Consider the following 115343-nt stretch of genomic DNA (forward strand, 5'->3'; position numbering starts at 1 on the left):
CGGCTTGAGGTAGAAAATGAAGTTAATCAAAAAAGTGATGCTGGTGTGCGCTCTGAACTTTCTCGTTGGGTGCGCGGCAAATAGGTCTGTTTCTTGTGTTGGCTGGTTGCCCATTTATTTGGATAACAAAGATGTTGCGGTCATCAGTTCCAACCTTGCAAGAGATATTTTGAAGCATAACAAGCAGGGAGCCCATTTATGTGGTTGGAAAGATGGTCAAGAAACGAAGCCGCAAAGATAAAGATCTTACAGAAAAAGAACAACAACTCCTTCACGAGATGATAGAGACCTATCAAGGCTTAAAGATGATGTCACGCCTCATGAAATTGATAGCCTTTATTGCCTTTATGTTTGTAATAGATTTTTCCCGTTTTGTGGACGCCGTAGAGAATAGCTTCTCACATTTAAAACAGTGGTTTTCAAAGAATTGAAGAACAGAATACTTGACTGGCTTGCTTTGATCGATGGTATAACAAATCCTTTTTAATAATATCCATAAAAGTGCTATTTCGTAATTTTGCGTTACTCAAAATAGTACGTAGAGACATAACTTGTACGCAAGCATTGAATTCAGACCAATAACACCGATAATATTTTCCTTCTGGAGAAAAAACTTTAGTAAAATTATTTGTAATAAGTAATACTTTTTCGTAAGGATCATCTACTTCAGCAATGAGATAGAGGTACATCTCTGTAACACCAGCTTTTTGAAGAGTTTGAGCATAATACATTAATTGAGAAACGCCAGAATTTTTGTAATCTGCTGTGGGACTTTTAAACTCTATTAAAACAGCACGGTTTCCGTTATCAGAATCAAAATACAAAGCTATGTCAGGTCGACTCCGTAATTACTTATTATCTTTCTCAGAAGCGGGCAAAAGTAACTTAACCTCTGAAATAAATGCTTTTATTCTCTTCTCACTTTGTAAATAGCTGTAGCTCATTAAGTTATCATCAAGTATCCACAAATTATTATTTTTCAGTGGTAAGGGTAAGGTTTTATCAGCAGTGCAGTGTTGTGGAATAAATAAATTATGAATTTCTTTTTCTAGGGTTGTAGGTGTTAATAATTTAGAGAACTCATTCAGAATATTATCTCGGAATTGAATGTATTGAGTTAATTCCAGACTAGCAAAGTTTTGTGCTTTTTGTAAATTTTCTTTTGGCATCCCTTTGCCTTCACGAAGAGTTTTTCTGAAGGCTAGTTTTCTTTTTGAATATTTTTTTTCGGCGTTTTCAATAAATGAATCTTCTTTGAAGACGCCCCCAATTACATCTTTTGTGTCTAGAAAGTCTACTAAATAAGGATATTCTTCAACAATTTTTTTGAGAAGAGTACTCTTTTTTTCTTCAATTTCTGGAAATCGGATATTAATTATTTCATCTAAGATTATCTCTAGTTTTTGATTAATATTCTCCCAAGTCAATCGGGTTTCTAAGTCAGGATCTTTTTTATTAATCTCAAAATCATTCCGTTCGTCGTTAACATACTTATCCAAAACAGACGATTCTAATAAAAATATCATCATCACATTATTTATTGGATTGATATTTATAAACTTTGAAAAAGGCATAACAGTACGATTATTAGCACAATAGTAAGCCTCTATTTTAGTATTAGAATTTGTGTTCTCTTCAAAATAATAAGAAAGGGTAAAGGGAATATTTAAAGGACCAATTTTTAGAGTTTTATTTTCTAAGTAAGGTAAATCTTGCGTATTGATTGTTCTTTTCTTTAAGCTTTCTACGTCTTCTAAATTTTCTACATTATGTACATAAAAGTTAATTTGGATATTTTCATCTTTCTTTAAAAAGAGTAAAGGAAGAAGATGATAATAAATTTCATTATGAACTAGGTTTATATCTAACACATTTTGTTTATAAGGTCTTTCAAAATATAAATATGTATTCCACCATTTATCTTTTTGGCCATTTTCTTTTTTAAAAGAATCTTGTGTAAACTGTGGAGTGAAATTTGAGCATTATGCTCATCTTTGCTAAAACTAACAATTTTAACTTCCTTGAATATTTTCAAGTAAGTAATACGTCCAACCCCTTTATATCCTTCTCGAATTTTATAGTCCTTTTATAGGTAGAGAAAGATTTGATATTCTCTTTTGTAAATCCATCTCCATTGTCAAAAACGCTTATAGAAAAAACTGGTTGATTCCCCCACAAATCTACATTGCCATGAAGTTGGAATAAAATATCAATTTTTGTTGCATGAGCTTGTATAGAGTTAACGATAGATTCCTTAAGAACTGTAACGATATTCGTTTCTGAAGAAAGATCGCGGATTATAGCATTAAGATTGACAAGCATGGGTACACCAATATGTTTTATTTATATATCTCGTTGTGATATTTAAATTTTATGATGATATTAAACGCACTATTTCTGATGAAAATTAATAACTTCTTACCGTAATAGATATTGTATATGCTTGATAATGGTTTTTATATAGAGGTATTGGACAAGATCTCCACACACTAAAAATAATGACTAACCAAAATTTGAAAAATTTTATTAGAATCAGAAGAAATATTTCTTCTCTAACAGGAGTTTCTAGAAGCTTACATCCTTTGGTAAAATTTTACGGAATTTCGCATTGATCGCTCAGAACGCCTCTCAGATATGGCTGAGAAATGAGACATATCTGTGCATTTTTATCTTCTGTAGAGTGTAGGACTGGAGGAAAAGATAATGGAACTCTATGCGTTAGATCAAGAGGTAGCAGAAATTTTGAGAAGAGAATCGGATGCTTGTTGCAAAAGTTTTACAATCAAGACTTCTGATCCGTTGAGGCGTGAAGATGTTGGTGATTCTGTTAGACTGATAAACATTATTTCATAAGAAGATTTAGAACTATTAAAAAAATTTTAGAGAAAGCTGGTAAAAAAATGCGCTTTGTAAAGGAAAGTGTGAAAATCCTATTCCCTTAACTTGATTAAAGAATCTCTCAACTTAAAAAATACATTAAAAATCAATAATTTAACAGGAATATAAAGCTATATGGTGGGCGATGAGAGACTCGAACTCCCGACATCCTCGGTGTAAACGAGGCGCTCTACCAGCTGAGCTAATCGCCCAATGCAATGACCAGCAATTGAATGGAGACTCTTTAAGGAAAAATTTTTCTAAACGCAAGAATAAAGATGGTATTTGATAATTTTTTTTAAAAATGCATAATCCTTCTTGACATAAACGCATGAACCCCTTACACGACCGCTTGTACCAAATTAAATTGGTTCGGAAAAAATGCGCGGGTGTAGCTCAGTTGGTTAGAGTGCTGGCCTGTCACGCCGGAGGTCGCGGGTTCGAGCCCCGTCACTCGCGCCATTTCATGATTCCTTATAAAATTTTCTTTTTAAAATATCCATATGCTATGAGTGAGGTGGTGGAGTATTTGATTGGGGGATAAATATGTTTTTTCTTTCTTTTTATATGGTTTACAAGAATAGGGCTTGCGTCTTTCTTTGCTCTGCGTTACCTATGCCGATAAGAAAAGTATCGCTCTGTATGACTTTGAAGCAGTATGAATAGAGTTAATAGAGCGATTGTTAAATTTGTCTGTTTGGTCTCGCAATATTGAATCATTGTGTTAAACTCAGGCATTTCGTTACGATGGAAGAGGGTTATGGCTTATTTATTGAGCTCTTATTTGCCAGTCTTGATTTTCATTATTGTGTCAGCGGTTATTGCTGGAGTTTTGTTGATTACACCTTACATTGTAGCATATCGTTCCCCCGATCCTGAAAAGTTATCGGCTTATGAATGTGGGTTTAATTCATTTAGTGATGCACGCATGAAGTTTGATATTCGTTTCTATTTGGTATCAATTTTATTTATTATTTTTGATCTTGAAGTTGCTTTTCTTTTTCCTTGGGCTGTTTCATTCGAATCGATAGGTATGTTTGGCTTTTGGTCGATGATTGTGTTTTTAGCGATTTTGACTATTGGATTTATATATGAATGGAAAAAAGGAGCCCTTGAATGGAATTAAGATCTCATAATTCAACGATTGGAGCTCCAAAACCAAAAGGAATCATTGATCCAAATACTGGTGGGCTGATAGGATCTGACGATAAGTTTTTTCGTGATATCAATGCTGAATTATCAGATAAGGGTTTTTTAGTTACCTCGGCAGATGCTTTGATTACTTGGGCACGTACCGGTTCTTTAATGTGGATGAGTTTTGGTTTAGCTTGTTGTGCTATCGAAATGATGCAATGCTCAATGCCTCATTATGATAATGAGCGTTTTGGATATGCACCACGAGCTTCACCCCGTCAGTCAGATGTGATGGTGGTTGCAGGTACTCTAACAAATAAGATGGCTCCTGCTTTAAGAAAAGTGTACGATCAGATGCCAGAGCCACGTTATGTGATTTCTATGGGATCTTGTGCAAACGGTGGGGGATATTATCATTATTCCTATTCAGTAGTGCGGGGATGTGATCGTATCGTGCCTGTCGATATATATGTTCCAGGGTGTCCACCTACAGCAGAGGCATTATTATACGGCATATTGTTGCTACAGAAAAAAATCCGTCGTACCGGATCCATAGAGCGATAGAGAGTTTTCTTGTCATGGTGGATGAAACATTGGTTGAACTTGCTGCTTATTTGGAAAACAAGTTAAAAAATAAGCTTGAAGAGACTGTTCTTGCTTTTGGTGAATTGACCATTGTGGCACGTCTTGATGCAATTGTCGATGTCTTAATGTTTGTTCGTGATGATTCTCGCTGTCAATTTATTAATCTTACAGACATTAGTGGTGTGGATTATCCTTCTCGCGACAAGCGCTTTGATGTTTCTTACCAATTGTTATCTCCTCGTGAGAATTTACGCTTACGTGTAAAAGTTCGTACGGATGAAAATACTCCTGTTGCTTCAGCTTGTACGGTTTATCCTGGCGCAGAGTGGTATGAACGTGAAACGTATGATATGTATGGGATTTTATTTTCAGGACATCCGGATTTGAGACGGATTTTAACAGATTATGGGTTTGAAGGATATCCTTTACGCAAAGACTTTCCTGTGACAGGATTTGTTGAATGCCGTTATGACAATGAAGCAAAGAGGGTGATTTATGAGCCTGTTGTTTTGCGCCAAGAGATGCGTAATTTTGATTTTCTTTCTCCTTGGGAAGGAGAACAGTATACTTTGCCACGTGATGGAAAAGCAGATGAAAAAAAATAATATTGGTTTTGATAAGGCATTATATTAGAATTCTGTATTTCTTAAATAATTAAATATTTTTTAGCGTGATAGATTTTTTGATATTTGATATGAAGTTTTTTAAAAAGCAAGGGGTTGATTGTGGCTGAGGTCAATGTTCGAAACTTTAATATCAATTTTGGTCCACAGCATCCTGCCGCGCATGGGGTTTTGCGCATGGTTCTGGAGTTGGACGGTGAAGTTGTTGAGCGTGTAGATCCACATATTGGGTTGTTGCATCGCGGTACTGAAAAGTTAATGGAAACAAAGACTTATCTCCAAGCTGGTCCTTATCTAGATCGTTTGGATTATGTTGCTCCTATGAATCAGGAACATGCTTTTGTTCTTGCTATTGAAAAGTTATTAGATCTTAAAGTTCCTAAAAGAGGGCAATTAATACGTGTTTTGTTTTCTGAAATTGGGCGTATTCTTAATCATTTGCTTAATGTAACGACACAGGCAATGGATGTTGGTGCTTTAACACCACCGCTTTGGGGATTTGAGCAACGTGAAAGATTGATGATTTTTTATGAGCGTGCCTGTGGTGCTCGTCTTCATGCAAATTATTTTCGTCCCGGTGGCGTGCATCAAGATTTACCAGAATCTTTAGTTGAAGATATTGGTGATTTTATTGATCCATTTCTTGTTTCTCTCGGAAAACTTGATGCGCTTGTGACCCCAAATCGGATTTTTAAGCAGCGTAATGTGGATATTGGCGTTGTAAGTATTGATGAAGCTTGGGCACGCGGTTTTTCTGGGGTTATGATTCGTGGAGCTGGTGTTCCATGGGATTTGCGTAAGAGTCAGCCTTATGAATGTTACGATGAAATGGAATTCGATATTCCTATAGGTAAAAATAGCGATTGTTATGATCGCTATCTTATTCGTATGGAAGAAATGCGTCAATCAGCGAAAATTATGCGCCAATGTGTGGAGCGTTTACTGAGTACTGAAAAAAAGGGACCGGTTTCTAGCTTGGATCGCAAAATTGTACCACCGACGCGGAGTGAAATGAAAAGCTCGATGGAAGCACTGATTCATCACTTTAAACTCTATACGGAAGGTTTTCATACACCTCCTGGAGAAGTATATGTTGCTGTGGAAGCTCCGAAGGGTGAGTTTGGTGTTTATCTTGTTTCTGATGGAACCAATAAGCCTTATCGTGTCAAGTTGCGTGCTCCTGGGTTTGCTCATCTCCAAGCTATGGATTTTTTAACCAGAGGTCATATGTTAGCAGATGCTACAGCTATTTTGGGTTCGATTGATATTGTTTTTGGGGAGGTTGATCGCTAATGTCCGTACGCCGTCTTGCAGATGATGTTTATCAGCCCGCTGAGTTTTCTTTTACAAAAGAAAATCAGATATGGGTAAAAAATACCATAAAAAAATATCCTGTAGGGCGTCAGCAGTCTGCTGTAATTCCATTATTAATGCGTGCTCAAGAGCAAGATGGTTGGGTGACACGTGCTGCGATTGAACATATTGCTCAGATTCTTTCCATGGCTTATATCCGTGTTCTGGAAGTTGCTACTTTTTATACTCAGTTTCAGCTTAAGCCTGTTGGAACAAAAGCGCATATTCAAGTTTGTGGTACAACGCCTTGTATGTTACGTGGTTCTGATGAATTGATTAAAGTTTGTCAGAAAAAAATTCATCATGAACCTTTTGCGACCAATCAGGATGGAACTTTATCATGGGAAGAGGTGGAGTGTCTTGGTGCTTGTGTTAATGCTCCCATGGTTATGATTTTTAAAGATACTTATGAAGATCTTACAGCTGAACGCCTTGAAGAAATTATTGATGCATTTGAAGCAGGTAAAGGTTCTGAGATAGCGGTTGGTCCGCAAAATAGTCGTAAATCGTCGGAACCGATTAGTGGTTTAACTTCTCTTATTGATGAGGAGAAAGAAAAAAAGATCTCTCAAGTCTTCACCAAAAAAGGATAAGGAAAGAATGGGAACATAATTAAGTATTTTTCTTGAGAAAATATTTTATTATTCTACCCATGATGGCAACATTTAACGAAAAGTAAGAAGTCTTGAAAAGGTATTTGAAAATTGCATTTGAGGAAAAGCGGAAAATGCTATGGGTAATAGAAAAAAAGGTGGGGTATGCTAGCTGATAAAGATCGTATCTTCACTAATATTTATGGTTTAAAAGACAAATCATTAAAGGCTGCGATGTTGCGTGGGCATTGGAATGGTCTGAAAGAGATGATTGACAAAGGTCGTGATTGGATCATTGATGAAGTGAAGGCATCAGGTTTACGCGGTCGTGGTGGTGCTGGCTTTCCTACTGGAATGAAGTGGTCCTTTATGCCAAAGCAGAATGATGGGCGTCCTCATTATTTGGTTGTCAATGCCGATGAATCTGAACCTGGAACTTGTAAAGACCGTGATATTTTACGTCATGACCCCCATACTTTGATTGAAGGATGTGCAATCGCTACTTTTGCTATGGGAGCTAATGTTGCTTTTATTTATATTCGTGGTGAATATATTCGTGAACGTGAAGCGCTTCAAGCTGCCGTTGATGAATGCTATGATGCGGGTTTACTTGGCAAAAAAACGAAATATGGGCATGCTTGTGATATTGTTATTCATCATGGAGCGGGTGCTTATATTTGTGGTGAAGAAACGGCTCTTCTTGAAAGTCTTGAGGGAAAAAAGGGACAACCTCGGCTTAAACCACCATTTCCTGCCAATATGGGGATTTATGGCTGTCCAACAACAGTAAATAATGTAGAGTCTATTGCCGTTGTTCCAACGATTTTGCGGCGGGGTGCTTCGTGGTTTTCATCAATCGGACGAGCAAATAATGTTGGAACGAAATTATTTATGGTTTCAGGGCATGTTAATGCACCTTGTACATTTGAAGATGCTCTTGGTGTTTCATTCCGTGAGTTAATTGAAAAACATACGGGTGGTGTTCGTGGTGGATGGAATAATCTTTTAGCAGTTATTCCAGGGGGGGCTTCTTGTCCAGTCGTTCGTGGTGAGGATATGATCGATGCAATCATGGATTTTGATGGGATGCGAGATGTCGGGTCTTCTTTTGGCACAGGGGGAATGATTGTTATGGATAAATCAACCGATATTATCAAGGCAATTTGGCGTATAGCTGCTTTTTTCAAGCACGAGAGTTGTGGTCAGTGTACACCGTGTCGTGAGGGGACGGGGTGGATGATGCGTCTTTTAGGGCGTATGGTTGAGGGAAGAGCGCAAAAACGCGAGATTGATCTTTTGTTTGAAGTATCTAAACAGGTTGAAGGACACACTATTTGTGCTCTTGGTGATGCTGCCGCATGGCCTGTACAAGGGTTGATACGTAATTTTCGTCCGGAAATCGAGCGTAGAATTGATGAATACACGCGAAATGTAGTCCAAAGCAAAAATATTGCTTTAGAAGCAGTGGGATAGAAAATTTTTTAAAGAGCAACCGAATGCAAATTTTAAGTGGGTTATCCGCAGGTTGGATGGGTGATGATAAATATCAAAGTTGATGGCAAAGAGATTGAAGTTCCTGATTACTACACGTTGCTTCAGGCCGCTGAAGCGGCGGGTGTTGAAGTGCCACGTTTTTGTTTTCATGAATCTTTGTCAATTGCTGGAAATTGTCGTATGTGTTTAGTTGAGGTTAAGGGTGGTCCTCCAAAACCTCAGGCTTCTTGTGCTATGGGGGTTCGTGATTTACGATTAGGGCCTAACGGTGAAGCACCTGAGATTTTTACCAATACGACGATGGTAAAAAAGGCACGTGAAGGTGTTATGGAATTTCTTCTCATTAATCATCCTTTGGATTGTCCAGTGTGTGATCAAGGGGGGGAATGTGATCTTCAAGATCAAGCAATGCTTTATGGACGAGATTGCTCTCGTTATACAGAAAATAAGCGTGCTGTAGAAGATAAATATATTGGACCTCTTGTCAAAACTGTTATGACACGGTGTATTCATTGTACACGGTGTGTTCGTTTTACAACGGAAGTCGCAGGTATTTCTGAGCTTGGTTTGATCGGTCGTGGTGAAGATGCTGAAATTACGACGTATCTTGAAAAAGCTATGACATCTGAATTACAGGGAAACGTTATTGATCTTTGTCCTGTAGGAGCTTTAACTTCAAAACCTTATGCGTTTCATGCCCGTCCGTGGGAATTGGTAAAAACGGAATCGATTGATGTGATGGATGCCCTTGGTAGTGCGATCCGTATTGATAGCCGTGGCCGTGAAGTTATGCGGATTATGCCGCGTACGAATGAAGATGTAAATGAGGAATGGATTTCTGATAAAACGCGTTTTATTTGGGATGGATTGCGCACTCAGCGGCTTGATAGGCCATATGTACGCAAAGATGGAAAGCTTCAGCCTGTCAGTTGGACAGAAGCTTTTGCAAAAATTAAAATGGTAATCTCTAAAATTTTTCCAGAAAAAATTGGAGCCATTGCTGGAGATCTTGCATCTGTTGAGGAAATGTATGCCCTTAAAGCATTATTGAGCTCTTTGGGCTCAACACTTTTTGATTGTCGCCAAAGAGGGGGGGCTTTATCGCCTGAGTTTGGGCGTTCGAGTTATATTTTTAATCCGACGATTGCAGGTATTGAACAGGCTGATGCATTGCTTATTGTGGGATCTAATCCACGTCATGAAGCGGCTGTTTTAAATGCACGTATTTTAAAGCGCCAACGGATGGGAAATTTTCCTATTGCATTAATTGGAGAGAAAGTCGATTTACGTTATCCTTATTCTTATCTTGGATCTGGAAGTGATACATTAACAACACTTCTTCGTGGAGAAGATGTTTTTTTTAATGTCTTAAAAGAAGCGAAGAGACCCCTTATTCTTATCGGAGAGGGAGCGGTTTCAGGAAATGAAGGTTTATCTGTTTTAAAAAGTCTTGCTAAATTAGCTGATAATATTGGTGCTCTTAGTGAGACATGGAATGGGTTTGGGGTTCTTCATAATGCTGCATCGATTGTTGGAGGGTTGGACATAGGCTTTACTTCTAAGCTTGGGGTTGCAAATATACTTAAAACCTGTGAAGTTTTATTTTTGCTTGGTGCTGATGAAGTGGAATTAGCCAATACAAAAGCTTTTACAGTTTATATTGGTAGTCATGGTGATAATGGTGCACATGCTGCTGATGTTATTTTGCCTGCATCTGCTTACACTGAAAAATCAGGGCTTTATGTGAATACAGAAGGACGTGTTCAAATGACAAATCGGGCTGGTTTTGCTCCAGGTGAAGCAAAAGAAGATTGGGCTATCTTGCGTGCTTTATCGGATATTTTAGGACAAAGGCTCCCTTTTGATTCTCTTTCTCAATTAAGGCAATGCTTGTTTAATGATTATCCACACCTTTGTGCTGTTGATGATATAGTGCCTTCTGATATAAGTGGTCTTAAGGCACTTGGTTCAAAAATGGTTTCTCTAGAGAGTCAAACATTTACTTCTATGGTTAAAGACTTTTATTTAACAAATCCGATAGCACGTGCTTCTGCTGTTATGGCTGAATGTTCATCTCTTGCAAAAAACCACGCTACGCAAACTGTTAAAGTAAGGGCAAAGGAAAAGGAATAATGATGTATGATTTCTTTATGACTTGGCTGTTGCCATTACTCATTATAATCGGAAAAACACTTCTTCTTTTGGTTGTTCTTTTAATCTTAGTTGCTTATCTTCTTTACGCAGACAGAAAGATTTGGGCCGCCGTACAATTGCGTCGTGGACCAAACGTTGTTGGTCCATGGGGTTTGTTACAGTCTTTTGCAGATTTAATTAAATTTGTTGTTAAAGAGCCTATTATTCCTGCAGGTGCAAATAAGGGTGTTTTTCTTTTGGCTCCTTTTGTTTCAGCGACACTTGCTTTATCAACTTGGGCTGTTATTCCAGTCAATGAGGGCTGGGAGGTTGCGAAGATTAATGTTGGCTTGCTTTATATTTTAGCTATTTCATCTCTTGAGGTTTATGGTGTTATTATGGGGGGATGGGCATCAAATTCAAAATATCCTTTCTTAGGAGCTCTTCGTTCGGCGGCACAAATGGTTTCTTATGAAGTTTCCATTGGTTTTGTGCTTGTGACTGTCATTTTAATAAGTGGTTCGTTGGATCTCACAACAATTGTTCATAAACAAAGTTCTGGAATTGGTACAACTCTTGGTCTTCCTTTTAACAGTTTTCTCGATTGGAATTGGTTGGTCCTTTTCCCAATGTTTATTATATTTTTTATTTCTGCGCTCGCAGAGACAAACCGTCCTCCATTCGATTTGGTGGAAGCAGAATCTGAACTTGTAGCTGGTCATATGGTAGAATATTCTTCAACGCCTTACATGCTCTTCTTTCTAGGTGAATATGTTGCGATTGTTTTAATGTGCGCATTAACAACCATTCTATTTTTGGGCGGTTGGTTGCCTCCCTTAGATGTTTGGTGGCTTAACTGGGTTCCTGGTATCATTTGGTTTGTTTTAAAAGTCTGTTTTGTATTTTTTTGGTTTGCTATGGTTAAAGCATTTGTTCCACGTTATCGCTATGATCAGCTCATGCGGCTTGGTTGGAAGGTTTTTCTTCCTCTCTCACTAGCAATGGTTGTGATAACTGCTGCTTTTTTAAAGTTTACGGATTTCGTTTAAGAGGAGATTTTACGATGTCAGGTTTTATTCAGGCGGCAAAGTCACTTCTTCTATTGGAATTTGTGAGTGCTTTTTTCTTAGCTATGCGTCAATTTTTTTCACCAAAGCCCACGATTAATTATCCTTATGAAAAAGGTTTTGTATCTCAACGTTTTCGCGGTGAACATGCATTGCGTCGCTATCCAAATGGTGAAGAACGGTGTATTGCTTGTAAATTATGTGAAGCAATTTGTCCTGCTCAAGCGATTACAATTGAAGCTGGACCGCGGCGCAATGATGGTACGCGTAGAACTGTCCGTTATGATATAGACATGGTTAAGTGTATCTACTGTGGTTTTTGTCAAGAGGCTTGTCCGGTTGAAGCTATTGTCGAAGGTCCAAATTTTGAGTTTGCGACGGAAACACGTGAAGAACTTTATTATGATAAAGAAAAGCTTTTATTGAATGGAGATCGCTGGGAGCGAGAAATTGCTCGAAATATATTGATGGATGCGCCTTATCGCTAAGTGTATCGTTAAATGAGGTGTCGGATATTTTTCCGATAAATTGTAATCTGGTATGAAGTTTATACCAATTGTTTGAATAATTAAGGAGAAGCCTATGCTAACAGATCTAGCGGCGGCATTTTTCTATTTGTTTGCTTTTATTATGCTAACAAGTGCAGTTATTGTTATTACGGCACGCAATCCAGTGCATTCTGTTTTGTTTTTAATTCTCGCATTTTTTAATGCCGCAGCTTTATTTTTGCTTGCAGGAGCAGAGTTTTTAGGGCTTATTCTGCTTGTTGTGTATGTTGGAGCTGTCGCTGTTTTATTTTTGTTTGTCGTTATGATGCTTGACGTTGATTTTGCTGAGTTAAAGAGTGGAACTCTTCGGTATGCTCCTATTGGAGCTCTTATTGGTGTTATTATTGCTGTAGAATTGATTGTTGTTTTTGTGAGTAGCTATTTTTCTCCAGTATTGAGAACGCATGTTACGCAACCAATGCCAGATTTAGCGCAGCGAACAAATACACAAGCATTAGGTGATATTCTCTATACGGATTATGTTTTCTATTTTCAAATTGCTGGAATGATTTTATTGGTTGCAATGATTGGGGCTATTGTTTTAACACTTCGTCATAAATTAGGAGTAAAGCGGCAGTCTATTGCGGAGCAAGTTTCTAGAACGGTAGAAAGTGCCATTGAAATCAAACAAGTTGAATCAGGCAAAGGTATGTAAGGGGGGCTATGTAGATGTATATTGATATTACACATTATCTCACTGTTTCTGCTTTGATGTTTACAATTGGTATTGCTGGAATTTTTCTCAACAGAAAAAACGTGATTATTATCTTGATGTCCATTGAGCTTATATTGCTTTCAGTTAATCTCAATTTTGTTGCATTTTCAGCATTTCTTCATGATCTCGTTGGTCAGATATTCGCTTTATTTGTTTTAACCGTAGCAGCTGCTGAAGCTGCCATTGGTTTAGCAATTCTGGTCGTTTTTTTCCGTAATCGTGGTTCCATTGCGGTTGAAGATGTTAATGTAATGAAAGGCTAACCAGTGATGTATTATACAATTGTCTTTCTTCCGCTTTTGGGTTTTTTAATTGCTGCACTAGGTGGAAAAACGATAGGAGATCGTGCGAGTGAATTGATAACATGTAGCTTTATGGTTGTTGTTGCCATATTATCGTGGATAGCATTTTTCAGTGTTGCACTTGGTCATGTTCCAGCGATTGATGTATTGGTATTACATTGGCTTGACGTTGATGGTTTAACTTTTGATTGGGCTTTGCATATTGATACATTAACAGCTGTTATGCTTATTGTTGTAAATAGTGTTTCGGCATTAGTGCATATTTATTCAATTGGTTATATGCACCATGACCCTTCAAGGTCTCGTTTTTTTTCTTATCTTTCTTTGTTTACATTTATGATGCTTATGTTGGTGACCTCCAATAATTTGATCCAGATGTTTTTTGGATGGGAAGGTGTGGGGCTTGCTTCTTATTTACTTATTGGTTTTTGGTTTCAGCGCGATTCTGCTAATAAGGCTGCAATGAAAGCTTTTGTAGTTAACCGTGTTGGAGATTTTGGTTTTCTCTTAGGAATATTTAGTATTTTTGTTTTATTCCAATCGGTTGATTTTGCCTCTATTTTTGCAAAAGCTGCAAATAATAGCTTTATACAAAATATGACATTTTTAGGTTGGCAATTTGATGGGCAGACGGCAATTACCATTACATGTCTTTTATTATTTATTGGTGCGATGGGAAAATCAGCACAATTTCTTTTACATACTTGGCTGCCTGATGCAATGGAAGGTCCAACCCCTGTATCAGCGCTGATTCATGCCGCTACAATGGTAACGGCTGGTGTTTTTATGGTTGCGCGTATGTCGCCAATTTTTGAACTTTCTTCGACTGCTTTGACCGTGATTATTATTGTTGGTGCAACAACAGCGTTTTTTGCAGCAACTGTGGGGTTGGTGCAGAATGATATTAAGCGTGTTATTGCTTATTCTACATGCTCTCAACTTGGTTATATGTTTGTGGCATTAGGTGTTGGAGCTTATGGCGCTGCTGTCTTTCATCTTTTTACGCATGCTTTTTTTAAAGCCTTATTGTTTCTTGGTGCAGGTTCTGTGATTCATGCTGTATCTGATGAACAAGATATGCGAAAAATGGGTGGGTTACGCAAACATATAAAGGTTACATATTGGATGATGATGGTCGGGACCATTGCATTGACCGGTGTTGGAATTCCAGGAACACTTTTCGGGACTGCAGGTTTTTTCTCAAAAGATGCGATTATAGAGTCTGCTTTTGCATCCCATAATATTGCTTCAGGATATGCTTTTTATCTTCTTGTTTTTGCTGCCTTTTTAACAAGTTTCTATTCATGGCGGCTTATCTTTATGACATTCCATGGTAAACCACGGGCAACAGTTGATGTTATGCATCATGTTCATGAATCGCCCCCAGTTATGTTGATTCCACTCTTTCTTTTATCTATTGGAGCAATATTTTCTGGTGTCGTTTTCCAACCTTACTTTTTTGGTGACTTGTATAATTCTTTTTGGAAGGGAGCATTATTTACAAGCAGCCATAATCACATTCTTCATGATGCCCACCATGTTTTTAATTGGGTAAAATGGTCGCCATTTATAGCGATGGTTCTTGGGTTTCTCTTAGCTTATTTATTTTATGTTTCTCTTCCATCTCTTCCCAAGAAAATGGTTCGTATTATGCCAAGAGCATATAACTTCCTTTACCAAAAATGGTATTTCGATCAATTATATAACTTTTTGTTTGTTCGTCCTACCTTTAGAATTGGTTCTTTTCTTTGGAAAGTGGGAGACGGTAAGATTATTGATGGTTTAGGTCCTAATGGTATCGCAGCGCGTGTTGTTGATATTACAAATAGAGTTGTTAGAATGCAAACAGGCTATCTTTACCACTATGCATTTGCAATGCTTATCGGTGTTGCATTACTCATTACATGGATGATGATCGGGGGCGTAAACTAATGACCGATTGGCCTATTCTTTCTACGGTTACATTTTTGCCACTTGTTGGTGTGCTTCTGATTTTGTTTATCAAAGATGATAGTGAAGTAGCACGCCATAATATACGTAATGTCGCATTTTTTACGACTCTATTTGTTTTTATTATTTCTTTAATTATTTGGGTAGGATTTGATTCTAGTAACCCAAATTTTCAAATGGTTGAAAAATCCAGTTGGTTAGGGGGGGGCATTAGCTATCATATGGGGGTTGATGGTATTTCTATTCTTTTTGTTGTTCTCTCGGCTTTCCTTTTGCCTTTCTGTATTTTAGCAAGTTGGGAGAATGTTAAAGAGAGATTAAAGGCTTATATGATTGCGTTTCTTCTTCTAGAAGTTGCGATTATTGGCGTTTTTTGTGCTCTTGATGCAATGCTGTTCTATGTTTTTTTTGAAGGCAGTCTCATTCCAATGTTTATCATTATAGGTGTATGGGGTGGAGCACGTCGTGTTTATGCAAGTATAAAGTTTTTTTTATATACTTTACTTGGTTCAGTGCTTATGCTGGTTGCTCTTATGGCTATGTATTGGCAGGCTGGGACACTTGATATACCAACTTTACTCAATTACCAGTTTCCTGCTCATATGCAAATATGGTTATGGCTTGCATTTTTTGCTTCTTTCGCAGTTAAAATGCCAATGTGGCCGGTTCATACATGGCTCCCTGATGCTCACGTAGAAGCACCGACAGCGGGTTCCGTTATTTTAGCTGGTGTCTTACTCAAATTAGGTGGGTATGGTTTTCTTCGTTTTTCTTTGCCTATGTTTCCTATCGCTTCAGCGGATTTTGCACCTTTGATTTTTACATTATCGCTTATCGCTATTATTTATACGTCATTGGTCGCACTTGTTCAAAATGACATCAAAAAACTTATTGCTTATTCTTCAATAGCGCATATGGGATATGTGACAATGGGTATTTTTGCTGCGAATGAACAAGGGATACAAGGGGCTATTTATCAGATGCTATCCCATGGAATTGTTTCAGCAGCGTTGTTTCTTTGTGTTGGGGTTATTTATGATCGCTTGCATACACGTGAAATTTCAGCGTTTGGTGGTTTAGTGAATAATATGCCTAAATATGCTGTCGTTTTCTTAATTTTCACTATGGCAAATATTGGTTTGCCTGGAAGCTCAGGATTTTTGGGTGAATTTTTAACCTTAATAGGTGTTTTTCAAGTCAATAAATTGGTTGTTGTTTTAGCAACAACAGGTGTTATCTTATCGGCAGCCTATGCCCTTTATCTTTATCGGCGTGTGGTTTTTGGTTCCTTGGATAAAGAGAATTTAAAAGTATTAATAGATCTTTCTTTAAGAGAAAAATTCCTCCTCTATCCAATGGTTATTCTTACAATATTCTTTGGTATCTATCCAACGCCTATTCTTAAGGCAACGGCGTTTTCCGTAGAAACCCTCATCAATAAACTGCACTAGATAAGGGAAGAATGCACATGCAAACTGAAATAATAGCGCAATTAGTCTTAATTCTTCCAGAGCTTTTAATTGCATTAGGAGCTGTCGTGTTGCTTATGATTGGTGTTTATTCCAATACACGTGCTTCTTTAACAGTGACAGGTTTAGCCATGGCGATTCTTATGGCAACCATTATTATTCTTATAGTTTTTCCGAAAAATGGTTCATTTCAAACCAATGCGCTTATTATAGATTCTTTCGGTCGTTATATGAAAATTTTAATGCTTATTGGTGCACTCTTTTCTCTTATCATGTCTGTTGGTTTTGCTAATGCACAAAAGTTTAATATATTTGAATTTCCAGTGCTTGTTCTTTTAGCAACCCTTGGAATGATGTTTATGATTTCAGCGGGTAACATGCTGTCGCTTTATATGGGGTTAGAACTGCAGTCTTTAGCTTTATATGTTTTAGCAGCGATTAATCGTAATAATGTAAAATCTTCTGAAGCCGGCATAAAATACTTTGTTTTAGGAGCATTATCTTCAGGGTTGCTGCTTTATGGTATTTCTTTACTTTATGGTTTTACCGGTCAAATTGGTTTTCACGAAATTGCTCTTGTTTTAAAAGGCAAAAATGTACAATTGGGGGTCATTTTTGGAATTGTCTTTATTTTAGCTGGTTTGGCTTTCAAAATCTCTGCTGTTCCATTTCATATGTGGACACCTGATGTTTATGAAGGAGCGCCAACACCGATTACAGCATTTTTTGCTGGTGCCCCTAAAGTTGCTGCAATGGCTTTAATCATCCGTATTATTGTGATGACCTTTATTCCCCTAGGGCGTGTTGATAATTTGATGCCTGCATGGCAACAAATTTTGATCTTCATGGCGATTGCATCAATGATACTGGGTGCATTTGCTGCAATTGGTCAAAATAATATTAAGCGTTTGATGGCTTATTCGTCGATCAGTCATATGGGCTATGCACTTGTTGGTTTATCTGCTGGAGATATGCTAGGAATAAAAAGTGTTATTCTTTATATGACGATTTATCTTGGAATGACGATTGGCTCGTTTGCTTTTATTCTTGGAATGCGTTCTCAGAATGGCAATGTTGAAAATATTTATGATCTTTCAGGGTTAGTAAAGACAAATCCGTTTATGGCTATTGTGATGACAATACAGCTGTTCTCTTTAGCAAGCATACCTCCTATGGCTGGTTTTTTTGGGAAGTGGTATACATTTTCTGCGGCTGTCCACGCTGGACTTACTCCACTTGCTGTCGTTGGGATGATAGCATCTGTCGTTGGGGCTTTTTACTATTTGCGAGTCATTAAAATTATGTGGTTTGATGATGCAAAAGCGCATTTTGTTGCTTTATCGAATGAGCTTCAATTTTGTCTTGGTCTTTCTGCATTGTTTATTTTATTTTACGCGTTTTTTGGAGTTTGGTTCGCTGAGCTAGCAGAAAAAGCAGCAGCAGCATTGTTTTAATGAATATGGTTTATACTTTATCAGATTTTGCACAAAAACAGGGATACACTATTGAAGCGTACGATAGTGTTGATTCAACAAATCTCATTGCACAACGAAAAGCACAAGCTGGTCATCAAGGTAATCTTTGGATTGTTGCACAAGAACAATCACAGGGAAGAGCAAGAAGAGGGAGGACTTGGTCTAGTCCAAAAGGAAACCTTTATTCTAGTCTTTTATTAATTGATGATATTGTTCATCAAACTGCAGCTCAACTTGGTTTTGTTGCTGGAGTAAGTGTGGCAGAGGCAATAAAACAATTGATAGAAGAGGACAAGCAGACAAACAATATTGTGAGTTTAAAATGGCCAAACGATATTTTGCTCAGAGGAGCAAAAAGTTCTGGAGTTTTGCTTGAGATTTTAAAATTGTCATCACAACAATATGCCTTGGTTATTGGTATTGGAATAAATGTGAAATATAATTATGAAGATGCACCCTATCCCACTTCAAGCTTAAAGAATATCGGTTTGCATATTGAAGCAGAACAATTATTTACGGTTTTGACGGACTGTTTTTCTAAAAATTACTTTCTTTGGAAACAACCAAAAGGATGTGAAACAATCCGAAAAAAATGGCTTTTATATTCTGCTCACCTTGGGCAACATGTCAAAGTGGTGAATGATGAAAAAGTCATTGAGGGTGTTTTTGATGGTCTTGATAGTGATTTTAACTGCATTATAAAGCAAAAAAATGGTCAGATAGCCGTTATAACAGCTGGAGATGTTCATTTTGGTTCTGCTGCTTCTATTAATGCAGGTCGTTATTAAAAAATTATTTTACCATCAGATGCCTTAATGATTTTGGGAGATGTTTATGGTTGCAGCCAATAAGAATGAATTTGTTTTTTTACCTCTGGGAGGTGTAGGTGAAATAGGGATGAATTTAGCTGCTTACGGATTTGGTCCCAAAAATCTTCGTGAATGGCTGCTGGTTGATATGGGGATTAGTTTTGCTGGTTCTGAATTACCAGGAGTTGATCTTGTTTTGCCTGATATTCGTTTTTTAGAAAGTGAAAAACATAATATACGGGGTCTTGTTTTAACGCATGCACATGAAGATCATTATGGGGCCGTTCTTGATTTATGGCCAAAGTTACAAGTGCCAATTTATTGTACGCCTTTTACGGCAGGATTATTGGAAACTAAAAAACAATTAGATTTTGAATCTCAAAAAATTTTACTCAATATTTTTCAAGCTGGTGATTGTTTTCAGGTAGGTGCCTTTGCTGTAGAGGCTATAGCTGTTAACCATTCAATACCAGAATCTGTATCTTTAGCAATTACAACCTCTTTGGGAACTGTGATTCATACGGGTGATTGGAAAATTGATCACACTCCTTCACTCGGGGCTGTGACGGATGAAAAAAGATTTCGTGCTTTAGGCAAAAAAAGTGTTTTAGCATTACTTTGTGATTCCACAAATGCATGTCGGGATGGTATATCTCCATCAGAGCAGCAGGTTCAAGCCAGTCTTTCTGAGATTATTTCCAAAGCTGAAGGGCGCGTTGCAATAGCAACTTTTTCTTCTAATATTGGTCGGATACGTTCTATTGCTCTTGCAGCTGAAGCTGCTGGACGTAAGGTGCTTGTCATTGGGCGTTCCCTTAAGCGAAGTATTATGGTTGCACAAGAGCTTGGTTATATGAATGGTTTAGCGCCATTTGTAACGGAAGATGATTATGGTTACATCTCGCGAAAAGATCTTGTTTTAATTGTCACAGGGAGCCAAGGTGAGCCGTGTGCTGCTTTGGCTAAACTATCACGTGATGGAATGAGAAATATTGCACTTTCTGCTGGTGATACCGTTATTTATTCATCACGAAGTATTCCAGGAAACGAAAAGGCGATTATTGAGGTACAAAATCGTTTCATTGATTTGGGTATTGAAATTATCACGAATGAAGATGCACTTGTTCATGTTTCAGGCCATCCCCGTCGTTCAGAACTTTTACAGATGTATGATTGGGTAAAGCCACAGATACTTGTTCCTGTACATGGGGAAGCAATACATCTTAAGGCTCAGGCAACTTTAGCGCGTCAAGCGGGTATTAAAATTGTTACAGATATCAGAAATGGACATATGTTACGTTTTGCACCAGAGCCTGTAGAAGTTGTTGATCAAGTTCCTGTCGGCCGCATCTATAAGGATGGTTGCCTAATTGGAGATGAAGATGAATTAGGGATTCGTGAACGTCGCAAACTAAGTTATGCTGGTCATGTTACTATTTCTCTCCATATAAATAGTAAGAATGAATTATTAGGGGATATAGGTCTAACAACATTCGGGTTACCTGAAAGTAATGGAAAGGGGAAAAGTTTAAAAGATATTCTTTTAGATATTGTAGAAAATACAGTTTATAATATCCCACGCATGAAACAGAAAAATAATGAACTTATTCGAGAAGCAACACGACGTGCTGTGAGAGCGGCTGTTCATGAAATTTGGCAAAAAAAACCTATCTGTACAGTTTTTTTACATCGGTCAAAATAAAAGAACTTTCATATTACGTTATTTAAAAAGAAAAGAGCATTTTTATTTTTTTCTAAATAAGAAAAATAGAGAATAAAGCACAATAAATTTTTAAATGATAAGATCGTTATATTTGCAAGTATTCAGAATGCGGCTATAGATGAGTAGAGGGTGTGATAAATTGTTCCGATATGATAGGTCTGATTAGGAGTTAATTATTTCAATGCGTCTTTCTCAATATTTCCTTCCACTTTTAAAAGAGAATCCTAAAGAAGCAGAAATTGTTTCTCATCGCTTCATGTTACGCGCTGGAATGATTCGACAACAAACATCAGGAATTTATTCTTGGCTTCCTTTGGGAAAAAAAGTGCTTGATAAAGTTTGTAAAATTATTCGTGAAGAGCAAGAACGTGCGGGTGCAATAGAAATATTGATGCCTACAATTCAGTCTGCTGATCTTTGGCGTGAAAGCGGTCGTTATGATGATTATGGTTTGGAAATGCTTCGCATTAAAGATCGTCAAAAGCGTGATTTACTTTATGGTCCAACCAATGAAGAAATGGTAACAGATATTTTTCGCTCATATGTTCGTTCTTATAAAGATCTTCCGCTTAATTTGTATCATATTCAATGGAAATTTCGTGATGAAATTCGTCCACGTTTTGGTGTGATGCGGGCACGAGAATTTTTAATGAAAGATGCTTATTCTTTTGATCTTGATTATGAAGGCTCTAAAACATCTTATAATCGTATGTTTGTTGCTTATTTACGCACTTTTTCTCGCCTTGGCTTAAAAGCAATTCCTATGCGTGCAGATACAGGTCCAATAGGGGGGAAACTCAGTCATGAATTTATCATTTTGGCTGAAACGGGAGAGAGCGCTATCTTCTGTGATAAACAATTTCTTGAACTTATCGTTCCCGATAGTTCAATTGATTTTAGTGATAAAGCTGCTTTAGATGATATTGTTAAACAATGGACATCTTTTTATGCAGCAACGGAAGAAATGCATAATGAAGAGGAGTGGGCTAAAGTTTCTGATCATAATCGTCTTTCAGCGCGTGGTATTGAAGTCGGACATATTTTCCACTTTGGCACGAAATATTCTGCTCCAATGGGAGCAAAAGTTATGGGACAAGATGGAAAAGAGCATGTGGTTTCTATGGGATCTTACGGTATTGGACCTTCACGTCTTGTTGCGGCCGCTATTGAGGCTTCTCATGATGAAAATGGTATTATTTGGCCAAAGTCGATGGCACCGTTTGATTTTGGAATTATCAATATGAAACCCGATGATGAAAAATGCACACAGGTGTGTGAGTTTCTCTATCAGGGATTAAAGGAGGTTGGTTTTGATCCGTTATTAGATGATAGAAATGAACGTCCTGGATCAAAATTTGCAACAATGGATTTGATTGGTTTGCCAACGCAAGTCATTGTTGGTCCTAACAGCATTGCACAAAATGAAGTTGAAATTAAAGATCGCAAAACAGGAATAAAAAAATCTCTAAAGGTTGAAGATGTGCTCAGCCAACTTTCTATAATTTAATAGGAAATGTTATGAAGAGGCTGAAAAACAAATGGTTTTCATCTTATGAGTGGATGATCGCTTTTCGTTATATGATCCCCAATAAAAAACATGTCGTTGCATCTGTTATTTCAATTATTTCTCTTATTGGGATTATGTTGGGCGTATTTGCTCTGGTTGTTGTTATGGCGGTGATGAATGGCTTTCGTACAGAACTTCTCAATCGTATTCTTGGTATGAATGGGCATCTTATTATTCAAACAGTTGATTCTGGTTTTTCTGATTATAAGACTCTTATTTCTTCTTTAGAAACTACAAACGGTGTGAAGTTTGCTTTACCTGTTATTGAAGGTCAAGCGCTTGTTCAAGGTGAAGTTCAAGGTGGCTCTGGCGCATTAGTTCGTGGTATGCGCAAACAAGATCTAGAAAAGCTTAAAACAGTCTCTCAAAACATTAAATTAGGATCGATTTCTCGGTTTGATCAAGAAGAAGGTGTTGCAATTGGAAGTGGCTTAGCAGAAAAATTGGGACTGACAGTTGGAAGAGATATTCGTATTATTACTCCAGATGGTGATGAGACTCCTTTTGGTGTTACCCCACGTGTGAAAGCTTATAAAGTCGTTGCTATTTTTGAAGTTGGTATGTCTGAATATGATTCAATATTTATCTTTATGCCTCTCCATGAAGCACAAATGTTTTTTAATTTGGGAGATAAGGTTCAGTCTTTAGAATTATTTCTAAATGATCCGGATGCTGTTGATCAAATAAAACCTGTTGTAGAAAAAGCAGTTGATCAACAGGTCTATTTAATTGATTGGCGGACACGCAATCAGGCTTTTTTTTCAGCCTTACAGATTGAACGAAATGTTATGTTTTTCATTCTTTCTCTAATTGTTCTTGTTGCTGCTTTAAATATTATTTCAGGGTTGATTATGCTTGTAAAAGATAAAAGTCATGATATTGCAATTTTACGCACGATGGGGGCTCAACAGAGTGCGATTTTGCGTATATTTATCATTACAGGGATGATGATTGGTTTTATTGGAACTATATTGGGTTTAGTTTTAGGTGTTATCGCGACCGCGAATATTAATCATATCCAAGACTTTATATCTTGGTTATTTAATGTCGACGTTTTTAATCCTCAACTTTATTTTTTAACAAAATTGCCTGCACAAATTGAGTGGAAACAGACCATCTTGGTTGCTATGATGGCTTTATTCTTGTCGTTTCTTGCTGCTCTCATTCCGGCATGGCGTGCTGCTAAGCTAGATCCTGTACAAGCTTTGAGGTATGAATAATGACAGCTATTTTAGAGCTTGTAGAGATTGAAAGACGCTTTTTTGAGAGTCATAAACCGCTCATTGTTTTAGATAAAGCGAATTTTATTCTTAATCGTGGAGAGCTTGTCGCACTTGTTGCACCATCTGGTGCTGGAAAATCAACACTTCTTCATATTGCTGGATTATTAGAAAAACCAACAGCTGGTGATGTGATGTTACGGGGGGTTTCTTGTGCAAAGCGCTCTGATAGTGAGCGAACAGCTATAAGACGAAATGATATTGGTTTTGTTTATCAATTTCATCATTTACTTCCAGAGTTTACGGCGTTAGAAAATGTCATGATACCGCAAATGATAGCAGGATTAAAAAAATCCATAGCAGAAGATCGTGCCCGCAAATTATTGACGTATCTGCGTGTTTCTCATCGTGCTGATCATCGTCCCTCAGAGTTATCGGGAGGAGAACAACAACGTGTTGCTATTGCACGTGCCGTAGCAAATGGCCCTTCGGTTCTTTTAGCTGATGAACCTACAGGAAATCTTGATCCCGTAACTGCAGCTTACGTCTTTCAAGCTTTATCTATCCTTGTTCGTCAATCTGGTCTTTCTGCTCTTATTGCAACACATAATTACGCTTTGGCTAAGCAAATGCATCGACGAATTACACTTAAAGAACAAAAAATTATAGAACTTCCTTAAAAGCAAGGTAAAAATTTTATACGATTAATTGAATAGTTTATATTACTTTATTCAAGGAGATTTTTTAATGACAGTTTTTGTCGTTGACAAAAATCAATTAGATGTGCGTCGTCGTCGATTGATTTTTCGTGCATGGCATCGCGGTATTCGTGAAATGGATCTCATTTTTGGACATTATGTCGATGCTCATATTACTGGAATGAATGATAAAACGCTCTCTGAACTTGAGTATATTATGTCTTTTGATGATCGTGATTTACTCACATGGATTACTGGAGAAATTTCGCCACCCTCTGAAGTTGATAGTCCACTTTTTCGTGATATTGCCAATTATCGTACTTGCTTAAGTTATTAATCCCGATGCCTATATTTAAAAAAATTGTTATTCCCAAAAATAATTCTGTTCGTATGATTTTAGATGGAGTTATTGATGGATTTGAAGCCTTTGCGCTTGCTAAATTAAGTTCAGAAATTGCACAAGGTAAACCGCTCATCTATGTTGTCCGCGACGGAACAAAAATTGTGCATTTACAACAAGTTTTAAATTTTATTGAGCCCAATTTACCCGTACTTCAATTTCCTGCATGGGATTGTTTGCCTTATGATCGTGTATCACCAGGAATTGCTGTTATGGCACGTCGACTATCAGCATTGGCACACATAGCAAATTTACGTAAAGATCCACATCCTACAATTATATTAACAACAGCAAATGCGATTATGCAAAAGTTGCCTCCTCGTGAAATGATAGAAGCTCAGCTTATTCACGCATGTGTTGGCCAGCGCAATAACATGGGAAATCTTATTCAATTTCTAGAAACCAATGGTTTTGAACGCGTTACGGTTGTCCGTGATGTTGGTGAGTTTGCTGTAAGAGGAGGAATACTTGATATCTTTTCTCCGATGGATGTTGAACCTTTACGTCTTGATTTTTTTGGAGATACCCTAGAAAGTATCCGCGTATTTGATCCAGAAAGTCAAAGGACAACAGGCCAAAAAACTGAACTTTTATTACAGGCAATGAGTGAGGTTGTTCTTACACCAGAATGCATCAGCCGTTTTAAGAGCAATTATACCCGTACATTTGGCGTATCACAAAAAAATAACATGCTTTATGAAGCAATTGCTCAAGGTCGGCGCTTTTCCGGTATGGAACATTGGCTTCCATTTTTTTATGAAAACCTTGATAGTTTTTTTGACCATTGTGGCAACGTACCGATCGTTTTTGAGCATCTTATAGAAGAAGTCTTCATTGAGCGCTATCGTCTTATTGAAGACTATTATAACGCGCGCAAAGAGCGCGAAAATGATGAAAAAAATTCTACTTCTTATCATCCAATAGATCCTAGTCTTTTTTACTTAACGCCAGAGCGTGTTTTGGAAGATGTGCAACAATCTTCACAGCGTATTGATTTTTCGCCTTTTAATATTCCACAAAGTTTAGAACAAACTGTTATTCACACCAATGTTAAACAGGGATATGATTTTGTAAAAGAGCGTAATGCGCAGGAAAAAAATGTTTTTTCAAGTGTTATTGATCATATCGCATCTTTACGTACTGCTGGTAAAAAAGTGCTTTTAGCGTGTTGGAGTGAAGGATCTCTCAATCGTTTGCTACAAGTTCTCGACGAGCATGGATTGAAAAAAATAGATGTTGTAAAATCCTTGCAAACTGTCAAAGCAACCCCACGAGATCGCATATTAGCAGCTGTTATCATGATAGAACATGGTTTTGAGGCTGAAGATTTAGCTGTTCTAGCAGAGCAAGATATCCTTGGCGATCGTTTTATAAGATCGCCAAAGCGGCGTAAAAATAATACAAATTTTATTTCTGAAATTTCTGCTTTAAATTCTGGTGATATTATTGTGCATATCGACCACGGTATTGGCCAATTTGTTGGTCTTAAAACCATCAAAACCACTGGAATTTTACGAGATTGCCTTGAAATTAGATATGCTGGAGGTGATTTACTCTTTTTACCTGTTGAAAATATTGAACTTCTCTCACGTTATGGCTCAGAAGAAACAGAGGTAACTTTAGATAAATTAGGGGGTGTTGCTTGGCAAGCACGTAAAGCTAGGCTTAAAAAACATTTATTGGAAATGGCAGGGCAATTAATCCGTATAGCTGCAGAGCGGATGACTCGTGCTGCGCCTGCTTTACTTCCACCAGTTGGACCATTTGATGAGTTTGTTGCTTGCTTTCCTTATGAAGAAACGGAAGATCAAATGAATGCAATTGATGCTGTTTTAGACGATTTAGCCTCAGGAAAGCCTATGGATCGCTTGATATGCGGTGATGTTGGTTTTGGAAAAACCGAAGTAGCTATTCGAAGTGCTTTTGTCGCAGCATTAAATGGATATCAGGTTGCTGTTGTTGTACCGACAACCTTGCTTTCACGCCAACATTACAAGACATTTATTTCGCGTTTTCAAGGATTACCGGTTAAAATTGGACATGCTTCAAGGCTTGTAAAAGCGAAAGAACTTGCACGAGTAAAAAAAGGTCTTTCAGATGGTACAATCGATATTGTCATTGGAACTCATGCATTATTAAGTGGTGCAGTTAATTTTTTACGGTTAGGCCTTCTCATCATTGATGAGGAGCAGCATTTTGGTGTCAAACACAAAGAGCGTTTAAAAGAGCTTAAAAGTGATATTCATGTTCTCACACTTTCAGCAACTCCCATACCGCGCACTTTAGGGTTAGCATTATCGGGTGTACGTGAACTTTCATTGATAACAACACCTCCCATTGATAGAATGGCGGTTCGTACTTTTATTTCACCATTTGATGCACTTGTTATACGAGAGACCCTGCTTCGAGAATACTATCGTGGTGGACAAAGTTTTTATGTTTGTCCACGTATTTCTGATTTGGCTTTTGTAGAAGAATATCTCAAAACACATGTACCAGAACTGAAATTCGTTGTAGCTCATGGACAAATGCCGGCAGGACAACTTGATGATATCATGAATGCATTTTATGATGGACAATATGATGTACTGGTCTCAACAACCATTATTGAATCAGGTCTTGACATTCCAACAGCCAATACCCTAATTGTGCATCGCGCTGAGATGTTTGGCCTTTCTGCCCTTTATCAGTTACGTGGTAGGGTAGGGCGTTCAAAACAACGTGCTTATGCTCTCTTTACATTTCCTGCTGGTAAAGTTTTAACAGCTGCTGCTGATCGTCGTCTTAAAGTTTTACAATCTCTTGACACCTTGGGGGCTGGTTTTCAATTGGCAAGCCATGACATGGATATCCGCGGTTCAGGCAATTTTTTAGGTGAAGAGCAATCAGGGCATATCAAAGAAGTTGGATTTGAACTTTATCAAAAAATGCTTGAGGATGCTGTTGCTGAATTAAAAGACGGGGAGCTAAATGAAGATAAGCAGTGGTCTCCTCAAATTTCACTTGGTACAACAGTGATGATACCAGAAAGTTTCGTGCCTGACTTGCCATTACGTATGGGGCTTTATCGTCGTTTAACAGAACTTGATGATTTAGAACAAATTGATGAATTTGCAGCGGAGTTAATTGATCGCTTTGGTCCTTTACCGCGTGAAGTTCAACATCTCCTTAAAGTCTTTTATATTAAAACATTGTGTCGAAAAGCACATGTAGAAAAATTAGATGTTGGACCAAAGGGTATTGTTATACAGTTTCGCAATAACTATTTCGCAAATAGTGTTGCTCTTGTTCAGTGGGTGGAAAAACAAGGTTCAATGGCAAAAATTCGACCAGATCAAAGTATTGCTCTCATTCGTGATTGGTTCACAGCGGATGAAAGGCTTGTTGGAGCAGCGAATATTATGACACAGCTTGTCGAAATGGCAGAACAACATTCTGTTTAAAATTTTTTATTGATTTAGAATTATTACTTATTTTTATAAAAATGAATTTATAATGAAGGAAATCCTTATATATTGATTTTGAGTTTTTGTACAATACGTATTGATACAGTGAAGAAAATAGATTAGATGGCGTAACTGCAATGAATAGCACTTGCATACAATAAGCTTCTGTAAATTTTGTAAAAAACAAAAATTTAGGTAAAGATAGCATGCTTTCTTCATTACAAAAGTTGCTAACAATCGTTTTTTTATTACTCACTTTGATACATGGCGTAAAAAACGCTTATGCTGAGTTATCTTCTGAGGAACAATACCAACATTTAAAAAACAAAAGAAAGAATATTAAAGAGAGAATACAATTTATTGAAGAAAGTATATCTCATTTAGATATTTGGGAAAAAAATATTTCTAAAGCAGAATACTATAAGCGTTTGCAGGAACGAAATAAGTTGTACAAAAAACTGAAAACTATGAAGGATGAATATTATAATCTTGGTTCGAAATTACAGGATCTATTTGAAAAAAAACAAAAAATTATCTCTAGGATACATATAGCGAGAGAGTACGAAGTAGGGGAGTATGAAGAAAAGTTGATTAAAACAAAAGACTATTTAAAAAAAACACAAATGTTTAATGAATGGGGAATGAATGAGAACAGTGGAAGTGATGATGAAATAATGAAAAATTATCTCATGTTTATTATTGCTTGCAAGACGTTAGCGGATACACTGCAAAGTGATATAGGTGTTATTTTGCGCAAAGATTTTGATTGGAAAGATAAAGATTTTAGTTGGGCAAAAGACGCAAACAATTCAATAAGTCCTAGTTTAGTCAGGGATATTAAAGAATTACTAACAGATGGCTCTTATAGTTATGAAAAACAAATATTTGACGATATAAAAAATAGTCTTACAGGAGATAATTGGTTTGTGAAAAATGCACCTAAGCTTTGTAGAACCATTAAAGAAGTACATAATATAATGCTTCCAAACAAGAGAAAGAATATTATAGATCGTATGCGTTCTCATGTTGAAGAATTATTCAATTAAAAAGTATTGTTTGATTTATGTATAATTATATTAAAAATAGAGAAATAACTTAAAATAAATTGATAAAAGCTATATTTTTTATTCACGTTATAAAGCTGAGAAATAATATTTGTACAAAGGTGTAATATATAAATTTTTAATATATGAGCATAAATTTATTATGGCTTTGGGCACGTAAGATGATTCATAGGGGGCGGGGATTTTTTTCCTTTGTTCAGTAGTTTTATCTATAAAACTAACTCCTCTTGTGATGTACAAGTGGATAAATTTTATTGATTCAATATAAGAGAGGTTTGCGCTATTAGGATCTTTCATACAATATAGAAAAAAGATAAATTATTATTATAAATTAATATGTTATTATATTTTAAAGAAGTTTATTATAAATAAAATATTTTCAGCAGTTATAGATTTTTTCTCTAAGAAAATGTGTTGTTTAATTAAGAAAAAAGCACTTCTTTAGTAGCTTATTTTTAAACTAAACTTTTTAGTTAAAAGCTATGGAATATAAAATTTTTATTACAAAAGCGTATCACCATTGTTTTGTAAACAAGGGCAGAAAATTGTCTATTACCAAAAAGTTCTCTTACAATTATGCAGAAATTTTAGACAATAAGTGGCTTTAATTCATCAAATGTTTCAATAATACCGTAAATGATTTTGTTTTTGTGTATTACACGAGGCACATAAGAAAAACAGTAAAATTTATCTGATATTTTGGAGATTCATGCATTGCAACACCTGTTGCTAAGGCTCCATAAGCTTAACATGAAGAGTAATAAATGTAAAAAGTTTAATTAGTAAGATTTTTAGAGTAGTATTGAAGTTTATTTTAATTAATATTGCAATATTGATTCGTTTGTGTAATCTTAATTGGAATGCACAGAGGTGTTTTATGGATAGATTGCATCAAATACCAATGTGATGAAGAGGGGAATTATATGAGTGTATAAAAATTAGAATGGCTCATCATAGTTTTTTCTCTAAATTTGACTTTTTTTTATATATTGAAGTAAAAATAGTAAAATTAATTGTTATTTTTATAATTTAATAAATTTAAGTTGGAATTATATTTAATATTTTTTTGAAGTTACTTAAGAGCGCGTTGAAAGGATTAACTTAATCATGTCGCATAAAAATGTTTATTCTGCTGTTTCAGTATTAGTTGGAGCCGCTGCCCTTTTTCTTATAGCTGGTATTTCTGCAAATGCGCAAACTTTATCACAAGGTTGGTACAAAGTTTGCAGTAAGCAGCATGATGTTGATATTTGTAATACAATGAATACTGTATTGTCGAATACGGGACAACCTTTAACGGCTTTTAATCTTGTTGAAATAAAAGGGAAGCAAAATGAAAAACGTATAGGTATTCAAGTGCCTACAGGTCGTTTTTTGCCAGAAGGTGTTCAGATTAAAATTGGTGATGAGTTCTCTAAAAAAATTCCTTATATTATTTGTAATGGACCAAGTTGTATTGCTAATGATGTCTTAGATGACAAGCTTATAGCGGCTATGAAAAGTGGTACAAAAATGGTTGTAACCACAGTTAATTTCCGTGGTTCAGCTAACCCTATTGAATTTTCTCTTAATGGGTTTACAGCAGCCTATACCGGTCCTGGTATGGAGGAAAAAGATTTCCAACAAGAACAAATAAAGCTGCAGCAAGCCATTCAATCAAAGCAAAAAGAAATTGAAGAGCGTATGCGGGCTGAGCAAGAAAAAGCAAAACAAAAGTAATAAACCCACACCATAGAATTGGTTGAAACGTTTTCTATAATTGTTTATTTAAACCGCCACAGTTTTCTGTGGCGGTTTTTTAAATCCTTAATTTTTCGAAAGAATTCTGCGTTTCCACCAACCAATACGTTCAGGTTTGGAAGAATCATTAGGCGTTGATGAAATAACAACGGGTTGATTAACTGTTTCTTCAATTTGGGAAGGAGAGGTTTCGATAACTTCCTCTATCTCGGTTACAGTTTCTTTCTCTAATGTTTTTTGTATTTGCGTTGTCTCTTTAGAAGATGATTTTTTACGTGTTCCACGTGTTGATTTTTTACTATTTTCAAGAGTTTTATCGTCTACCTCATGAATAGATTTATTTGTTTTTTTTGTTTTAGCTTTACGTACCGAACTGGTTTTAGTTTTTTCTTCAAGAGATTTTTTTTCTGCGACATTTTGATCATTCTCTAAAGAGAGTTGATTTTCTGCTACTTTTGAAGAACGTGCTTTACGTTTTTTAGGTTTAATACTTGTATCAATTTTTTCAGACTCACCCTGTTGTTGTATGTCTAGAGCTTGTGTATTATTTTTTGTTTCTTCAAGTTCAAAAGGTTTAGCAGATGAAGCACGACGTTTACGATGTTCTGCTTTAATTTCCGCTAAAGCCTGCTTAGCAAAATCTCCCACTGGTTCTGCGTAAGGAACGCGAATCTGATGAAAACTATTATCTTGATTGCGTCGACCACCACGGCGTCCTCGACGACGTCCTCGACGATAAGAATCATCACTCAAGGTATCTTCTTTTTTATGAAGGTTGGAGAGAGAGTGATCAGCAGTTTCACCATGACGATTTTTGCGCTGACGCTTTTTGTTTGTTTCAATGGGAGAAGGATTTTCAATAGATTCACTCTTTATGAAAATAGAATCTTCAATTTCTTGCTTATTGGCATCTTCCAATGAAGGTTGAGAAATGCTCTCTGCTATTGATCCTTTAGAAATAACAAGATGTTGCGTTCCAATACTATCATCTGCCTCAATACTAATATTAAGCTTAAAGCGAGCTTCTAAATTAACAAGAATGTTGCGTTTATGATTTAATACATAAAGTGCCGTTGCTACGGGTGTGCGCACGATAATATTATATTGCGAATTATGAAGAAGATATTCTTCAATTGAGCGCATGACATGTAACGCAATTGATGATTCAGAACGTATATTTCCTGTTCCTGCGCAATGCGGGCAGGGCTGTGTTGTACTTTCTAAAACCGATATGCGAATACGTTGACGACTCATTTCTAAAAGGCCAAAGTGTGAAATATGACCAACTTGAATACGAGCACGATCATTTTTTAAACAATCTTTTAATTTTTTTTCGACTAGCCTCACATTACGGTCTTCAAGCATATCAATAAAATCAATCACGATTAAACCAGCAAGGTCACGCAAGCGTAATTGACGCGCTACTTCTTCAGCAGCTTCAAGGTTAGTTTGTAAGGCTGTCTTTTCGACAGAGAATTCTTTCGTAGAGCGGCCAGAATTTACGTCAATAGCAACAAGTGCTTCTGTTTGATTAATAACAAGATAACCACCAGATTTTAAAGAAACCTGTGGTTGCAACATTTTATCAAGTTGAATTTCAATATTATTTCTTGCAAAAATGGGTGTAGGATCACGATAAGGTTGCACAACTTTTGCATGGCTTGGCATGAGCATACGCATAAAGTCTTTTGCTTCACGATATCCTTGGTCTCCAGAGACAAGAATTTCACTAATGTTCTTATTATAAAGATCTCGTATAGAACGCTTGATGAGATTGCTTTCTTCATGGACAAGGCATGGCGCCGTTGATTCGAGTGTCAAAGTGCGAATAGTATCCCATAACCGCATGAGATATTCATAATCACGTTTAATTTCAGCTTTTGTTCTATTGGCACCAGCGGTTCGTAAGATAACGCCCATACCTTTTGGAACTGCTAATTCTTTTACGATTTCCTTAAGACGCTTACGATCTTGTACATTCGTAATTTTTCGTGAAATACCACCACCACGTGCTGTGTTGGGCATTAGAACAGAGTAACGACCTGCTAGAGATAGATATGTTGTAAGGGCAGCACCTTTATTACCACGCTCTTCTTTGATGACTTGTACCAACAAAATTTGACGCCGTTTAATGACTTCTTGAATTTTATACTGGCGCCCTTGTTTTCTTTGATAAATTGGGAGCTCTTCACGAATGTCTTCAGCACCGACCATTTCGATCTCATCATAAGAAATATCGGAATTAAATGCTTCTTCTGTATTATCAATTATTGTCGATTCAGATGTGATATCATTTTCAATATCGGCTGCTATGACATTGTTTTTTCCATTTTTTTTTGTTTTTCTGGAGCGTTTTTTATTGTTAGTTGCTTCTTCCGTAAAGGCATCTACAGAATTCTCTCCTACAGCGGCTTTTTCCTCTTCTTCAAGAAGAGCAAGGCGATCAGCAATAGGAATTTGATAATAATCAGGATGAATTTCAGAAAATGTTAAAAAACCATGTCGGTTTCCACCATATTCAACAAAAGCTGCTTGGAGAGACGGTTCTACACGCGTAATACGTGCGAGATAAATATTCCCCTTGAGCTGCTTTCTATGCTCTGATTCAAAATCAAGTTCTTCAATTTTGTTGCCGTGAACAACAACAACACGTGTTTCCTCCGGATGGGAGGCATCTATAAGCATTTTGTTTGACATAAGTTAATATCCTGAAGGCGACATGCACAATTTTATTCAAACGAACACTATAACTATTCGTAAACATAAAAGGCTGTCTGCCATAAAAGGGGGGTACCAGAAAAACAGGACGGAACACCACGTGCAGAGGCATGACTGCATTTACACCATTTCTCATCATTATTTCCATCTGTTTTTTATGACTCATATTTCTTAAAAGTCTCCGGTAAAATAATCTTTAAAACAGTTCGGATATCCGAACCAACGAATCTTAAGTAATGCAATCCTAATGTTATAACATAGAAATTTTTCATCCATAAAAAAGTCTCAACACATAATAGGCAAAAAACCTCTAAAGACAACTTAATATGAGTTACAGATAATTTAGATGACTATTATTAGCTAGGAAGCATAAATATTCTTTTATGTTGATATCATGCGTTTGGCAAGTAACAATGTAAATCATGTATAATGATAATATCTTATGACTTTAATTTCGTTTTTGGGTGTTTATTTAGCTTTTAGTGAAAAATAGAGAATAAATTTGGTGTATCATTTTTATATAACCAAGATAAATTATTACAAATGTAATGTAGAGTATTTTGCTTATGATAAGAGTTTTTTTTACCAAAAAGCTGAAAACAGCTTATGGGGATGATATTGTGCTCGTCACATACTTTTTATTATTTTTTTTGCTATCCCAAACCAGTGTTCAAGCCGCAGAACCTCTGAGACTTATTAATTTTCGAAACATTGGTGATAGTGTTCATACGCGTATTATTGCGGTTTTCAATGCAAAACCAAATGTTCGTTTACAGATTTTGGACAGACCTGCACGTTTGGTCATCAATTTACCTACAATTGACTTTTCGATGCAAAATACGCCTTTAACGAAACAGAATACATCATCCGTTATGCTTTCAGATGTGCGTTATGCTTTCTCTGACATACAGACTTCACGCATTATTTTGACAAGTAAAACGGCTTTTGTGGTTGAAAAAAGTGTCGTAAAAAAATTAAATAATGGTTTATGGCAGTTGCTGATTGATATTCGTAAAAGTACACAAGAAAAATTTGATGAGATATTAAAAAAACAGCAAAGAGCCAATTTTGATACAAAAACACAGTTAATACCAGCATATAATTTCCGTGTTGTTCTTGATCCTGGTCATGGTGGTATTGATGGTGGTGCACGGGGTGTTACTGGAATTTTAGAAAAAGATGTGACTTTAGACTTTGCGCGTGCATTGCGAGACGAATTACAAAAGGATTCTCATATTACTGTTGCTTTAACGCGAGATTCCAATATTTTTTTAAGACTAAGTGAAAGAGTTAAAAAAGCGCAAGAGTTTGATGCTGATCTTTTTATATCTATTCACGCGGATACGATTGATCTACATTCTCTTCGTGGTGCCACCGTGTATACCATATCGGACAAAGCCTCTGATGCCATTGCAAAATCTTTAGCTGAAAATGAAAATAAAGTTGATTTGCTCGATGGTTTGCCTGCAGATGAAACGCTCGAAGTTACAGATATTTTGATGGATCTTACACGACGTGAAACACATACATTTTCGGTTAATTTTGCAAATAGTGTTATTTCAAATTTATCAAATAATCATATTAACTTGATTAATAACCCACATCGGTATGCTAATTTTCAAGTTTTAAGAGCCTCAGATATACCTTCCGTCCTGATAGAGATAGGTTATTTATCCAATAAAGAGGACGAAAAGTTATTAAATGATCCTCATTGGAGAAAACAAATGGCAGCCTCTATTGCTCATTCTATTCGTCAATTTGCTGATTATAGGCAGAAAATGATACAGCCTCTTTAAATTTGTGAGAAAATAGAGTATCAATATGAGCTTCTAGTGTACCCTAGTATAAATAAAAGATAGAAAACAAATTCTCTTGATCTCAATCTTGTGGTGATATCCACTTGCTGTATTGGAAGTAACGTATTTTTTCTTTGATTAATTCTTAAGAAAGCGATAGCCGTTTTTATGATGATTTTTTTAAGATATCTTCTTCGTTTTTTTGTTGCTATTGGACTTTGTGGAGCAATAAAGTTGGGTGTTATGACGAGTAGTCAAGCAAATGCATTGCCTGATTATGAAGTTCTTTCACTTTATGAGCCGCCGGTAATGACCCGCGTCCATGCTTCTGATGGCCGTCTTATGGCAGAGTTTGCAACAAAACATCGTCTCTATTTACCAATTCAATCAATACCAAAGCTTGTTATAAATGCTTTTATTTCGGCTGAAGACAAAAACTTTTATCATCATTTTGGTTTAGATCCCGAAGGACTTTCTCGAGCTTTGATCAATAATATTCGTAATATTGGTTCTGGAAGACGTCCAGAGGGTGCATCAACTATAACGCAACAAGTCGCTAAAAACTTTCTTTTAAGTTCAGAAACAACGTTAGAGCGTAAATTTAAGGAAGCTATTTTAGCAATGCGTATTGAGAAAACTTATTCAAAGGATCATATTCTCGAACTTTATCTCAATGAAATTTATCTGGGTCGTGGTACTTATGGTATAGCAGCTGCTTCTTTGACCTATTTCAATAAATCCGTCAATGATTTGACGCTAGAACAATGTGCTTATTTGGCTGCTCTTCCAAAAGGACCAGCAAATTATGATCCATTTAAGAATACACAACGTGCTATTGATCGGCGTAATTGGGTTATCGACAGGATGATTGCAAATGGATATGTAACGCGTGAACAAGGTGAAAAAGCGAAAGCCAAACCTTTAGGAGCGACAATACGTGGAAGCGATAACTATGTTTTTGCGGCTGATTATTTTACTGAGGAAGTGCGACGTCGTTTAATACATCGCTATGGGGCTAAAACACTTTATGAAGGTGGGCTTTCCATTCGTACAACGCTTGATCCGCATTTACAACTTATTGCGCGACGTGCTTTGCACGATGGATTAATTAGATTTGATCGTGCACAAGGATGGCGTGGAGCTTATGCGCATATTGATGAGAAAGGTGATTGGGGGATAGAACTTGCAAATACCACGGGACTAAGTGATGTTCCTGAATGGCGTTTAGCTGTTGTTCTTTCTACTAATCCCAATAAAGTAGAGATTGGTTTACAGCCACAGCGCGAAGCTTCAGGTATATTATCAAAAAAACGGGAAATTGCTGTTTTATCTGAATCTGATTCAAAATGGGCACTGCATGTTGTAAAAGAAAATGGTTATCGAAAAACTGTTCAGAACTTATCTCATGTTCTGCAAGTTGGGGATGTCATTTTTGTTGAAAAACTATCCAATACAAACAACACTTATCGCTTACAACAAATTCCAAAGGTTGAAGGTGCAATTGTTGCTATGGAACCTCATACAGGGCGCGTTCTTGCTATGGTGGGAGGATTTTCTTTTGCCGCATCTGAATTCAATCGTGCAACCCAAGCTTATCGCCAACCGGGGTCTGCTTTTAAGCCTTTTGTTTATGCAGCAGCTCTTGATAACGGGTATACACCAGCATCCGTTGTTTTAGATGGCCCCATTGAAGTTCGTCAATATAATGGTGAAGTTTGGCAACCCAAAAATTATGGAGGTACCTTTGCAGGACCTTCAACGTTGCGTTATGGTATTGAGCATTCTCGTAATCTTATGACAATACGGCTTGCCAATGATATGGGAATGCCTCTTGTCGCTGAATATGCAGAACGCTTTGGCGTTGTGGATAAATTGCAGCCTTATCTTCCCATGGCTTTAGGGGCTGGCGAAACAACAGTATTACGAATGGTTACGGCTTATTCCGTTATTGCCAATGGAGGGCGCTCTATTAAACCTTCACTGATAGACAGAATTCAAGATCGTTATGGAAAGACAATTTATCGTCATGATGATCGTATTTGTGAAAATTGTAATACGCATTCATGGAATAATCAACGTGAACCCACATTGATTGATGAGCGAGATCAAGTTCTTGACCCTATGACGGCTTATCAGATTACTTCCATGATGGAAGGGGTTGTTCAGCGTGGTACTGCAGCACGTTTACGTTATCTTAATAGACATATTGCTGCTAAGACAGGGACAACCAATGACTCTAAAGATGTCTGGTTTATGGGATTTACTCCTGACATTGTCGTTGGTATTTTTGTCGGCTACGATCAACCCGCTCCGTTAGGATATAATGGAACCGGAAGTTCATTAGCTGCACCTATTTTTGGTGAGTTTATGGCAGATGCTCTTAAAGGGAAGCCAGATGTTCCCTTTAAGATGCCGAAGGGCATGATTTTAATGCCAATTAATCGGAAAACAGGAATGCTTGCAGAAAGAGGAGATCAAGATGTCATTATAGAAGCATTTAAACCAGGAACTGGTCCTGCTGATATATATCAAGTTATTGGGGGTACAAATTCTTTTCAAGAAGGTGTTCCTGCAGTAACGACTTCTCCACAAGTCAATAAAGCCCTTGAAAGTGGGACAGGTGGGTTGTATTAATCAACAAAATCTCCTTTTGTCATAAGCTATGGTTTTTTTTACAGTGTTGGTCCTGTAAATAGAATGATAAATCCATGCTATTTCCTCACAAAAGCTATCAAATTTGTATAAATTCTAGAAACATAACCAGAAAGAGTGTTAAAAAAATACGGTGTTAAATTATGCGAGCAGAAATAGAAACATTAGTTGATGAAATCCAAAAAGCAATTCAATTGCTAAGGGGGCATCTTTGACTGGGATCAATCACTAAAGCGTCTCGAATATCTTAATCAAAAAGCGGAAGATCCGTCATTATGGGATGATGCACAACGAGCACAGGATATGATGCGTGAGCGTCAACGTCTTGATGATTCAATCAATGGTCTTTTATCATTTACAAGAACACTTGAAGAATGCATTGAGCTTATCGCGATGGGTGAAGAAGAAAGCGATGTTGAAATTATCGCTGATGCAGAAAATTCAATACGCAATCTTAAAAATGAGATAGATAAAAGGCAAATTGATGTACTTCTTTCAGGAGAGGCGGATCCGAATGATACCTATTTAGAAGTTCATGCTGGAGCAGGGGGAACAGAAAGCCAAGATTGGGCTTCTATGCTCTTACGTATGTATATGCGCTGGGCTGAACAGCATGAAATGAAGGTTGAAATTTTAGAAATTCATGATGGGGAAGAAGCAGGGATAAAGTCAGCGACTATTCTTGTAAAAGGGCATAATGCTTATGGAATGTTAAAAACAGAATCAGGCGTTCATCGCTTGGTGCGGATTTCTCCATTTGATTCGAATGCAAAGCGCCATACCTCTTTTGCGAGCATTTGGGTTTATCCAGTTATTGATGACAATATTGAAGTTGATGTTTCAGAAGCAGACGTGCGTATTGATACATATCGTGCATCGGGCGCAGGAGGACAACATGTTAACACGACAGATTCCGCTGTTCGCATCACACATATAAAAACGGGTATTGTTGTTCAATGTCAAACAGAGCGTTCTCAACATAAAAATCGCGCTACGGCTTGGTCGATGTTGCGTGCACGGCTTTATGAAGAAGAGCTTAAAAAAAGAGAAGAAGAAACCAATGCTGCTGAATCTTCTAAAACAGAAATCGGGTGGGGACATCAAATTAGATCTTATGTTCTTCAGCCCTATCAGCTTGTCAAAGATTTGCGTACAGGGATTGAAAATACGGATCCACAATCCGTACTTAATGGTAATTTAGATGCATTTATAGAGGCAGCACTCGCACGGCGCATTTATGGAAAAGACAAAGAAATTGAGGATATTGGTTAATTATATATCCTTCCTTCAAGCCATGTAGATTTTTTTAAGCTGTTCGTTTGTTATGATGTTACGATAGCCTTTGATACTTTAAAGGTTCAAAGAGGGATTTTTTATTCCTTTCTTCAATTTTTTCTCACACGCCAATTCTGCTTACGATATTGCAAGTGATAGGAAGAAGCTGAAATAAGAAAAATTTGCGATATTCGGAGGACTAATATAAATATAAAACAATTCATTATCCTTATAAATCAATATATTGTAAAAATTAAATCCGTTGAAAAACCAAAATCAATTCAGAGGATAATTTTTGCTTTTTAAGGTAAATCAAACACTCAATTTACAAATTACCATTATGATGTAAAAGTGTTGCAGTAGCTAAAACATTTTCAGCATGCCCTGATACGCTTACTTTGCGCCATTCTTCTGCTATTATTCCATTTGCATTAATTAAAAAAGTACTCCGTTCAACTCCCATATATTTGCGTCCATACATGCTTTTCTCAACCCAAACACCATAAGCTTCGAGGGTTGTTTTTTCTTCATCAGAAACCAAGATGACATCAAGTTCATGTTTTACTTTAAATTTCTCATGTTTTTTTACATTATCTGGAGAGATTCCAATAACAGCAACACCGATTTCATCAAATTTCATCTTTAATTTTGTGAAATCAAGTGCTTCGATTGTGCAGCCACTGGTGTCATCTTTTGGATAAAAATATAAAACAACAGGTTTTCCTTTAAAGTCAGAAAGACACACTGTCTCTCCTCCATCGCGCGGCAAATTAAAATCAGGAGCAAGAGCACCTTTCATTGGTCGTGTCATTGTTTTCATCTTTCTTGTGTAACAGGTATAAGACATCAGAGTACACAGAAGAAAAGAACTATTCAACTCTCTAGAATATTATTGTTTTGAAGAGACCTTTATTTTCCTAACAAAACTCATCCTATCACAACGATTAGACTGGAAGAACAAGGTAGACGTGAACAACATAAACAAAACAACAAAAGATTATATTGGTTTCATCACAACATGTTTTTTCTTACCGAAAGAAAGTTTAATGATTCCTTCTGCACTGACATCCTCTTCAATAATAAGATGTGTTTCATCCTCAATAATTTGATCATTTACACGCACACCTCCACCTTGAACGTGTCTGCGTGCCTCACTATTAGATTTAGCAAGTCCTGCTTGTACTAAAAGAGTGAGCAATCCAACACCTTTTTTTAATTCTGAGGCATTAACTTCAACAGTTGGAAGATTTTCTCCCAGAGTTTTTTCTTCAAACGTTTTGCGAGCAGTCTCTGCTGCTGCATTGGCAAGAGCACGCCCATGCAACATTGCCGTAACTTCTGTTGCAAGAATTTTTTTTGCTTCGTTAATTTCTGTTCCTTGCAATACAGAAAGTTTAAGAATCTCATCCATTGGCAATGGAGTATAGAGCTTTAGAAATCGTGTTACATCAGCATCTTCTGTATTGCGCCAATATTGCCAAAATTGATAAGGTGAAAGCATATCCGCATTCAGCCATACAGCTCCATTCAATGATTTACCCATTTTGGCACCGGAAGAGGTTGTCAGCAATGGTGATGTTAACGCATATAATTGTGGTGTTCCTAAACGATGCCCTAATTCGATTCCGTTAATAATGTTACCCCATTGATCAGAGCCCCCCATTTGCATACGCAACCCATAACGTTTATAAAGTTCAACAAAGTCATAAGCTTGCAGAATCATATAATTAAACTCTAAGAATGACAAAGAATGCTCACGCTCAAGTCTCAGTCTGACAGAATCAAATGACAACATACGGTTGACAGAAAAATGTTTTCCTACATCACGCAAAAATTCTAAGTAGTTTAAATTACATAACCATTCAGCATTATTTACAATACAGGCATCCGTTTCTCGGTCACCGAATGTCAAATAGTTAGCAAATACCTTTTTAATACCATCAATATTTGCAGCAATATCATCTTGTGTCAGAAGGCGTCGCGCTTCATCTTTGAAGGAAGGATCACCGATCAATCCGGTCCCTCCGCCCATTAAAGCAATGGGGCGATGACCCGTTTTTTGCAACCAATAAAGCATCATAATCTGAAGAAGACTTCCAGCATGTAAACTCGATGCTGTTGGATCAAATCCAGTATAAGCGCTTACAGTTTCTTTTGAAAAAAGATCATCTAAGCCTTTTTCATCTGAAATTTGGTGGATAAAACCACGTTCGCTCATAATGTGTAAAAAATCAGATTTAAAGGCAAACACAGATTCAATTTCCTAACTTTAGAGTGCATTCATTTCATATAATAGGTGATTATATGATGAGCGTTATCTATCATAACTGATGCACACATCACAAGAGAAAGAGACATATCGATAATATAAAGATAATAATACAGGTATTATTTCCTTTTTACGCTAAAAAAGAGACTTCTCAGTGATAGAAAAAAGGTATTCTGTTATTCTCATTTCTATTCTGAAATAAAATTTAGAAAAGTTTTAAATACAGACTAAAAAATTACTTTGTTATGATCAGAGACGGCTTTTGCTGATTTTTTATAAATCTATCGTTTTTTCCTAAGTTAGTGAAAGTATTTCAGGAGGAGGAGAGAGAAGTTCATTGGTGATATGGTTATCCAAATAGTGGGCACATCGTTCAATAAGTTCTTCATGGCATCCACTGAAAAAGTGATTAGCCTCTTCCAATATTTCTTGTGTGATGATGATACCTTTTTGTGTTTTCAATTTATCGACAAGTATTTGAACATCTTTTTTTGGGGCAACTTTATCGATACCGCCATGAATGATAAGTCCAGAGGAGGGACAAGGTGCAAGAAATGAAAAGTCATAAACATTAGGCTGAGGGGCAACAGAGATAAATCCCTCAATTTCCGGTCGGCGCATTAAAAGCTGCATACCAATCCATGCTCCAAATGAATATCCTGCTACCCAACAATTTTTAGAGTCTGGATGTTGTGTTTGCACCCAATCAAGAGCAGCAGCAGCATCTGAAAGTTCTCCTATTCCATAATCAAATTCACCCTGACTACGACCAATACCACGAAAGTTAAAACGTAAAGTTGTAAATCCACGTTGCTGGAACATATAAAAGAGGTCATAGACAATTTTATGATTCATAGTTCCACCAAATTGGGGATGAGGATGCAAAACGATCGCAATAGGTGCATTTTTTTGTTGTGAAGGTTGATAACGCCCTTCGAGCCGACCCGCGGGACCGTTAAAAATAATTTCTGGCATAAAATGCTCCTTAAATGCAATAAAAGGCTTTCATTGACCTTGGTCGACTTTTACCATAGAATCTCTTAAATAATTATTAGATATTCTTTTTTTAGTGCACTTTTCAAGAAAATTGCGCTATTTTTTTAATTAATTCATAAGATTAATGATTGCGATGTAAAATGGTTATAAAACGCCGATATTTTGATCATAACGCAACAACACCGCTCAAAAAAGTGGCACGGATGGCGTTACTGGAATCTTTAGAGATATTTGGTAATCCATCATCGGTTCATAAGGAAGGGCGTGCGGCTAAAACTTTGTTACAAAAGGCACGTCGACAAATCGCTGAAAATCTTAAAACAGATCCAGATCACGTGGTATTTACCTCTGGTGCGAGTGAAGCAGCAATGACTTTGTTAACACCCTTTTATAATATGGGGAATGCAAAAGTTCAATTTTCCCATCTTTACCTTGGAGCGACTGAACATCCCTCTGTTGCTGAGGGAGGGCGTTTTTCTAAAGAATTGATAAGCGTCATTGCTGTTGATCAAGATGGGCTCATTCGACAAGATAAATTATCAGCGCTCTTAACAGCTCACGATAAAACAAAAGGTTTACCTCTTGTTGCTATTCAAGCTGCAAATAGTGAAACGGGTGTGATTCAACCATTAACAGAAATCGCTGCTATTGTTCGGGATTTAGGAGGCACTCTTATTGTTGATTTAACACAATATGTAGATAAAAATTTCGTGGATATTAATCAGCTAGGAGGAGACTTTTTTATACTGTCTGCACATAAAGTTGGTGGTCCTAAAGGAATCGGTGCTTTTGTTTCATGTGGTAATCTTCTCATGCCACACCCTCTTATTATTGGGGGGGGACAAGAAAAAGGTCTCCGTGGAGGAACAGAGGCATTACCCCTTATTGCTGCTTTTGGGGCAGCAATGGCTGATTGTTTCACACAGGAGGAAATAAGACAGTTAATATATTTACGCAATAAATTAGAAGATGGACTACAAAAAATAAGTAAAAATGTTGAAATTTTTGGCAAAAAAGTTCAACGTTTGCCAAATACAACTTACTTTACCGTGAAAAATATAAAAGCTGAAACGATGCAAATTGCTTTTGATTTAGAAGGGTTTTCTATATCATCCGGCTCTGCTTGTTCTTCGGGAAAAGTAAAACAAAGCAAAGTGTTGGAGGCAATGGGGTATCATATTCCAAATGGTGCCATTCGCATTTCGCTAGGGCGGGACACAACATCTGAAGATATTGATGATTTTTTGTCGTTTTTTTCTCAAATTATAAGCAGGAAAAAAGAGGAAGATTTAACATCAGAACGTTATAAAAATTAGAATTATTTTAAAAATAAGGTAAGTTTGATTGAAATTTTTGCACTTTACCTATAGCCTAGGAAATAACTTGCTTACTTTAATCTTGGGAAAAACAAGACTTTTAGTTACCGGTTTTTGATGCCAAAAAATGGAGAAAATTTATGCCGGCAGTACAAGAAACAATACGTCAAGTACGTGAAATAGATGTTGATCAATATAAATATGGTTTTGAAACCAATATTGAAACAGATAAAGCTCCAAAAGGCTTAAATGAAGATATTATCAAATTCATTTCTGCTAAAAAACATGAGCCTGAATGGATGCTAACATGGCGCTTAAAAGCTTACCGCCGTTGGCTGACAATGCAAGAGCCTCATTGGGCGCGTCTTGAATATCCTAAAATTGATTTTCAGGAGCTTTATTATTATGCTGCTCCAAAAAATCATACAGGACCAAAATCTTTGGATGAAGTGGATCCTGAGTTATTAGCAATGTACGAAAAACTTGGCATTCCCCTTAAAGAACAAGAGATTTTGGCAGGAGTAAGAAAACAGTCTGATCCCTCTACTTTTGATGACAGTATGTCTGTATCGGGGCAGGTGGCTGTTGATGCAGTCTTTGATTCTGTTTCTGTTGTAACAACATTCAAAAAAGAGTTGGCACGTGCTGGTGTGATTTTTTGTTCTATTTCAGAGGCGATTATTGAACATTCTGAGCTTATTAAGGAATATTTAGGAACAGTTGTACCTATAAGTGATAATTATTATGCAGCCTTAAATGCAGCTGTCTTTACAGATGGTTCATTTGTTTATATTCCCAAAGGGGTTCGTTGTCCTATGGAGCTTTCAACTTATTTTAGGATTAATGAACGCAACACTGGCCAATTTGAACGAACATTGATTATCGCCGCTGAAGATTCCTATGTTTCTTATCTTGAAGGGTGTACAGCACCCCAACGTGATGAAAACCAACTTCATGCTGCTGTTGTTGAGCTTATTGCCCTTAAAAATGCAGAGATTAAATATTCTACAGTACAAAATTGGTATCCTGGCGATAAAGATGGAAAGGGTGGTATTTATAATTTTGTGACGAAGCGTGGAGATTGTCGAGGTGATAACTCTAAAATTTCATGGACACAAGTTGAGACTGGTTCTGCGATTACTTGGAAATATCCATCCTGCTTACTCCGTGGTGATAATGCGCGTGGAGAATTTTATTCTATTGCTGTTGCAAATGGTCATCAACAAATTGATTCCGGTACAAAAATGATTCATTTAGGAAAAAATACATCCAGTCGCATTATTTCCAAAGGTATTTCTGCAGGTTTTTCAAATAACACTTATCGAGGACAAGTCACAGCTCATCGAAAAGCACAAAATGCGCGTAACTTTACGCAATGTGATAGTTTGTTAATCGGGAATGATTGTGGTGCGCATACAGTTCCTTATATTGAAGCGAAGAATGCGACAGCTCAGTTTGAACATGAAGCCACAACATCAAAAATTTCGGATGACCAACTTTTTTATGTTATGCAAAGAGGAATTCCCGAAGAAGAAGCTATCGCATTAATTGTAAATGGTTTTGTAAAAGAGATCATTCAAAAACTTCCCATGGAATTTGCTGTCGAAGCACAAAAGCTTATTGGTATTAGCCTTGAAGGTAGTGTTGGATAATTTTATTTAATGAGATAAATAGAAGACTTGATGCAAAAAGGCTGTAACAGTAGCAAATAATGCTAAAAATGACCTCTATGGTAATTACAAAAGTAGATGAATGCTAAGGCAAAATAATACGCATTGATATCTGAAAAAACAGCCAAAACAGGATTAAATTATGTTAGAGATAAAAAATTTGCACGCCCGTATTGCTGAGACCAATACAGAAGTTATTCGTGGTTTAAACTTGACAGTTCAAGATGGAGAAGTTGCCGCTATCATGGGACAAAATGGAGCCGGAAAATCAACTTTGTCTTATTTGCTTGCTGGTCGTGATGATTATGAAATAACAGAAGGAGATATTCTCTATAATGGACAATCACTTTTAGAAATGGATCCAGCAGAACGTGCTGCATATGGTGTTTTTCTTGCATTTCAATATCCAATGGAAATACCAGGGGTAGCAACAATGGAATTTTTAAAAGTTGCGATGAATTCTCAACGCAAAGCGCGAGGTGATGAAGAGCTTAAAATTCCTGAATTTATAAAGTATGTCAAAGAAGTTTCAGCCAAACTTGAAATAGATATGGATATGCTAAAGCGTCCATTAAATGTAGGTTTTTCGGGTGGAGAAAAAAAGCGTGCTGAAATTTTACAAATGGCACTTCTTGAACCTAAACTTTGCATTTTAGATGAAACGGATTCTGGTTTAGACATTGATGCACTAAAAATTGTTGCAGATGGTGTTAATAAACTTCGGGATTCAAAACGTTCATTTTTGGTGATTACCCATTATCAACGGCTGCTTAATTATATCATTCCTGATACTGTACATGTTCTTTATAAAGGACAAATTATCAAAAGCGGAGATAAATCCTTAGCGATTTATTTAGAGCAAAATGGGTATGCTGATCTTATCAGGGAAGCAGTTTGAGGTTATTGAATATGAATGCACAGCAAAACTTGTTAGCGGTTGAAGAAAATATCCTCAGTAATTTTAATCAGTATGTAAACGACTTACCTGGTGATAAAGCTATACGGGAAATTCGCAAGAAAGCTATTGAGCAGTTTCAAACTGCACAGCTTCCTTCCCGTAAAATCGAAAGCTGGCATTATACTAATCTGCGTACCTTACTGAAATCTATTAGCAACTTTTCAAAAGTTCAAGACAATCAATTGGTTGATGCGTTGCTTTCAGAAAGTGCTGTTTTCTCCATAAACAATGGAAAAACATCGATAGAGTCAAAGGTAGACAATATTACAGTAAAACGCCTTTCAGACGCATTAGAAGATAATTCTGTACAGATAAATCAAAACATTTCTGATGAGGATTTCATTGGACAGTTAAATACAGCTTTTGTTACAGATGGTTGGCTTTTTCACATACCTGAAAATACAAAGTTAAATATACCCATTGAATTACAAAATATACAAATGGGGGGACAATCTCATATTTTTTCGGATATAAAAGTTGATAAAAATAGTCAAGTTATGTTTATTGAACATCAGGTTGGCAGTGATAAAGATACCTTTGTTAGTTCAATATTTTCATTAAATGTTGCTGCTGATAGTGATGTTACGTGGATTCTCATTCGCAATCGTGATTTTAATTCTACGCAATTTGGTCGATTTTGTGCTGTTCTTGATCAAAGAGCGAAGTTATCACTTTATGTCATTAATATAGGAAGCCAATTAAATCGCCAAGAAGTCGATATTGAATTACAGGGAGAAGAATCTGATTTTCAATTACGCGTTATAAATTTATTATCAGGACAAACACATAGTGATCTTACAATGACTGTTCGTCACGTAGAAGAAAAATCAACATCAACCGAAATTATACGCAATGTGGTTACAGATAAGGCTGTTGGTGTTTTCCAAGGAATAATACGTGTTTCTCAAAAAGCGCAAAAAACAGATGCACGCATGGCTTGTAATAGCCTTATTCTTTCAGATGATGCAGAATTTAATGCAAAGCCTGAACTGGAGATTTTTGCTGATGATGTTGCATGCGGTCATGGTGCAACAGTTGCTAATATTAATCATGATTATCTTTTTTATCTTATGGCGCGTGGTATCCCATTTAAAATGGCTCGTGCACTTTTGATTAAAGGATTTATCTCTGAGCTCATTGATGACATCAAGCAAGATAATATTCAAATTGTTTTGGAGAATATCATTAGTAAATGGCTTGAAAAAAATGTTTAAGGTAGAAAAAATGGAAAATAACGTACAAACATTTACTTATAATGTCGAAGAAATTCGGCGTGATTTTCCTCTTTTGCAGCGTCAAGTTTATGGAAAGCGATTAGCATATCTTGATAGTAGTGCTTCTGCCCAAAAACCAATGTCAGTACTCAATGCAATGAATAATTATTATCACTATAGTTATGCTAATGTGCATAGGGGAATGTATTTTTTAGCCAATATAGCAACACAATCATATGAAAACTCTCGTGAAACCGTTCGTGTTTTTCTAAATGCTCAAAAAGCTGAAGAAATTGTTTTTACGAAAAATGCAACAGAAGCTATTAATACTGTTGCTTATGGTTGGGCGATGCCCAAACTCAAAGAAGGTGATGAGATTGTTCTAACGATCATGGAACATCATTCAAATATTATTCCTTGGCATTTTCTCCGTGAACAAAAAGGTGTTAAACTTATTTTTGTTCCTGTCGATGAGAATGGTGTTCTGCACATTGAAGATTTCCAAAAGGCTTTAAGCGAAAAAACCCGGCTTGTTGCTATAACGCATATGTCTAATATATTAGGAACTGTGCCTCCTGTTAAAGAAATTATTAAGCTAGCACATCAAAATTCTATTCCTGTCCTTGTTGATGGTTCTCAAGGAGCAGTACATTTAACCGTTGATGTGCAAGATCTCGATTGTGATTGGTATGTCTTTACAGGTCATAAGCTTTATGGTCCCACCGGTATTGGTGTTTTGTATGGTAAGGAAGATAGATTAGAAGAAATGCGTCCTTTTCAAGGGGGAGGGGAAATGATCGAGGAGGTAACAACCGATAAGGTGTTTTATAATGCTCCTCCTTACCGTTTTGAAGCAGGCACTCCTCCTATTGTTGAAGCTATTGGATTAACTGCGGCTATTGATTATATACAAGAGAAAGGCCGTAGCACGATTCATGCCTATGAGAGATCCCTTTTAGCTTATGCGCAGGAAAAACTCAAGACTGTTGAGTCATTGCGCATTTATGGTCATTCTCCCAATAAAGGAGCTATTATATCGTTCACAATTGAAGGGATTCACGCCCATGATATCGCTATGTTTATTGATAGAAAAGGAGTTGCAATACGCGCTGGAACCCATTGTGCACAGCCTTTATTACAGCGCTTTGGTCTAACATCTATTTGTCGGGCATCATTAGCCATGTATAACACTCATGAAGATATAGATCAATTAGTAGAAGCATTGAAAGAAACAAGGACATTTTTTAATGGCTGAATCAATTGAAGAGCGTCATTCTACAGAATCTGTTGAAACTGTAAGTGAAAATAAAAAATCTTATATATCAGCAATTCCAGCAGATGAAATTGATCGTATGACGAATGATATTATTGCTGCTCTCAAAACAGTTTATGACCCAGAGATTCCTGCTGATATTTATGAGCTAGGACTGATTTATCGTATTGATATTGAAGATGATCGTTCAGTAAAAATTGAAATGACTCTTACAGCACCGGGATGTCCTGTTGCTGGTGAAATGCCTGGGTGGGTAGAAAATGCAGTCAGTGCAGTTGAAGGGGTTTCTTATGTTGAAGTCACTATGACTTTTGATCCACCATGGACACCTGATTGTATGTCAGAAGAAGCTCAAATTGCTGTCGGATGGTACTAAAAGTATTGTTAAGAGACTCTAATTTAGCCATTCATGAATAAGCTGTTTACTTTTCATAAGCGTTTAAATTTAAGGACGATCGCATGAGTTATAATAAACAAAAATTAGAACTTAACTGGATTGGAAAAGAAAAACGCCCAAAACTAGAGCCTCGTATCTTATTAGAAGATCTTGAAAAATCTTATCACGCTTCGCATCAAATATCTTCCCAAGATATTTTTGATAATAAACTTATTTTTGGTGATAATTTGCTCGCTCTCAAAGCGCTTGAACAAGAATATATGGGGAAGGTAAAATGTATCTATATCGATCCGCCTTATAATACAGGCAATGCCTTTGAACATTATGAAGATGGTTTAGAGCATTCCATATGGCTAAGCCTTATGAGAGACAGGCTAGAATTGTTACATCGTTTACTGGCAGAAGATGGAAGTATTTGGATTTCCATTGATGATGATGAACAAGCCTATCTTAAAGTGATGATGGATGAAATTTTTGGTCGCCAAAATTTCATCAACAACATTATTTGGCAAAAGAAATATGCTCCACAAAATGATACAAAGTGGCTTTCTGATAACCATGATTTTATAATGGTTTATGCTAAAGATAAAACGATTTGGCGCCCTCAATTGCTTCCTCGTTCAAGCGATATGGATGCGCGCTATAAAAACCCTGATAATGATCCGCGCGGGTTATGGCAATCTGGAGATTTATCCGTAAAAAGAGTAACGCCTAAGGATATTTATGAAATCATCACACCTTCTGGACGCAAGGTGATGCCTCCTGCTGGAACGAGTTGGCGGGTTAGCAAACAAAAATTCTCTGAATTATTAAAAGATAATCGCATTTGGTTTGGAACAGATAACGGTGGAGTGCCAAGGATTAAACGTTTTGTTTCTGAGGTTAAGCAGGGCATAACCAGTATGACGATTTGGCCCTATACAGAAGTGGGACACAACCAAGATGCCAAAAGAGAAGTCAAAGTTTTTAATTCTGATAGTGTCTTTACAACTCCCAAACCTGAGCGTTTAATGGAACGCATTATTCAACTTGCCACTAATCCCGGTGATCTTGTACTGGATTCTTTTGCTGGTTCTGGCACAACCGGTGCTGTTGCTCATAAAATGGGAAGAAAGTGGATTATGGTTGAACTTGGTGAACATTGTCATACCCATATTATCCCTCGTTTAAAACAAGTGATTGATGGAACTGATCAAGGGGGAATTTCCAAAAATGTTAATTGGCAAGGTGGCGGTGGATTTCGCTATTATCGCCTTGCACCTTCTCTGTTACAAAAAGATCCATGGGGACAATGGATTATTAGTCGCGAATATAATGCTGCGATGCTTTCAGAAGCAATGTGCAAGCATATGGGATTTACCTACGCACCTGATGAAAATCATTATTGGATGCAAGGGTATTCAACCGAAACAGATTATATTTATGTCACAACAAGCGCTATGACCCATGAACAACTCCGTATGATAAGTGAAGAGGTAGGCTCTCATCGCACGTTGCTGATTTGTGGTACAGCCTTTGATACAAAATCAGCATCCTTTGAAAATCTGACACTCACTAAAATCCCCCGTGCAGTATTAGAAAAATGCGAATGGGGAAAGGATGATTATAGTTTAAATGTGGCCAATCTTGAACCAGTGATTGTGGTAAAAGAAAACAACAAAAATAAAGATATTGCGCAAGCAGAATTAGATCTATTTGAATAATATATAAAAAGCGGAGTTTTTTATGAACACTGTTGAAAAAAGGATTTCTGCTCGCTTATCGTTACGTGATCCTCAACGTGAATCTTTAAATATTTTGGTAAAAATCTTAGAAAATATAGAACTTTCTAAAAATGCTGATTTGGTTGCAGAGTTAGAAGTGGTAAAAAATCTTTATCCTTCTGTACAAGATTTTGAACGAAACTTTCCCTCTTTTTGTTTTGCCTTAGCAACGGGTGTTGGGAAAACGCGACTGATGGGTGCTTTTATCAGCTATCTTTATTTAACAGGTCGCAGTCGCCATTTTTTTGTTTTAGCGCCAAATTTGACTATTTATGAAAAGTTAAAACAGGATTTTAGTCCCCAAAGTTCGAAGTATGTTTTCAGTGGAATGAGTGAATTTATTGCCAATAGACCCGTTATTATTACAGGTGAAGATTATGAAAGTGGTAAAGGTATTCGTGCTGATGAACACCCTTTTCAAGGACAAAAGTGTTTGTTTGAGAATAGAGATACGGCCTTTATCAATATTTTTAATATTTCTAAAATTAATACAACAGATAATAAAAAAGGCGCACTAAAATCTAGTATTCCGAGGATTAAACGCTTACAAGAGACGATTGGCGAAAGTTATTTTGATTATCTCGCAAATCTTCCTGATTTAGTTTTGTTAATGGATGAAGCACATCGTTATCGTGCTTCTGCTGGTGCAGCAGCAATTAATGAGTTAAAGCCTGTTTTAGGAATAGAGCTTACAGCAACACCAAAAACAATAGGTGCAAAACCCGTAGATTTTAAAAATGTTGTCTATAGTTATTCACTTGCAGAGGCTATGAGGGATGGTTTTGTAAAAGAACCTGCTGTTGCTACACGTAAAGATTTTCAACCTCAAAATTATACATCTGAGCAATTAGAACATATCAAATTACAAGATGCAATTCATGCCCATGAAAATGTGAAAGCAGATTTAATTGTCTATGCAAAAGATTATAACAAAAAGTTCGTTAAGCCTTTTATTTTAGTTGTTGCTCAAGATACAAATCATGCACAAAAACTACGGAATTTATTGGAATCAGATGAATTTTTCGCAGGGGCTTATAAGGGAAAAGTTTTAGAGATTCATACAAAACAGTCAAATATAGAAGAAGATCAAAATATTCAAAAACTTATTGCGATTGAGGATCCTCATGAGCCAACAGAAATTGTTATTCACGTTAATAAATTAAAGGAGGGGTGGGATGTTACTAATCTCTATACTATTGTACCGTTGCGTGCATCGGCTTCAGAAATTTTAACAGAGCAAACAATTGGGCGCGGATTGCGTTTGCCTTATGGGTATAGAACAGGCGTGGAAGCTATTGATCGTTTAACAATTATTGCGCATGATCGTTTTCAAGATATTATTGATCGTGCAAACGATCCAAACTCAATTATAAAAAAGCATATTGAGATTGGAAGAGGGGGGGATGTACCCTCTGAAAAGTCAGATATTGTGACGGTTCCATGTCAAGTAGAAGCTTTATTGATGCAAACGATGGTAACACGCAATTCCGATATAAATGGAGCATCTGATTTACAAGGTATTATATTACGTAATACAGATTCCCCTACATTAACGCCTGAAGAGCAAGATATTGCAGCGATCGCGTGGGATCTTATCAAAGAGAATGATAAATTGCCAAGTTCTCAAATGCTTTATTCTGCACCGATACAAGAAAAAATTGCTAATAAAGTTATGAATATTAAGCCTTCATCACAAAAGTCTCTTGTATCAAGAGTGGTTACAATTTTGACAAAAAAATTAGCAGAATTGATGATAGATATTCCCAATATTGTACTCATTCCTTCGCGTGAGGTTACTTATGGTTTTTCTGATTTTGATTTGGAAAATTTAGAAAACTTAAATTTGCAATCTGTTAGTAAAGAACTTTTAATTCGAGAATTGCGTACCCATAAAAGCATTTTTCTCACATCTAAGAATGAATATGTCAAAGAGCCTTATCTCGAAAATTACATCATTCGTGGTTTGATTGATAATGACTTTGTCGATTATGATAACCATACGCTCTTATTACGAAAATTAGCAGGTCAGATAGTAGAACATTTCCGATCTTATTTACCCAATGATGCAGCCGTTGAGAACGTATTAATTCACTATCAGCATAAGCTTACTAGTTTTATTGTTGCGCAATTAAGAGAGCATCAATGGGAAACGCAAAAAGATTATGAGGTTAAAGTGACACGGGGTTTTACAACTTTATCGCCTATCCATTATGTGTTACCGCAAGGGACATCTCCTCTTGATTTTCGTAATATTCCTGCCATTAAAAGCGATATTAAGAAACTTGTATTCAGCGGCTTTAGAAAATGCTGTTATCCTTTACAAAAGTTTGATTCAGTAGAAGGCGAGTTACGATTTGCTCAGATATTAGAGGATGATGCACAAGTATTGAAATGGATGAAACCTGCTCGGGGGTTTTTCAGAATAGAATATGATAAAGGATCAACTTATGAACCGGACTTTGTTGTAGAAACGAAGGATGTCAAGTATCTTTGTGAGCCTAAAAAAGCCTCTGAAATGCAAAATCCTATTGTTTTAAAAAAGAGAGAAGCTGCAGTTCAATGGTGTTGTCATGCAACGCGCTATGCGGCTACTTATGGCGGTAAAAAATGGTATTATGTTCTTATTCCCCATGATGCTATTAAAGCAAATAGTAGTTTTGAAGGTTTATGTGCAGAGTTTACCATTGCAGAATCTATACTTGAGAGCTCATAACTTTTCGTTTCAAAAATAAAATACATAAGTTTTTTAATTGACGGATGTGAGGTCCAATCAAATGTTTGAATAATTATTTTTAATTTTTTGCACTATCGCATCATTAATTTAAAAATATTAGGGGTTTCTTAAATCAGAAAATTAATATTTTTTCTAACAACATTAAAATAAAAGGAAAAATGTATAGAAAAGTTACACAAGATTATGATTTTTTATGGGAGTTTTTAGCACATTTACAATTTTTGATAAAAGTGCAATCTTACTTTCCTTATGTGAAAAGATCTTTGAGTTTATAGCCACAAATTCAAAAAAATATTTTAATTTTATTGGGTAATTTTGTAAATATGCTTTTTTTAAAAAACTTAAATAGTTTATTGTTCTTTTATTTAAAAAGCCTGAATATAATGAAATATCTAGAGGATAAAAGTAGATTGTTTTACATATGACTTTGAATTTAACAAACACTGTTTTTAATTTTTTAAAGCAAAACCCGACAACAAAATTTACAGCTCGAGAAATTGCTCAATGGATATTTGAAAATTATCCAGATAAATGCCGTCAAAAACAAAAGCATTCAACGGCAATAATTACTCCTCTTAATAGTGATGCAGCCCTTATTCAGCAAATTGTTGCTGAAATAGGAGCAAGACGCCCTCAGTTACAAAAGCGTTATTCAGAAATTAAAATCACTGAAGGACGACCACGGCAATATTATTTTACTAAACAAACAGATAGTGCTGAAATTGATGCAGTAGAGGACAATGCAAAGAGTAGAACAGAAGAAGGTAGCTCTGTTAAAGAGCATAATCTTTATCCATTATTATCTAAATTTTTATGGTCAGAGCTTGCAGTTTATAGCAAGCGCATTAATGAGAAATGTTCTCGTAATAAACATGGTGCAGGCGGAAATAAATGGCTTTATCCAGATCTCGTAGGAATGCAAGATTTAAGCAGTGAATGGAATCGTGAAATCAAAGATTGTGTTTTGCAATATTTTGATAAAAAAACGAAGCTTTGGTCTTTTGAAGTAAAAATTCTCATCAATCGTTCAAATTTACGAAAAGCATTTTTTCAAACAGTTAGTAATTCTTCATGGGCTAATTTGAGTTATTTAGTTGCTAGTGAAATTGAAGGGGTTGATACATTAAAAGAGCTTCGAATGCTTTCAAGTTTGCATGGAATTGGATTTATAAGACTCAATAAGGAAAACTCTTCCGAGAGTGAGATCTTAATTCCTGCCAAAGAACGTAGTGATATTGACTGGGATACTGCTAATAGATTAGTGGAAGAAAACAAAGATTTTCTTGATTATATTAAGCTCATTCGTCAATTTTATCAAACTGGCGAGATGCGTCCACTAGATTGGGATCATATGTATCCATGAGGGGTATTTTTAAAAAGACTCTATTGGTTAAAAGCTCTTTTTCAGAGTGATAAAAAATTATTCTAACTATTTTATTTGACTTATTATATTGATATAACATATTGATTTATAATGATAATTAGTCTTTTTTTAAACTTAAATGAGGGGGCTGTCTTTTCAAACGATCTTATATTGATATTTTATCAATCAAAATTGTTTGCGTGCATCTCATGAGTAGGGTTGAGTAGGGGAAGAGTAAAAATTCTGTTTTAGACCCGTTCTATTTTGTGCGTGGGGCGTGATTCCATTAGATACTAGACTTAATAATTATAATTTATTACAAATTTTCTATTGTAGAGAGTGAAATTCAACTTTTTTCTTTTTTTACATCAAGCATTGAAAATATTACTTCCTCATATTGAAGTCTTCTTTATGGAGAATTTATAATACTATTTCTTTAATTTTCATTGCTGTTCGCTTTGATTATTATTAAGTTTTTTGTTATCCGAAGTGAACATTCAAAAAAACATTAATTTTATAAAACACCCACACAGTTTACTCAATTTCTTGCAATAGATTAAAAAAAATAAATTTCTCTCACATCTTATGGTAAAGGGAGTGTGTACTGTCACAGTTTGCCATAATACTCTCTTTATTTATCAATAATACCGCACGCCAAACGCGCACCACCTCCGCCAAGCGGTAATGGTTTATCTGATTGATTATCTGCCCCTAAATGAATGACTAAAGAGCGCCCTTTAATTTCAGAGATTTTTTTTAATCGTGGAGCAAGAACGCTCATCGTGGCATATCCTTGCTTATCAACATAAAGTGCTGGTAAATCACCAAGATGACCATTGACATTATAAGGTCCTAAATGTTTTCCGGTATGTTCTGGATCATAATGTCCACCTGCGCTTCCGCCAATGATGCCATCTTTTGTATCACATGAAGGATTTACATGCACATGAAAACCATGCATCCCTTCTGATAAAGTAGATAAATTAGGGATGAAAATCAAACCGTATGTGGTTTCTTCAATTTTAATTCTACCAATAGCCTTTTTTGAATTATTATCTTCTAGTTTATAAATATTTACTTGTGTTGATAGTGCTAATGCAGAATTTTTATGAATTAAAAATGCCATAAAAACCAATAATGATAATAATATTTTTTTCATAAAATACCTTTATAATTATCTTTAAATAAATTTTATCTATAAAAATATTTATAATTTTATTAAATTGAAATTTAAGTAAAATAATTTACATAGAAATATTAGTTCTTAGAAAGAGCAAATAAATTAAATTATATATATGTGTTCTGAACATAACCCTCATTTTGTGATCTATAAAAAATGTAGCTTTCATAGATTGATAATTATATCTCGCTTACATTTCTTCAAGAGATGCTTTAAAAAATCTACTTTTTGAGGTGTAATAAAGAAATTTTAATAAGTTAGATATTATTTCATTTATAATAGATCATTATTTTATCAAAAAACAGAACATATAATTTGTTGATGATTTAATTGTTTTTTATAGAAAAAATGATAAAAATTTCTATTCATTATGAAATTTATAAGAGAAAGAATTATTATGATTCATATAAATTTCCCATAAAATACAGCATATACCGACACTTCCTCCCATTCCTGATCCTATCAGTGCTCCTATTATCATTCCAACAGAAAGTGCTACTCCTATACCCATTGCGATAACTGGACCAAATCCTGGAAGAGCAATATAACCATAAGCTGCAAGAGTTGCTGCGATAGTTCCAGATATGCTACCATTTAGACCGCCAATGAAAGCAAATTCTTTTATAGAATGGCAGTACTTTTTTAATTTTCTTTTCTTACAGCTATGAAAAGAAACGTTGCTGTAAGTTTTAAAATCAATCATATTTTTTTCTTTCATTTTGAATGCTAACTGTTCCTGAATAGTCAACGGATACGAAAAAATGGGACTTTTTAAATTTTACTAAAGCACGCCAGATGCCTTTGTCATCTAGACGTAATCGTTTAATATTCTCAAAACCGTTTTGCATAAGACAATTTTTAACTTGTGAAGCAGTAAATGAGTTCTGACCTATTTTAGTGACATTTTGAGTAGAGGTATAGGTAAAAGTTTGACAATAAGGAAGATGAAAAACTTCGCTGATTGAAGTAGTGACTGTCAACGAGAAACATAAAAGCATTATAAAAAAAATACTTAATTTCAAAAAATTATTTATTTTCATCTTGTCACCATTTGTTGAAACAACACTTCATTAACCTCTGTGTTACTAACAAGTTCCCAAGATGATTTTATTTTTAATATTATACTTAACGATAAAAATTTTTGAAAATCTATTGATTAAATAAAAATGTTTTTTATTATTTATTTTCTTGTTAAAATTAATGTTATAAAATAACTATTTCAAAACGGTATTATTTTTTATTTGCTTTATATTGCAAAATTTAACAGATATGATTTAGCAAGATATCTTTACAATTTCAGCTGTAGTCTATAATTAAATTTCTCTATTTCATATCAGTATGCTAAATATATATAATATTTTTTACATCAGTAATAGATATTATTCAAAATGCAATATTAAACCATAGAGCGATTATATCGCTTATTATTGCTCAGTAGAGCTGTTTAGATGATTTTGTTGGAAATATTTGCATAATTTCCTTGAATCCATAACCGGGATACATTCCTTCGCGCATAAATAAATTACGTAATGGTGAGAAACTATGTAACAAACCAAGCCCAACGCTTCGTATCATATGAACAGGCAACATGTGAGAAAGTAGAGCAGAGTTAAGTGTATGAACAGCTCCACTGCGGATTAATATATCTGGTTTGCGGCATTTGTTATAATGCGCAACAATCATTTCAGAGTTAGAATTGGATATTTTGTTGGGTAAAATATCAATCAAAGTTTGGATATCACGAAATCCTAAATTCAATCCCTGTGCCCCAATAGGGGGAAAAACATGAGCGGCTTCACCCACTAAAATTGTTCGATTAGCAGCAAAATGATGAGAAAGAAGTCCTGAAAGCGGCCATACTTGAATTGATGTTTCTAAGCTTAGCTTTCCAAGCATTGATTGCATTTGGTTTTCGATCATTTTTGCAATTTCTTTTGGTTCTATATTCAATAATTCCTCAGCACGAGAAGGACGAACGACCCATACAAGACTAGATCTTCGCCCTGGTAGAGGAACCTGTGTAAATGGACCATGTTCTGTATGAAATTCGGTTGATGTATTTTGATGAGAAAACTCATGAGAAAAGTTGAGAACAAGTGCTTTTTGTGGATAATTCCACTGTTTGACACTTATCCCTGCTGCGGCACGTGTAAGAGAGTGACGTCCATCAGCTGCAACAACAAGTGGTGCTTGAATGACTCTACGATCAACAAGAGTAATACATACATGGTCTTTTGTATGATGAAAAGATTTGGCTGCAGAAACAAATCTTGTAATATTAGGCGTACGTGTAACCGCATCAACTAAAGCACTGTTCAATTTTACATTAGGTATATTATAGCCAAAAGCTTTTTCACCAATTTCAGCAGAAGAAAAATGCACCGTAGGAGCATGCACAATTCTAGAAGTTATATCTATAATTCTCATGGATGATAAAGCAGCAGCATGTTGTTGAAGATTATTCCAAATATTGAGTTTTTGAAGCATGCGTATTGCAGGCATCATAAGAGCAGTTGTCCGCAACTCATCTGTATGAGCAGGGGGACCAACAAGAAAAACAGAAAGCCCCTCATGTGCAAGATTCAGAGCGGTTAACATTCCGACAGGACCTGCACCAATAACAGCAATATCTTTATGCTCTTTCTTTTCAAAGATCACAACGGTTTGAACCTTTCTCCATTGAGAAAATATTTTAACATTTCCAAATGATCACTCTCTTTTTATTATATGAAGCTCTTCTATTATAGTATGTAATAAATAATGCGATATAAAAAAGTAACCTTTTTATGATTTTTTTAAATGCTGAGTTATATCATCGGTAAAAAAATGGCGTATTGATAGATGGTTGAAGACATTAAAAACGAGGATAAGAAAACCTTGAAACGTAAACTAACAAAGAAAATCAAAACAAATGCTAAATTATTACGCCATAAAAAAGTAACAATGCCACAAGCAAAGGCCTTTTCCGTTCATTTACTAACAGCTTCGGGATCATTTTTAGCATTTCTTTCTCTTATATCAGCCTCTCAAAAAGAATGGACAGCTATGTTCTGTTGGCTTGGGCTTGCACTTCTCGTTGATGGTATAGATGGACCAATTGCACGCAAACTTGATGTTAAATACGTTCTTCCAACATGGTCTGGAGAGCTGTTAGATAATATTATTGATTACGTGACTTATGTCTTAATTCCTGCCTTTGCACTCTATCAAAGTGGTTTCATGGGGGTAGGGTTATCATTTTCATTGAGTGCAATTATTGTTATTTCATCTGCTATTTATTATGCAGATACTAGTATGAAAACCAAAGAAAACTTTTTTAAAGGATTTCCTGTTGTTTGGAATATGATGATTTTTACGCTTTTTGTCGTCAGACCGGAAGAGTGGATTACTTTTATCATTATTGTTTTATCGGCGATTATATCTTTTTTGCCAATTTATTTTATTCATCCAGTAAGAGTTCTTCGTTTACGTAGGGTTAATTTTCCAATTTTTCTCTTATGGTGTTTTTTTGGTGTTTCTGCATTCTTTTATCAACTAGAGGCTCCCTATTGGGTTAAAATAGGAATTTCGGTAACAGGAATTTATATATATTGTATTGGCGCAATCATGCAAATATTTCCTCAACTTGGGGCAAAAAATATAAAAAAAACAATAAAATAGTTGTTTTAAGAAGGGTGTAAGATGCAAATTGATTTTGGAGCAGATGATGATATTTCTTTTACGAAAGAAGGGCGTGCCGGTATTATAAAGCTCACACGCCCTTCAGCATTAAACGCTCTTAATCAACGAATGGTTTCAGCTTTAAAAAAAGCTCTCATGACATGGGAAACAGATGATGATGTTTCTTGTGTCTTAATTGAAGGGGAGGGGCGCGCTTTTTGTGCTGGTGGAGATGTTGTAGAAATCTATCATATGGGGAAAAGTGCCACTGCTTGTCAATATTTTAGTGATGAATATAGTTTAAATGCTTATATCAAACGTTTTTCAAAGCCCTACATTTCTTTCCTAAATGGTATTTGGATGGGAGGAGGGGTAGGTATTTCTCTCTATGGTTCGCATCGAATTGTTACAGAAAATACTGTTTTTGCTATGCCAGAAGGTGCGATTGGATTTTTTCCAGATGTCGGTGCAAGTTTTTTCTTACCATCTCTTTCTAATCATTTTGGCATCTATCTTGCATTAACGGGCGCACGCATAAAGTGGGGAGATTGCTTAAATTTAGGATTGGCAACACATGCCGTTGCTGAAATTGAATTCGATATGATTAGAAAAGCTGTTATTGAGCAAGGAGATCCTACTTTAGCTTTAAACGAGCGAGCAATTACAAAAGATTATGAAACGAGTCATGAAATACGTTGTATTATTAACACTTGTTTTAGTGCCCATACCTTAGAAGAATGTCTTGAGTTGCTACATAAAAAAGGTAATGAAGGTGTTCTATTTGCTAAAGAATGTTATGATATTTTACTATCACGTTCTCCGATAAGTTTAAAAGTTATCTGGAAACAAATGAAACAAAATTCATCTCGAACGTTGGAAGATTGTATGAAAATTGAAAATCGCATTGCACATCATATGATTAATTCACATGATTTTCATGAAGGTATACGTGCTATGTTAATCGATAAGGATAAAAAACCTCAATGGCAGCCAGATAAACTTTCAAATGTGACAGATGAAATGGTGGATTCTTACTTCCAACCTGTTGAGCAAGAGTTATTATTGTGAAAAATAATTCTCACAAACGGATTTCAAAAATTAATTTAATCTATAACTGTTATTTACGGTTTTTGGCACTTATTTGTTTAGTCCTAGGTATTTGTTATTGGATACGTCTTGTTGGTGTTTTTCCAGGTATTCTATGGCGTTTTGATCTTATGCCTTGGCAGTGGCAATTTGCATCAGCTATATTGGCTATTCTTTATCCTATTGCCTTAGTTGGACTTTGGATGCATTCACTATGGGGTATTATTGTGTGGTGTATTGCAGCATTGATTGAAGCAATAACAATATATTATTCCGATTTTATTTATCAGCCATTTGTACCATTATTTCATGGAATATTATTTTTAGTTTTTATAATACTACAAATTGTGATGTTTTTTTTAAAAAGAGTAAAAAATAAAAAAACATCGTGATTGAAATTTTCGAGCCAGAATAACAAGCTCGATTTTCAATCTTACTTAACTTAAAAGGTCATAAAGTTTTTAAAAGTAGCTCACCACAGTTTTCAAATTTCAAACATATATTCTTCAAAGTGCTAATGCTAATGCTAATGCTAATGCTAGATATACTCTTTCCATAAAGTTCCATAATATATATTATGCGATAATAGGATACAGAAAAACAAGGAAGGAAGCCTCCTTTAAAATATAAATCATGTTTATAATCGCACATTCACTTTTAAAACTAAATTATAGAAATGGCGATAATAATTGAACAGCACACCAAAATATTTGGTCTTTAAGGATATATTCCTCAAAGACCAAAATAGTTGTAATGAAATTACATCGTATAAATAATAAAAATTACTGTACTATTTTACAACGTTTTATACGTGCAAGATCACTCAAAACAGCATTACGATTATTTAACGCTGAAATTTCATTACTTTCGTTTGATTTTACATCCATAAAAAACAAAGCAGGTACAAATACAACACTTGCTGCTGCTAAAGCCACGTTTTTATTTCTTGCTTTAGAACGCTCTGCAATTGTATCATTAATCTGACGTTTATTAGCAAAAAACTCCCGTTGAATATCGGCACAACTCATTGATCCATCATGTATTGTTGTTGTTGAAATATTTTTTTCTAACCGCCCTCCACATGCTGTCAAGGAAACCGCTAAAACCACAATACATACACCCCGCTTAAAATTCTTATACATAAAAGCCTCATTTTCGACATAAAAAAGCACTACATATGTCAAAATTGAAATAAAATAAAGGATAAATGTAAAAGTATTTTATTTAACTTAAAATATTGCGCATAATAAGCTTACGCATCTGTTTCAAAAGTAAGACCTTGATATGCAGGTTTTACATAGGATGGGACATAATTTATAACCTTGTTGTAATCCAGCGATCTATCCATATGTGTGAGTATTGCTTGTTTTGGCTTTAAATATTCTATCCATTGTAATGCTTGATCAACAGAGAAATGACTCGGATGAGGTTTAAATTGAAGAGCTTCAATGATGAGAACATCCAAATCCATTAATTTGAATAAAGTTTTTTCAGGAAATTCACTAACATCCGTACAATAGGCAACATTCCCAATCCGGAAACCTAAGGAATGAATATTTCCGTGGTGTTGTAAATGTGTATTGACGCTTATTGCTCCGCCCTGCCCCTGAATAATAAATTGGCTATCTTCATTGATAAGATGCTCTTTTAAAATGGGAGAATAAGATGAATCTTTTGGTGTTTGAAAACAATATCCGAAAGCACTTTTGAGATGCTCTAGTGTAACTCTGTCGGCATAGATATCTATTAAACATTTTTGTGCAAGTGCATAGCTGCGTAAATCATCAATACCGTGGATATGGTCTGCATGAGAATGTGTGTAAAGAGCAGCATCAAGATGGCTTACACGCGCATCAATCATTTGTGAGCGAAAATCTGGACCTGTATCAATAACGATCGTTGTTTTGTCTCCTGAAGGTTTAATACGTTCAACTAATAAAGAACTTCTGTAGCGTTTATTTTTAGGGTTATTCGGATCACATGTTCCCCAATCACCATTGGGTCGTGGTACTCCTGGAGAAGGACCACAACCTAATATTGTAAATCGGTATTGATCACACATATCTTTTGCCTTATTTCATTTTACTAAATAAACGAAAAGCATTACGCGTTGTTATTTGAGCTGTTTCTTCAATGCTTAAGCCAATTGTTTCAGCCAGAACAGCTGCTGTATAGCATACAAAAGATGGTTCATTTGTTTTTCCCCGATGGGGAATAGGTGCTAAGAATGGAGCATCTGTTTCTACTAACAAATGCTCATGGGGCACAATTTTTGCTATTTCACGGATTTCAAGTGCATTTTTAAAAGTAAGAATACCTGAAAAAGAAATATAACCACCAAGTTCAATTCCAGCACGAGCAAGTTGCATTCCAGACGAATAACAATGAAGGATAAAAGGAAAAGCTCCTTCTTTTGTCTGTTCACGTAATATTTTCTCCATATCGATATCGGCATTGCGTGAATGTATAACAAGAGGAAGCTGTGTTTCTCGAGAAGCAATGATATGTTCTTGAAAAACTTTCTTTTGCTCTTCTGGTGTAGAATAATCATAATGGTAATCAAGCCCCCCTTCCCCAAACGCAACAATTTTAGGGTGATTCGAGAGCTGTATAAGCTCTTCAGCTTTAATGTTTTGTTCTTCATGCGCATGATTGGGGTGTGTTCCAACGGAACAAAAGACTTGATCATAGCTTTGTGCAATGGCTAACAGCTTATCTAACTTATGAACATGGGTTGAAATTGTTATCATACGTTTAACGTCAGCATCTAAAGCCCGTTGGATAACATTATCCAAATCTTGTGAAAAATCTTCAAAATCAAGATGACAATGTGTATCAATCAACATGATGAGTGTCTTCTTTCTTCAAGATATAACGAGGAAAAATTGGTTCTGGTGGTGGAAGATCAAGCCCTTCTTGAATTTCTGAATGACTTATATGATACAATAACCGATCATTTTCAGCAACCGCAAGGCTATCAAGAAGTTTCGCTGCTGATTGGGGTATGAAAGGCAAAAGCATAATTCCTATTCTCCGCAAGATTTCTACAGTTACATAAAGAACTGTAGAAAATCTCTCTCGATCATTTTTACGTAAACTCCAAGGTTGTTCGTTGGCAAAATAGCGATTGGCATCTGCTACAATTGAAAAAATAGCTGAAAGTGCTAAATGCATACTATAAGAAGACATAGCTTGGTGTACAGTTTCAAGCACTTGAAGAGATTGTTCTAAAAGTTGTTTATCTTGAGCTAAAAATGAAGTTGGTTTCGGGACTTTTGCATCACAATTTTTGGCAATCATAGACAAGGAGCGCTGTGCTAAATTACCAAGATCATTAGCAAGATCAGCATTAATACGGTTTACAAGGCTTTCATGGCTATAACTACCATCTTGTCCAAAGGGCACTTCACGGAGAAGAAAATAACGGACCTGATCAAGACCATAACGATCAACCATTTCAAAAGGATCAACGACATTTCCAACAGATTTTGACATTTTTGCACCACGATTAAGTAAAAAACCATGTGCAAAAATATTTTTAGGCAATTCAATTCCAGCAGACATTAAAAATGCCGGCCAATAGATGGCATGAAAACGAATAATATCCTTACCAATAATATGCGTATTTGCAGGCCAAAAATCACGTTTTTTTGAATTTTCATTGAAAAAACCAATTGCTGATAGATAATTTGTAAGCGCATCAACCCAGACATACATCACGTGCTTTGGATTCTCAGGAACAGCAATTCCCCAATTAAAACTTGCGCGTGAAATAGAGATGTCTTTTAAACCTGATTTGATAAAACTTATAATTTCATTACGCCGCTCAAATGGGGCAATAAAATCAGGATGTTTTTCATAATATTCAAGAAGAGGCTTTTCATAATGAGAAAGTCTAAAAAAATAACTTTCTTCTTCATTCCATTCAACTGGAGAGCCTAATTCCTTCTCACGACGGATATTGTCTGGTCCAATTTCCGTATCTTTTTCTTCATAATAGGCTTCTTGGCGAACCGAATACCACCCCGTATAACGACCGAGATAAATATCGCCATTTGCTTCCATCTTTTTCCAAATTTCTTGACAAGCTTGATAATGGCGTTCTTCTGTCGTACGGATAAAATCATCGTTAGAACAATTTAATACTGCAAGCATTTTTTGAAACACAGCACTATTACGATCTGCAAGTTGCTGAGGCGTCATGCCTAATGCTGCTGCGGTTTGTTGCATCTTTAGACCATGCTCATCTGTACCAGAAAGAAAAAATACATTTTTTCCGTTTAATCGTTGAAAGCGGGCTAAGACATCGCTTGCAATTGCACTATAGGCATGTCCAATATGTGGAGCACCATTAGGATAAAAAATGGGAGTTGTTATGTAATATGTGTCACGCATGTCATACTCGTTTTAAAACGCCATCAATAAAAGATATAATGACATAACGTCTGTTCATCACATTGTCACGGAAAAACTAATCCTCATGAATAATCTTATGAACTTTAAAAAGTAAGTTAATAACAAACTGCTTTTTATCGAGATTAAACAGTTGTATGTCCTCTATTTCTTGATGAATCTCTTGCCATTTTTCTGCATATTTTTTTGAGAGAAATAAGTCTCCTTTTTCAACGAACATGATAGCTTTTTTTTGAATTTTATTAAGAATTTCATCACAAAATTGTTGAAATGGGAATGTAGAAGAAACAGATGAAAGTGTTTGTGCAAGAGTATGTACAATCGTTGCGTTACAAACAGGTTTCTCTAAGAGAGTATCGATTGTTTTAATAATTTCAAGACCGCCATGGCAAATAAGTAAAGCGGCTTTTCGAGGACTTCCTTTAGATTTTTTAATAATCATTTCAATTGTTTTCTCATCAGGTAAATCCTGATTGGCGAAAATATGTGTAATAACTTTTTTCATTTCATCGTTATTCAACGGACGAAAAGAAATTTTTTGACACCGTGAATGGATTGTTGGAAGCAATTTTCCTGAAGAATGCGTGATAATAACAAATAACGTTTTTGTAGGTGGTTCTTCAAGTATTTTGAGAATTGCATTTGCTGCATTTCTATTCATATCATCTGCAGAATCAACAATAACAATACGCCATCCATTATCTTGCGGTGTTCGGCTTAAAAAATGCATAATATCACGAATATCATCAACGAGTATTCCGGTTTTAAACTTTTGCGTTTTCACATCAAATCGGCGTGAAATATACAAAAGACCAGGGTGACTTCCTTGTGTAATTTGGCGCCATGGAGTAGAATAAGGATCGGGTTTCAAGAAAGCACCCTGTTGAGAACTTAAAATGTTCCAAGCAAGATGAAAGGCTAATGTAGCCTTTCCAATCCCATATTCTCCTTCAAATAATAATGCATGGTGCAAACGCTCTTCTTTAAGCATTTGTGTCAAAAAATGACGAACATCCTCATGACCAAAGACAACATTATTCTGGGATGGTGATAAAATTGTATCAATATCATCATATTGGCGTAAGATATTTACATTACTCATGAAAACTGATCCAACAATGCCTGATGACAAATATTTTTTATTTGATGTGCAATAGCTTCCACTGAGCCAGTAGCATCAATGACTCGAAATCTGTGAGGTTCCCGCTTGGCCAATTGAAGAAAAGCTTGACGCCTTTGTTCTTGAATTTCCAACTGATCTTTTTCAAAATAATCAATTTCTTCTGTTCTTTTTCTTCTTAAATTTGCTCGCTTCATACCACACATTGCTGGCATATCTAATAAAAATGTTAAATGAGGCAAGACACCGTTGAGCGCAATACACTCTAAAACAGCAAGAAGAGAAGAGTTGACTGTGTCATTAAGTCCTTGATAAACGCGTGTAGAATCAATAAAGCGGTCACATAAAACGATTTTACCTTTTTGCAAAGAAGGCGCGATAACCTCGGTCACATGGTCGACACGTGCGGCTGTAAACAAAACAGCTTCAATCAACGGTCCATACTGTTGCGCCTGCCCCGACAACAAAATATGCCGGATTGCTTCTGCTCCTAGCGTTCCTCCTGGTTCTCGTGTTGTGACAACATCATAACCTTGGCGTGAGAGAGACTCAGCAAGTAAAGAAATCTGCACCGTTTTTCCTACCCCGTCCCCTCCTTCGAATGTAATAAAATAACCTGACACGTATGACCTTAACCTTATTAGCGCGTAACTACAAATATTTCCGTAACCATCCAATTGTTATTTCATAGAATGCATTTTTTACTTTTGCAAAGAAACTTCCTTCCTGAACATTCATTCCGGCAAAAACTGGTTTTTCCAGAACAACCTTTTTATCTTCTAAAATTTGAATAACGCCAACTGATTGCCCTAACACGATGGGAGCTTTCAATGGACCATGATATTTAATTTTTGCTTTAACATTTACTTTTTTTTCATTCGAAAGCATAAAACTTATTGGTCTTTTAACAATAAGTGGAACAAAGTTTTTCTTACCACCATAAACAGAAGCACGACCAACCGTTTCTTCTTTTGTGAAAACCGTTTTGAGATCAAATGCCGTCATTCCCCATTGAAGAATGCGTTCTATTTCTTTTGTATATTTTTTACCATCTTGCAAACCATTGATTGCTAAAAAAAGACGTCGATGATTTTTAGAAATGGTGGCAACCATTGAAAAACCTTCTTTTCCGCTGTAGCCAAAACCAAATCCTTCTACACCAAGTTCCTTAGAAACAAGAGGGTTTTTATTACGTTGAAAAATATTATTCCATGTAAAATAAGGCTCACGATAAAGTGCATAATAATCCGGATATTCCTGAACAATATGACGTGCTAATATAATCATATCACGCACGGTTACAAACTGTCCCTCTTCGGGTAGCCCTGTTGCATTAACAAAATGACTCTGAGATAACCCGATTATTTTTGCGCGCTGATTCATCAGTTTTGCAAAATGAGCCTCATCTCCTGATATTCCTTCAGCAAGAATAATAGCAGCATCATTTCCATTCATAATAATTAAACCACGTAAAAGATCAGAAACACTGATTTCTGTCTTTATCTTTGCAAACATAGTGGTTGTACCGGAAGGTGCTCCACCTTTGCGCCAAGCATTTTCACTGACCTTGAATTTCTGCGTACTCTTTAATAATCCCTCCTTTAAATGATGAAATACGACTTCCACTGTCATCAATTTTGCTAATGAAGCAGGAAAAAAGGGAATGTCACTTTGTTTTTCATAAAGTATTGTCCCTGTATCATCATCAAGTAACAACAATTGTGATGCAGAAATTTGAAAATCTTCTGCTCTCCCTCGCGGGTCAAATGCCAATATCCCCCATAAGGTCAATAAGATCCTTAATATTATATACATAGCTGCTCCTCCCATCCCAAAGATCAACATAAAGAATCTTATATAGGAAAAAACTTTTTTATTTCTGCAAATTGGGGAATTATTGATAATCAAGAAAAGATTTTATTTTTATTATGATGCACTTTTTCTCTTCCACCTAGGTTAAGTTTAATATTTTAAATTATGAGAGACAAAAAGATTTTTTATTTGTTGTTTTATATTGGTAGTACATGAATTTATTATCATAAATTATAATATTCCATGTCTGATTCAAAATACTGTAAGATTATTTCGTTATATTTCTTCTCATATTGAATTCAATCAAATCGCTTGATTACGCATCATAAGGAGGATTCGTATATGGATAAAATTTATTAAAAAAAGAGAGTAAAAATACTTCTTATCAACCTCTCAAGTGTTAAGAATTATCGCACAAAATATGGGAGGCTTGCAAAGCGTATGATGGTGGCAGTTCATGTCGCATGAGCATAACGATAGTGATGTCTAAAGGCGTTACAGTCATACCATTCACAGGGCGCTATCGTAAATAGGCTTGTAGTGTGTTGAAGTATGTTTCTTTTAAATAAGTACGTGAATTAGCAATGTAAGTGTATTTTGTTTGAGAGGATCTGTTTTTCGTGAAGGGACTTACTCCATTAAAGAACATGATAAACAAAAGCATGAGGGCACGCATAATCTCTTCATCAGATATTACCGTGGATACTTCAGAAAGATGCAAAGACGAATCAAAAGAAAATATTTTTCTACTTGTTAAGCTTTTTATTCCTCTCAAATTGATTGTGCAGTTGTTTTGGAGATTACACAAACAGAGCCGATACAATAATCTATCTTCATCTAGCAAAAGCTATTACAGAAAAAAGTCGCGCTTTAAGATGAAACCCCTACACTAAACCTGTAAGTTATTATCTTTTGTACTAGAAAATTATATAGATAAAAAATCAACGCATTTTTTCTTAAAACAGTTGTAACCAATTGACCTTTGTTTTTTTGTTTAGCTTATTTATAGAAGCAACTTGATCGAATGGCATCGGCTTATCAACCATGATAGGACCAATTTCTGGCAATTTAACTGCAACAGTTTTATTACGTTGTTCCTGTTCAACAGCAATTACTTTAGCTAATTCTTCTTTGTTTCCTGTATTGCGCTGATCTTTTAACAAAACAGTTTCTCTTTTTTTCGAAATATTTTCCGACGCTAATGAATATGGGGCAGCATTTCCAGGAGTATAAGAGGCCATTAAATATGCACCATCGTAGTAGCCAATGGGTGCTTCAGCAATATATTCTACTTTAACATCTGCGACTCCCCTATCTACATACCCCAGTATTGCCGCAGCTTGCCTTGATAAATCAATGATTCTGTCTTTCATAAAAGGTCCGCGATCATTGACTCTAACAATGATTGAAGATCCATTTTTCAAATTAGTAACACGAGCATAACTAGGTAAAGGCAGTGTAGGATGAGCAGCAGTCAAAAGATTCATGTCATAAATTTCACCGTTGGCAGTTAAACGTCCATGAAAATCTGAACCATACCATGATGCTTCGCCAACACGTTTATAAGTTGGATCACTTTGAGGATAATACCACTTTCCTTTTATTTGATAAGGTTTACCAACAATAGCTCGTCCACGCTTTTTTTCATCCGATTGATTCTTCTTATTGGATACTTGTTGAGGTAGTACAGAAGTGTTTACGTTAATTGGTTTATTATGATAGGAATCTTTTATTGAAAAATTCATAGTTTGGCTTGCGCAACAAGATACCAGTGACTGAGAAATAACGATCATAGAAAACAATTGAAGTGTTGGTTTAATCATAAAAGTAAAATTTTTTTTTCTATTTGAAGGCATCTATTCAGTCCACTTATTTCTGTTAAGTATTACTGTAAAAACCACGTCACGCTTTTTGTACGCGACGGAAGAATTTACGTTTTTAAATGATTCCCCTCACGCATATACCACTCTTGAATTGTCCCCTCTTATCAAGAAATTAACACATTGTTAACCATTTTGTGATTTTCGTAAGAAATAAATGTACTATACTCGATGTTAAAAAGAATAAAATTTAAATAAATCAACGTCTTATAGAAGAGTCATTTCGTAATATAAAGTGTGAATAAGTGGTGATTTTAGCAACTTATTTTGCGAATCATGTAATGCAGTGGGTATTAAAAAATCAACCTACGGATTGAGAAAATTAGCAATCACATGTGCTGTCAACGCAGGTACAACACGTATCGTGAGCTTAAAGCTCTTTTTTGTTGGACAAGAGGTAACTAGCATCGCTCTATTCCAAAAAAGCTGATAGAAAATGGCTGGCTATAGAATCAATAAAAACTTTAAAAAGAATCGAAACAGGAAAAACAAAAAGAATCAGAACAAGAAAGATTCTTAAATTTTTGTATAGTCTATTGATATTATTTAATTTGGTGAGCGCGCAGGGATTCGAACCCTGGACCTACTGATTAAAAGTCAGTTGCTCTACCAGCTGAGCTACGCGCTCTCACACAAGTTATCTAGTTTGTAGACTATCTAATTTGCAGAAAGTGAAGGGAACATACGGTTGACTTTCCATTTGGTCAACACCTTTTGGAGAAAAATATTATTATTTTCTTCAGTTATCAATAATTTTCCGTTTTTGCTCCTTTCTTCATCATTGTATAGGTACTCTTTGTCTTCTTTTTAAATTTTCGATAAAGAAAAAATTTCACTGAAATATTGCATAGATTCGAAGCACTAAAATTATCAGAAATCGCCTTCTTCCCCTCACATAGGTTGTTGAGTATAATGGATAGAGAAGAAAGATACCTTTTACTATAATATTATTTTTATATCTTTATACTTTAGTTTTCAGTTTTCAAATATGAAGACAGCTTTATAAGAGAACATATTGATTTATAATAATTTATCATTTTCTCACTTGAGTGAGAGATCTCAAATACTCTAAGCTTCTCTCGTTTCAAATCTTTTTTATATTGAAACAACAAAAAGCATTTTCTTGACCAATACAAGTGAGGGAATAAAAATACCTTTTATGTCTCCTTTTAAGAACCAAAAATTATTGTAACATTAGGGGGCAGGAAAATAGTATATAGCGTTGGCACATTAGACCTGAAAATGGGACAATGAGAAACAATGGCATTTTGTGAAGCAAGCCGGCCCCATCATTATATTTGCCAGCCCCCAGTGTTGCGACAGCCCTTGGCACTTAAGACGGTTCATAAGAGCCATTTTTATTCCTTTCTTATACAAATTTTATCCACACATTCATCCCGCTTTTGACGTGCAAGGAAATGATTTTGATTGATTCAAGATAACAAACTTGAAATGAGAGAATCTTACGTTATTCGAGACACTCATTCAATATACAAAACAGTAAATTATCATTATAAATCAATATCTTGTATACGGTATGATTTTTATTTATGCATAATAAATATATAACAAAAGCCAATTTTTCCGATAGAATAAAGTAAACATGAAGCAAAAATTTAGTCTCATTGAAAATATCTCGAATGACTATAAATTATACTCACTATTATATCTGTAGATAATTTTACTAAGACAAAAAGCAGAAATAATATGAAATGCGCAAAATGATTTTAAATACCCATAGAGTGTTCTAAATATATAGAATGCCTATTCTGCTATTGATAAATTGCCTTCTAATTAACTTTTTTATATCAGAAATTACAAAATACGTAGATATATTTTAGAGGAAAAGGATAACACTGGTCATAAAATTTAGTGTTGGATAATTCAGCCAGAGCTATAAAGTATTTTTATACATTATTTAATATTAATGTATCTATATAGTATATAAATAATAATTTAAATATATCTATAAATAAACATATTTCTTCATTAACTGATAAGATCAAAAATAAAGAAAATAAATTTGATTTGGCGAGAAAAAATTGTAAAAGTGTTATATGTACATGTATTTTTACTTTAATACTTTTTATTGTTTTGATTGGAATATTGAATGCTAACATGTAAACAATATGAGCTACTCTTGTTTATTCATAACCATATAAAAGAAACTGGTGTTCCTCCTTCTTTTGAAGAAATGAAAAATGCATTAGAACTTTCTTCAAAGTCTGGTATTCATAAGCTCATTATAGCCTTAGAACAACGAGGTTTTATACGTCGTTTGCCCAATCGCGCTCGTGCAGTGGAAGTGATTCGACTCCCTGAAAAAATAACATTTAGCCTTTCTTTAGCACGTAAAATTTCTCCTAGTATAATAGAAAGAAATAAAAGGGAAATATCAAAAAGCTTGAGTAACCTTGATAACTTGGATGAAGAAGAAAAAAAAAATATCACCATTCCTATTATGGGACGTATTTCTGCAAGCGTGCCCGCCTCTGCTATACTGCAACAAATCAACACCCTTTCTCTCCCACACGATATGGTTAATATAGGTGAGCACTACGCATTAGAAGTTAAAGATGATTCTATGATGGAGGCTGGTATCCTTGATAAAGATACAATCATTGTGAAACGTCAAAATACAGCAATAACAGGTGAAATTATTGTTGCGTTTATTGATAAAAAAGAAGCTACATTAAAACGTTATCGACGCAAAGGAGCTTCTATTGCATTAGAAGCCGCAAATCCTCATTATGAAGTACGGACATACGAATCTGAGCGTGTAGAAATACAAGGAAAACTTACTGGACTTATTCGCAAATATTAAAAAATAAACCTTATAGTACGCGATAGATATCGTAATAAGAATCTGTTGAGTATTTTTTATTGTGTCACACGCAATTGACTTCCTCTCTACAACCAAAGGCTGCCCCCAATTCGGTCCATAAACAATCCAAGATCCTTATAGAGCGGGTTTCACTTTCCCTTCCCTCCATATCCTTCACTTACACAAAGCGTAACAAGTAAGCTTTAAAATATTCACCACGTGCTTTATAAAATAACTTGAATGCTTTGAAAGAAGCAGCCTTATATCATCGTCCTCAATGACGGAATTTTACGATATAATAAGATACAATTATATGCATGCATATAAACACATAAAATTTTGTAGAAAAAAATCAAATAACTTTGTAACAGATTGTATGGCATAGGTATAAAAATAAAGAATATTATTTTTTTAAGTTATAGAGCATAACTCAATCATTCATAGTAATTGTAGGATCATTATGGTAGCACCTCGTATTAGTTTTGTCTCCCTTGGATGCCCAAAAGCACTCGTAGATTCTGAGCGAATTATTACAAGCCTTCGCTCTGAAGGGTATGAAATTTCACGTCAACATCAAGGAGCTGATGTCGTTATTGTGAATACCTGTGGCTTTCTTGACTCGGCAAGGAGAGAATCATTAGCCAACATTGATGAAGCTCTCAAAAAAAATGGAAAAGTTATTGTAACAGGGTGTCTTGGTGCTGATCCTGATATCATTCGCCAAACATATCCTAATGTATTGGCCATTACAGGACCACAAGCTTATGAAAGTGTTATAGAAGCTGTTCATACAGCAATTCCTCCTGTTCATGATCCTTTTCTTGATTTAGTTCCTCCCCAAGGTATTCGTTTAACACCCCGCCATTACGCCTACTTAAAGATTTCTGAAGGATGCTCTAACCGGTGTAGTTTTTGTATCATCCCTACTCTGCGTGGTGATCTCACTTCACGTCCCATCAGCGATGTTCTTCGTGAAGCTGAAAAACTCGTACAAGCGGGTGTAAAAGAACTTTTGGTTATTTCACAAGATACGAGTGCTTATGGTATTGATCTTAAATATCTCGAAAATTCTTGGAAAGATCGTACAATCAAAACGAAATTCTTTGATCTTTGTCGCGAATTAGGCGATATGGGTATTTGGGTACGTATGCATTACGTTTATCCTTATCCTCATGTTGATGAAGTTATTGAACTTATGGCTGCAAAAAAAATTCTTCCTTATCTGGATATTCCTTTTCAGCATGCATCACCAGTTATTTTGCGTCACATGAAGCGTCCCGCACTTATGGAAAAAACAAACCGTAGAATTGAAAAATGGCGGAAAATATGTCCAGATCTTGCTTTGCGATCAACATTTATTGTTGGTTTTCCTGGTGAAACGAATGAAGATTTTAATATCCTGTTAGAATGGTTAGAAGAAGCAAAAATTGAACGCGCTGGGTGCTTTAAATATGAAGAAGTAAAAGGAGCCGCCGCAAATGATTTGGGATTAGAAAATATTTCTGAAGAGGTGAAAGAAAGCCGCTGGCATCGTTTTATGGCAAAACAACAACAAATTTCTACACATCTTTTAAAGAAAAAAATTGGGAAAAGACTTCAAGTGCTTATCGATGAAAGTCAAGGAAAAGTTGCTAAAGGACGTAGTCAGTACGATGCTCCAGAAATAGATGGTGTTGTCCATATATCATCACGACGCCCATTGCGTGTTGGTGAATTTGTCACCGTTAAAATCGAAAAATCGGATGCCTATGATCTTTATGGTGTAGCAGTTTGAAATTTAACTTCTTCCCTGTCCTCAATGATGAAGATTTCTATCAGCATTGGTTTATAAAAAGATCGGCTACTCACAATCGAACTTGATCCCTTATGTAACTCACTTCATGAGAATTTACGAGCAATCCTTACCCTGAATGTTTTCTTTACACTCCCAAAATATCAAGCGGTTACATATTCTCTTAGTTTAATGCCTTAAATGACGGTGACGGCGGCGTAACAGAATAAAATAAAATCCATAAATTAACCATTTTTACTTAACAAAAAAGCAAATCGACAACCATACTATTTTCCCATTTTTCATATTGCGACAGTCATTGGTTAGTGAAAGGGAACTTTTTTCAAGAGTGTTTGATGCACACACAAGGATTTCTTTTGGGATATGCAGGCAGATGTGTTTTATGGATGCAATATAAGAGAATTTGAAACAAAACAATTTTGCGGTATTTAAATTAAAAAACAATAAATTATCATTATAAATAAGTATCTTATCTTAAACTCTTTGAGTTTATTTTTAAATAATATCTAATTTTTATTAACACGTTTTAAAATCAAAGAATCTCTTATCAAGCAAATGACTTGGGCGTACATTTGTTAAAGCGCGAATCATCGTATCTTTACGTCCTGGCATTTGTCTTTCGATATTTTTCAGCATTTCTTTCATTGCATTACGTTGTAAACCATCTTGACTACCGCAAAGATTACAAGGAATAATCGGAAATTGCATTGCTTGGGAAAATTTTTCCATATCTTCTTCAGCAGCATAAACAAGAGGACGTAACACAAAAAGATCTCCTTCATCATTTTTAAGTTTTCCAGGCATGGCAGCTAATCTGCCACCGTGAAACAAATTCATAAAAAATGTTTCTAAAACATCATCGCGATGATGACCTAAAACTAATGCAGAGCATCCCTCTTCACGTGCAATACGATAGAGATTACCACGTCGTAATCGAGAACAAAGTGAACAATATGTCTGCGACTCTGCCAATTTATCTGTAACAATGGAATAAGTATCTTGATATTCAATACGATATGGAATTTTATAAGAACTTAAAAAGTCTGGAAGAATATGCTTAGGGAATCCTGGTTGCCCTTGATCAAGATTACAGGCAAGAATTTCAACGGATAAAAGACCTCGCCACTTTAAGTCTAAAAGAAGCGCTAATAAACCATAAGAGTCTTTTCCACCCGATAAAGCAACAAGCCATTTTTTTCCTGTAGAGAGCATAGAAAAATCATCCAAAGCTTGTCGCATATGACGTAAAAGTCGTTTGCGCAATTTATTAAATTCTACGCTTGAAGGAGCAATACGAAACATTGGATGACAATTATCTGCTTCGCTTATTAAAAGATCATCTCTCCCTTCGTTTTCTTCTATTGCCTGATATTCAATGGAAACATCATTCATAATACCATATCCTGCATAAGTAACAGCTCATTTTGCAAAGATAAAAACAAATATTAAAGCAAGCTTACATTTATGTTTTTTGAATTTATAAATTAGATACACAAAAAATAAATGGAACTATATAAGTTCACGACTATAAAACATAGCAATAAACTTAATATAGAACCATTCACAAAAAGTACTTATTAACTTCAAAGATTATAAAAATAACACAATATTTTGAAGTTATAATAATAGAAGAGAGAAACAATTTCTCTTATAGAAAAATTATCGAGAATAAAATTCAACAACCAAATTAGGTTCCATTTGCACAGCATAGGGAACATCTGCAAAAGCAGGAATACGTGTAAAGGTTGCTTTCATCTGTTTATGATCTGCTTCAATATAGTCAGGGACATCACGTTCTGCCAATTGCACGGATTCTAAAACTAAAACAAGTTGTTTTGATTTTTCCCGAACCTCAATAACATCACCTGGTTTACAACGATAAGATTGAATATTTGTGCGCCGCCCATTTACATTAACATGACCGTGATTGATAAATTGGCGAGAAGCGAAAATCGTAGGCACGAATTTTGCACGATAAACAACGGCATCTAAACGGGATTCTAACAAACCGATAAGATTTTCACCAGTATCGCCCCGTCGACGAGCAGCCTCTTCATAGGTTTTATGAAATTGTTTTTCTGAGATATCTCCATAAAACCCTTTCAATTTCTGTTTAGCGCGCAACTGCACCCCATAGTCAGAAAGTTTTCCTTTACGGCGTTGTCCATGCTGACCTGGACCATAATCACGACGATTAACAGGAGATTTTGGACGACCCCAAATATTTTCCCCCATACGACGGTCAATTTTATACTTTGTTGTTTCGCGTTTACTCATCGCATTTCCTTATAAAATAAAACACGAGATCTTAAGATCCCAAGGAAACGCGCCCTCCTCTGCCTTTAAATACTAAAGACTGACAGAATACCTTAACATATCAACATGCAAAGTTATCCACGGGACACGTCAATTAATGCTATTTTCTTAAAAAAAAAGCTAGATCATCATTATTGATCTCGTAATCCAAAGTCAACTCCTTTCATGAGTTTTAAGCCAAATCCTTTAAACAAATTTTCCGTTAAAGAAGTGATATTTTTCGATGTCAACAACGCAAAATCTTGATATTTCTTTATATATTGATGCTGTATTTTTCCTGATAATGGTAATAATGATCTGATATGCTTGGCGATGGCTTTCGCTGGATCAATCCACTCAACGGACCATAAAGCATGTTTATGAAAGAAGTTAATCAAAAAAGGATAATGTGTGCAGGCTAAAACAATAACATCAGTATATTGTCCATTTTTTTCCACAAAACATGGCAGGATTTCTTTTTTTAACTCTTCTATATCGATAGATTTTCCCCGTAAAAAATCTTCCGCAAATCCAGCCAGCTTTTTACTTCCTACAAGCTGAACATGACACTGTCCAGCAAAAGAGTTAATTAATTCGTTTGTATAGGCACGTTTAACTGTTCCAGGAGTAGCTAATACGGAAATAAAACCAGATTTTGTTTGTTCAGCAGCTGATTTAATTGCAGGAACCGTTCCTACAAAAGGGACATGAGGGAAATTCTGTCGTAAATCTTCCATCATCAGTGTAGAAACGGTGTTGCAAGCAATCACACATAAGGCTGGATTGTAGCGTGTTAAAAGATTTGTAAAAATCTTCAAAATACGCTCTTTCAAAATATTTTCTTTCCAATTTCCATAAGGAAATCCTGCATCATCAGCAACATAGATAAATTGCATTTCAGGGATAAGAATGCGCGCTTCCCTGAACACTGTTAAACCACCAATACCGCTATCAAAAAAAAGAACAGGTCGTTCATCCATTAGTTTTCACACTTATTTTATTTTTTTACGATCACGTTCTTCAGGTGCTCTACTCCCCCGTGGATATTGTGGCGAAAAATGATCCAACGAAGATATAATGCCTCGCAATAAACGAACCTCAGGTTCACTAAAGTTAGCGCGCGTAAAAACAGAGCGCAAATTTGCAAGCATGACTTCTTTGCGCTCAAGGGGTCTAAAATACCCACGGATATTCAAAGCCTCTTCTAACTGAGATAAAAAACCATGAAATACTGTTTTATTTGCAGGTTCCATCTCTGCGGCACGAAATGCCGTATCGCTGACATTCTCTAGACCTGTTTTCATCCATTCGTAAGACATTAAAAGAACCGCTTGTGCAATATTAAGTGACGCAAAAGCAGGATTAACTGGAAAAGTAATAATTTCATCAACAAGGCTGATTTCATCATTTTCTAATCCCCATCTCTCTCTTCCAAAGACAATACCTGTCTTATGTCCGATACTTTCACGTTGACGTAATACGCTTGCTGCTTCGACAGCACTTTTTACAGTTTTAAATCCACATCTTTCACGTGCTGTTGTGGCAAAAACATAGTGTAAATCTGCAATTGAATCACGCAATGTATTAAAAATCACAGTGTTGTTAATGACATGATCAGCTTTACTTGCAGCAGCTATAGCTTTTTCATTTGGAAATATTTCTCGAGGTTTGACTAACCGAAGCTTAGAAAGCCCAAAATTCGCCATTGCCCTTGCGACCATACCAATGTTTTCAGGAAGCTGTGGTTCAACTAAAATAATAATGGGACCATTTGTTAAATTTTCACGATTCTTATTCGTTCCAGCCATCAATCTTACCCAGTTTCACTTAAACTATCTCCATCTCCAATATTTTTACGAAACCTTCTTCACAGTACTCTAATGCTGTTTAATAATAAATTATAGATAATCTATCTTTTCTCTCAAAGATAATAAATTTTAAAAGCCATTAAAGTGAACAATGGAATTTATAACAATTTATATAAGATACCGTGGCGTTTTTTACACCAATTTTATCTTTTTAATAGGGAATAGCCCCTACAAATCGTAATCTCAGTTGAATTATGAAATCATAAATCCTAAAAAGAGATATGCACTTTATTTCCAAACTTTTTCCTGCAAAGCTTATCCGTCGTTATAAACGTTTCCTTGCGGATGTTCAACAAGATGATCAGCGTGTCCTCACCGTATCTGTACCTAACACAGGATCAATGCTTGGATTAACAGCTTTCAACTCCAATATTTGGCTTTCATATCATAACAACATCAAACGAAAATATGCCTATCAATTAGAAATTATTGAAGCCGATAATACGTTGGTTGGCATTAATACTGCCTTACCCAATAAACTTGCGTTAGAAGCAATTCAAAACGGATTACTACCAGAATTAAGTGGATATAAAACAGTTTTAAAAGAACAACGCTATGGGACACAATCACGAATTGACTTTATTTTACGTGATGACATTCTTCCTGATTGTTACCTAGAAGTCAAAAATGTTCATTTTATTCGTCAAAAAGGATTAGCAGAATTTCCTGATAGCGAAACAAAACGTGGTGCACGTCACCTTGATGAGCTCATAGGAGTTGTACAACAAGGAAAACGAGCTGCTATGCTTTATATTATTCAACGAGAAGATTGCGCAGCTTTTGCAATCTGTCATGATCTTGACCCACTCTATGGACGTAAGTTTGATTTAGCATTAAAATCAGGAGTAGAATGTTATGCTGTAAAGTGTCATGTAAGTGTAGAAGGCATTTTTCCGATTCAGAGAGTAACAATAGAAAATAGAAGAAACAATGACTGAGTATATCGAATATAATAAAATCCCTTTAAAGTTTAATGGAAAAATCCGCATTTTCGATGATTATGCTTTTACTAAAATGCGTGAAGTTGGTCGTATTGCTGCAGAATGCCTTGATGCGCTTATGGATATTATTAAGCCGGGTGTTACTACGCAAGAAATTGATGATTTTGTATTCATTTTTGGTGCTAAGAGAGGAGCACTTCCTGCTGATCTAAATTATCATGGATACAGCCATTCATGCTGCACATCTATCAATCACGTTGTCTGTCATGGTATCCCCAATAAAAGACCTTTGCAAGAAGGCGATATTGTAAATGTTGATGTAACTTTTATCCTTGATGGTTGGCATGGAGATTCAAGCCGAATGTATCCTGTTGGAAAAATTAGACGTGCAGCAGAACGCTTGCTAAAAATAACCTATGAAAGTCTTATGAAAGGAATCGCTGTCGTTAAGCCTGGAGCAACGACAGGTGATATTGGGGCAGCCATTCAACAGTATGCAGAATCTGAACGCTGTTCAATTGTGAGAGACTTTTGCGGACATGGTATCGGCCAGCTTTTCCATGATGCTCCCAATATCCTCCATTATGGAAACCCTGGAGAAGGAATAGAATTAAAACAAGGTATGATGTTTACAATTGAGCCTATGATTAACCTTGGTAAACCACAAGTTAAGGTTTTATCTGACGGTTGGACTGCTGTTACCCGTGACCGCTCTCTGACAGCACAATATGAACATACAATTGGTGTCACAAATGAAGGATATGAAATATTTACACAATCTCCTAAAAATATTTTTTATATTCCAAATTCGCATATCTAACGCAATGTAGAGATGTTATGGCTAAAAAATTAAATCAAAAGGAAGATACTCAAAGTGATCACTTTGCATTAACATCGAGTTCTCCACTTACCCCAGTATCAGAAAGAAAAAGTGAAGAGCCTCAGAAAAACGCACAGCTTCATAAACATTATCAAGGACATCGTGAGCGTCTTCGGAAGCGCTATTTAAAGTCAAAAGGAAATGCAATTGAAGACTATGAATATCTTGAATTATTGCTTTTTCGCACAATACCCCGTGCAAACACAAAACCCATAGCTAAAAATTTGATAGCGCGCTTTGGTTCATTAGCTGATGTGTTGGGAGCGGATATTCACCGACTTCAAGAAATTCCAGGATGTGGTCCCGCCACTGCAATTGATTTAAAAATTATTTCAGATGTTGCTGGACGTCTTGCTCGTGCGCAATTGTTTAAACGCAATATTTTTTCATCATGGGATAAAGTGTTAGCTTATTGTAAAGCTGTTATGGCTCACGAAACACGTGAACAATTTCGTATTTTGTTTCTTGATAAGAAAAACGGCTTACTTGCTGATGAGGTGCAACAAACTGGAACCATTGATCATACCCCTGTTTATCCTCGTGAAGTTATTTCTCGAGCTTTAGAGTTATCTGCATCAGGACTTATCTTAGTCCACAATCACCCTTCTGGCGATTCCACCCCCTCTGATGCAGATATAACAATGACATATCGATTAAAGGATGCAGCAAATGCATTAGGTATTATTATCCATGACCACCTTATTATTGCACGAAATAACCATACGAGCTTTAAAGCGTTAAAACTTATATAAATCTTATAGGATAAAAAAGACTTCATTCAACTGTGAATAACGAATCAATTTTCTAAATCAATATCTAATATAGCCATTGAGAAATTATAGGAGAGCTCATCTTCATCTTCATCTCGATAGATAATGCCTAAAAACTCATCTCCCATATAAACCTCACAAGAATCACTCTTTTTAGGCCGCGCTCTGACTTGCAATGCTGAGTTTTGGAATATATTTTTTAAATAATTATCAAGTTTTTTTATTTCATCAGCATTCACTATGCTCTCCTGTTTTTTTGAAACGATTAAAATAATTGCGTGTCGCGCAAATAAGACATTCTTATGATTCTGTAAAGTCAGTAAAAAAGCATAATCTGAATATTTACTTAATGTTACATATATTTACAACGTTCTTTATATATTCATAAAGAACTTCTACAAAAAGAATCTATCATTATTAAATATACCCGTATAGATTAAAAAATGGCAAAAAAACTGTATATTTTTAATAATTTTACTTTATCTCCAATTTTAGCATCTGTATTTAGAATGCATATTCGTAAGAATAAATTGATCAATAATTTATAATTTTATTCCTTTTATAAAAAATATAAATAACAATAATTATTACAACATTCAAAAATATTTCTTTTAATAACTTTTAAAGTATAATTATTTAATCTTAGAAGAATTACATCTCTAAAAAATATACAAAATAAGCAAATAAGAGTTTATTTTTCTTTTCATTTTTTATAAAAACTTATGTCACAACAGAAAAATTTTTAAATAAGGTTTTTTCAATTTATACGAGATAAAAATACTGAGTATTTTTGTAAATGCTAAAACCTATGAAGAATGCTTATCTTATAGGATAACGAGAAAGAAAATCTATAACGCCTTTTTTATAAACTTTATCGCCTACAGCAAGCATATGATCTCGACCAGGAATTGATAAAGCTTCACCACAAGGCAATAAAGCTGCTAATGGCTCTGCAGCACCGCCGATTTCATCTAATGAACCAACGGCAACAAGTGCAGGTTGTTCAATTTTGTAAACTTCAGACGCCGTTAACTCCTGTTTTGATGTAATAATACAAGCAGCAAGAGCACGCCTATCGCTTTTCGTTTGATCGGCAAATTTACGGAACATTAAACCACGCGTATTAGTAATGGTAGAAATATCTTCTGCTAAAAGGGCCTCAGCAACAGGCTCCCAATTTCCTGCTCCCGTTACCATACCAATACCTAAACCGCCAAAAATAACACTGTGTACATATGTTGGATGCAAAAGAGCCATGAACGCACTAATACGAGCCCCCATAGAATATCCCATAACATGGGCTTTAGATAACTCTAAATGCTGTAGTAACTTTATTGCGTCGCCAGCCATAGCTTGAGGCGTATAAAAGACAGGATCATAACTTTTAACTGAATCTCCGTGACCGCGATTATCAAGAGCAATAACACGATATCCTGCTTCAGTGAGAATACGAAACCAACCCGTTGCATACCAATTCACCCGTGCAGAAGATCCAAAACCATGGATCAACAAAATAGGCGCCCCCTGCCCTTCTTCTCGATAAGCAAATCGCAAACCATTATATTCAAAAAAACGAATATCTTCAGCGGTCATTTTTTATTGCACTTTCCACAAAGTACAGGATGAATAACACGTTGCCCTTTTTGTATCTTTTTTTCAGAAACTTCACCAGCATTAATCTCAAGTGCAAAAGCTGCAGGAACTTCTGATGAAATGGTATTTGTTGAAAATGGAGAGGTGTTTTCAACAATCGATACAATAATTCCCTCGGAGTTTAAGAAAATCATATCTAAAGGTAAAGGCGTATTTGCCATCCACATAAAAATTTTCTGTTCATCTCCCGGTTGAGAACTTTTTAGCTGCTTAAAGAGCATTGCACGATCGCGTGGAAAATCAGTTCGATACATTAACCCAGCCGCTGCTTGAGATGGCGTAAAAGCAATCTCTACCTTATAAAAAACCGTACCTTGCTTTGTATGTATTTCTAAAGGAATCGGATGCACAGAAATCTCTATGGGCTTTTTTGCCACAACAACACGCATATCTAACATAAAAAGCATCACCAATAAAACAATATGCCTCTTTTTAAAAAGCTTTAACATTCTTGTCTCCACCATAGAAAAATTTTAAATTTTGTTTCTAAAATAAAAAGTACTAGAGTTTAAAAGCCAAAAAATAAGAGATTTGCTTCCTTGTTGCTTTCTAGTTTCTTTCAGCGTGATATCGCAATTTTCTCTATTTGGTTTATGGGTTCACTAGAGCCATATTTTCTTTAAAAATCTACCTCTATAGCAATTTACGAAATAACTATCTTTAAAAACATAGAAAACATACTGTTTTCACTCGTGAAATTCAATGCGTAGCAAAAGGAATGCCGATATCCGGATAAATCTCTGCTGTCATTAAACCTTTTTCTCCTTTACCAAAACGTACAAGAACAACCTGGCCAGAACGAAGCTCTGCTAAACCAAAACGGCGCAACGTTTCCATATGAATAAAAATATCTTCTGTTCCTTGCCCACGGCTAAGAAAACCGAAACCTTTGTCACGATTAAACCATTTAACAATTGCACGTTCTAGTCCACTTTCTGGAGTAACAACAACATGGGTACGCGCTGGAACTTCTGATGGATGAATTGCTGAAGAACAATCTATAGATTTCACCTGAACGCACTTTAATCCTCGTTCAGTTTTTTCCACAGCACAAATAACTTTAGCTCCCTCCAAAGCTGTTTGAAAACCATCCCTTCGCATTACCGTAACATGCAATAATATATCGGGAAAATGAGGTAAATCAGGTACAATAAATCCATACCCCTTACTACCATCAAACCACTTAATGACACCACTGATTTCGATAATCTCCCCACAAGCACCTATACTATCCTCAGATGGGGAACAATCCTTTAATGCATCCTTACTCGTCATAATAACGTGATCCTGTAGCTTATAAATTGTACGATATTGATTCTCTAGGTTTAAGTAAACATTGCTCTTGTATCAACAAGCAAGCCCCAAGATAAGATTTCCCCATATTGTCGTATCTTCTATGTTAATGTCAGAGAATATCAACATGAATATTTACAAAACTATTTGATTGTACACTTTACATACCGTACAAGGAGTGCCCTACAAAAGAGCTCATATAAAAGTTTTTTTACATAATGATATTTTGATTAATGTGTAACTTGCATGATGAAGAAGTTCAATATAAGGTGAAAAAACGACAATTCAATTAAGGAAAATGCGCAATGCAATTGAAGAAAATCCTTACGACAATCGCAGCATTTATGGCATTTACAGCAAATGTTTATGCGAGTGAACCTATTAAGATTGGAGTTTATCTTCCATTAAGTGGTCAAAATGCATTTGGAGGTCAGCTTGAAATTAGAGGTATAGAATTAGCCCATAAAAAAGTTCCAGAAATTTTAGGACGTAAAGTGGAACTTGTTATTATTGATAATAAGTCTGATAAGGTAGAAGCAGCTAATGCTGTTATGCGTTTAACAGCAAGTGAAAAAGTAAGTGGAATCATTGGTAGCTATGGTTCTTCGCTCTCGTTAGCAGGTGGTGAAATATCTGAAAAAGCAAAGACTCCAACCATTGCAACGTCCTCAACAAGCCCCCTTGTTACACAGGGTAAAAAATATTACTTCCGTGCTTGCTTTATTGATTCCTATCAAGGGGTAGGAATCGCAACTTATGTAAGCCAAACTTTGCACGCAAAAAAGGCTGCTATCCTTAAAGATATTTCAAGCGATTATGCCATTGGTCTTGCAAGCTATTTTACGCGTGCTTTCAAAAAATTAGGTGGTGAAGTTATCTCAAATTTAAATTATAATTCTGGAGATCAGGACTTTTCAGCTGTTCTCACGCAAATTATCGCTCAGAAACCTGATATCTTATTCATCCCATCTTACTTTTCTGAAGGTGCTATCATCATGAAACAAGCACGAGAATTAGGGGCGAGGTTTCAAATTATGGGTGGAGATGCTATGGATAATCCAGAAACCATTACGATTGCAGGAAAAGCTGCAGAAGGTTTCTTACATACGACACTTCCCTACAGTGAGGATATGCCAAATATGTCAGTAGCTGCGCAAGAATTCACAAAAGAATGGAAAGAAGCCTACCCTGACAAAGAGCCAAATATCAATTCTGTTTTGGGATACACGAGTTATATGATGTTCATGAAGGCTATTGAAAATGCTGGTAGCACTGATCGTGAAAAAATTACTATCGCACTTAGCGAATTAAAAGATTTCCCTACCCCCTTTGGAGATATGTCAATGGATAAAAATCATAACCCTAAAATTCCTATTGGTATCATTAAAATACAGGATGGAAAACGTGTTTATTTAGAAGAAGTTAAACCTGCTTTTTAATTAAAAAGTTTTACTTATTAAAATACAAGAATTGGTTGAGGATCTTTTTCTCAACCAAAAACTTGGAAATTTCTTATTGTCCTATGTAAATTAACAAATGTGGAAGGATGAGAGATGAGCACTGAAATGTTCATCCAGTACTTTTTTAATGCACTGGCATTGGGATCTCTTTATGGGCTTATTGCTATTGGCTACACCATGGTCTACGGTATACTGAGGCTCATTAATTTTGCTCACGGTGATATCTTTATGCTGGGAGCATATTTTGTTTTCTTTTCCACAATTGGTTTTATGCCTGCTTGGGCGGCTTTTCTTCTTTTGTTCCTTGCTGCTCTTGTTTATTATTCGGTCTTTATAGGCTTTAAAAGGCGTCCTCCAATTTATTGGATTGGTGCTTTCTTAATCCTTGCGCTAGGATTTGTTTATTATTTAAAAATTTCCCCACAAGATTTTACACCGATTTGGGTTTTAGCTCTTTGTTTTTCCATTTTTATTACAAGTGCTGTGGGTGTTGCTGTTGATCAATTTGCTTATAAACCTCTACGCCATGCTCCGCGTATTTCGGGACTTATCGGTGCAATCGGTGTTTCTTTTTTTATTGAAAATCTTGCTACTGTACTCTTTAGTGGTGTTCCGAAAGGTGTACAACAACCAGATTTTCTTGTAACGCCATTTTTATGGCATCTAGGATCAGGAGCAGATGGTATCATCAGAATTGCTCCCATGTCTCTGATCGTTCCCGTTGTGTCATTAATTCTTATTTTATTACTGTTATGGATTATCCATAAAACAAAACCGGGTCTTGCTATGCGCGCAATCTCCCATGATATTGAAACAACACGTTTGATGGGTGTGTCTGTCAATAAAGTTATTGCGTTTACATTTGGAATAGGCTCAGCTCTTGCCGCCATAGCAGGCATTATGTGGTCTTTACGTTATCCTCAAATTCAGCCTTATATGGGTGTTCTTCCTGGTCTCAAAGCATTTATCGCTGCTGTTATCGGAGGTATTGGTTCGATACCAGGAGCAATGTTGGGAGGATTGTTATTAGGGTTTATTGAAATTATGATTATCGCATTTTTTCCCGCGCTATCTGGATATCGAGATGCCTTTGCTTTCATTTTATTGATTCTGATTCTATTGATATTGCCCACAGGATTAATGGGTAAAAGAAATCAGGAGAAAATCTAATGACAAAGTCAGCGACAACTGTTTTATCGTGTATAAGTGTTTTAGTTCTCATAGGTTTTTTATTTTATGCTGATAGCCATTTTAATGACTATACGCTTCGTATCATAAATCTGATTGCTATTAATGCAATATTGGCAATTTCGCTTAATTTGATTTACGGTTTCACAGGTATGTTTTCTCTTGGACATGCTGGATTTATGGCTATTGGTGCTTATGTTTGCGCAATTTTACTTCTTTCCCCTGAGCAAAAAGAAATGATGTGGATTCTTGAGCCTATTGCTGAACCATTATATCATTTACAGTTACCTTTTTTTATCGCTGTTGTTGTCAGTGGTTTGTGTGCTGCAGTTGTAGGTTTATTGATTGCTTTACCAATACTGCGTCTTGGTGGCGATTATCTTGGAATTGCAACATTAGGTTTTGCGGAAATTATTCGCATTGTCATTACAAACGCAACATCGCTCACAAATGGCTCTTTGGGAATAAAAGGAATACCTCAAGACGCAACATTATGGTGGAACTATGGTTGGCTAGCGTTTACAGTTCTTTTTAGTGTCCTTTTACTGCGAAGCAATACTGGTAACGTATTACGTGCTATTCGTGATGATGAAATAGCTGCGAAAACTATGGGAATTAACGCGTTTTTCTACCGTAGTTTTTCTTTTACTGTTGGAGCGTTTTTTGCAGGTATAGGTGGCGCATTAATGGCGGCTCTTATTTCAACCATTGATCCCAAAATGTTTAATTTTCTTCTGACTTTTAATATTTTAATGATTGTTGTTGCTGGTGGTCTCGGTTCAATTACAGGGAGCATTATTGGCAGCATTATTATTACAGTCATGCTTGAATGGCTTCGTATTATTGAAAGTCCATTTGACTTAGGTTTTATACATATTCCAGAAACCCCAGGACTTCGTATGGTTGTTTTTTCTCTTTTATTGCTGGTAATTATCTTGTTTTGGAGAAAAGGGTTGATGGGACAACGAGAATTCTCATGGAATGGAATTTATAGCTTTTTGACACGCAAAAAGCTTTCTAATACTGAGGGAAAGCTATGAACGACACCATCCTTTCACTCAATAATATTGTAATGCGTTTTGGCGGATTAGTTGCTGTAAATAATGTTAATATGGCAATTAAACGAGGAAGTATTACTGGATTAATTGGTCCCAATGGTGCTGGAAAAACAACAGTTTTCAATATAATTTCTGGTTTTTATGCTCCTACAAGCGGCATCATTCTTTTTGATGAGCAAAAAATTTCTGGAGCGTCTCCTTATATTATCTGTAGACGCCATATTGCCAGAACGTTTCAAAATATTCGTCTTTTCTCAGGGTTAACGGTTTTGCAGAATGTTATGGTAGGAGCACATGTTCGACAAAAATATCCTTGGTTTTCTTCAGCTCTATTTTTTTCAAAAGCAATGAAAGAAAAGAAGGAGATTTATAAAAATTCCTTAGAGCTCCTTGAACAGCTACAACTTGATCACCTTGCCAATCAATCGGCAACGGCTTTACCTTATGGTGTGCAACGACGTTTAGAAATTGCACGCGCGTTAGCCACAAAGCCAAAATTGCTTCTTCTTGATGAGCCTGTTGCTGGCATGAATCCACAAGAAAGTGAAGATCTTAGAAAATTCATAGAAAAAGTGCAAAAAGACTTTGATCTTACAATTCTTCTTATTGAGCACGATATGAAAGTGGTTATGGGGCTTTGCCAACATATTTTGGTTATGGAATATGGCTGTTGCATTGCCAATGGCACACCAGATGAAATTCGTAATAACCCTAAAGTTATTGAAGCTTATCTTGGCGGAGATGTTTATGGATATTCTTAAAATAAAAAATCTTAACGTTCATTATGGCGCCATTAAAGCTGTTCAAAATCTTTCTATGTCCATAAAACGGGGCAGTATTGTCACTTTAATTGGAGCCAATGGTGCAGGAAAAAGCAGTATTGTACGTTCTATTACAGGACTTAATCGCTCTGTTTATGGAAAAATTACCTATAATGGTGAATCAATTATTAAAAAATCACCAGAAGAGATTTTACGATTAGGGATTGCTCTAAGCCCTGAAGGACGACGTATTATGCCCCATCTCACTGTTTTAGAGAATCTTCATCTAGGCGCTTATATTCGTCACGATAAGCAGGGAATTTCCCGTGATATTGAATGGATATTTGATCTTTTTCCGCGTCTACGTGAAAGAGCAAAACAGTTGGGAGGAACAATGTCAGGTGGTGAACAACAGATGGTTGCTGTGGGCCGTGCACTCATGAGCAACCCTGATATGGTAATATTAGATGAACCCTCGTTGGGGTTAGCACCACTTCTCGTTCGAGAAATTTTTTCGATTATTCGGAAAATTAATGATATGGGAAAAACTGTTCTTCTTATTGAACAAAATGCATTTGCTGCGCTTTCTATCGCTGACTATGCTTATATTTTAGAGGTAGGACATATTTTATTTCACGGTGAAGGTAAAACTATGCTCTCTGATTCGCGTGTTAAAGAAGCCTATCTTGGTGGATAAAGACTACGAATTGAGGAAATAGAGTTCATCCCTCCACCCTTCAAAAAAGCATTTCTCATTAAGGATGAGAAATGCTCCTTTGTGAATTTTTTATTATTACATCCACCATTTTTCTGCACTGAATATCCCTGCTTCTTTTTCAATAATGTGCGCTATCTGAAAAATGACTTCTTCAGCAAAAGGTTTACCAATCAATTGCAATCCTAAAGGTAACCCATTTGATGATAAACCAGCAGGAACAGAAATTCCTGGTAAACCAGCCATATTAACTGGCACAGTAAAAATATCATTAAGATACATTGCTACAGCATCATTTTTTATTTTTTCATCAGCAATACCAAAAGCAGGTGTTGGTGTTGCTGGTGTCAAAATAGCATCAATGCCTGAAGCAAAACATTGATCAAAATCACGTTTTACGAGTGTTCTTACTTTTTGAGCTCTTAAATAACAGGCATCATAATAACCAGACGAAAGGACATAAGTCCCAACCAAAATACGCCGCTTAACTTCATTACCAAAGCCAACAGAACGCGTATTTTCATACATCTCAATGATATCTTTTCCAGGCACGCGCAAACCAAAACGTACACCATCATAACGCGCTAAATTAGAAGAGGCTTCTGCAGGAGCTATAATGTAATAAGAAGGTAGAGCATATTTTGTATGGGGCAAAGAAATATCCTTAATCTCAGCACCAGCTTCTTTTAACCAATTTATTCCTTTTTGCCAAAGCTCAATAATTTCTGGAGACATTCCATCCATATGATATTCTTTTGGAATGCCGATTTTCATTCCTTTAATTGATTGGCCAAGATAACTTTCATAATCAGGAACTGGTAAATTCACAGAAGTAGAATCTTTTTCATCAAAAGAGGCCATTGATCTTAGTAAGATAGCGCAATCACGAACATCTCTGGCAACAGGTCCAGCTTGATCAAGGGATGAAGCAAATGCAACAATACCCCACCGTGAACAACGTCCATAGGTTGGCTTTATTCCTACAGTTCCAGTAAAAGCTGCTGGTTGACGTATTGAGCCACCTGTATCAGTTGCAGTTGCACCAGCACAAATTTGTGCAGCAACAGCGGCAGCAGATCCTCCCGAAGACCCCCCAGGTACGAGTTTTTCATTCGAGCCTTTTTTTCTCCATGGACTAATAACGGGACCATAATATGATGTTTCGTTGGATGAGCCCATAGCAAACTCATCCATATTAAGTTTTCCTAACATCACAGCACCGTCTTGCCATAAATTAGCCGTGACAGTTGATTCATAGTGTGGTTTAAAACCATCAAGGATATGTGAACAGGCTTGAGTATGAACACCATAGGTTGCAAAAAGATCTTTAATCCCCAAGGGGATTCCTTCTAAAAACCCTCCCTGCCCTTTCGCTAAACGACACTCTGATTCAGTCGCCATTTTCATTGCCTGTTCTGCTGTTATTGTTACATAAGCATTCAAAATTGGATTAGCTGATTCTATTGCTTGTAAATAAGCTTCCGTTAATTCTGTTGCTTTGAGATTTTTTTTTGTTAGAGCATCACGAGCTTGCGCAATTGTGAGGTTTGTTAATTCAGTCATATTGGTTCTCAAATTTCAAAAATATAAAAAGTTACTCAACAATTTTTGAGACAAGAAAAAATTTTTCTTCTGTAACAGGGGCATTGGCTACAATATCTGCTGCTTTATCGCCATCTGTAACACTATCTTCACGCATTCGTAGAGTCATCGGTATCACAGATATTAATGGCTCAACTCCACTGACATCAACTTCATTCAATTGCTCAACAAAACCTAAAATAGCATTGAATTTTTTTGTCACAGGTTCTATCTCATCATCGTGGAGAGCGATTCGCGCTAAATGTGCGATCCTCTTGACGGTCTCTTGATCAACAGACATACTCTTTACGCCTTTCTGCTTTTTTGTTTATTTACTGATCTTTATTCTGGCTATACAAGGGTGCACTTGTAAGTGCAAGAATATTAGATAACATGAATAAAGAATATAACTATAGATCTGAAACATTAAAAAACGTATCATACCCTTATGACTGTTATTAATATAGATGAAGTTATAACACATCTTTTGCCTAAACAAACAATAGCAGGCTTAGATTTAGGGACAAAAACTATCGGAATTGCGATTTCTGATATGGGGCTGACTGTCTCAAATCCGCGTCCTGTACTACAGAGAAAAAAATTTACAGAAGATGCTTACACACTTATTAAAATTTTTGACCGTGAAAACGTAGGCGTTATTATCATTGGCTTACCCCTTAACATGAATGGAAGCAGCGGCTCTCGTGTTCAAGCAACCAGAGCTTTTGTGAGCAATATGAAAGCTTATACAAAAATTCCATTTGTTTTTTGGGACGAACGTTTATCAACAATTGCTGCAGAACGTTCTCTTCTAGAAATGAATGTATCGCGCGCTAAAAGAGCAAGCCGAATTGATTCGGCAGCCGCCGCTTTTATATTGCAAGGTGCTCTTAATAGAATTCAAAACTTTCATCATATGGAAGGATAGAGGACATTGAGCAAATGTCCTGCATTATATCGTGCAATGAGCATCCCGTAAGAAGATCTCCATTGTCCCCCAAGGCGGCTTTCCATATAGGCATTTGCAACATGTTCTATGTCTGTAGAACGTAATGCTGCTGCTGCTGCTGCATAGGCTACTTGTTCAACAAAAAACCTTCCTGCACCTTCATTTGCTGATGCCATATCACCTGCTGACTTAATAATTTCAATTGCTCTTGGTCCCGCTGGTCCAATATCAAGAGCTATTTTTTCCAACAATTTCTGAAACAATCCCGGTGCTTTTTCAGCAATAAGAATGGCATCCTTTACCAATTGATTAGCAGAACTATTTCTCACAATTCGCGCAGGCCCATTATGCAACATTTGTGATAATGGATTATTCTCTATAAAACTTTCAATACCAAGTTGTGCAATAATTTCGCCAATAATAGGCACAACCAATTGACTTACGTGATAAGCAATAATAGGTGTCATAATGCGGGCAAAGGCTGCTTCAGAACGGTCATTTGCTGCATTATCAAATGCTTTCGCTAAACGCAAAACCAATGCTTGTGAAGCAGCAATATCTAATGCAATATCTGCAAAAATACGTTCTGTCAGTGGTGGTAAAGGCTGATTGGGCATTTTTTCCCGGAAAAAATCTATACCAAATTGAAGAGCCGCTCGTAAAACACCTGCCGATATGACTGATTGATCGAAACGCATCATCGTCTCGATATCTTTAATAACTTTAAGCCCTTCTCCGGCATTTCCCAAAAGCCAACCATAACTGCCTTGGAAATCAACAATCCCCTCTGGTGTTAAAATTTCTCCAGAACGCTGAATTAAATGACGAATTGATATAGATCCATTTAATGCGCCATTTTCTTGTATACGTGGAATAAAAAAACAACTTAAATGACCATTTAAATCTGCACTAACAAGATATCCGTCAGCGGTAGGATTAATAACATTGGTTTTTACAACATTTAAACGATATAGATCACGTTCCATACTTTCATCGAAAGAAATTTTCTTAACACTTGGAAAATTAAAAGCGTATTTTTCAATATCGTCAAATGCATAAGTTAGAGAAGCAGCCTTTTTATGATGAATAGGCTTTGATGAGGAATCATATTGGCGTGATAAAAGTACATTTTGCCATTTTTTGAAGAGCTCAATATCACTAATTAAAACAGCAATAGCTGCACTCGTTATAGTAACTTCATTCAAATGTCCTGTTTCTAAACCAGCAGATAAAGCTAAACGAATCGCACGCGCTTGATAGCGGACTCCATTTTCTGAGCTCGTATTTTCCCAAAGCGAGGTAACCAAACCTGCTTGTCTAGAATATTGTTGAAGAGCTTGATAGGAAGAATGGATCTCTAATTTTTCAGTTGGCTGCCCCCATTCATCATTATAGCATAATAAAGGCTTATAATGATTCGCTAAGCAAGAAAGTTTCCATGCTTCTCGACTCGCCGCAAAATCCCCTATTTCTTCAAAACTCGCTAACAAAAACTTAGGCAAAGTAGAGGCAATACGAAACATAAGCGTATCGCTAAGAAATGTATTTTTTCGACGGTTATTTTGCGCAGATACAGCACTCATAGGTATATTCCTACATTCAAATCATTCATATCATAGACTATTTGTCTTTTTAGAGTTAAGAAACATTTATCATATTCAAACAAATGCTTGTTTAACCTGTTTAGAGAGAGATAAAGAAGAATGCTATGATTCAAGATAATTTTTTTCCACTTTTCCCTCATCAACATCTTTTAGCTATTAAAGATCTGAGTGTACAAGATCTTAATACATTGCTTGATCGTGCAGAAGCAAATGTTATCCTTTCTAACAAAATTGATAAAACAAAATCTACTTTGCATGGACGGACTCAAATTAATCTCTTTTTTGAAGCCTCTACGCGAACACAATCTTCTTTTGAATTAGCGGGTAAAAGGCTAGGTGCACACGTGATGAGTCTTGCGATCAGCAACTCATCTGTAAAAAAAGGAGAAACATTACTTGATACAGCTACAACTCTCAATGCGATGAAGCCAGATATACTGGTTTTTCGCCATAACAGCGCAGGAGCGGCAGCTTTCTTAGCGCAAAAAGTTGATTGTTGTGTCATTAATGCAGGTGATGGTGCTCATGAACATCCAACCCAAGCTTTATTAGATGCTCTAACCATTAAAAGGACAAAAGGTCGTATTGAAGGATTAACTGTTGCGATTTGTGGAGATATCTTACACTCACGTGTTGCCCGTTCCAATATCCTAAGTCTCAATGCTTTGGGTGCTCGTGTTCGTGCTGTTGCTCCCTCAACACTCTTACCCGCAGAAATCGCTCATATGAGTGTTGAGGTTTTTACCACGATGAAAGAAGGTCTTAAAAATGCTGATGTTATCATGATGTTGCGCTTACAGCATGAACGGATGACAGGCTCTTTTATTCCCTCTACGCGTGAATATTTCCATTATTTTGGCTTACATAAAGAAAATTTAGCCTATGCCAAAAACGATTGCATTATTCTGCATCCAGGCCCAATAAACCGTGGTGTAGAGATTGCATCCGACATAGCAGATGGACCACAAAGTATGATTCATACACAAGTAGAAATGGGAATTGCAGTGCGTATGGCTGTCATGGAGGCTTTATTAGATTCACGTGCAAAGATCAGTGGAGAAAAAAAATGATAAAACCAATTGTTTTTCAAAATGCTCGTATTATTGATCCTTCGCGCGCAATCGATGAAATTGGTACAGTTATTGTTGAAAATGGACGGATTATAGCCGCTGGAAAAGAAGCTCTGAATCAGGGATTCCCTGAAGAAGCAGAAGTTATTAATGCACAAAACAAAGCAATTCTCCCCGGACTTGTTGATGCCCGCGTCTTTGTTCGAGAATTAGGCAATGAACACTGTGAAACAATCGCATCAACAAGTCAATCCGCAGCAGCAGGTGGTATTACTTCCTTTCTTATGATGCCAAATACGCATCCAGTTATTGATAATGTAGCACTGGTTGAATTTATTAGGCATACAGTACAAGAAAAGTCATCGGTCAATATTTATCCCGTTGCTTCAATCACACAAGGTTTCAACGGACAAGAAATAACGGAATTCGGCTTACTAAAAGATGCAGGAGCTGTTGCCTTTTGTGAAGGAAAAAAAACGCTTCAAAGTTCATCTGTTATGCGGCGTGCAATGACTTATGCACGTGATTTTGATGTTCCATTGATGCATGAAACGCAAGATAAAGATCTTACAGGCCAAGGTGTGATGAATGAAGGACTGCTCGCCAGTTGGCTTGGTCTTTCTGGAATTCCCCGCGAAGCAGAAGTTATCCCACTCGAAAGAGATCTGAGATTAGCAGTATTAACGCAAACACGCTATCATGCTGCTCAAATATCGACAGCACTCTCTGCTGATGCACTTCGTTTAGGTAAAAAACGCAGTGAGAAAATTTCAGCGGGGGTATCTATTAATCATTTATCTTTTAATGAAAATGACATTGGTGAATATCGCACCTCTTTTCGCTTAATGCCCCCATTGCGTACAGAAGAAGACCGTGTAGCAATGATTGAAGCAATAAAGGATGGGACTATAGATGTTATTGTCTCTTCTCATGATCCTCAGAGTAACGACACAAAACATTTACCATTTAATGACGCGGCAGTTGGCGCTATTGGTATGGAGACCTTATTGAGCGCAGCCTTACGCCTTTATCATGATGAGAGCCTATCTCTTCTACGGATAACGGAACTTTTGTCAACGGCGCCTGCAAAGCTCTTTGGACTCAATGCAGGAACACTCAAAAAAGGTGCTCATGCAGACCTTATTGTGGTTGATCTTGAAGAACCATGGGTTGTTTCGACAGAGAAGCTCTATTCCCGTTCAAAAAATACCCCTTTTGAGAGTGCGCGTTTTCAAGGACGCGTGCTCCAGACCTTTGTGAAAGGGAAAACCGTTTTTAAACTTGATCAACAAACTTAATGAGATTTTTAATGAATGAAGCAGAAATATTTTTTCAGTCCACTCCATGGTTTATTTTCCTCATATCTTATCTCATTGGCTCGATTCCATTTGGTTTTCTTTTTACAAGATTGTCCAAAATTGGTGATATAAGAACAATCGGTTCCGGCAATATTGGAGCAACAAATGTTTTACGAACAGGAAATAAAAAGCTTGCTGCTCTAACACTTCTTTGTGATATGTTGAAAGGAACTATTGTTGTTTTCGTTATAAAGTTTTTTAGTGATCCGCTAGACAATAGTATCCTTGTTTCTCTAGCGGGTTTTTTTGTTTTCTTAGGACATCTTTTCCCCGTATGGCTTAAATTTAAAGGTGGTAAAGGTGTTGCTACCTATCTAGGAGTCTGCTTAGGAATCTATTGGCCTGCAGCAATTATTTTTATTATTGTATGGATAACGATTTTTCTCCTCATGCGTTATTCTTCATTATCTGCACTTGTTGCTGTTACGATCACACCGATATTTGTTTTTTATTTTTCCGCTTCTTATTTCTATTGTATGCTGATTGTGATGAGCGTATTTGTGTTTATAAAACATTCTGCAAATATCAGTAGATTATTAATTGGGGAAGAAAGTAAGATTGGTACGCAACACGGAGATAAATAAAGGAATCCTACTTACTGATCGTCAACGTCTAAGCTGGTTACGGTTATTGCGCAGTGAAAATATTGGAGCTGTTAGTTTTCGCAATCTCATTGATCATTATAAAACAGCAGAAAATGCTCTAGCCGCGTTGCCAGAGCTTAGTAGAAAAGGTGGTGGTTCTGTATCTATTAAAATAGCAAGCTTAGAAGATGCAGAAAAAGAAATACAAAAAGCTAAAAGATTAGGTGTTCGGTTGATCGGTATGGGCGAACCAGATTACCCAGCTTTTCTTAAGGTTACAGAAGCCCCTCCGCCGCTTATTGCTGTCAAAGGTAATGTTTCAATTTTTCAAAAAACTTCTGTTGGAATTATAGGTTCTCGAAATGCTTCAGCTGCTGGAAAAAAGCTTACGGCTCAATTTGCGCGTTTTCTCGGAGAAGCAGACTTTGTAACAATTTCTGGGCTCGCTCGTGGAATTGATAGCGTTGCGCATCAAGCAAGTTTAAAAACAGGAACTGTTGCAGTCATGGCTGGGGGAATTGATCATATCTATCCTCCTGAAAATAAAAGGTTGCATGAAGATATTATCGCCAACGGTGGAGCCATCATCAGCGAAATGCCCATTTCTTGGAAGCCGCGCGCTATCGATTTTCCAAGAAGAAACCGTATTATTGCAGCTCTATCACTTGGTCTCTTGGTTGTAGAGGCAGCCCTGCGCTCAGGATCCCTAATTACCGCACGTCAAGCTGCTGAAATGGGACGGTTAATTTTCGCTATTCCCGGTTCTCCACTTGATCCAAGATCTGTTGGTACAAACAATCTTATCAAGGAGGGAGCTTTACTCACCACACATCCTTCTGACATTATAGAAACACTTACGCCATTAATTTCACCGCTTCCAAATTCCCAACTCAATTTTTTTGAGGAACCACCCTCTTTACAACTTGAAAAGGAGAATTTCAATTTAGCAGATGAAAAAAACAGCAACCCCTCTTTAGCAGGTGATGATGCAGCACGTGCAGCAGTTCTCTCCGCTCTTTCAACAACGCCAATCGATTTAGATACACTCAGTACCCACTCAGGTGTTTCACTTCCAACTCTCTACCTCTTGTTGGTAGAACTCGAGCTTGCTGGAAAGCTTATTCGACACTCTGGTGGTTGTGTGTCATTGTCGAATCTTGATCTTCCCCAAGAGCCTCAGCACTATTAATAATGCTTTGCCCTTCTTTGGCAACCATATCCAAAAGCAATGCTAAAAGCGGACTATGCGCCTGACGCGCCATCTGATTCATTTGTTTTGACATGTCTGTAATATATTGGATAACTTTTAAATGATTTATAAACATAATCCTCTATCCTTGAGCATTTCCCCTCCTACCTCTCAATAGACGTTATCTTAGTATTTCGCCGTATGTTTTTGTAATAACAGTGGAAAATAAATCGTGTAATTCTATATAGGGTGTATTCTAATAATAACAATTATAAGTTGTACAATATTCATGTTTTTTATATGGCTAATATTTTTTTATGTGCTCTTAAGCAATTGTCATTAGCTATTCGCGTAAAAGGCGTTTATAAAAAAATTTTTATTTCAATATTTGGGTAAAATTATGAATATCGTTATCGTTGAATCTCCAGCAAAAGCAAAAACAATTAATAAATATCTTGGGTCTCAATACAAAGTTGTCGCATCATTTGGACATGTTCGTGATTTACCTGCAAAAGATGGTTCTGTTTTACCAGATCAAGATTTTTCTATGAAATGGGATATAGATTCTGCTGCTGCTAAACGTTTAAATGAAATAGCAAAAGCCGTTAAAGAAGCCGATAGCCTTATATTAGCAACAGACCCTGATCGTGAAGGGGAAGCTATTTCTTGGCATATTCTGGATGTTCTTCGTCAAAAAAAAGTTTTAAAAGATAAACCTATCAAAAGAGTTGTCTTCAATGCCATCACCAAAAAATCTGTGCTTGATGCTATGAACAACCCACGTGATATTGATACATCACTTGTAGATGCCTATCTTGCACGTCGCGCTCTTGATTATCTCGTTGGTTTTACACTTTCACCTGTTTTATGGCGAAAACTCCCTGGTGCACGTTCAGCTGGACGCGTTCAATCGGTTGCTTTGCGCATTATTTGTGATCGTGAATCAGAAATAGAACATTTTATCAAAGAAGATTATTGGTCCATTACAACACAGTTAAAAACCCTCCGAAATGATAGTTTCCAAGCAAGATTGACAATGTTCAATCAAAGAAAAATAGGCAAGCTTGATATTCAATCTCAAGAACAAGCAGACCAAATTCGCTTTATGTTGGAGAAAGCCCAATATCATACACTCAGTGTTGAAGCAAAACCTACAAAGAGAAATCCTTTTCCTCCATTTACAACCTCCACACTACAACAAGCAGCTTCTTCAAAATTAGGATTTTCAGCTTCTCGCACTATGCAAATTGCCCAAAAGCTTTATGAAGGCATTGAAATTAATGGTGAAACAGCAGGTCTTATTACTTATATGCGTACCGATGGTGTGCAAATAGCACCAGAAGCTATTGATTCAGCACGAAAAGTTATTCATGAAACTTTCGGTAAAGACTATATTCCTGAAAAACCATGTTTTTATTCAACAAAGGCAAAAAATGCACAGGAAGCACACGAAGCGATCCGCCCAACAGATTTTCAACGCAATCCTAGTCAAGTCCGTAATTTTCTCGATAGCGATCAAGCAAAGCTCTATGAGCTGATATGGAAACGTGCTATTGCCAGCCAAATGCGTTCTGCTGAAATTGAACGTACAACTGTTGAAATTGAAGCACAGCAAGGAGAAAACCGTGCAAATCTACGAGCAACAGGATCTGTTATTCGCTTTGATGGCTTTATTTCCGTCTACACCGATCAACGAGACGAAGAAAATAATGAAGAAAATGAATCAACTCGTTTGCCACAAATAAACACTGGTGAAGCACTTACAAAAGAAAAAGTTGAATCTGTACAACATACCACAGAGCCCCCTTCTCGCTATTCTGAAGCTTCATTAATTAAAAAGCTTGAGGAATTAGGAATTGGTCGTCCTTCAACTTATGCCTCTACATTGGCGACATTGTGTGACCGTGGATATATTGTAATTGATAAACGAAAGCTTATTCCCGATGCTAAGGGCCGTATTGTTACAGCCTTTCTTGAAAATTTTTTTAATCGCTATGTAGAATATGGTTTCACAGCAGATCTTGAAGAAAAGCTGGATCTTATCTCTGATGGAAAACTTTCTTGGAAAGATGTATTGCGAGATTTTTGGGATGGATTTAATGCATCTATTCGCAATATCCAAGAGCTTCGTATAACCAATGTTCTTGATGTTTTAAATGTAACATTAGCACCTCTCGCCTTTCCGGAACGCGAAGATGGAAGTGATGTGCGTTCCTGTCCTCTTTGTAAAAGTGGTCAATTATCATTAAAACTCGGTCGTTATGGTGCTTTTGTTGGCTGTTCCAATTATCCCGAATGTAAATACACACGCCAACTTGGTACAGATATTGGAGAAGAGAATGAAGCTGTACGCAATGATGAACCTGTTATACTTGGTATTGACCCTGAAACAGGAAAAGATATCTCTCTTCGCAATGGCCGGTTTGGTCCCTATATTCAACTTGGTGAAAGCAAAGAAGTTAAGCGTGCAGGACTACCAAAAGAATGGCAGGCAGAAAATATAACCCTTGATAAAGCCTTGGCTTTACTATCCCTTCCCCGTGAAATTGGCATTCATCCTGAAACTGGAAAAACAATTACGGCTACGATTGGACGATATGGTCCTTATCTTAGCCATAACGGAAAATCTGCGCGCCTTCTTCATGCAGATGAAGTTTTTGATATTGGTATCAATCGCGCTGTTACAGTATTGGCAGAACAACAAGAAAACAAAACCAAGCAAAGCAGAACAACACCTGCAGCATTGGCAACATTAGGGGAGCATCCCGAAGGAGGAACCATTACTGTACGCAACGGGCGTTATGGTCCTTATGTCAATTGGGGTAAAATTAATGCAACATTGCCAAAAGATAAAGATCCCATTAGTGTAACACTTCCAGAGGCATTAGAACTTATATCGGCTAAAGTATCGAGTAAAAAAACAACTTCAAAAAGAGCTTCTTCTAAAACAAAAGCAAAAATAAAAGAGACATAAATTTTGGCTAAAGGTGAAAAAAACATAAAATATCTCTCTTCATTCAAGGAGAAAAACTTTCCCAATAAGGAAGAAATCCTTTCCTTTATAAATGAGAATCCTAACCACTCAAGTAAAAGAGAAATCGCCAAAGCTTTTAACTTAAAAGGCGATTCTCGTATTTGGCTTAGAGATATATTACGTGAGTTGAAGGATCAAAATCTTATATCTAAACAGCGCAAAAGAGCAATAAACAAAGGAAAGTTATCTCCTGTTACTTTAGTAAAAATTAGCGGATGTGATAAAGATGGAAGTTTTATTGCACAACCTCTTGAATGGGACGATTCTCCAAAGCCCAATATTGAAATACACTCTTTTCATTACATAAAAGGAAGTAGTATTGGTGTTGGAGATCATATTCTTGTAAAAGTTTTTCGAAATAAAAATTCTGAAAGCTCAAGCCCCCCTTATACGGGACGAATTATTCGTAAAATTGATGTATCTCCCAAAAGTGCATTTGCTGTTGTACGAAAATTGGAAAATAATCAATGGCGCCTTGATCCTATAGACCGCAAAACCAATGAACTCATTGTTGAAATGTCTCCAGAAATGAAGGTTGAAATTGGTGATCTCGTTGAAGTCGAAATTAAAAAAAATACTGGTTACGGATTAAAGAGCGCAAAAATAAAGAATGTTTTAGGGCAGATTAAGAGTGAAAAAACACTCTCAATGATAGCGATTCTTTCGAAAGGAATTCCTTATATTTTTCCTGAAAGTGTTCTTGAGCAAGTCAAACATATCAAAGCTGCCAATATGGATAATCGTGAAGATTGGCGACAATTACCATTTATTACAATTGATCCACCAGATGCAAAAGATCATGATGATGCAGTTTATGCAACCAAGGATGAGGACCCAGAAAATAATGATGGTTGGATTATTATTGTGGCCATTGCAGATGTTTCTTACTATATCAAAACAGGAAGCGCTTTAGATAAAGAAGCATTGAAACGCGGAAATTCTGTTTATTTTCCCGATACCGTTGTGCCAATGTTACCTGAACGCCTTTCTCATGATTTATGTTCTCTGCGTGAAGGGAAAGAAAGACCAGCTTTAGCCGTTCGTATGATTTTTGATGCAAACGGTAATAAACGAAAACATAGTTTTCATCGTATTATGATTTGTGTAAGAGCGAAACTTTCTTATCAAGAAGTACAATTGGCAATTGACGGTAATATAAATAAAAAAACAGCCGCTCTTTTTGAGAGTATTTTGTATCCCTTATGGGAAGCCTATGGATGCCTTAAAGCTGCGCGAAATCGTCGCCAACCACTAGAATTAGAAATAGCTGAAAAAAAGATTATTCTTGATCAAAATGGATGCATAAAAGATGTTGTGAGTGAAACACCGTTAGAAGCACATCGTTTAATTGAAGAGTTTATGATACAAGCCAATATTGCAGCTTCTGAAACATTAAAACAACATCACCAGCCCCTTATTTATCGGACTCATGATAAACCCTCTCTTGCAAAACAAGAAATATTGCGGAATTTTCTTCAAAGTTTAGGGATATCACTCTCTAAAAGTGCTGAATTGACATCAGCACGTCTTAATAGAATTTTAGAAAAAGTCGCTCATACTCAACAACAAGAACTGGTCAATCAAGTTATTTTGCGTTCACAATCACAAGCAGAATACAACCCTAAAAATATCGGCCACTTTGGTTTAAACCTACATAATTACACACATTTTACATCCCCCATCCGTCGTTATGCTGATCTTATTATTCATCGAGCACTCATTAAAGCTCTCAAATTAGGAAATGATCAATTAACAGATACACAAGAACAAAATCTTACAGAAATTGCTACGCAAATTTCTTTATACGAGCGCCGTGCAATGATGGCTGAAAGGGAAACTATTGATCGGCTTGTTGCTCACTATTTAACGAATAAAATTGGCCGTATTTTTACAGGTCGCATTTCCGGAGTTACAAAAGCAGGTCTTTTTATCTCACTTGATAAACTCAATACAGATGGTTTTGTCCATATTTCTACACTTAAAAATGATTATTATCATTTTGATGAAGCACAACATGTTCTTGTAGGACAGCGTAGCCATAAAGGCTATCAGCTCAGTGATGTTGTAGAAGTAAAACTTATAACGGTACAACCTTTTGCTGGCGCTTTATGCTTTGAGCTCTTAACAAAACCTCGTCCAATAAAATTTTCATCAACATCCTACCATAAAAACAAATTAAAAAAACAAAAGCATACTTTTTATGGGAGCAGAAAATATTAATTAAAAACAAAAAACATTTTTATAATTTTTATTGTCTTATTTTTTTGTATTAAAGTATAAAAATTTTTAATAAAAATTTTAAACTTATTGATATCACTACTAAAAATAATATAAATAACAAAGGAATAATATATAATGAATTTATTCTAAGGAAATAGATATAATCTTTAGTATTTATATTATTTTATATATACAATTTTCTTTATCATATAGGAGGACATCTTTTATTATTATATCTATAATAACCATATAAAAATCTTGCAGTTTTTTATACTCAGGAAATGAGAGAAACTGCAAAAGATAGTTTGGGATTCCTTTCATTTCAGCTCATCTTTTCATTGTTTAAATAAACAAAGTACCTTAAGCCATTCTCATGAAAAAAAAAGCTTTTGACTCTCAAAACAATTCTTTGCGTGCAATTATTGCAGCTATTGCAACCATTGGCACTGTTGGAACAGCATTGGCAATGGGAACACAACTTGTTTCTCTTCTTATGGCAGAGAAAGGTATTTCCAATAGTATGATCGGCTATAGTGGAACTGTTGGTGGAATTGCCACAATTGTTGCAGCTATTTTTACGTCTCGAATTGCCTTATGCTTAGGCATCGCTCAAACAATATTGCTTATGATGGCGATAGGATCTTTAAGTTTTTTAGGATTCTATTTTTTTGATCCCATATGGGTTTGGTTTATTTTAAAGTTTATATTACATTTCAGCATGACAGTTATGTTTATCCTATCAGAGTTTTGGATCAACAGTTATGCTCCCCCCAAAAAACGCGGTTTAATTCTTTCTATTTATGCTATTGTCTTAGGATTAGGGTTTGTGATAGGTTTAATGCTGTTAGCGAAAGTGGGAACACAGGGATTTATTCCTTTTGCTGTTGGATATGGCCTTATTATACTTGCTACTATACCAATTCTTGCAGCTTGGAAATTAAGTCCGGAATTTCAAAAAAAACAATATACGTCATTTTTTCGTTATCTTTTTCACGTTCCAAGCGCAATGGTGGCCGTCTTTATTTACGGGGCCATTCAAATGGGCGTATTAACTCTTATAATACCCTTTAGTTTATCCATTGGTTATAATGAGAATGAAGCAGCATACTTTATGGCAACCCTTGCTCTTGGGAATGTGTTCCTCTTAATTCCTATCAGCATTATAAGCGATTATGCCAAAGATCGACGCTACCCGCTGTTAAGTTGTGCTATCTTAGGCTTTGTGGGAACTTTTATAATACCATGGGTTCTTCAATATCCATGGATTCTGATGCTTGATCTGTTCCTTCTTGGTGGTGTATCAGCGAGCCTTTATACAATTAGTCTTGCACATCTAGGGGCACGTCTCAAAGGACAAGAACTTGCTGCTGCCAATTCTGCTTTTATTTTTTGCTATGGAATTGGTATGCTCATCGGGCCGACCTTTATCGGAAAATCCATGGATATCTTTAATCCCTTCGGTTTTTCAATAGCTATGGCTGTTTTTTTCAGTTTATATGTCATTTTTGTATTTGTCCAACTTATGAGAAAATTAATCAGCTCTTGACTTTTTTGAGAACATCCGTAGTGTTACTGGAAAATCTGATGACATCAGAAATAGGTTTTGATAGCAAGATAATATTTTTTCAGTATAAATAGGGTTCTTACATTATGGCTAAAGCAGCAACCATTAAGATCAAGCTTTTATCGACTGCAGATACAGGTTTTTTCTATGTAACAAAGAAAAACAGCCGTACAATGACAGATAAAATGAGCAAGCGTAAATATGATCCAGTTGTAAAAAAACACGTTGAATTTAAAGAAACAAAAATTAAGTAAATAGAATTATCATTGAATTGATAGATTTTATACTCCAAAAGCAATGTGGGGGCATTGCTTCTCAAAGTTATTTTTTTAGGGGTGTTTTTTGTTTCCTTGTTTTAAAAAAATGCTTTATAAATTTGTATGTTTTGTGCGAATTTGGATAAGTTGATTTATTATTTAAGTTGCTTACATATATTCTACATGAGTATTGATTATTGTGCTATCTAACGAGATTTTTTTCATTAAAACGAGACATTGTTTCGTCATATAAATGGAATTTCGGACGAATTATAAGCAATACTAAAATAGAGTGCGTTATAATAATGTTAGCAGTTTCTTGGTTTCATGAAAAAAATTTCTCATTTTAATCTAAGAAGTTTAAAAAAAATTACCGGTTTCAGTATTTTTGTCGCTGCTAGCTTTCTTATCGTTATGTCAATTTATTTTAAGCAAAACCAGCAGTTGCCTCAAAAAGAAAATTTTTCTTCTCAAAACTTTGTTAAAGGAAATACACTAATCATTGATGGTGATTCTATCATGATTTCTTCAATTAGGATTCGACTTGCTGGAATTGATGCTCCTGAACTCCACCAATTTTGTGGAAAAAAGGAGAAACGCTATCCTTGCGGGCTTGAGGCAAAAAAATATTTAGAAAAACTAATAGAAAATCAAACTGTTACATGTCTCTGGCATAAAACAGACCAATACCGTCGTATCCTTGCAACATGTAAAACAAAACAAGTTAGCAATATCAACGCGACGCTTGTACATAATGGTTGGGCTGTAAGTTATTATGAATATCCCAAAGAAGAACAAGAAGCTAGAAGGAAAAAGAAAGGAATATGGGCATCAAGTTTTCAACGACCAAAAGAATGGCGCAAAGCAAATCCTCGCACAGAATAAGAAAAATATTTTTTAATTTCATTAAATAATGAAACGATGTAGCCAAATTATCAAACTTGAAAAAGAGATCTATTCCTGTCGTGTTTGTATCCAACAACCCCATTATTTTCCTCCTCTTCCTCACGAACCAAATCCCGTCGTTTATTTATCCAATACGGCTTCGATTGCAATTGCAGGACAAGCACCGGGATTGCGTGTCCATGAAACTTCTATCCCTTTTAATGATCGCTCTGGCGAAAGGCTGCGTGATTGGCTGGGGGTAACGAAAGAAGAATTTTATAATAGATCTCTTTTTGCTATTGTTCCTATGGGATTTTGTTTTCCAGGTTATGGCAAAAATAAAGCTGATTTACCACCGAGACGTGAATGTCGAGAAATATGGCATGAAAAGATATTTCAAGCGATGCCTCAAATAAAGCTTGTTCTTGCTATTGGCAGTTATGCGCAAAAATGGCATATTACGGAATTAAAACATAAAACTGTTTCAGCAACCGTTAGTGATTGGAGAAATATCCTTTCCATTCCCCAACCTCGAGGCTATAATGTTATGCCTTTACCTCATCCATCATGGCGAAATACTTCTTGGTTACGGAAAAATCCATGGTTTAATGATGAGCTTATTGTATATCTGCGTTGTTTAGTGCGTAAATTTTTATAAATTAAAATATTGAGAAAAAATATGGATCGTCTTGATAGAAAAATTTTACATCTTTTGCAAGAAAATGCAACACTTTCTGTTGCTGATATTGCTAAAAAAGTAGGACTTTCGACCACTCCTTGCTGGCGTAGAATTCAAAAACTTGAAGAAGATGGCGTCATTCAGCGTCGTGTTGCCGTTCTTTCTCCAGAAAAAGTAAATGCGCATGTCACTGTTTTTGTGTCTATTCGCACGAACACACACAGTCATGAATGGTTTAAGCGTTTTTCAAAAATTGTACAAGAATTTCGTGAAGTCATTGAATTTTATCGAATGAGTGGAGATATTGACTATTTATTGCGTGTTGTTGTGCCCAACATTGAAGCTTATGATCTTTTTTATAAAAAATTAATTTCTAAAATTGACATCCGTGATGTCTCATCTTCTTTCGCAATGGAACAGATTAAATATACAACGGAACTTCCACTTAACTATATTAAATTACACGACAAGACGCACGAACAAAACTCTTAAGAGTTTTTTATATCGTCTCATTATCTTTTAGGCATTCAAACTTTCTTGTTTAAAAACCACCATTTGTGCATGTGTTAAAACAGCAGCTTTGACAATACCAGCTGCCATAGCAGCTCCTGTCCCTTCACCAAGACGCATCCCCAAATCCAGAAGTGGTTCTTTGCCAATTTTTTTTAAAAGTTTACGATGAGCTGTCTCAGAAGAAACATGTCCAACAAGGGTATGATCAAGAGCTTTTGGATGCATTTTATAAAGGACCGCTGCAGCTGCTGTTGCCACAAAACCATCTAAAATAACGGGTATTTTTTCTATTCTTGCTGCTAAAATAGCACCAACCATAGCAGCGATTTCACGTCCTCCTAAGCGACGCATTATCTCAAAAGGATCATTTAAATAATCCTTATGCAAAGAAATGGCTGTCTTAACCGCTGCAATTTTACGCTGATAAAAATCATCTTCTGATTCCATACCATTTTCTGTCCATTCTTCCACTTCTCCTCCAAACAATGCTAAGCATAAAGCTGAAGCTATTGTTGTGTTTCCAATTCCCATTTCTCCAATACATAAAAGATCTGTCCCACCCGCAATGGATTCCATTCCAAATGCCATTGTAGCAGCTGCACTCCGCTCATCCATTGCGGCATCCTTCGTAATATTCATTGTTGGATATTCCAATGCTAAATCAAAAATTTTTAATCCAAGATCATAAGCAATACAAATTTGATTGATAGCAGCTCCACCAGATGCAAAATTTTGCACCATCTTTTGTGTCATAGATTGTGGAAATGGTGTAACATTTTCTTCTACTATACCATGGTTTCCAGAAAAAATAGCGACTAAAGGTCGCGTTACGATAGGTTTTTCTGTTCCCCTCCATCCCGCATACCAAACAGCAATATCTCCCAGTTTTCCCAATGTTCCTTGCTCTTTTGTTAAGTTCTTTTGCCGTTTTTTTGCCAAAATTATAGAAAACTCATCAGCAACAGGTAAATTTGTAAGCAAAGCACGAAAATCATCAAATGGACTAGCGGTCATAAGGATACCTTTTAAAATCTACAATGTTTATGAAAATCACGTCATATATACAGGATATGAATAATTTATTGTTTTTTTAACAGTGCTTTAAAAAAGTTAAATATTATGAAAGCAATGATTTCTATATTCTATTTTCTAATCAAATAACGAACATGAAAGATTTAAAATATTATCAATATGTTATTACTATTTTTACATCATGCTCTTAACCTATTTCTCTATTCAATAGGAGCAATCAGCATGTTGTTTAATACATAAATTCTAACACTCCTCCTATAACAAAAGTTATAAACTTTCAAAAACTTATAAAATTGAAAGGATCAAAATTATCGCAAAGAAATCAAAACGCAAAGGATCTCAACTTTAATATATGTTAATTGTCAGGCTGTTATTAAATAAGAGCATAAAAAGCTTCTTTTAAAATAGATATATCTGCATTTGGTTTTGTCGCATCATTTGATAATATTTGCCGCCATCGACGTGCTCCACCCCGCCCATGAAATAAACCAATCATGTGACGCGTCACATGAGAAAGCCGCCCCCCCGATGCAATATGTCGAGCGGCATAATCACACATAACCTCAATAAGATCACTCTCACTCAGATTATTTTGCGCCTCATCATAGAGTTCAAAATCAATATGTTTTAACAAAGCTGGATCATGATAAACTTGGCGACCAAGCATGACAGCATCACAGAACGTTAAGTGTTCTTTGATCTCATCAATTGATTTAATTCCACCATTTATCCCAATGAATTTATGGGGATATTTACGTTTTAATTTATAAACCCTTTCATAATTAAGGGGCGGAATATTGCGATTTTCTTTCGGACTCAATCCTTGTAGCCATGCCTTGCGTGCATGTATCCAAAGTGCATCACATCCAGCATTCCAAACCTGATTAGCCAAAAGATCTAACGCTAACTCTTCGTCTTGTTTATCCACTCCAATCCGACATTTGACAGTTACAGGTATAGTAACCTCTCGTTTCATCGCTTCCACGGCATTTGCCACAATGTCTGAATGTAGCATCAAACAAGCCCCAAAGACACCTGCTTGAACACGATTTGATGGGCAACCGACATTGAGATTTATTTCGTTGTAGCCAAAATCTTCAGCAATTCGTGCAGCTTCTGCTAACTTTTTCGGATCTGCTCCCCCTAATTGTAAGGCAACTGGACGTTCTTTATCGCTAAAAGCCAACAATTGTTCGCGAACACCATGAATGACAGCATCTGCGACCATCATTTCCGTATAAAGAAGTGCTTTTTTCGTTAAAAGACGATAAAAAAACCTGCAATGTCGGTCTGTCCAGTCTAACATTGGTGCTACTGCAAATTTTACAGGCGATGGAAGGTTGTAAAATATCATGAGGGCATTACTCTCATATCCCTATAGCTCTCTCTTTATACATAGAAGTATACATAGAAAAATACTTACTTTTAGTTTATGGAAAGTTTCATTCTCTTATACTATCATGAGTATAATAACAGCCCATTATCTTCAATTGATATAAAAGTTTACTACAATCAATGATGATAAAACACAATATCGCATTTCTTATAGATTAGTGTTCAGGTATATAAACATGAAAAAAGAAGATTTTTACTATAATATAAAAAACTCATTTACAAATTCTTCTTACGCTCATCAAGCCTCTATCCTTACATGATTTAGCACAGCGTTTAAGATAATAAATGATAAACTAGCACATTATACAATTTTTCATGATAGATTTAATTTTCTTTAGATTTTTTTAACTTATTGTGCAAATAAACGCTACAGAAAGTAATTTTATCTTCTCCTTAAGAAAAAACAAAAATCCTTATCTCATACGAATCTGATTATAAATCAGTTTTCTCAATGAGTTATTCTTGGTAATATTCCTGAATTTCACTTTATAAGATAGACAAATTTCATTCTAAATATTCTATCTAATTTTGCCATTTTATGATTCTTGCAAAAAAAACTAAAATTAGGGCATAGACGACTATTGTCTTTATTAATACGTATGACTAACATTCGTATCTTTTGGAGGAAAATATTTTTCCATATTGCAGATAAAATCTGTAGAATGAAATGATCATAAACGTTGTTCAATCTCTTGTTGGCTTTGCATATAAGAAGAAAGAGCATCAACCTCTTGTTCATTAAAGAGGAGACCAAGTTTTGAACGACGCCATAATACATCTTCACATGCTTTAGCCCATTCTTTTTCCATCAACCATTTTACTTCTACTTCATAAAGCCCATGTCCAAAATTTTTTCCTCTATTTGCCTTACCATGTGCAAATATCACCAATGCTTCCGTACCATAGGAGCGTGCAAGTCTGCGATGTGTAAAAGCATCTAAATCTGGCATCAAAAGAGCAATCCTATTTTCGATTATATCTAATTGATTATAGGGAAAGTCACCCCCTGGAAGTACTGTCTTAGCCGTCCATGATACTCCCTTTTTACCAAGCGCTTTTTCAACAAATTGCATCGCATCTTCAGCCAACTTACGATAAGTTGTAATCTTTCCACCATAAAGATTAAGAATCTTTGGTGTTCTTCCTGTTCCCATTTCTTTTAAAACATAATCGCGCGTAATTTCTTGTGCTTTTGAAGCTCCATCATCATAGAGTGGACGAACTCCAGAGTAAGACCAGACAATTGTTTCAGGCAACACTGGTTGTATGAAATATTCACTGGCCGCTGCACAAATGTAATCAATTTCTGTATCAGTAATATGAACGTCAGCCGGATCTCCTTGATAATTACAATCTGTTGTTCCAAGCAAGGTAAACTCTTCTTGATACGGAATAGCAAATATAATACGTCCATCACCATTTTGAAAAATATAAGCACGATCATGAGTATAAAGCTTAGGAACCAAAATATGAGAACCTCTAACAAGTCGTACTGGTGGATGTTCTTTACAGTCTAATATATTTGCCAAAACATGATCAATCCAAGGTCCTGTCATATTCGCAACATAAGAAGCTGTGACACTATATTCTTTGCTACTTAACTTGTCTTGCAGAATGATACGCCATTTATTGTCTTCTTTTTTTAAAGAGAGAACTTCTGTTCGTACTTTTATATCAGCGCCCCATTTTTCTGCATCACGAGCATTGCCAATAACTAAACGCGCATCATCTACTCTTGCATCAGAATATTCAAAACCTCTTTGATATTCTTTCTTCAGGGTAGAGCAAAATTTTTTTGAAAAATTAATCGTTTTACTGCGCCACAATTTCTGATTCCAATTCCCTAAATAATCATAAATAAAAAGTCCAAAACGCAACATCCAAGCAGGGCGCAATTCTTTATGATAAGGAAGAAGAAAACGCAAAGGACGCACAATATGTGGAGCCATACGTAAAATGATCTCGCGTTCTTTCAATGCTTCACGAACAAGTTTAAACTCATAGTGTTCAAGATAACGAAGCCCGCCATGAATAAGCTTTGTTGACACACTTGAGGTCCCAGATGCAAGATCGTTCATTTCAGCCAATCCCACTTTAAATCCGCGTCCTGCTGCATCCCTTGCCAATCCACACCCGTTTATCCCTCCCCCAATGATAAACAGTTCATAATGTGTTGTGGTTTTCATAATTTCACTTTTCATTATTTAAGTTTGTTTCTCAGTACTCAATAAAGCAATAGGAAAAAATAATACAAGTATTCTTCATTGTATTATCAACGTACTTTTTTCCTAAAATAAACACGCACAAAAAGCTTTTGATAGCCTTATACATCAAAACAACATTTGACAAATTTAAGAGAGTTTCTTTATCTTTTACAAAACATAATCCTTGCCAAGCCACGGTTCATCATATGAAATCTTTTTAGAGAAAAATTGATGTTTTTTCTCATTTTTAAATACACACTATAGCCAAATGCTTTATTGCACATAGATAGCGCTTTTCATATAGTTCACTCAATGGCACCCTAGAAAATATGAAGGTATACAGATGACTTATCACTCTCAAAACTCGAAAATAACACTTCTTTCAAAAATTTTAGTCCCAGTTATGTCGAGTATTTTAATCTTTTTACCTTCTTTATCAAACGCAACATCACACTCAAAAACAGAAAATCATTTAAGCTTAGAAAAGCTTAAAACACAACTTTTGGAAGATTCTAGCTTTTTATCTAAGCTTAAAGAAAAAGTGGTACCACATACTGATTCTCATCATATTCAACAAATTGTCAGAGAGTATCTTCTTACTCATCCAGAAATTCTGATTGAAATGCAGCTTATTCTTCAAGATAAGCTGGACAAACAGAATGAATACGAAAACAAAATACAAACTTCTGTCATTCATTTATTAGAAAAAGAAATTTTTCATTCTCCTCATGACGCTGTTTTGGGAAACCCAAATGGTAAAAGAGTGCTTGTCAATTTTTTTGATTACAACTGTGGATATTGTAAAACTTCCTATTCACATATAGAAGACTTGATAAAAGAATATCCAGATTTAAAGGTTATTATCAAGGATTTACCAATTTTAAGCTCTGATTCTATAGCGGCCCATACTGTCGCCTACGCATTTCGGAAACAATTCCCAGAGAAATATCCTCAGTTTCACAAAACGCTCTTAATGTATCAGGGGCGCGCAAATGAAGCTAAAGCTATTAAAGTAGCTGTTTCATTAGGAGCAGATGAAAAAAAACTACATAATGCAATAAAAGATCCCACTCTGCAAAACGCTTTTAAAGAAAATATCCAAATTGCCTCTAAACTTCATATTACGGGAACACCTTCTTACATCATTGGTAATAAAATATTCATTGGCGCAGCTAGGCAAGACATTCTAAAACAAGCGATAGACAATACACGGTGAATACCTGATCAGTTTTAGGAAGAATACTGTAAATGAGGTAATTTTATGCTTTCTCTTTTTTGATAACCGGCTTATAAGTGCAATTTTGCGTAAAGCAGATACGAATTTTAAATTGCACAGCATAATAATTTAAAGGAAATAAAAATCTTTAAAGCCTCAAAAGATGTCATCCCTAATCTAGAGATATTCTGTCATAAAATGAGATAATGACGATCTTCATTGATCAAGGAGTTAGAAATAAAATGGCAATAAAAAAAATGGATTCGGCAAAAACCGCAATTGATACGAAAATTATTCGTGATCTTGCTGAAATTTTGAATGATACAAATTTAACGAACATTGAAGTTGAACAAGGTGAGCTTCGTATTTGTGTCTCACGCCAAAATACCTTCACTTCTTCTGAACAAGCAATCTATGCGCCTGTTTCTACTCCTACTTTTTCTGTAACATCTTCTCCAGTCCCAACAACTGAATCTCCTATACAATCTATCCAAGAAGATAAATCAAAAAACACAATAACCTCTCCAATGGTTGGAACAGCTTATCTTGCACCTTCACCAGGCGCGCAACCTTTTGTAGAAGTAGGACAAAATGTTTCTGAAGGAGAGACATTACTTATTATTGAAGCCATGAAAACAATGAATCAAATTTCATCACCACGCTCAGGCACGGTAACCACTGTTCTTGTCAAAGATGGACAACCTGTTGAATTTGGTGAACCACTTATTATTGTTGAATAAAGCGAGGGGCGACCATGATTCGAAAAATCCTCATTGCTAATCGGGGAGAAATTGCTCTTCGCGTTTTACGTGCATGTAAAGAACTTGGCATAAAAACCGTAGCTGTTCACTCTACCGCTGATGCAGATGCTATGCATGTTCGTCTTGCTGACGAAAGTGTTTGTATTGGCCCTCCTCCTGCTCGCGATTCTTATTTGAGTATTCAGCAAATTATTGCTGCTTGCGAAATTACAGGAGCTGATGCTGTTCATCCAGGTTATGGCTTTCTTTCTGAAAATGCAAAATTTGCAGATGTTCTAGAAGCCCATGATATTACATTCATCGGTCCAACAGCTACTCATATCCGAATCATGGGCGATAAAATCGAAGCAAAGAAAACGGCCCAAAAACTTGGTATTCCTGTAGTTCCAGGTTCAGATGGAGCAGTCACTGAAGAATCAGATGCTTTACGCACTGCTCGTGAAATTGGTTATCCAGTTATTATCAAAGCTTCTGCCGGTGGTGGTGGACGTGGTATGAAAGTCGTTCATTCTGAACAAGAATTTTCTATAGCTCTCAAAACAACACGTTCAGAAGCGAAAGCTGCTTTTGGTGATGACGCTGTTTATATAGAGAAATATTTAGAAAAACCCCGTCATATTGAAATTCAAGTCATAGGTGATGGTGCGGGAAATGCTATTCATTTAGGAGAACGCGATTGTTCACTTCAACGACGGCATCAAAAAGTATGGGAAGAAGCTACGTCACCTGCACTTAATGAAACTGAACGGAAAAAAATTGGCAGTATTGTTGCAAATGCCTGTGCCCAACTTGGATATCGTGGAGCTGGTACTATTGAGTTTCTTTATGAAAATGGCGAATTTTATTTTATTGAAATGAATACGCGTTTACAAGTGGAACATCCTGTAACTGAAGCTATTACAGGTATAGATTTAGTCCATGAACAAATCCATATTGCATCAGGCTGCAAGCTTTCAGTGACACAAGATGATGTCTGTTTTTCTGGTCATGCCATTGAATGCCGTATTAATGCAGAAGATCCTATTAACTTTACGCCATCACCTGGAACTATTACACATTTTCATACACCTGGAGGTTTAGGGATTCGTGTTGATTCTGGCGCTTATTCAGGTTACCGTATCCCTCCTTATTATGATAGCATGATTGGCAAGCTGATTGTTCATGGACGTACCCGTTTAGAATGTATGATGCGTTTACGGCGTGCTTTAGACGAATTTGTC

The 115343-nt window shown here is 36.0% G+C and carries 98 protein-coding genes, 3 tRNA genes and 3 pseudogenes (1 of these 104 running past the window's edge); 68 read left to right on the forward strand and 36 right to left on the reverse strand.

What is annotated here, in order from left to right; translation table 11 throughout:
• Positions 1–52: 52 nt before the first annotated feature.
• Both ACFIKU_RS03360 and ACFIKU_RS03365 read left to right on the forward strand, forming a co-directional pair.
• A complete protein-coding gene (locus ACFIKU_RS03360; RefSeq protein ID WP_375656737.1) occupies positions 53–241 on the forward strand; it encodes a hypothetical protein in 189 nt (62 codons plus the stop codon).
• On the forward strand, positions 201–431 hold the full coding sequence (locus tag ACFIKU_RS03365) for a hypothetical protein (RefSeq protein WP_375656685.1): 231 nt from the start codon (positions 201–203) through the stop codon (positions 429–431). The genes ACFIKU_RS03360 and ACFIKU_RS03365 overlap by 41 nt, the downstream gene beginning before the upstream one ends.
• On the opposite strand, the gene ACFIKU_RS03370 is transcribed toward ACFIKU_RS03365, so the two are convergent.
• The 3 genes from ACFIKU_RS03370 to ACFIKU_RS03380 all read right to left on the reverse strand — a co-directional run bounded on the left by ACFIKU_RS03370 (position 420) and on the right by ACFIKU_RS03380 (position 2322).
• Positions 420–824: a hypothetical protein gene (locus ACFIKU_RS03370; protein ID WP_375656686.1), complete on the reverse strand. Its 405-nt coding sequence runs from the start codon at positions 822–824 to the stop codon at positions 420–422. The genes ACFIKU_RS03365 and ACFIKU_RS03370 overlap by 12 nt on opposite strands.
• A gap of 24 nt (positions 825–848) precedes the next feature.
• On the reverse strand, positions 849–1871 hold the full coding sequence (locus ACFIKU_RS03375) for a hypothetical protein (protein WP_375656687.1): 1023 nt from the start codon (positions 1869–1871) through the stop codon (positions 849–851).
• 160 nt (positions 1872–2031) lie between these two features.
• Positions 2032–2322 (reverse strand): ATP-binding protein, encoded by a 291-nt coding sequence (locus tag ACFIKU_RS03380; RefSeq protein WP_375656688.1) that lies wholly within the window; start codon positions 2320–2322, stop codon positions 2032–2034.
• A 381-nt stretch (positions 2323–2703) separates the two neighbouring features.
• Between ACFIKU_RS03380 and ACFIKU_RS03385 the strand changes: the two genes are divergently transcribed.
• Positions 2704–2853: a hypothetical protein gene (locus ACFIKU_RS03385; RefSeq protein ID WP_375656689.1), complete on the forward strand. Its 150-nt coding sequence runs from the start codon at positions 2704–2706 to the stop codon at positions 2851–2853.
• A gap of 160 nt (positions 2854–3013) precedes the next feature.
• Here ACFIKU_RS03385 and ACFIKU_RS03390 read toward each other — a convergent pair.
• Positions 3014–3089: transfer RNA gene (locus ACFIKU_RS03390), tRNA-Val, on the reverse strand.
• Between the two features lie 173 nt (positions 3090–3262).
• Here ACFIKU_RS03390 and ACFIKU_RS03395 point away from each other — a divergent pair.
• The 24 genes and pseudogenes from ACFIKU_RS03395 to ACFIKU_RS03510 all read left to right on the forward strand — a co-directional run bounded on the left by ACFIKU_RS03395 (position 3263) and on the right by ACFIKU_RS03510 (position 30964).
• Positions 3263–3339, forward strand: a tRNA-Asp gene (locus tag ACFIKU_RS03395).
• Between the two features lie 298 nt (positions 3340–3637).
• Entirely contained in the window at positions 3638–4003 is a 366-nt protein-coding gene (locus ACFIKU_RS03400) for an NADH-quinone oxidoreductase subunit A (RefSeq protein ID WP_005773599.1), read from the forward strand.
• Entirely contained in the window at positions 3994–4575 is a 582-nt protein-coding gene (locus ACFIKU_RS03405; protein ID WP_375656690.1) for a NuoB/complex I 20 kDa subunit family protein, read from the forward strand. Before ACFIKU_RS03400 ends, ACFIKU_RS03405 begins: the two co-directional genes overlap by 10 nt.
• Positions 4576–4592: 17 nt before the next feature.
• Entirely contained in the window at positions 4593–5201 is a 609-nt protein-coding gene (locus ACFIKU_RS03410; protein ID WP_375656738.1) for an NADH-quinone oxidoreductase subunit C, read from the forward strand.
• A gap of 120 nt (positions 5202–5321) precedes the next feature.
• Entirely contained in the window at positions 5322–6512 is a 1191-nt protein-coding gene (locus ACFIKU_RS03415) for an NADH-quinone oxidoreductase subunit D (protein WP_375656691.1), read from the forward strand.
• Positions 6512–7184 (forward strand): annotated as a pseudogene (nuoE, locus tag ACFIKU_RS03420) (NADH-quinone oxidoreductase subunit NuoE). The gene ACFIKU_RS03415 and the pseudogene nuoE overlap by 1 nt, the downstream one beginning before the upstream one ends.
• A gap of 146 nt (positions 7185–7330) precedes the next feature.
• Entirely contained in the window at positions 7331–8638 is a 1308-nt protein-coding gene (gene nuoF, locus ACFIKU_RS03425; RefSeq protein ID WP_375627308.1) for an NADH-quinone oxidoreductase subunit NuoF, read from the forward strand.
• Positions 8639–8701: 63 nt separating this feature from the next.
• The gene (gene nuoG, locus ACFIKU_RS03430) at positions 8702–10792 is read left to right on the forward strand and encodes an NADH-quinone oxidoreductase subunit NuoG (RefSeq protein ID WP_375656692.1); all 2091 of its coding nucleotides are present in this window, start codon (positions 8702–8704) and stop codon (positions 10790–10792) included.
• A gap of 2 nt (positions 10793–10794) precedes the next feature.
• Positions 10795–11841: an NADH-quinone oxidoreductase subunit NuoH gene (nuoH, locus tag ACFIKU_RS03435; protein WP_375656739.1), complete on the forward strand. Its 1047-nt coding sequence runs from the start codon at positions 10795–10797 to the stop codon at positions 11839–11841.
• Between the two features lie 14 nt (positions 11842–11855).
• Positions 11856–12347, forward strand: coding sequence for an NADH-quinone oxidoreductase subunit NuoI (gene nuoI / locus ACFIKU_RS03440; RefSeq protein WP_273723184.1), 492 nt, complete (start codon positions 11856–11858; stop codon positions 12345–12347).
• A gap of 94 nt (positions 12348–12441) precedes the next feature.
• A complete protein-coding gene (locus ACFIKU_RS03445; RefSeq protein ID WP_273723185.1) occupies positions 12442–13062 on the forward strand; it encodes an NADH-quinone oxidoreductase subunit J in 621 nt (206 codons plus the stop codon).
• Between the two features lie 14 nt (positions 13063–13076).
• Complete coding sequence (gene nuoK, locus ACFIKU_RS03450) at positions 13077–13385, forward strand: NADH-quinone oxidoreductase subunit NuoK (protein WP_015856359.1); 309 nt, start codon at positions 13077–13079, stop codon at positions 13383–13385.
• A 6-nt stretch (positions 13386–13391) separates the two neighbouring features.
• On the forward strand, positions 13392–15356 hold the full coding sequence (nuoL, locus tag ACFIKU_RS03455) for an NADH-quinone oxidoreductase subunit L (RefSeq protein WP_375656740.1): 1965 nt from the start codon (positions 13392–13394) through the stop codon (positions 15354–15356).
• On the forward strand, positions 15356–16825 hold the full coding sequence (locus ACFIKU_RS03460; protein ID WP_375656693.1) for an NADH-quinone oxidoreductase subunit M: 1470 nt from the start codon (positions 15356–15358) through the stop codon (positions 16823–16825). Before nuoL ends, ACFIKU_RS03460 begins: the two co-directional genes overlap by 1 nt.
• Before the next feature lie 17 nt (positions 16826–16842).
• Positions 16843–18297 (forward strand): NADH-quinone oxidoreductase subunit NuoN, encoded by a 1455-nt coding sequence (gene nuoN, locus ACFIKU_RS03465; protein ID WP_375656694.1) that lies wholly within the window; start codon positions 16843–16845, stop codon positions 18295–18297.
• Complete coding sequence (locus ACFIKU_RS03470) at positions 18297–19106, forward strand: biotin--[acetyl-CoA-carboxylase] ligase (protein ID WP_375656695.1); 810 nt, start codon at positions 18297–18299, stop codon at positions 19104–19106. Before nuoN ends, ACFIKU_RS03470 begins: the two co-directional genes overlap by 1 nt.
• A 46-nt stretch (positions 19107–19152) precedes the next feature.
• Positions 19153–20829 carry a ribonuclease J gene (locus ACFIKU_RS03475; RefSeq protein WP_375641996.1) on the forward strand — a complete coding sequence of 559 codons (1677 nt, stop codon included), beginning with the start codon at positions 19153–19155 and terminating at the stop codon, positions 20827–20829.
• Between the two features lie 202 nt (positions 20830–21031).
• Positions 21032–22357 (forward strand): proline--tRNA ligase, encoded by a 1326-nt coding sequence (proS, locus tag ACFIKU_RS03480; protein WP_375656696.1) that lies wholly within the window; start codon positions 21032–21034, stop codon positions 22355–22357.
• A gap of 11 nt (positions 22358–22368) precedes the next feature.
• Positions 22369–23637, forward strand: a complete 1269-nt coding sequence (locus ACFIKU_RS03485; RefSeq protein WP_375641997.1) for a lipoprotein-releasing ABC transporter permease subunit — start codon at positions 22369–22371, stop codon at positions 23635–23637.
• Positions 23637–24317 carry an ABC transporter ATP-binding protein gene (locus tag ACFIKU_RS03490; protein WP_273723192.1) on the forward strand — a complete coding sequence of 227 codons (681 nt, stop codon included), beginning with the start codon at positions 23637–23639 and terminating at the stop codon, positions 24315–24317. The genes ACFIKU_RS03485 and ACFIKU_RS03490 overlap by 1 nt, the downstream gene beginning before the upstream one ends.
• A 67-nt stretch (positions 24318–24384) precedes the next feature.
• Complete coding sequence (locus tag ACFIKU_RS03495; protein WP_375641998.1) at positions 24385–24672, forward strand: succinate dehydrogenase assembly factor 2; 288 nt, start codon at positions 24385–24387, stop codon at positions 24670–24672.
• Between the two features lie 5 nt (positions 24673–24677).
• On the forward strand, positions 24678–28178 hold the full coding sequence (mfd, locus tag ACFIKU_RS03500) for a transcription-repair coupling factor (RefSeq protein ID WP_375656697.1): 3501 nt from the start codon (positions 24678–24680) through the stop codon (positions 28176–28178).
• A gap of 209 nt (positions 28179–28387) precedes the next feature.
• Complete coding sequence (locus tag ACFIKU_RS03505; RefSeq protein WP_375656698.1) at positions 28388–29227, forward strand: hypothetical protein; 840 nt, start codon at positions 28388–28390, stop codon at positions 29225–29227.
• 1125 nt (positions 29228–30352) lie between these two features.
• Positions 30353–30964, forward strand: coding sequence for an invasion associated locus B family protein (locus tag ACFIKU_RS03510; protein WP_375642002.1), 612 nt, complete (start codon positions 30353–30355; stop codon positions 30962–30964).
• 87 nt (positions 30965–31051) lie between these two features.
• Here ACFIKU_RS03510 and ACFIKU_RS03515 read toward each other — a convergent pair whose 3' ends face one another.
• A complete protein-coding gene (locus ACFIKU_RS03515) occupies positions 31052–33682 on the reverse strand; it encodes an Rne/Rng family ribonuclease (RefSeq protein WP_375642003.1) in 2631 nt (876 codons plus the stop codon).
• 587 nt (positions 33683–34269) lie between these two features.
• On the opposite strand from ACFIKU_RS03515, the gene ACFIKU_RS03520 reads away from it, so the two are divergent.
• From ACFIKU_RS03520 to prfB, 3 genes are all read left to right on the forward strand, one after another.
• Positions 34270–35499, forward strand: a complete 1230-nt coding sequence (locus tag ACFIKU_RS03520; protein ID WP_375656699.1) for an N-acetylmuramoyl-L-alanine amidase — start codon at positions 34270–34272, stop codon at positions 35497–35499.
• Positions 35500–35667: 168 nt separating this feature from the next.
• Positions 35668–38133, forward strand: coding sequence for a penicillin-binding protein 1A (locus ACFIKU_RS03525; protein ID WP_375642005.1), 2466 nt, complete (start codon positions 35668–35670; stop codon positions 38131–38133).
• Positions 38134–38294: 161 nt separating this feature from the next.
• A protein-coding gene (gene prfB / locus ACFIKU_RS03530; protein WP_375642006.1) for a peptide chain release factor 2 occupies positions 38295–39423 on the forward strand; the annotation gives its coding sequence in 2 pieces (ribosomal slippage) (positions 38295–38363 and positions 38365–39423; 1128 coding nt in all).
• 328 nt (positions 39424–39751) lie between these two features.
• Here the strand turns inward: prfB and ACFIKU_RS03535 are convergent.
• The 3 genes from ACFIKU_RS03535 to ACFIKU_RS03545 form a co-directional block, all read right to left on the reverse strand.
• On the reverse strand, positions 39752–40237 hold the full coding sequence (locus ACFIKU_RS03535; protein ID WP_375642007.1) for a peroxiredoxin: 486 nt from the start codon (positions 40235–40237) through the stop codon (positions 39752–39754).
• 186 nt (positions 40238–40423) lie between these two features.
• Positions 40424–41677 (reverse strand): tyrosine--tRNA ligase, encoded by a 1254-nt coding sequence (tyrS, locus tag ACFIKU_RS03540; protein WP_375642008.1) that lies wholly within the window; start codon positions 41675–41677, stop codon positions 40424–40426.
• 312 nt (positions 41678–41989) lie between these two features.
• Positions 41990–42670, reverse strand: a complete 681-nt coding sequence (locus ACFIKU_RS03545) for an alpha/beta hydrolase (protein ID WP_375642009.1) — start codon at positions 42668–42670, stop codon at positions 41990–41992.
• Between the two features lie 161 nt (positions 42671–42831).
• Here ACFIKU_RS03545 and ACFIKU_RS03550 point away from each other — a divergent pair, with 161 nt between their 5' ends.
• The 9 genes from ACFIKU_RS03550 to ACFIKU_RS03590 all read left to right on the forward strand — a co-directional run bounded on the left by ACFIKU_RS03550 (position 42832) and on the right by ACFIKU_RS03590 (position 55379).
• Entirely contained in the window at positions 42832–44007 is a 1176-nt protein-coding gene (locus ACFIKU_RS03550) for a cysteine desulfurase family protein (RefSeq protein ID WP_375642010.1), read from the forward strand.
• A 140-nt stretch (positions 44008–44147) separates the two neighbouring features.
• A complete protein-coding gene (gene sufB / locus ACFIKU_RS03555) occupies positions 44148–45659 on the forward strand; it encodes a Fe-S cluster assembly protein SufB (protein ID WP_375642011.1) in 1512 nt (503 codons plus the stop codon).
• Between the two features lie 160 nt (positions 45660–45819).
• Complete coding sequence (gene sufC, locus ACFIKU_RS03560; RefSeq protein ID WP_375656700.1) at positions 45820–46575, forward strand: Fe-S cluster assembly ATPase SufC; 756 nt, start codon at positions 45820–45822, stop codon at positions 46573–46575.
• Positions 46576–46586: 11 nt separating this feature from the next.
• Entirely contained in the window at positions 46587–47849 is a 1263-nt protein-coding gene (gene sufD, locus ACFIKU_RS03565) for a Fe-S cluster assembly protein SufD (RefSeq protein ID WP_375656701.1), read from the forward strand.
• Positions 47850–47859: 10 nt separating this feature from the next.
• Entirely contained in the window at positions 47860–49104 is a 1245-nt protein-coding gene (locus ACFIKU_RS03570; RefSeq protein WP_375656702.1) for a cysteine desulfurase, read from the forward strand.
• Positions 49097–49498, forward strand: coding sequence for an SUF system Fe-S cluster assembly protein (locus tag ACFIKU_RS03575; RefSeq protein WP_273787976.1), 402 nt, complete (start codon positions 49097–49099; stop codon positions 49496–49498). Before ACFIKU_RS03570 ends, ACFIKU_RS03575 begins: the two co-directional genes overlap by 8 nt.
• An 83-nt stretch (positions 49499–49581) precedes the next feature.
• On the forward strand, positions 49582–51222 hold the full coding sequence (locus tag ACFIKU_RS03580) for a site-specific DNA-methyltransferase (RefSeq protein ID WP_375656703.1): 1641 nt from the start codon (positions 49582–49584) through the stop codon (positions 51220–51222).
• A gap of 22 nt (positions 51223–51244) precedes the next feature.
• Entirely contained in the window at positions 51245–53995 is a 2751-nt protein-coding gene (locus ACFIKU_RS03585; protein WP_375642016.1) for a DEAD/DEAH box helicase, read from the forward strand.
• A gap of 442 nt (positions 53996–54437) precedes the next feature.
• The gene (locus ACFIKU_RS03590; protein WP_375656704.1) at positions 54438–55379 is read left to right on the forward strand and encodes a COG2958 family protein; all 942 of its coding nucleotides are present in this window, start codon (positions 54438–54440) and stop codon (positions 55377–55379) included.
• A 631-nt stretch (positions 55380–56010) separates the two neighbouring features.
• On the opposite strand, the gene sodC is transcribed toward ACFIKU_RS03590, so the two are convergent.
• The 4 genes from sodC to ACFIKU_RS03610 all read right to left on the reverse strand — a co-directional run bounded on the left by sodC (position 56011) and on the right by ACFIKU_RS03610 (position 59217).
• Positions 56011–56538 carry a superoxide dismutase [Cu-Zn] SodC gene (sodC, locus tag ACFIKU_RS03595; RefSeq protein ID WP_375656705.1) on the reverse strand — a complete coding sequence of 176 codons (528 nt, stop codon included), beginning with the start codon at positions 56536–56538 and terminating at the stop codon, positions 56011–56013.
• 382 nt (positions 56539–56920) lie between these two features.
• Positions 56921–57277: a hypothetical protein gene (locus ACFIKU_RS03600; RefSeq protein ID WP_375656706.1), complete on the reverse strand. Its 357-nt coding sequence runs from the start codon at positions 57275–57277 to the stop codon at positions 56921–56923.
• Positions 57255–57599 carry a hypothetical protein gene (locus ACFIKU_RS03605; RefSeq protein WP_375656707.1) on the reverse strand — a complete coding sequence of 115 codons (345 nt, stop codon included), beginning with the start codon at positions 57597–57599 and terminating at the stop codon, positions 57255–57257. The genes ACFIKU_RS03600 and ACFIKU_RS03605 overlap by 23 nt, the downstream gene beginning before the upstream one ends.
• Before the next feature lie 391 nt (positions 57600–57990).
• Entirely contained in the window at positions 57991–59217 is a 1227-nt protein-coding gene (locus ACFIKU_RS03610) for a UbiH/UbiF family hydroxylase (RefSeq protein WP_375642022.1), read from the reverse strand.
• A 183-nt stretch (positions 59218–59400) separates the two neighbouring features.
• Here ACFIKU_RS03610 and pcsA point away from each other — a divergent pair, with 183 nt between their 5' ends.
• The 3 genes from pcsA to ACFIKU_RS03625 are packed head-to-tail and all read left to right on the forward strand — an operon-like array spanning position 59401 to position 61697.
• The gene (gene pcsA, locus ACFIKU_RS03615; RefSeq protein WP_375642023.1) at positions 59401–60219 is read left to right on the forward strand and encodes a phosphatidylcholine synthase; all 819 of its coding nucleotides are present in this window, start codon (positions 59401–59403) and stop codon (positions 60217–60219) included.
• Between the two features lie 21 nt (positions 60220–60240).
• The gene (locus ACFIKU_RS03620) at positions 60241–61287 is read left to right on the forward strand and encodes an enoyl-CoA hydratase/isomerase family protein (protein ID WP_375656708.1); all 1047 of its coding nucleotides are present in this window, start codon (positions 60241–60243) and stop codon (positions 61285–61287) included.
• Positions 61284–61697: a DUF6163 family protein gene (locus ACFIKU_RS03625; RefSeq protein ID WP_375642025.1), complete on the forward strand. Its 414-nt coding sequence runs from the start codon at positions 61284–61286 to the stop codon at positions 61695–61697. Before ACFIKU_RS03620 ends, ACFIKU_RS03625 begins: the two co-directional genes overlap by 4 nt.
• Positions 61698–62087: 390 nt before the next feature.
• Here ACFIKU_RS03625 and ACFIKU_RS03630 read toward each other — a convergent pair whose 3' ends face one another.
• The 8 genes from ACFIKU_RS03630 to ACFIKU_RS03665 form a co-directional block, all read right to left on the reverse strand.
• The gene (locus ACFIKU_RS03630) at positions 62088–62447 is read right to left on the reverse strand and encodes a hypothetical protein (RefSeq protein WP_375642026.1); all 360 of its coding nucleotides are present in this window, start codon (positions 62445–62447) and stop codon (positions 62088–62090) included.
• Positions 62448–62557: 110 nt separating this feature from the next.
• Positions 62558–63367 carry an MBL fold metallo-hydrolase gene (locus ACFIKU_RS03635; RefSeq protein WP_375656709.1) on the reverse strand — a complete coding sequence of 270 codons (810 nt, stop codon included), beginning with the start codon at positions 63365–63367 and terminating at the stop codon, positions 62558–62560.
• Between the two features lie 10 nt (positions 63368–63377).
• A complete protein-coding gene (locus ACFIKU_RS03640) occupies positions 63378–64151 on the reverse strand; it encodes a TatD family hydrolase (RefSeq protein ID WP_375656710.1) in 774 nt (257 codons plus the stop codon).
• A complete protein-coding gene (metG, locus tag ACFIKU_RS03645; protein WP_375642029.1) occupies positions 64141–65700 on the reverse strand; it encodes a methionine--tRNA ligase in 1560 nt (519 codons plus the stop codon). The genes ACFIKU_RS03640 and metG overlap by 11 nt, the downstream gene beginning before the upstream one ends.
• 76 nt (positions 65701–65776) lie before the next feature.
• Positions 65777–66820 (reverse strand): DNA polymerase III subunit delta', encoded by a 1044-nt coding sequence (locus tag ACFIKU_RS03650; RefSeq protein ID WP_375642030.1) that lies wholly within the window; start codon positions 66818–66820, stop codon positions 65777–65779.
• Complete coding sequence (tmk, locus tag ACFIKU_RS03655; RefSeq protein ID WP_375656711.1) at positions 66817–67461, reverse strand: dTMP kinase; 645 nt, start codon at positions 67459–67461, stop codon at positions 66817–66819. Before tmk ends, ACFIKU_RS03650 begins: the two co-directional genes overlap by 4 nt.
• Positions 67462–67489: 28 nt before the next feature.
• Positions 67490–68653: a D-alanyl-D-alanine carboxypeptidase family protein gene (locus tag ACFIKU_RS03660; protein ID WP_375642032.1), complete on the reverse strand. Its 1164-nt coding sequence runs from the start codon at positions 68651–68653 to the stop codon at positions 67490–67492.
• Between the two features lie 953 nt (positions 68654–69606).
• Complete coding sequence (locus ACFIKU_RS03665) at positions 69607–70506, reverse strand: septal ring lytic transglycosylase RlpA family protein (RefSeq protein WP_375656712.1); 900 nt, start codon at positions 70504–70506, stop codon at positions 69607–69609.
• A 277-nt stretch (positions 70507–70783) separates the two neighbouring features.
• Here ACFIKU_RS03665 and ACFIKU_RS03670 point away from each other — a divergent pair.
• Positions 70784–71003: pseudogene (locus ACFIKU_RS03670) on the forward strand (integrase); the annotation flags it as partial.
• 79 nt (positions 71004–71082) lie between these two features.
• Here the strand turns inward: ACFIKU_RS03670 and ACFIKU_RS03675 are convergent.
• Positions 71083–71158 (reverse strand) — tRNA-Lys (locus ACFIKU_RS03675).
• 1482 nt (positions 71159–72640) lie between these two features.
• On the opposite strand from ACFIKU_RS03675, the gene lexA reads away from it, so the two are divergent.
• Both lexA and rimO read left to right on the forward strand, forming a co-directional pair.
• On the forward strand, positions 72641–73354 hold the full coding sequence (lexA, locus tag ACFIKU_RS03680) for a transcriptional repressor LexA (protein ID WP_375642034.1): 714 nt from the start codon (positions 72641–72643) through the stop codon (positions 73352–73354).
• A gap of 460 nt (positions 73355–73814) precedes the next feature.
• Positions 73815–75128, forward strand: coding sequence for a 30S ribosomal protein S12 methylthiotransferase RimO (gene rimO, locus ACFIKU_RS03685; RefSeq protein ID WP_375656713.1), 1314 nt, complete (start codon positions 73815–73817; stop codon positions 75126–75128).
• 534 nt (positions 75129–75662) lie between these two features.
• Here rimO and ttcA read toward each other — a convergent pair.
• The 4 genes and pseudogenes from ttcA to ACFIKU_RS03705 form a co-directional block, all read right to left on the reverse strand.
• Complete coding sequence (gene ttcA / locus ACFIKU_RS03690; protein ID WP_375656714.1) at positions 75663–76538, reverse strand: tRNA 2-thiocytidine(32) synthetase TtcA; 876 nt, start codon at positions 76536–76538, stop codon at positions 75663–75665.
• A gap of 267 nt (positions 76539–76805) precedes the next feature.
• Positions 76806–77423, reverse strand: a complete 618-nt coding sequence (rpsD, locus tag ACFIKU_RS03695; RefSeq protein ID WP_273722651.1) for a 30S ribosomal protein S4 — start codon at positions 77421–77423, stop codon at positions 76806–76808.
• 170 nt (positions 77424–77593) lie between these two features.
• Positions 77594–78421: a glutamate racemase gene (gene murI, locus ACFIKU_RS03700; protein ID WP_375656715.1), complete on the reverse strand. Its 828-nt coding sequence runs from the start codon at positions 78419–78421 to the stop codon at positions 77594–77596.
• Positions 78414–79249: pseudogene (locus ACFIKU_RS03705) on the reverse strand (RNA methyltransferase). Before ACFIKU_RS03705 ends, murI begins: the two are co-directional and overlap by 8 nt.
• 281 nt (positions 79250–79530) lie before the next feature.
• On the opposite strand from ACFIKU_RS03705, the gene sfsA reads away from it, so the two are divergent.
• Genes sfsA through radC form a run of 3 tightly spaced genes read left to right on the forward strand, consistent with a single transcriptional unit; the run spans position 79531 to position 81882 of the window.
• Positions 79531–80247: a DNA/RNA nuclease SfsA gene (gene sfsA, locus ACFIKU_RS03710; protein WP_375656716.1), complete on the forward strand. Its 717-nt coding sequence runs from the start codon at positions 79531–79533 to the stop codon at positions 80245–80247.
• Positions 80240–81070, forward strand: coding sequence for a type I methionyl aminopeptidase (gene map, locus ACFIKU_RS03715; protein WP_375642039.1), 831 nt, complete (start codon positions 80240–80242; stop codon positions 81068–81070). The genes sfsA and map overlap by 8 nt, the downstream gene beginning before the upstream one ends.
• A 17-nt stretch (positions 81071–81087) precedes the next feature.
• Entirely contained in the window at positions 81088–81882 is a 795-nt protein-coding gene (gene radC / locus ACFIKU_RS03720) for a DNA repair protein RadC (protein WP_375642040.1), read from the forward strand.
• 44 nt (positions 81883–81926) lie between these two features.
• On the opposite strand, the gene ACFIKU_RS03725 is transcribed toward radC, so the two are convergent.
• The 4 genes from ACFIKU_RS03725 to ACFIKU_RS03740 all read right to left on the reverse strand — a co-directional run bounded on the left by ACFIKU_RS03725 (position 81927) and on the right by ACFIKU_RS03740 (position 84828).
• On the reverse strand, positions 81927–82139 hold the full coding sequence (locus ACFIKU_RS03725) for a DUF3126 family protein (protein WP_015856411.1): 213 nt from the start codon (positions 82137–82139) through the stop codon (positions 81927–81929).
• 580 nt (positions 82140–82719) lie between these two features.
• Positions 82720–83493 carry an alpha/beta fold hydrolase gene (locus ACFIKU_RS03730; protein ID WP_375642041.1) on the reverse strand — a complete coding sequence of 258 codons (774 nt, stop codon included), beginning with the start codon at positions 83491–83493 and terminating at the stop codon, positions 82720–82722.
• The gene (locus ACFIKU_RS03735) at positions 83490–84002 is read right to left on the reverse strand and encodes a DUF192 domain-containing protein (RefSeq protein ID WP_375656717.1); all 513 of its coding nucleotides are present in this window, start codon (positions 84000–84002) and stop codon (positions 83490–83492) included. Before ACFIKU_RS03735 ends, ACFIKU_RS03730 begins: the two co-directional genes overlap by 4 nt.
• 250 nt (positions 84003–84252) lie before the next feature.
• Positions 84253–84828, reverse strand: coding sequence for a cold-shock protein (locus tag ACFIKU_RS03740; RefSeq protein WP_375656718.1), 576 nt, complete (start codon positions 84826–84828; stop codon positions 84253–84255).
• 323 nt (positions 84829–85151) lie between these two features.
• Between ACFIKU_RS03740 and ACFIKU_RS03745 the strand changes: the two genes are divergently transcribed.
• The 5 genes from ACFIKU_RS03745 (at position 85152) to ACFIKU_RS03765 (ending at position 90010) form a co-directional block, all read left to right on the forward strand.
• The gene (locus ACFIKU_RS03745; RefSeq protein WP_375642044.1) at positions 85152–86285 is read left to right on the forward strand and encodes an ABC transporter substrate-binding protein; all 1134 of its coding nucleotides are present in this window, start codon (positions 85152–85154) and stop codon (positions 86283–86285) included.
• 114 nt (positions 86286–86399) lie between these two features.
• Entirely contained in the window at positions 86400–87476 is a 1077-nt protein-coding gene (locus ACFIKU_RS03750) for a branched-chain amino acid ABC transporter permease (protein ID WP_375642045.1), read from the forward strand.
• Positions 87476–88534, forward strand: coding sequence for a branched-chain amino acid ABC transporter permease (locus ACFIKU_RS03755; RefSeq protein ID WP_375642046.1), 1059 nt, complete (start codon positions 87476–87478; stop codon positions 88532–88534). Before ACFIKU_RS03750 ends, ACFIKU_RS03755 begins: the two co-directional genes overlap by 1 nt.
• On the forward strand, positions 88531–89313 hold the full coding sequence (locus tag ACFIKU_RS03760) for an ABC transporter ATP-binding protein (protein WP_375656719.1): 783 nt from the start codon (positions 88531–88533) through the stop codon (positions 89311–89313). Before ACFIKU_RS03755 ends, ACFIKU_RS03760 begins: the two co-directional genes overlap by 4 nt.
• Positions 89300–90010, forward strand: coding sequence for an ABC transporter ATP-binding protein (locus ACFIKU_RS03765; protein ID WP_375656720.1), 711 nt, complete (start codon positions 89300–89302; stop codon positions 90008–90010). Before ACFIKU_RS03760 ends, ACFIKU_RS03765 begins: the two co-directional genes overlap by 14 nt.
• Positions 90011–90106: 96 nt before the next feature.
• Here the strand turns inward: ACFIKU_RS03765 and gatA are convergent, their stop codons facing one another.
• Together gatA and gatC are read right to left on the reverse strand one after the other, a co-directional pair.
• The gene (gatA, locus tag ACFIKU_RS03770; RefSeq protein WP_375656721.1) at positions 90107–91591 is read right to left on the reverse strand and encodes an Asp-tRNA(Asn)/Glu-tRNA(Gln) amidotransferase subunit GatA; all 1485 of its coding nucleotides are present in this window, start codon (positions 91589–91591) and stop codon (positions 90107–90109) included.
• A 31-nt stretch (positions 91592–91622) separates the two neighbouring features.
• On the reverse strand, positions 91623–91910 hold the full coding sequence (gene gatC / locus ACFIKU_RS03775; RefSeq protein WP_375642050.1) for an Asp-tRNA(Asn)/Glu-tRNA(Gln) amidotransferase subunit GatC: 288 nt from the start codon (positions 91908–91910) through the stop codon (positions 91623–91625).
• A 147-nt stretch (positions 91911–92057) separates the two neighbouring features.
• On the opposite strand from gatC, the gene ruvX reads away from it, so the two are divergent.
• Complete coding sequence (gene ruvX, locus ACFIKU_RS03780; RefSeq protein ID WP_375656722.1) at positions 92058–92537, forward strand: Holliday junction resolvase RuvX; 480 nt, start codon at positions 92058–92060, stop codon at positions 92535–92537.
• Here ruvX and ACFIKU_RS03785 read toward each other — a convergent pair.
• On the reverse strand, positions 92522–94141 hold the full coding sequence (locus ACFIKU_RS03785; RefSeq protein WP_375656723.1) for an acyl-CoA dehydrogenase family protein: 1620 nt from the start codon (positions 94139–94141) through the stop codon (positions 92522–92524). The two genes, ruvX and ACFIKU_RS03785, sit on opposite strands and share 16 nt — an antisense overlap.
• Positions 94142–94266: 125 nt before the next feature.
• Between ACFIKU_RS03785 and ACFIKU_RS03790 the strand changes: the two genes are divergently transcribed.
• Genes ACFIKU_RS03790 through dprA form a run of 4 tightly spaced genes read left to right on the forward strand, consistent with a single transcriptional unit; the run spans position 94267 to position 98363 of the window.
• Positions 94267–95232, forward strand: coding sequence for an aspartate carbamoyltransferase catalytic subunit (locus ACFIKU_RS03790; RefSeq protein WP_375656724.1), 966 nt, complete (start codon positions 94267–94269; stop codon positions 95230–95232).
• Positions 95229–96530, forward strand: a complete 1302-nt coding sequence (locus tag ACFIKU_RS03795; protein ID WP_375656725.1) for a dihydroorotase — start codon at positions 95229–95231, stop codon at positions 96528–96530. The genes ACFIKU_RS03790 and ACFIKU_RS03795 overlap by 4 nt, the downstream gene beginning before the upstream one ends.
• Positions 96531–96541: 11 nt before the next feature.
• Positions 96542–97174, forward strand: a complete 633-nt coding sequence (gene plsY, locus ACFIKU_RS03800; protein ID WP_375656726.1) for a glycerol-3-phosphate 1-O-acyltransferase PlsY — start codon at positions 96542–96544, stop codon at positions 97172–97174.
• A complete protein-coding gene (dprA, locus tag ACFIKU_RS03805) occupies positions 97131–98363 on the forward strand; it encodes a DNA-processing protein DprA (RefSeq protein WP_375656727.1) in 1233 nt (410 codons plus the stop codon). The genes plsY and dprA overlap by 44 nt, the downstream gene beginning before the upstream one ends.
• Here the strand turns inward: dprA and ACFIKU_RS03810 are convergent.
• Positions 98293–98499, reverse strand: coding sequence for a hypothetical protein (locus ACFIKU_RS03810; RefSeq protein ID WP_005773510.1), 207 nt, complete (start codon positions 98497–98499; stop codon positions 98293–98295). The two genes, dprA and ACFIKU_RS03810, sit on opposite strands and share 71 nt — an antisense overlap.
• Before the next feature lie 264 nt (positions 98500–98763).
• Between ACFIKU_RS03810 and topA the strand changes: the two genes are divergently transcribed.
• From topA to ACFIKU_RS03845, 7 genes are all read left to right on the forward strand, one after another.
• The gene (gene topA / locus ACFIKU_RS03815) at positions 98764–101337 is read left to right on the forward strand and encodes a type I DNA topoisomerase (protein ID WP_375656728.1); all 2574 of its coding nucleotides are present in this window, start codon (positions 98764–98766) and stop codon (positions 101335–101337) included.
• Between the two features lie 3 nt (positions 101338–101340).
• Positions 101341–103617: a ribonuclease R gene (gene rnr, locus ACFIKU_RS03820; RefSeq protein ID WP_375656729.1), complete on the forward strand. Its 2277-nt coding sequence runs from the start codon at positions 101341–101343 to the stop codon at positions 103615–103617.
• 373 nt (positions 103618–103990) lie between these two features.
• A complete protein-coding gene (locus tag ACFIKU_RS03825) occupies positions 103991–105163 on the forward strand; it encodes an MFS transporter (RefSeq protein WP_375642059.1) in 1173 nt (390 codons plus the stop codon).
• 104 nt (positions 105164–105267) lie between these two features.
• Complete coding sequence (gene rpmG / locus ACFIKU_RS03830) at positions 105268–105435, forward strand: 50S ribosomal protein L33 (protein ID WP_004864083.1); 168 nt, start codon at positions 105268–105270, stop codon at positions 105433–105435.
• Positions 105436–105765: 330 nt separating this feature from the next.
• Positions 105766–106323, forward strand: coding sequence for a thermonuclease family protein (locus ACFIKU_RS03835; RefSeq protein ID WP_375656730.1), 558 nt, complete (start codon positions 105766–105768; stop codon positions 106321–106323).
• 28 nt (positions 106324–106351) lie between these two features.
• The gene (locus tag ACFIKU_RS03840; RefSeq protein ID WP_375656731.1) at positions 106352–106981 is read left to right on the forward strand and encodes a uracil-DNA glycosylase family protein; all 630 of its coding nucleotides are present in this window, start codon (positions 106352–106354) and stop codon (positions 106979–106981) included.
• A gap of 21 nt (positions 106982–107002) precedes the next feature.
• Positions 107003–107494 carry an Lrp/AsnC family transcriptional regulator gene (locus ACFIKU_RS03845; protein WP_015856433.1) on the forward strand — a complete coding sequence of 164 codons (492 nt, stop codon included), beginning with the start codon at positions 107003–107005 and terminating at the stop codon, positions 107492–107494.
• Between the two features lie 27 nt (positions 107495–107521).
• On the opposite strand, the gene cobT is transcribed toward ACFIKU_RS03845, so the two are convergent.
• The 3 genes from cobT to glpD all read right to left on the reverse strand — a co-directional run bounded on the left by cobT (position 107522) and on the right by glpD (position 112143).
• Positions 107522–108529 carry a nicotinate-nucleotide--dimethylbenzimidazole phosphoribosyltransferase gene (gene cobT, locus ACFIKU_RS03850; protein ID WP_375642062.1) on the reverse strand — a complete coding sequence of 336 codons (1008 nt, stop codon included), beginning with the start codon at positions 108527–108529 and terminating at the stop codon, positions 107522–107524.
• A 391-nt stretch (positions 108530–108920) separates the two neighbouring features.
• Complete coding sequence (gene dusA / locus ACFIKU_RS03855) at positions 108921–109901, reverse strand: tRNA dihydrouridine(20/20a) synthase DusA (RefSeq protein WP_375656732.1); 981 nt, start codon at positions 109899–109901, stop codon at positions 108921–108923.
• A gap of 712 nt (positions 109902–110613) precedes the next feature.
• Complete coding sequence (gene glpD, locus ACFIKU_RS03860) at positions 110614–112143, reverse strand: glycerol-3-phosphate dehydrogenase (protein WP_375656733.1); 1530 nt, start codon at positions 112141–112143, stop codon at positions 110614–110616.
• Between the two features lie 346 nt (positions 112144–112489).
• Between glpD and ACFIKU_RS03865 the strand changes: the two genes are divergently transcribed.
• From ACFIKU_RS03865 to accC, 3 genes are all read left to right on the forward strand, one after another.
• Positions 112490–113362: a DsbA family protein gene (locus tag ACFIKU_RS03865; RefSeq protein ID WP_375656734.1), complete on the forward strand. Its 873-nt coding sequence runs from the start codon at positions 112490–112492 to the stop codon at positions 113360–113362.
• 242 nt (positions 113363–113604) lie between these two features.
• Complete coding sequence (gene accB, locus ACFIKU_RS03870) at positions 113605–114102, forward strand: acetyl-CoA carboxylase biotin carboxyl carrier protein (RefSeq protein ID WP_375642065.1); 498 nt, start codon at positions 113605–113607, stop codon at positions 114100–114102.
• A 14-nt stretch (positions 114103–114116) separates the two neighbouring features.
• Positions 114117–115343, forward strand: partial view of an acetyl-CoA carboxylase biotin carboxylase subunit gene (accC, locus tag ACFIKU_RS03875; protein ID WP_375642066.1) — the 5' portion only. 132 nt of this gene lie beyond the right edge of the window; only the first 1227 of its 1359 coding nucleotides appear in the window; it begins with the start codon at positions 114117–114119; the stop codon falls past the right edge of the window.

Origin of the sequence: Bartonella sp. CM120XJJH, assembly GCF_042194715.1 — a bacterium.
In the GTDB taxonomy this organism is placed as follows: Bacteria; Pseudomonadota; Alphaproteobacteria; order Rhizobiales; family Rhizobiaceae; genus Bartonella.

Coding starts and splice junctions, on each gene's coding strand:
- ACFIKU_RS03380 (WP_375656688.1), bottom strand. CDS start 2,322: ATGCTTGTCAATCTTAATGCTATAATCCGCGATCTTTCTTCAGAAACG.
- ACFIKU_RS03385 (WP_375656689.1), top strand. CDS start 2,704: ATGGAACTCTATGCGTTAGATCAAGAGGTAGCAGAAATTTTGAGAAGA.
- ACFIKU_RS03400 (WP_005773599.1), top strand. CDS start 3,638: ATGGCTTATTTATTGAGCTCTTATTTGCCAGTCTTGATTTTCATTATT.
- ACFIKU_RS03405 (WP_375656690.1), top strand. CDS start 3,994: ATGGAATTAAGATCTCATAATTCAACGATTGGAGCTCCAAAACCAAAA.
- nuoF (WP_375627308.1), top strand. CDS start 7,331: ATGCTAGCTGATAAAGATCGTATCTTCACTAATATTTATGGTTTAAAA.
- nuoG (WP_375656692.1), top strand. CDS start 8,702: ATGATAAATATCAAAGTTGATGGCAAAGAGATTGAAGTTCCTGATTAC.
- nuoH (WP_375656739.1), top strand. CDS start 10,795: ATGTATGATTTCTTTATGACTTGGCTGTTGCCATTACTCATTATAATC.
- nuoI (WP_273723184.1), top strand. CDS start 11,856: ATGTCAGGTTTTATTCAGGCGGCAAAGTCACTTCTTCTATTGGAATTT.
- ACFIKU_RS03445 (WP_273723185.1), top strand. CDS start 12,442: ATGCTAACAGATCTAGCGGCGGCATTTTTCTATTTGTTTGCTTTTATT.
- nuoK (WP_015856359.1), top strand. CDS start 13,077: ATGTATATTGATATTACACATTATCTCACTGTTTCTGCTTTGATGTTT.
- nuoL (WP_375656740.1), top strand. CDS start 13,392: ATGTATTATACAATTGTCTTTCTTCCGCTTTTGGGTTTTTTAATTGCT.
- ACFIKU_RS03460 (WP_375656693.1), top strand. CDS start 15,356: ATGACCGATTGGCCTATTCTTTCTACGGTTACATTTTTGCCACTTGTT.
- nuoN (WP_375656694.1), top strand. CDS start 16,843: ATGCAAACTGAAATAATAGCGCAATTAGTCTTAATTCTTCCAGAGCTT.
- ACFIKU_RS03470 (WP_375656695.1), top strand. CDS start 18,297: ATGAATATGGTTTATACTTTATCAGATTTTGCACAAAAACAGGGATAC.
- ACFIKU_RS03475 (WP_375641996.1), top strand. CDS start 19,153: ATGGTTGCAGCCAATAAGAATGAATTTGTTTTTTTACCTCTGGGAGGT.
- proS (WP_375656696.1), top strand. CDS start 21,032: ATGCGTCTTTCTCAATATTTCCTTCCACTTTTAAAAGAGAATCCTAAA.
- ACFIKU_RS03485 (WP_375641997.1), top strand. CDS start 22,369: ATGAAGAGGCTGAAAAACAAATGGTTTTCATCTTATGAGTGGATGATC.
- ACFIKU_RS03490 (WP_273723192.1), top strand. CDS start 23,637: ATGACAGCTATTTTAGAGCTTGTAGAGATTGAAAGACGCTTTTTTGAG.
- ACFIKU_RS03495 (WP_375641998.1), top strand. CDS start 24,385: ATGACAGTTTTTGTCGTTGACAAAAATCAATTAGATGTGCGTCGTCGT.
- mfd (WP_375656697.1), top strand. CDS start 24,678: ATGCCTATATTTAAAAAAATTGTTATTCCCAAAAATAATTCTGTTCGT.
- ACFIKU_RS03505 (WP_375656698.1), top strand. CDS start 28,388: ATGCTTTCTTCATTACAAAAGTTGCTAACAATCGTTTTTTTATTACTC.
- ACFIKU_RS03510 (WP_375642002.1), top strand. CDS start 30,353: ATGTCGCATAAAAATGTTTATTCTGCTGTTTCAGTATTAGTTGGAGCC.
- ACFIKU_RS03515 (WP_375642003.1), bottom strand. CDS start 33,682: ATGTCAAACAAAATGCTTATAGATGCCTCCCATCCGGAGGAAACACGT.
- ACFIKU_RS03520 (WP_375656699.1), top strand. CDS start 34,270: ATGATAAGAGTTTTTTTTACCAAAAAGCTGAAAACAGCTTATGGGGAT.
- ACFIKU_RS03525 (WP_375642005.1), top strand. CDS start 35,668: ATGATGATTTTTTTAAGATATCTTCTTCGTTTTTTTGTTGCTATTGGA.
- ACFIKU_RS03535 (WP_375642007.1), bottom strand. CDS start 40,237: ATGACACGACCAATGAAAGGTGCTCTTGCTCCTGATTTTAATTTGCCG.
- ACFIKU_RS03545 (WP_375642009.1), bottom strand. CDS start 42,670: ATGCCAGAAATTATTTTTAACGGTCCCGCGGGTCGGCTCGAAGGGCGT.
- ACFIKU_RS03550 (WP_375642010.1), top strand. CDS start 42,832: ATGGTTATAAAACGCCGATATTTTGATCATAACGCAACAACACCGCTC.
- sufB (WP_375642011.1), top strand. CDS start 44,148: ATGCCGGCAGTACAAGAAACAATACGTCAAGTACGTGAAATAGATGTT.
- sufC (WP_375656700.1), top strand. CDS start 45,820: ATGTTAGAGATAAAAAATTTGCACGCCCGTATTGCTGAGACCAATACA.
- sufD (WP_375656701.1), top strand. CDS start 46,587: ATGAATGCACAGCAAAACTTGTTAGCGGTTGAAGAAAATATCCTCAGT.
- ACFIKU_RS03570 (WP_375656702.1), top strand. CDS start 47,860: ATGGAAAATAACGTACAAACATTTACTTATAATGTCGAAGAAATTCGG.
- ACFIKU_RS03575 (WP_273787976.1), top strand. CDS start 49,097: ATGGCTGAATCAATTGAAGAGCGTCATTCTACAGAATCTGTTGAAACT.
- ACFIKU_RS03580 (WP_375656703.1), top strand. CDS start 49,582: ATGAGTTATAATAAACAAAAATTAGAACTTAACTGGATTGGAAAAGAA.
- ACFIKU_RS03585 (WP_375642016.1), top strand. CDS start 51,245: ATGAACACTGTTGAAAAAAGGATTTCTGCTCGCTTATCGTTACGTGAT.
- ACFIKU_RS03590 (WP_375656704.1), top strand. CDS start 54,438: ATGACTTTGAATTTAACAAACACTGTTTTTAATTTTTTAAAGCAAAAC.
- sodC (WP_375656705.1), bottom strand. CDS start 56,538: ATGAAAAAAATATTATTATCATTATTGGTTTTTATGGCATTTTTAATT.
- ACFIKU_RS03600 (WP_375656706.1), bottom strand. CDS start 57,277: ATGAAAGAAAAAAATATGATTGATTTTAAAACTTACAGCAACGTTTCT.
- ACFIKU_RS03605 (WP_375656707.1), bottom strand. CDS start 57,599: ATGAAAATAAATAATTTTTTGAAATTAAGTATTTTTTTTATAATGCTT.
- pcsA (WP_375642023.1), top strand. CDS start 59,401: ATGGTTGAAGACATTAAAAACGAGGATAAGAAAACCTTGAAACGTAAA.
- ACFIKU_RS03620 (WP_375656708.1), top strand. CDS start 60,241: ATGCAAATTGATTTTGGAGCAGATGATGATATTTCTTTTACGAAAGAA.
- ACFIKU_RS03630 (WP_375642026.1), bottom strand. CDS start 62,447: ATGTATAAGAATTTTAAGCGGGGTGTATGTATTGTGGTTTTAGCGGTT.
- ACFIKU_RS03635 (WP_375656709.1), bottom strand. CDS start 63,367: ATGTGTGATCAATACCGATTTACAATATTAGGTTGTGGTCCTTCTCCA.
- ACFIKU_RS03640 (WP_375656710.1), bottom strand. CDS start 64,151: ATGTTGATTGATACACATTGTCATCTTGATTTTGAAGATTTTTCACAA.
- metG (WP_375642029.1), bottom strand. CDS start 65,700: ATGCGTGACACATATTACATAACAACTCCCATTTTTTATCCTAATGGT.
- ACFIKU_RS03650 (WP_375642030.1), bottom strand. CDS start 66,820: ATGAGTAATGTAAATATCTTACGCCAATATGATGATATTGATACAATT.
- ACFIKU_RS03660 (WP_375642032.1), bottom strand. CDS start 68,653: ATGTATATAATATTAAGGATCTTATTGACCTTATGGGGGATATTGGCA.
- ACFIKU_RS03665 (WP_375656712.1), bottom strand. CDS start 70,506: ATGCCTTCAAATAGAAAAAAAAATTTTACTTTTATGATTAAACCAACA.
- lexA (WP_375642034.1), top strand. CDS start 72,641: ATGCTAACATGTAAACAATATGAGCTACTCTTGTTTATTCATAACCAT.
- rimO (WP_375656713.1), top strand. CDS start 73,815: ATGGTAGCACCTCGTATTAGTTTTGTCTCCCTTGGATGCCCAAAAGCA.
- ttcA (WP_375656714.1), bottom strand. CDS start 76,538: ATGAATGATGTTTCCATTGAATATCAGGCAATAGAAGAAAACGAAGGG.
- rpsD (WP_273722651.1), bottom strand. CDS start 77,423: ATGAGTAAACGCGAAACAACAAAGTATAAAATTGACCGTCGTATGGGG.
- murI (WP_375656715.1), bottom strand. CDS start 78,421: ATGGATGAACGACCTGTTCTTTTTTTTGATAGCGGTATTGGTGGTTTA.
- sfsA (WP_375656716.1), top strand. CDS start 79,531: ATGCACTTTATTTCCAAACTTTTTCCTGCAAAGCTTATCCGTCGTTAT.
- map (WP_375642039.1), top strand. CDS start 80,240: ATGACTGAGTATATCGAATATAATAAAATCCCTTTAAAGTTTAATGGA.
- radC (WP_375642040.1), top strand. CDS start 81,088: ATGGCTAAAAAATTAAATCAAAAGGAAGATACTCAAAGTGATCACTTT.
- ACFIKU_RS03730 (WP_375642041.1), bottom strand. CDS start 83,493: ATGACCGCTGAAGATATTCGTTTTTTTGAATATAATGGTTTGCGATTT.
- ACFIKU_RS03735 (WP_375656717.1), bottom strand. CDS start 84,002: ATGTTAAAGCTTTTTAAAAAGAGGCATATTGTTTTATTGGTGATGCTT.
- ACFIKU_RS03740 (WP_375656718.1), bottom strand. CDS start 84,828: ATGACGAGTAAGGATGCATTAAAGGATTGTTCCCCATCTGAGGATAGT.
- ACFIKU_RS03745 (WP_375642044.1), top strand. CDS start 85,152: ATGCAATTGAAGAAAATCCTTACGACAATCGCAGCATTTATGGCATTT.
- ACFIKU_RS03750 (WP_375642045.1), top strand. CDS start 86,400: ATGAGCACTGAAATGTTCATCCAGTACTTTTTTAATGCACTGGCATTG.
- ACFIKU_RS03755 (WP_375642046.1), top strand. CDS start 87,476: ATGACAAAGTCAGCGACAACTGTTTTATCGTGTATAAGTGTTTTAGTT.
- ACFIKU_RS03760 (WP_375656719.1), top strand. CDS start 88,531: ATGAACGACACCATCCTTTCACTCAATAATATTGTAATGCGTTTTGGC.
- ACFIKU_RS03765 (WP_375656720.1), top strand. CDS start 89,300: ATGGATATTCTTAAAATAAAAAATCTTAACGTTCATTATGGCGCCATT.
- gatA (WP_375656721.1), bottom strand. CDS start 91,591: ATGACTGAATTAACAAACCTCACAATTGCGCAAGCTCGTGATGCTCTA.
- gatC (WP_375642050.1), bottom strand. CDS start 91,910: ATGTCTGTTGATCAAGAGACCGTCAAGAGGATCGCACATTTAGCGCGA.
- ruvX (WP_375656722.1), top strand. CDS start 92,058: ATGACTGTTATTAATATAGATGAAGTTATAACACATCTTTTGCCTAAA.
- ACFIKU_RS03785 (WP_375656723.1), bottom strand. CDS start 94,141: ATGAGTGCTGTATCTGCGCAAAATAACCGTCGAAAAAATACATTTCTT.
- ACFIKU_RS03790 (WP_375656724.1), top strand. CDS start 94,267: ATGATTCAAGATAATTTTTTTCCACTTTTCCCTCATCAACATCTTTTA.
- ACFIKU_RS03795 (WP_375656725.1), top strand. CDS start 95,229: ATGATAAAACCAATTGTTTTTCAAAATGCTCGTATTATTGATCCTTCG.
- plsY (WP_375656726.1), top strand. CDS start 96,542: ATGAATGAAGCAGAAATATTTTTTCAGTCCACTCCATGGTTTATTTTC.
- ACFIKU_RS03810 (WP_005773510.1), bottom strand. CDS start 98,499: ATGTTTATAAATCATTTAAAAGTTATCCAATATATTACAGACATGTCA.
- topA (WP_375656728.1), top strand. CDS start 98,764: ATGAATATCGTTATCGTTGAATCTCCAGCAAAAGCAAAAACAATTAAT.
- ACFIKU_RS03825 (WP_375642059.1), top strand. CDS start 103,991: ATGAAAAAAAAAGCTTTTGACTCTCAAAACAATTCTTTGCGTGCAATT.
- rpmG (WP_004864083.1), top strand. CDS start 105,268: ATGGCTAAAGCAGCAACCATTAAGATCAAGCTTTTATCGACTGCAGAT.
- ACFIKU_RS03835 (WP_375656730.1), top strand. CDS start 105,766: ATGAAAAAAATTTCTCATTTTAATCTAAGAAGTTTAAAAAAAATTACC.
- ACFIKU_RS03840 (WP_375656731.1), top strand. CDS start 106,352: ATGAAACGATGTAGCCAAATTATCAAACTTGAAAAAGAGATCTATTCC.
- ACFIKU_RS03845 (WP_015856433.1), top strand. CDS start 107,003: ATGGATCGTCTTGATAGAAAAATTTTACATCTTTTGCAAGAAAATGCA.
- cobT (WP_375642062.1), bottom strand. CDS start 108,529: ATGACCGCTAGTCCATTTGATGATTTTCGTGCTTTGCTTACAAATTTA.
- dusA (WP_375656732.1), bottom strand. CDS start 109,901: ATGATATTTTACAACCTTCCATCGCCTGTAAAATTTGCAGTAGCACCA.
- glpD (WP_375656733.1), bottom strand. CDS start 112,143: ATGAAAAGTGAAATTATGAAAACCACAACACATTATGAACTGTTTATC.
- ACFIKU_RS03865 (WP_375656734.1), top strand. CDS start 112,490: ATGACTTATCACTCTCAAAACTCGAAAATAACACTTCTTTCAAAAATT.
- accB (WP_375642065.1), top strand. CDS start 113,605: ATGGCAATAAAAAAAATGGATTCGGCAAAAACCGCAATTGATACGAAA.